Consider the following 110,571-nt stretch of genomic DNA (forward strand, 5'->3'; position numbering starts at 1 on the left):
TGATGCGTCGGCGCGGTGCCGCCAAAGAACTGGTAGAAATATTCCGGGTTGGCGCGCGGCGTCCAATCCCAGTAGCGGCTGACCCGAGGCACACGCGCGCGCGCCTCGGCGGCCTTATCGTTAAAGAACACAAACGACAGCCCCGCAGGCACCATCAGTCCCTTCTGGCTGCCGGTGACCATCACATCGACGCCCCAGGCGTCCATCTCAAACCGGTCGCACCCGAGTGAGGCAATGCAATCCGCCATCAACAACGCCGGGTGATCCGCCGCGTCCAGTGCCCCGCGCAAGCCCTTGATATCGTTTCGGATCGACGTGGAGGTATCGGTATGAACACCCAGCACCGCCTTGACCTCATGCGCCGTATCTGCGGCCAGCCGCTCCGCCACGCGTGCCAGATCAAAGGCGGCCTGCATGCCGAAATCCATCACCTCGATCTGTAAGCCAATCGCTTCGGCCATCTCGCTCCAGCCATAGGCAAAGCGCCCGGAGGCCGGAACCAGAACCTTGTCCCCCTCCTGCAAGGTGTTTGACAGCGCCGCCTCCCACGCACCGTGGCCGTTGGCGATATAGATCGCCACATGATGCTCGGTGCGGGCCACTTTGCGCAGATCGGGGGGCAGCGTGTCGGTCATCTCGACCAATTCACCGGCGTAGATATTGGGAGAGGCGCGATGCATCGCCTGCAACACCTGATCCGGCATCACCGAAGGCCCCGGGATCGCCAGATAGGACCGACCGGAGGAAAGTTTCACAGAATCGCGCATATTCAAATGTCCTGCTGGGGGCTGGTACGGACCTGTCCTGGAGCCAGGCCGTGCCGCTTTATTGCAAACTGGCCGCAGCCTAGCGCGGCTTTCTGCGAGGTCAATCGCGGTCTTGCCACTCCGATGCCCCGTACCGGCAGGTGGCTTGCACCCTGATCCTGAGCTGCTTAAATGGCGGGACTTGTCGCAAAATTTGCGATCAGTCCAAAACCAGAGGCAGGTGGCGACAGCACCTGGCACATCGGGCATATCGAGCAGGGAAACGTCTGGAATGAGCACTCAATACATGTCCTCGCGCGAATTGCTGCGTTGGCTCTGGCGCGGATACCTGCGCCACCACGTTGGCCTGCTGGCCATCGCCATCGTTTTTATGCTGATCGAAGGGGCCTCTGTCGGGGGGCTCAGCTACATGATGCAGCCGATGTTCGACCTGGTCTTTGTGGATGGCAGCGAGAATGCCCTGGTCTGGGTCAGTATCGCCTTTTTCTGCATCTTTCTGCTGCGCGGGTTCAGCTCGGTGACGCAGAAGGTGATCCTCGCCACCATCAACCAGCGGTCCGAGGCGCATATGCGCACCGATATGCTGGACCGGCTGATCCATCAGGACGCCAGTTTCCACCAGAACCACCCGCCCGGTTTCCTGATCCAGCGGGTGCAATCGGATGTGGCAGCGATCAACCAGGTCTGGCAGGCGATCATCACCGGGTCGGGCCGGGACGTGGCGCAGTTGATTGCCGTGTTGGGGGTTGCCATCAGCGTCGATTGGCGCTGGACGCTGATCATGCTGATCGGCGTGCCGCTGCTGGTGCTACCCCTGTCGATCGTGCAGCGCTACGTGCGCAAGAAAGCCAGCATGGCCCGTGACCTTGGCGCGGTGCAGGCCACCCGTCTTGACGAGGTGTTCCACGGCATTGTCCCGATCAAGCTGAACCGGCTGGAAGACTATCAAACTGGGCGCTACCGCACCGCGACCGCCGCCTTTGTGCGCGCTCAGATCAAGGCCGCGCTCGGCGCGTCTTCCACCACCGGCATGGTTGATATGATGGCCGGACTTGGGGTGATGTGTGTGATCCTGTACGGGGGCCGTGAAATCATCGATGGCGACAAGACCGTCGGCGAGTTCATGAGCTTTTTTACGGCCATTGGCCTCGCCTTTGACCCGATGCGCCGCCTCGCCGCGATTATGGGCGTCTGGCAGGGGGCCGCCGCCGCGATGGAGCGCATCAAAGAACTGATGGATGCCCCGATCACGCTGGTGTCGCCGGAAGAGCCCAAACCTGCACCCAAGGGTCTGCCTGAAATCCGCCTCGACAATGTGAACCTCTATTATGGCGAGGCGCATATCCTGCGCGATCTATCCTTGGTGGCGGAAGCTGGCAAAACCACCGCATTGGTGGGCGCATCCGGGGCGGGTAAATCCACTATTTTCAACATCCTGACACGTCTGGTTGATCCACAGGACGGCTCTGTCACGCTTGACGGAACCGAGGTGCGCGACCTCGACCTTGGCGATCTGCGGGACCTGTTCTCCGTGGTGACGCAGGATGCGCTGCTGTTTGATGAAACGCTCAAGGAAAACATCCTGCTGGGGCGCACCGACGTCAGTGACGAACGCCTTTCGGAGGTGCTGGACGCCGCCCATGTTTCGGATTTCCTGCACAAGCTGCCGGATGGTCTGGAAACACGGGTCGGCCCACGTGGCTCTGCGCTGTCGGGCGGACAGCGCCAGCGTGTGGTGATTGCACGCGCATTGCTGCGCGACACACCGCTGCTGCTCTTGGATGAGGCGACATCGGCACTCGATGCCCAGTCCGAAAAAGTGGTGCAAAAAGCGCTGGAGAAGCTCTCTGGCGGGCGCACCACGATCGTGATCGCACACCGACTTTCGACCATTCGCTCGGCCGACAAGATCGTGGTGATGGAGCGCGGCCGCGTCATGGACGAGGGCCGTCACGAGGATCTGCTCGCACGCGGCGGCATCTATGCCGATCTCTATCGCCTGCAATTCCAGGACGGTAAAACGGTGATCGATACCGATGGGGTCACTGCGCAGCTGTCCCGCAACGCCAATCGCAACGAGGGGGAGCGTGCAGGCCTGCTGCGTCGCTTTGCCCGTCGTCTGTTTGGCTGACCCACGGCGAGCCAGACCCGCTTGAACTCCGGCGCGTTCGGGGTCACATCTTTTGCAGACCGCGCAAACAGCCCAATGGGAGACGTACATGGCCGACCGCCGCATCTTTCGCCTGCATGGACCGGACACGCACAGCTTCTTGCAAGGATTGGTCACCAGTGACGTTGACCGCCTCTCCGAAGGGCTGGTGTATACGGCGATCCTGACCCCGCAGGGCAAATACCTCGCGGATTTCTTTCTCGTCCCCGAGGGCGAGGCGGTGCTGCTGGATGTGGCCAATGATCTGGCAGATGACCTTCTGAAACGGCTCAAGATGTACAAGCTGCGCGCCAATGTCACCATCGACGAGACCGACCTAAAGGTGAGCCGCGGCACCGGGGACGCCCCCAAAGGCGCCCAGATGGACCCGCGCCACCCGGCCCTCGGCTGGCGTCTTTATGGCGATGCCACGGGCGATGACGGCAGCGACTGGGATGCAATCCGGGTGGCGCATGTGATCCCTGAAACCGGCATTGAGCTCACGCCCGACAGCTATATCCTTGAAGTGGGCTTTGAGCGCCTCAACGGCGTTGATTTCCGCAAGGGCTGCTATGTCGGCCAGGAGGTCACCGCCCGTATGAAGCACAAGACCGAGCTGCGCAAAGGTCTGACACAGGTTGAGATCGACGGCGCTGTTCCGGTGGGCGCGCAGATCACCGCGGCGGGCAAACCGGTGGGTCAGGTTCTGACCCAATCCGGCGGCAAGGCGATTGCCTATCTGCGCTTTGATCGTGCCAAGGGCGCGCTGGAGGCCGAGGGCACTGCGCTGCGCTGGCCGGAGGCCCCCGCAGACTGAGGCAATTGTTTACCCCTTGGCCGTTACCCTTGCGCGCACTGGCTGTCGACGCGCAAGACTGGCGCGCGTTCAGACCCGCGAATAGGTTCGCGCACCGGGCCAGGAACAGGGCCGGGCAGACAACATGGGACATGGGATGACACGCCGCGCTGGCAGGATGTGAAAAACGCGCTCCTGTGGATGAAAGCGGCCTCTCATATGGAGGTGCGCGCCTTGGACGCCTGTCGCGCCAGCACCCAGACCGATGTGGCCTCGATGAACGCGTTCACCGCCGCCTATGGCAAGATGATGGACCGCTGCGGCCATGCCGTCGAGATCCCGCGCTGATCCAGATCCGGGGGCGCTCCCGCCCGTCTCGGGGGCATTGAAATGCCCCCTCCCCCGTTGGGCCCGGCGCCGCTACGCGGCGCGGACCTGCCCCTCAGTGCGCAGAAAAAAGCCCCGGCCCCGCAGGATGCAGGACCGAGGCTTTAAAAATTGAGTTCCGCGCGGTTCAGGCGCGTTCGGAATATTCCATGGTCTCGGTGTTGACGACGATCATCTCGTCCTGGCCCACAAAGGGCGGCACCATGACCTTGACCCCGTTATCAAGGATCGCCGGTTTAAAGGAGTTCGCAGCCGTCTGGCCTTTGACCACCGGCTCGGTCTCGACAATCTTGCAGGTCACTTTCTGCGGCACGGTCGCGTTCAGCGCCTCGGAGTCGTAGAACTCCACCACGATGGTCATACCGTCCTGCAGGAACGGGCGGCGATCGCCCAATAGCTCTGCCGGCAGTTCGATCTGCTCGTAGGTTTCGGTGTCCATGAACACCAGCATCCCGTCTGTCTCATAGAGGAACTGCTGGTCCTTTTGCTCCAGACGCACGCGCTCGACCTTGTCGGCAGACCGGAACCGCTCGTTCAGCTTGGAGCCGTTGCGCAGGTTGCGCAGCTCGACCTGAGCAAACGCGCCGCCCTTGCCCGGTTTCACGTGATCGACTTTGACCGCAGCCCAGAGGCCGCCGTTATGCTCCAGAACGTTGCCGGGGCGGATTTCATTGCCGTTGATCTTGGGCATGGAAAACTCTTTCAGGTGGTTGATGACAGCTTGGACACCCCTATATCCGGCAGGTGGAAGGCTGACAAGATGACGATATGTCGTGTTTCAGGGCAGGCGTGACCGCGAAATAGGCATGCACATGATGCATAAAAGATATGCATCTTTGGGGTACCCGAATCGTCACAATTCCGCCATAAGGAGCGTCACGCCGAAAATGCAATAGCAAGAACAACAAAGGAAACGAGATGCGAGATTTCGTTGACGGCACCGCATACAATAACGAACAGGGCAACCGGGCACGCAAACTGTTTGCGGCGGTTGTGCTGGCTGCGCTGGATGATGCCATTGCCGACGACAAGAAATACGGCAACGGTCCCGAGCAGATCGCCCGCTGGGCACGGTCGCGCGATGGGCGCGAAGTGTTGACCTGCGCAGGTATCGACCCCAACGAACGTGTGGTCGAAGGCCTGATGGAATTCGTTGGTCGCGGTGTACGGACTTCTGTCGCGCTGTCGCGCGAAGAGAGTGAACGTCGGAACGCAGCGCAGGCCGAAGCGGCCTGAACGCTTAAATAAGCTGCCATGCTTGAACGAAAAGCGCGTCCCTGGGGGGCGCGTTTTTCTTTTTGGGGTTTGCGTTCTGCAGACGCCCCGCCCCAACGGGACCGACAGATCACGCCCGCGCCAACCTGTGCCAACCTGCGCGATTGACCTTTGGCCACGGGCGTTGCAACCCTGCGCGGACGGACAGCAGAAAAAGACGCTCAGAATGATCCCCAAGGCCCTCATGATCCAAGGCACCGGCAGCAATGTCGGGAAATCCATGCTGGTGGCGGGACTGGCACGCGCATTGCGCCTGCGCGGGCTCTCAGTTGCGCCGTTCAAGCCGCAGAATATGTCCAACAACGCCGCCGTGACCGCTGACGGGGGCGAGATTGGCCGGGCGCAGGCGCTACAGGCCCGCGCGGCGGGGCTCGCGCCGCACACAGACATGAACCCGGTGCTACTGAAGCCTGAAACCGACACGGGCGCACAGGTGATCGTGCAGGGCAAACGGCGCGGCACCCGCGCGGCGGGGTCGTTTATGCGCGACAAGGCGGGCCTGCTGGAGGCCACACTGGAGAGCTTTCACCGCCTCGCCGCCCAGCATGACATTATCCTCATCGAGGGCGCAGGCTCCCCGGCAGAAACCAATTTACGCCAGGGGGACATCGCCAATATGGGCTTTGCCGAGGCCGCAGGCGTGCCGGTGGTGCTAGTGGGTGACATCCACCGTGGCGGCGTGATCGCGCAGATCGTCGGCACCCATACGGTGCTGGACGCAAACGACCGCGCCCGCATCAAAGCCTTCGCCGTCAATCGCTTTCGCGGCGACCTGAGCCTCTTTGATGGCGGGCGCGATGACATTGCGCGCTGGACCGGTTGGCCCTCGGTGGGCGTGGTGCCGTGGTTCTGGGATGCGTGGAAACTGCCGGCCGAGGATATGATGGACATCGCCTCCCAGGCGGGCGGAGCCTGCAAGGTGGTGGTGCCGCAACTGGAACGGATGGCGAATTTCGACGACCTCGACCCGCTCGCCGCTGAGCCATCCGTCACGGTTGAGATCATCCCCCCCGGCCGCGCCCTGCCCGGCGATGCGGATCTGGTGCTGATCCCCGGCTCCAAATCCACCATCGGGGATCTGGCGTATCTGCGCGCGCAGGGCTGGGACATCGACATCCTCGCCCACCATCGGCGCGGCGGTCATGTGCTGGGACTGTGCGGCGGCTATCAGATGCTCGGCCAGACCATCGACGACCCGGACGGCGTCGATGGGCAGCCGGGCAAGGTTGCGGGGCTTGGCCTTCTGGATGTGCATACGGTGATGGCGGGCGACAAACGCGTGACCCTGAGCGACGCGCGCACGATTTCCGGCGATCTTCCCGTGTCTGGCTATGAGATCCACATGGGCCGCACCACCGGGCCGGATTGCGCCCGGGCCTGGCTGACGCTGGAGGGGCGCGCGGAGGGGGCGACCTCCGCCGATGGCCGCGTGCGCGGCTCTTATCTGCACGGGCTGTTCACCTCGGATGCGTTTCGCGCCCGCTTCCTTGCCGACCTCGGCCACCAGTCCGACATTGGCTATGACGCAGGTGTGGAGGCCACGCTGGATGCGCTTGCCGCCCATCTGGAGCGCTACATGGACATCGACCACCTGCTGGACCTGGCGGAACCGATCTCCGCCCGCCCGCGCTGAACGGCCCGCCTGCGGTTGCCACAACTCCCGCACCAAGGCGCACCCGCAGCGGGCGCCAGCCCGCTGCCCGGCCCAACCAGACGGCGGGTTTTCGCAGAAAACATGGTGTATGGGCGGGAGCGCCCCCGGCCCTGCACTCCGTCAGCGTCCTGATGCCCGGCAACAACCAGCCAAACAAGACGCCTCAGAGCAGCTCTTGAGACGCCAGGGCGCGCTGGATCTCGCGGCGCACCAGTTTGCGCACGTTGCGGGTGATCCGCTCCCCCAACGCTCCCTGCAGCTCTTCGCGCACGATATCGGACACAAGCTCCCGCAGGCTTTCTTCGTCGAGAAACTCTTCGCTTGCCGACACCGCCGCCATGGCGGTTTCCTCGGCGGCATCCTGCGTCAGCCTGCGCGCGGTCTCTTCGGTGGCCTCGCGGCTGGAGGAGAACGACGGGCGCGCAGGGGCTGCGTCCAGATGATCTTCCCACTGAATGGTTTCCACCGACGGGCCGCTTGCCGGCACGGCCTCGATCTCATCCTCGTTCAGGTCCGGCACAGGCACGCCGTTGCGGCTGGCGGGCGCCTCTCCGGCACCGTGCCCCGCGGTTTCGAGTTCGGCAATCCGGCGGACCACCGCCGCCACCCGGGCGCTCTGCTCGCGCGGAGGCTGGGAGGTGGCGCTGTCCAGTGCCGGGGCGCTGGTTTCGCTGCGCAACGCCTGCTCGCTCACAACGTCAAACAACTTGGCGTTCGGGTCGCGCCACGGCGCCTGCTCTGGTTCGGATTCAGCGTCCGGTTCCAGAGCGATCTCCTCTGCCGACGGATCTGTCACCGCCTCTATCGCGCCACCGACGTCTCGCTCTTCCGCAGGCGCGGCCTGCGTCTCGCGCAGCTCCGCGTGATGGGTCATGTGCAACGAAGCTGTTGTGCCGTTCGGAGTGCCGAGATCCGCCGCCTCATCGTCCTCGACGGCCACAAAGGGCGCTTCTTCAGCGTATTCCGCAGCCTCTGCGCCGCTCTCCTCCGCCTGACGATCCGAGGCCTCATCCGCAGTCGGTCCGGCCGACAGCTGATCGGCCAGCACCCGGGACACATTGCCCGGCGCGTCATGCGCCTCTGCCCCGTCGGGCGCGCGCCCGGTCTCGGGCGCAGCATGTTTGGGTTCGGGATCGGGAGAAACAGTGTCGGCGCGGCTGATTTCATCGTCCGGCACCCGCAGGGCGGGTGTCAGAACCAGACGTGTTGCCGGCCGGCTTGCAGGCTCCGCCGGCCCGGTTGCAACTGCCGTAGCGGCGGACTCACCGCCGGAACCGCCCTCGTTCCGCCCGGTTTCGCGAACCAGTCGGCGGATGGAGGACAGGACATCTTCGATTTCAGCGTGCGTAACGGGTTCAGACATTTTTGTTGGCCAAGCTCACCTCTTGAGACAAGTCTAGCCAGCTTGCCCGCATCACACAACAGCAACCTCGGATTCTCAGTTCTTTCTCAGAGCCTTGAGCACGCGGTCCAGATCCTGCCCCCGCTTGGTCACAAAGGCCGGCGCAGATCGCACCTGATTGTGATAGATCTCGGGATCATAACGCTCCACCGCGAGGTTGAGGTTCTCCGCCGTCAGCAGCCCCTGGGCCTGAAGCAGGTCATATGCGGCCAGAGCCTGGGTGGCCCGGGCTTGCAGACGTGCGGTCTGCGCATCCAGAAGCTCCTGCTCGGCCTGCAACACATCCAGCGTTGTCCGCGACCCCAGTGTTGCCTCCTCGCGAATCCCGTCAAAGGCGACCTGCGCCGCCCGCACCCGCTCGGTCGAGGACACCAGGCTGGCCGCTGCGGTCTCAAACGAGGTATAGGCGCTGGCGGCGTTCGACGTGATGCTGCGCTGCGTCGACAACAGCGCGCCGCGCTCCGCATCCAGCCGCGCCAGATCCGCCCGACGGGCCGATGCCAGCGCGCCGCCGGCATAGATGGTCTGCGACAACGACAGCCCCAGATCGAAATTGTCAGAGCTGTTGTCGGTGCTGTGCAACTCGCCATGCGAGGCGGTGGCGCTGAAGTTGAGGCTCGGCCCCATGTCGCGCAGGGAGCTGTCCGCCGTCAGCTGGGCCGCCTTCACCGCGTGCTGCTGCGACCGCAGGCTGGGGTGATTGCGCAGCGCCAGCGCTTGGGCCGCGTCCAGGCTGTTTGCCCGGCGCGGCAGCGGTGGATAGGTGGTGACGGTGCCCGGGGCACGTCCCACAACTTCCTCGTAGGTGGCCCGCGCGGTCAGCAAGGCGCCTCGGGCGTCGGTCAGATTGGCGCGCGCCTCGGCGACCTGGCTCTCCGCCAGCGCCACATCCGTGCGGGTCACCTCGCCGACCTCGAACCGATCATTGGCGGCGCGCAATTCTTCCTGCAGCAAACGCAGGTTGTTGCGGCGCAGCGCGACGATATCCTGTTGCGTCAACACGTTGACATAGGCCTGCACGGCCGCGAACAGCACCTGCTGCTCCACATCCACCAGGGTCTGACGCGTGGCCAGAACCGTTTCCTGCGCGGCGGCGGTGTCCAGACGGGTTGCGCCATTGTCAAACAACAGCCAGTTGAGGCTGACACTGACCGACGCGCCGGTGCTGTGGCTCGACCGCGCGCCCGCGGCGCCAAGCCCGGTACGGTTGTAATCCCGTGCGATGTTCAGAGCGGTGGAGATCACCGGACGCAAGCCCGATACCGACGCAGCAACGCCTTCGTCCGCAACGCGCAGCAATGCACGGTTCTGTTCCAGCAAGCCGCTGCTGGTATAGGCGCCGATCATTGCATCGGTGAGATTGTCCGCACGCGCCTGCGGCACCAGGGCCGCAGCCGTTGCAACGGCGCTGACAGAGACCAGAGCCCTGACCCGCCGTATATTGAAAAATCCTCGCATCCTGTCGCCTCGATCCGCTTGTTGGGGGCTACCCCCGTTACACTCGATTTGCGCCCGACTTACGCAGGCGTCAGTTTACCAGAAACATAGGCGAGGCTCACCACAAGTTGAAGAGGCGCAACATGAATTTCCGGCGATCGTGTCAAGATCGAGACAGACGGCGGAGGATCAGAGCGCGAACTCCGGCGCCTTGGCAAAGCCGGGCAGTACCGGCGCGCCCGCGTTGAATTCGAACCGCCAGGAAACGCGATCATCGCTTTTGTAGCCGATTTTGACCTCGCCCAGGGCCCCATCCATGAACAGGGCCGCAATGCGCCCGCCATCCTTGAGCTGCGCCAGGATCTCCGCGGGCAGCACCTCGATACCGCCCTGGATCAGGATCACATCATAGGGGCCATGCTCTGCGGCACCTGCGGCAAGCGTGCCCTCATGCACGATGGCATTGTCGGCATTGCTCTCGCTCAACAGGTCCTGCGCCTCGGATGCCAGCTGCTCGTCTTCTTCGACACCGATTACCATCTGCGCCAGACGGGCCACCACTGCGGTCGAGTATCCCAATCCACAGCCGACATCGAGCACCAGCTCATCCTCGCGCACATCCAGCGCGTCCAGCATCTTGGCCAGGGTGCGCGGCTCCGGCACCACGCGCTGCGCACCCAGCGGCACGTTCTGATCCGCATAGGCGACCTCGGTCTGGGCGTCCGGCACGAAAGTCTCGCGTGGGACAGCCAGCATGGCTTCGATGATCGGGTATTTGGTCACGTCCGACGGGCGGATCTGCGTGTCCACCATCATGCGGCGGAGTGCGGAAAAATCTGTCATCTGCAAAACTCATGTGGTCAGCCGGTTGCTGGTCTTCTGCCACATTGCCGGCGTCGCGGCAACGGTCCCTTTTTCCGCATTGCAAGGATCGCCCCCTGCCCGGCTCGTGTCACTCCCTCTTTGGACGCAGTCCGCAGCGGCACCGGCACGCCACCTGTGCCTTGGCTGCGCCCGTGAATTGCCGCACGCAGGCGATCAGGCCAGACGTGCGTGCCGGTCTGGCCTGACCCCGCTACTGGCAGAGTTCAGGCGGAGCAGGACTCGCAAAAGGGGGTCTCGGGATGCTGGCGCAATTGATCGTGGGTCAGATCAGCGCCGCAAATCCTGCAATAGCCATATTCGCCGGCCTTCAACCGATCCAGCGCCGTCAGGATCTCGGTGATCTGCGTGGTCTTGCCCGCGCGGCTCTGTGCGGCCCGGGCTGTATTGGCGTTCTGTGTCAGCGCCGACAACCCCTGCCCGGCCAGCATCCCTGCCGACAACGCGCTGAGCCGGGTTTCAAGACGCTCTTTCTGAGCCGAAAAATCCATGATGTAACCTCCCGAAACAGGTATGATCCGATCTGTGTCACACGCGGTGACATTCAAGTCTCTGCCTGGCTGCTGCCTTGCCCCGGGCGAATTTGCGCCCGTTCTGCACATCTTCAGGTGGGTGCTCGCTGGGATCAGCCTAGGCCAAGAATACAACCTTTGCGAGATAAAGCATCGCCAAATCGTTTCTGCACCTGCGAAAGAGACACGGCGCACGCCCCCAATCGCACTCTTGCCATTTGCGCAGGGATCGGGGAATTTTCCCTATGCTGAACAGGTTCCGAATTTGAACCAAACTCATGAGAAAGACACGCCGCCATGATCCGCCCGCTGCTTTTTGGCCTCCTGATCCTCAGCCTCGCCGCCTGCGAAACCACCAAAGGTGCCGGGCGCGACCTGCAGAAGGCCGGACAGGCCATCTCGAACACCGCACGAAACGTGCAAGACGCGCTCTGAGTCGCGCGCCGGATCGCCCGCCCCTCAGCGCCCGCTCTCGAGCCCATCAGCCGACATAGAGCTTGCGGGCGACCCAGGCGCTGACCGGGATCGCGACCACAAAGCCCACTAGCGCTGCAATCAGGATCCCCCACAGCGAGGACTGCCCCAGCACCAGCGCTGCGATGACCGCGCTGCCCGCAAGGGTGGAGCCGATGAAGATGTGCAAGATCAACGCAAGGCGAAACATGTTTACCCTCCTGGTCACAAGTCGACGTTTGCGCGAAATATAACAGAGGGTTTCGGCCCGTGAATTGACATGGATCATCTATACGAAAGTATAGGTTTCGCCGTTTCCAGAAATCGAAAATTCCCAATATTTTATATTGCGTATATCTCTGCCTAAAGGAACTCCCGCTCAGGCTGTCCCCAGCGTATCGCAGGGAAATATCACTGGGCGGCGTTTCGACGCGGGGGGATCTGCCCAGGATTTCGCCGCCCCCGCCTCTTGGTATGGCCTCTAAAAGGGGCCACTGCGTTCAAACGCGGCGCAGCGAACAGCAAAAAACCCGGCTTGCACCGGGTTTCCTATTTCGCATTTTCTCAGGTCTCTGGATCAATCGTCCATCTTGAGGGCCGAGATAAAGGCCTCCTGCGGAATTTCCACGCGGCCAAATTGACGCATCTTTTTCTTACCCGCCTTCTGCTTTTCCAGAAGCTTGCGTTTCCGGGTCGCGTCGCCGCCGTAACATTTTGCGGTCACGTCCTTGCGCAGCGCCGACAGGGTTTCACGCGCGATCACCTTGCCGCCGATAGCCGCCTGAATCGGGATCTTGAACATGTGACGCGGGATCAGATCCTTGAGCTTTTCGCACATGGCGCGTCCCCGCATTTCGGCACGATCCCGATGCACCATAGTCGACAGGGCGTCGACGGGCTCATCGTTCACCAGAATCGCCATCTTCACCAGGGTGTCTTCGCGGTAGCCGGTCATGTGATAGTCGAAGGAGGCATAGCCCTTGGTCACCGACTTCAACCGGTCGTAGAAGTCAAACACCACCTCGTTCAGCGGCAGGTCATACACAACCATGGCGCGAGACCCCGCGTAAGAGAGGTCCTCCTGAATACCACGGCGGTCCTGGCAGAGCTTCAGCACATCGCCGAGGAATTCATCCGGCACCAGAATGGTCGCCTTGATGCGCGGCTCTTCGATGTGATCGACATGGGTCAGATCGGGCATGTCGGCGGGGTTGTGCAGCTCGCGCATCTCCCCGTCCTTCATGAACACGTGATAGACCACCGACGGCGCGGTGGTAATCAGTTCGATATTATATTCGCGCTCGATCCGGTCCCGGATCACCTCGAGGTGCAGCAGGCCCAGGAACCCGCAGCGGAAGCCGAAGCCAAGCGCGGCGGAGGTCTCCATCTCATACGAGAACGACGCATCGTTCAGCGCCAGCTTCTCGATCGCGTTACGCAGATCCTCGAACTCGGAACTGTCCACGGGGAACAGACCGCAGAACACCACCGGCACGGACGGCTTAAAGCCCGGCAAAGGGGTTTCTGCGCCTTTCTTGTCGTGGGTGATGGTGTCGCCCACCTTGGTATCGCGCACCTGTTTGATCGAGGCGGTGATAAAGCCGATCTCGCCGGGGCCCAATTCGTCCACCACCTGCATGGCGGGGCGGAAAACACCAATCCGGTCAACGCCATAGCGCGCGCCGGTCTGCATCATCTTGATCTGGTCGCTTTTCTTCAGGACCCCGTCCATGATCCGCACCAGCACGATGACGCCGAGATAGGCATCATACCAGCTGTCCACCAGCATCGCCTTCAGCGGTGCATCCCGATCCCCGGTGGGCGCAGGCAGCCGCTGCACAATGGCCTCGAGCGTTTCCTTGATGCCGATGCCGGTCTTGGCGGAGACATGGATCGCATCGGTGGCGTCGATCCCGATCACATCCTCGATCTGCTCTGCCACCCGATCACAATCGGAGGCCGGCAGGTCGATCTTGTTGAGCACCGGGACAATCTCGTGATCCGCGTCGATCGCCTGGTAGACATTGGCCAGCGTCTGCGCCTCGACCCCCTGGGTCGAGTCGACCACCAGCAGCGAGCCTTCGACCGCGCGCATGGAGCGGGAGACCTCATAGGCAAAATCGACGTGGCCGGGGGTGTCGATCAGGTTCAGCACATAGCGTTCGCCATCGTCGGCCTCATAGTCGATACGGACCGTGTTGGCCTTGATGGTGATGCCACGTTCACGCTCGATGTCCATGGCGTCGAGCAGCTGCTCTTTCATGTCACGATCCTGCACCGTCCCCGTCGATTGGATGAGGCGGTCAGCAAGCGTGGACTTGCCGTGGTCGATATGAGCGACAATGGAGAAGTTGCGGATTTTCGAGAGCTCTGTCATGACAAGCGCATATGATTGGGATTTCGCCTTTGGTCAAGGTGGATCATGCGTCCGAGCCGCACCATCTGCAGGCGCAGGACCGCTTTCACCGCGACAGCGCCGCGTCTGGTGCCGATCCGGCGCATCCGCCATTGAAAACCAGCCGCGAGCTATGGAATATGCGCGGCGACATCGGTCAGCGTCCTTTCGCACAAACAGGAGATTGATACACGTGTTCCGACTTCTATCCGTCACCGCGCTCTGCGCGACCACGCTGAGTTTTGTGCCCGTCGCGCCTCAGGCCACCGCAGGCACCATCGAACGCGCCTGCCGCAGCTCCGACCGCGGCGCGGCGCAGGCGTCGCTGTGCCATTGCATTCAGCAGGTTGCCGAACGCCGATTGACCCGATCCGAACAGCGCACGGTTTCAAAATGGTTCTCGGATCCGCATCGCGCACAAGAAGTGCGCCAATCCGCAAAGAGCAGCGACTCCCGGTTGTGGAAGAAATACCAGCTGTTCGGAACCGACGCCGAACGAATCTGCGGCTGAAATGGTGGCGGCAGGCACCATTCAAAATGGTTAATTCCGCCAGCCGCCGCGCCAATTACATTTGAGATTCCACTAAAACCGCCATAAATTACCCGAAAGGATAATTTTACTCTTCCCAAACTATTCAAATGAAAATAAAAACGGCCTATATTTTTGTATGTATGCAGGAAAAGCCTGCACTGTGCAGTGGTCAGACGCTCCCCCGGCAGAAGCATCGCGTGACGGAGTTATCAGAGTTTGGATTTTTTGGAGCGAATATATGCTGATGAAAGGCGTCACACTTCGGGGGTTGGAAGTTTTTGAAGCATTGGCAAAGTCCGGATCGGTCGCGCAGGCCGCCGATATTACCGGATTGAGCCAACCGGCCGTAAGCCAACAACTTCGCAATCTTGAAAAAGCGCTTGGATCGGATCTTGTCGATCACGGTCGCCGCCCGATGGTTCTGACAGCCGCCGGGCGCAGTTTTCTTTCCCGCACCCAGGCTGTCCTGAGCGAATTGCGGCTGGCCCAGAGCGAGCTGACGGTGATGGATCTGTCGCATCTGCCGGCGCTATCGCTCGGGTTGATCGACGATTTCGACAACGACCTCACGCCGCGGCTCGCCACCATTCTTGCCGACAGCCTGACCCAGTGCCGGTTCAAGATGGTGACCGCATCCAGCCATGACATCATCCGCGCCATGGATGCAAAGGAACTGCACATCGGCATCGCCGCCTCCACCGGCGAGCTGCGCCCGGGCGTGACCGAATATCCGCTGGTCGAGGAACCCTTCATCCTGGTGGCCCCCCGTGGCGCGGTCACCGACCCCGATGACGTCGGCAACCAGCTCAACCACCTGCCCTTGCTGCGCTACGCCCGCGACCAGCTGATCTCGCAACAGATCGAGTCGCACCTCAGCCGCAGCAAGCTGGAATTCGAGGACCGGTTTGAAATCGGATCTCATCTGGCACTGATGGCCATGGTGGCGCGCCGCATCGGCTGGGCGATCACCACCCCGCTGGGCTATATGCGGGCCGCGCGTTTCCACGACGAGATCGACGCCTTTGCCCTGCCCTTGACCGAATTCACCCGGCGCATTTCGTTGTTTTCACAGTCCGACTGGCCTGACACCGTGCCGCTCGAAGTGGCCGGAACCATGCGGCGTCTGGTGCAAAGCCAGATGATTGCCCCGGCGGTGAACCGGCTGCCCTGGCTCGCTGGGCAATTGCGGGTGCTGGAGGCCTAGGTCCGCCTGCCCGACACGCGCCCTACGCGCCCCTTCCGCGAACCGGGGGCGCGCGTCAGTCCGACAGCGCCACATGACGCTGCAATCCCGCCGCTGCGGCCTCAAGAAGATCAAGACAGCCGTCAAAATCCCGCGTGTAATACGGATCGGGGACCTCCTGCACCGCGGCCGCCCCGGCCATGGGCGCAAACAGCATCACCGGCGTGGTGGAGCCCGACGGGCGCAGGGCTTCGACCTCATGCCGGTTTGCATGATCCATCACGACAATCAGGTCGAAGGCTGCAAAATCCTCAGCCGAGACCTGCCGCGCCCTCAGATCGGACATGTCAACGCCCCGTGCCAGCGCTGCCGCCTGCATCGGCCCATAGGGCGGATCGCCGATATGGTAGTCCGAGGTGCCAGCACTGTCGGTGGCGATCTGCGGGCAGCGGGCGCGAAACAACGCCTCCGCCGCCGGAGAACGACAGATATTGCCAAGGCAGACAAACAGGATTTTACGCATCGCTACTCTCTCAGGTCAGAAGAAACGGGGACGGTGGTCCGTGTTTACCCGCCCCGCTCTCTATGTCAGGTTTTGCACTGACGGGCCAAGCCCCCGGTAGCAGATGCCCCGACAGGAGATCCCGCCATGACCAAAATCGTAATCCTGACCGGCGCGGGCATTTCCGCCGAAAGCGGGCTTGGCACCTTTCGCGACGCAAAAGGCCTGTGGTCGCAACACCGGATCGAAGATGTCGCCACCCCCGAGGGCTTTGCCCGGGATCCCGCGCGCGTGCATCGGTTCTACAGCGCGCGTCGCCAGCAGGCCGCCCACGCGACGCCGCACGCCGCCCATCGCGCTCTGGCGGAGCTGGAACAGCGGTGGCCCGGCGACGTGGTCATTGTCACCCAGAATGTCGATCCGCTGCATGAGGCAGCCGGATCGCGCAACGTGCTACACATGCATGGAACGCTTGCCGGTGCCCTCTGCGCCGCTTGTGATCATCGCTGGCCCGCACCGCAGGAGATGACCACCGACACCACCTGCCCCGCCTGCCATGCGCCCCGCAGCCGCCCTGACGTGGTCTGGTTCGGCGAGGTGCCCTATCACCTGGACGAGATCGGCCACCACCTGGCGGAGGCCAGCCTGTTTGCGGCGATCGGGACCTCCGGTCAGGTGCAGCCGGCTGCCTCCTTTGTGCAGGAGGCGGCCTATGGCGGGGCACAGACGGTCGAGCTCAATCTGGCCCCCTCGGACATCAACCACGCCTTCGACGAGCGCCGATTTGGCCCGGCCACCGAGGTGGTGCCCGATTGGGTCCGGGCGCTGCTGCGTGACGGCCCAGAATGACGAAGCCCCGGCGTCAACCGGGGCTTGTCAGATCTGTCGCGAGGAATGGTGTTAGTGGGAGTGGTCACCGTGATCGTCACCGTGACCCGAATGATCGCCGTGGCCGCCATGTCCGCCCTCGGGCATGCGCGCCATGTCGACGGGGACCTCGATCGCCACTTCACCGGCCTGTTCGAAGTCCAGGATGACGTCGATTGTGTCGCCGTCCGCCAGTTCCCGGTTCAGCCCCATGAACATCACATGGTCACCGCCGCGCTGGAGCAGATGGGTCGCACCGGCCGGGATGGCAAAGCCGTCTTCGACATGGGTCATCTTCATCACGCCATTGGCGTCTTCGGCGTGGGTGTGGAGCTGCACCCGCTTGGCCACATCGGAGCGCGCAGCGATCAGGCGGTCATCTGCGTCGCCTTCGTTGATGATCTCCATAAAGGCGGCGCCGGCCATCTTGTTGGAGGCACGGGCATAGGCGTCATGCACAACCATCTGCGCCGAGGCGGAGGTGGCGACGGCAGCAGCTGCGAGCGCGGAGAAAACGGCGGAAAGGCCGAGGGATTTCAGGGTCATGGTTGGTCTCCTTGAGACGGGAACAGGGGGGTTCCGGGCGCAGGCGCTGCGACCGGTCTGACTTCGAACGTGTGGGGATGTCAGACCAGCGGCGGCGCGCGCGCTCGGGCCGTGCGTTCAGGTGCAGCGTCGCGTTGCGCGCGCGACGGCAGCCGGGGCGCCTGTCGCGCCGTTGCAACCGGTGCCAGCAGCGCCGGAGCGCCCTGAACCAGATCAAGGAGATGGGTGATGCAATCCGGGCAGATATGCGGCGCGCCCGTTGGTTCGCCGTTTTCATCGACATAGACGGTGACCGGGCCGGAGCCGGTGCACAGGATCACCTGCCCCGTGGCATCACGGTCAAAGCGGCTGGCGGCGGCACTATGGCCGGTCAGCAGCAGGGCCGCAGTCAGCAGCAGGGCGATATACCGTCTGAACACTGTCATTGGCCCCGTCATATCTCAGGAAGAGGCCTCCGCCTCAAGCCCCTTGCGCAAGGCGCGGGCAAAGAGTCGCGCCCATCCTCCACGCAAATGCAAAAAGACCGCTGGCGCTGAACCAACGGTCTTTCTGTTAAATCCGGGCAGGATCACAAGAGGGGCGGGCCGATCAGGCCTGCGCGGCTTGTGCCTTTGCGATCTCTTTCTTCACCTTCAGAGCGGCATCGGACAGCTCTTCGTCCTTGGCTTTGGCCAGGAAGGCGTCCAGACCACCGCGGTGGTCAACGGAACGCAGGGCGGCTGCGGAGATGCGCAGCTTCACACCGCGGCCGAGAGTCTCGGACTGCAGGGTGACGTCGTTCAGGTTCGGCAGAAACCGGCGACGGGTTTTGTTGTTGGCGTGGCTGACATTGTTGCCAGTCATCGGGCCTTTTCCGGTCAGTTCGCAACGGCGCGACATGGTGTTATCCTTCGTATCTGCGGCGTCCCGACCCGTGTGCGGCCTGCCCGGCCTTTGGGAATCAGTCGCCAAATTACAAGGGCGCTGCCATTGGCTGCGCCCGAAAACTGGTTGGATGCGTTTAGGAGGAATCGCAAAGATGGTCAAGCCATATGCAACGCTTTTATGGCACTCTAGCTGACATTCTCGCGTCATCCCCGACCGCGCTGGCGGGCTTTTACAATTTCGGGGCCAAGATGCAAGCGTGTGCACGCCATATTAGGCCGTGAACACCCCCAACCGTCGTATCTGAATCGCAGATCCTAGCCCATGCGCGACGGATCAAGCTCCGCGACACCCAAACCCGTCAACAGATCGCGCGCAGCCTCTTGTGGGGTTTGCGCCCCCTCGGCCACCTTTTTCGACAATTCCGTCATGCGCGACTTGGCCCAAGAGGTCTGAAGCCGCGCCAGAAGCGCCTGCCGCACCTCCTCGGAAAACCAGTACTGCGCCTGCTGCGCCCGGTTCTGATCCCAGAACCCGTTGTCGCGCCGCCACTGCGCCAGCGCCTGCACCTCTGCCCATGCGGCCTCCAGCCCCGCGGCCTCGATCGCCGAGACGATCAACGCCTTGGGAAAGCCATCGGGATCTTGCGGACGTTTGCGCAACAGCCGCAGCGCCCCGGCATAATCGGCGCAGGTGCGAGTCGCCGTCGCCTTCAGATCGCCATCGGCCTTGTTGATCAGAATCATGTCGGCGATCTCCATGATGCCGCGCTTCACGCCCTGAAGCTCATCGCCGCCCGCCGGAGCCAGCAGCAACAGGAACAGATCGGACAGTTCCGCCACAACGGTTTCCGATTGCCCCACCCCCACGGTTTCGATCAGCACCACGTCAAACCCCGCCGCCTCGCATAGCGCCACCGCATCGCGGGTGCGGCGGGCAACACCACCAAGGTGGCTCTGGCTGGGACTGGGGCGAATGAAGGCCGCGCGTTCACGACTGAGCCGCTCCATCCGGGTTTTGTCCCCCAGAATTGATCCACCAGACCGCGCCGAGCTGGGATCAACCGCCAGCACCGCAACCCGCAGCCCCTGCCCGATGAGCATCATGCCAAAGGCCTCGATAAAGGTGGATTTTCCCACCCCGGGCGTGCCCGACAATCCAATCCTCAGCGCCTGACGGTCGCTTTTGGCCAGGTGCGATAGCAACTCATCCGCCTGCGCGCGGTGATCCGGACGGGCGCTTTCCACCAATGTGATCGCGCGGGCCAATGCCCGACGGTCCGCGTTCAAGATCCTGTCACTCAGCTGTGCGATGTCCATGGCGCGCCTCTCGTCCTTGCCGCGCATTGATGGCGCAGCCGGGGCGCGCTTGTCCAGTGGCGCGGCTGCAAAACCCCGATGCCGCTTTGAAACACGCGCTTGAGATCGAAAAGGAAGTGCCTTGATGCGCCGTTACCTTGTCCTCGGAGGGCTCGTCCTGCTCGCGGCCTTCACAGCGCCCGTGGCTGTGATTGCGCATGAACCGGTCACAAGCGATCAACAGCACTATGTTGTGCGGGGCTTGGGCGTCAAACTTGGCACCTTCACCCTTGCCAGCCAGCGCAGCGGTGGCACCTACGGCGTGCGCAGTCGCTTTACCTCGACCGGTGCGGTGGCGCTATTGGCAAAGGTTCATTTCGAGATGCAGGCACTGGGGCGCTGGACCTCCGCAGGCCCTCGGCCAGCGTGGTTCCTCGAAAACGTCAACACCGGGCGGCGGCAATCGACGGCCCACCTCGATTATGCGAATGGCGTGCCCCGCGTCACGGGTGGACGTCTTGGCTCTGACACACCGCCTCTTCGCCCGGAGCACCAGCGCGACACGGTTGATCCGGCCACCGCCATTTTCCGCGCAGTGGCGCCGCAAGCAGCAGATCACCTCTGCGCTCTCGATCAGCCGATCTTTGATGGGGCACGGCGCACGCGGCTGGTGCTGGGCCCGCCACGTCCACGGGGAGCGGGGTTTGTCTGCCGGGGCACATTGCACCGCGAAGACGGCTACAGCGCACAGGACCTGGCGCGGGCAAAGTCCTTTGACCTCGAACTCAGATACGAGGCCGGGCCGGAGGGGCGTTTCCACATGTCCACCGCCAAGGTCGCCACGGTTTTTGGCTCTGTCACGCTGCAAGGTGGGCTGACGCAGGCTGGACGTTAAGCCCGCGATTGGCGATAAGCGCCGCCATGATACGGCTCCCGATTGATGACGCGCTTCCCGACCTGATTGATGCTCTGCGCGCGCGGGGCCGTGCGGTGCTGCAAGCGCCCCCCGGTGCGGGCAAGACCACCAAGGTGCCGCTTGCAATCCTTGAGGCGGGATTGACCACCGGGCGCATCTTGATGCTAGAGCCCCGCCGCCTCGCCGCCCGCACGGCGGCAGAGCGCATGGCGTCAACCTTGGGGGAAAGCCCCGGTCAGACCGTCGGCTACCGGGTGCGCGGCGAGGCCAAGATCTCAAAATCCACCCGCATCGAGGTTGTCACCGAAGGCATCCTGACCCGGATGCTGCAATCGGACCCGGATCTGCCGGGCGTCGGCGCGGTGATCTTCGACGAATTTCACGAACGCTCCCTCAATGGCGATCTGGGGCTCGCCTTCTGTCTCGAGGTTGCAGGCGCCCTGCGCGACGATCTCTTGCTGCTGGCGATGTCCGCCACGCTGGATGCAAGCCCGGTGGCGGCCCTGATGGATGCGCCCATCGTCACCTCCGAGGGCCGCAGCTACCCAGTCGAAACCCGCTGGCTCGACAGCCCCCTGCCCGCCAACGCACGCAAGCTGGACGCGCTGGTGGATCTGGTCACCCGCGCCGAAGGGGAGACCCGCGAGACCGGCGGTGGCCTTTTGGTGTTCCTGCCCGGCGAGGGCGAAATCCGCCGCGCCGCCAGCGCGCTGGAGGCCCGGCTGCCCGGCCACTGCCAGATCCGCCCGCTGTTTGGCGCCCTCCCCTTCTCCGAACAACGCGCCGCCATCGCCCCCGTCTCCGAGGGGCGCAAAGTGGTGCTGGCAACCTCCATCGCCGAAACCTCCCTGACGATCGAGGATATCCGTGTCGTGGTGGATATGGGACAGGCCCGCCGCGCCCGGTTCGATCCCGGTGCAGGCATGTCGCGGCTGGTGACAGAACGCGTGACCCGCGCCGAAGCCACCCAGCGGCAGGGCCGCGCCGGTCGCGTGGCCGAGGGCACCTGCTATCGGCTCTGGTCCAAGGGCGAAGAAGGCGCGCTGATGGCCTATCCCCCGGCCGAGATCGAGGCCGCAGACCTCACCGGTCTGGCGCTGGAACTGGCGCTTTGGGGGGCAGAGCCTGCGGATCTGCCACTGCTGACCCAGCCGCCTGCCGGCAGTCTCGCTGAAGCGCGTGCCCTGTTGCAGATGCTCGGCGCGCTTGATGGGCAGATGCGGATCACCGACCATGGCCGCGCGCTGGCCCAGCTGCCCCTGCACCCGCGTCTGGCGCATATGCTGGCGGTGGCCGGACCGGACAGCGCGACGCTGGCGGCGCTGATGGCGGACCGCGATCCCTTGCGCGGCGCGCCGGTGGATCTGGCGCTGCGCCTTGAGGCGCTGCGGGATCTGCGCCGCTTCCGCGACCGCCGCCCCTATCAGGTCAAGACCCCCGCCCTCCAGGCGATCACCAGCGAGGCAAAGCGCCTGCGCCGGCAACGCGGCGGGCAGAACGACGCTGCGCCCCGCGCCGCGGGCAGCCCCGCCGCCCCCGCCACATCAGATCCGCTCTCGCCGGCGGCCATGGCCGCGCTTGCCTATCCGGATCGGGTGGCGCAGCGCCGCAAGGGCGATGATGCCCGCTATGTGCTTTCCGGCGGCAAGGGTGCGGTGCTGGAAAATTCCGACCCGCTGGCCGCGGCCCCCTACCTTGTGGTGACCGACAGCGACGGCAATCCACGCGAGGCCAGGATCCGCCTTGCCACACAGATCACCCTGGCCGAAATCCGCACGTTGTTTGCAGATCAGATCCACTGGCAGGATCTCTGCAGCTGGTCCAAACGCGACCGCCGCGTGGTGGCGCGCAAACAGGAACGCTTTGGCGCGCTGGTGCTGGACGACCGCATCTGGAAGGACGTCCCGCCCGAGGCCACCGCCACCGCCATGCTCGACGGTGTGCGTGACCTCGGCCTGCGCCTGTCGCCCGCCGCCGCGCGGCTTGCCACCCGCGTGGAACTGCTGCGCGCCGAAGGCCACGACCTGCCGGATTTCTCCGAGGCGGGCCTGATGGCCACCCTCGAGGACTGGCTGCTGCCCATGCTCACCGGCGTGCGCACGAACGCCGACTGGAAGGGGTTCGACGCGCTCCCGGCCCTGCGCGCGGCACTGACGTGGGAACAGACCCAGCTCCTTGACCGCGAGGTTCCGGGCAGTTTCGTGACACCACTCGGGCGCAAGATCCCCATTGATTACGCGGGCGACACGCCGGGGATCGAGGTCCGCCTGCAGGAGATGTTCGGCGTCACCCGCCACCCGACCGTGGCGGGTGTGGCGCTCAAGGTCACGCTCTTGTCGCCTGCCCGGCGCCCGATCCAGATCACCCGCGATCTGCCGGGATTCTGGTCCGGCTCCTACGCCGATGTGCGCAAGGACATGCGCGCGCAGTACCCCAAACACCCCTGGCCCGAGGACCCGACCCAGGCCGAAGCGACCCTGCGTGCCCGCCCGCGCAGCTGAAACGTGCGTTTTCCCACAAATAAAGGGCTGATTTCGGGCAATTTCAAACACCCCTGTCATTTAATCGTTGCAAACAGGGTCGGTTTTGCATAGGTGCCGTCGGTCAATCGCCACATGCAACCAACAAGGCCGCCCGGACACCTCCGGACCATGACCGCTACCCATGCTGAACGCCCTCAACAAGCTCTGGTCCCAGACCCTCCTGCCGATGCTGTCGCGCCCGCGACGGCTGCAGGTGGCGGCGTTGTGCTATCGCCAGACCGATACCGGGCGTGAGGTCCTGCTGATCACCAGCCGCGACACCGGTCGCTGGGTGTTGCCCAAGGGCTGGCCGATGGCGGGCAAGACCAGCGCCGAAAGCGCCGTTCAGGAAGCCTGGGAAGAGGCCGGCGTCGCCAAAAGCCGCTTCGACGAGACACCCCTGGGCTGCTACAGTTACGACAAGCGTCTCGACAATGGCGCTGTTGAACCGCTGGAAACGCTGGTCTACGCGGTGGAGGTACAGGAGCTTCAGGAGTGCTTTCCCGAAGCCCACGAACGCATCCGCAGCTGGATGTCCCCGGCCGAGGCCGCAACCCGTGTCGACGAACCGGAGCTGCGCGATTTGTTGAACAATTTCTGATCGCCGTGATGCAGGTGTCACATTCCGATCTCAGCCTGTGCCTGCGCCAGGGTCCCCCGCGCACCCCGGGACTGCAGGCGCGCGCAAGGAAGGCAACCCCATGACGACCCGCCCCGACTGGCGATCCCTGGACAAGGATCTCGCCCGCCTGAACCAGGTGGAGCGGGTCACCGGCTATGTGGTGCGTCCGCTGCTGGGGCTGGGGCTGGCGCTGGCGTTCATGGCCTTGGCCGGGCTGGAGGCCGCCCTGGTGCTGGGCACCTCGCCCACCACGATCATGGCCATGGTGGCGGCGGTCTTTGGCGCTTATCTGGCGCTCAACATCGGCGCCAACGACGTGGCAAACAACATGGGCCCCGCGGTGGGCGCCAAGGCCCTGCCGATGACGGCCGCCCTGATCGCCGCGGCGCTGGCAGAGGTCACCGGCGCGCTTCTGGGCGGCAGCGAGGTGGTCGCCACGGTGTCCCGCCGCCTGATCGACCCCTCGGCCGTGAGCGCGCCCCAGATCATGGTGCAGGCGATGATGTCGGCCATGATCGCCTCGGCGCTCTGGGTCAATCTGGCCACCTGGCTGGGGGCGCCGGTCTCCACCACCCAGAGCATCATCGGCGCCATCCTCGGCGCCACCACCGCTGCCGCCGGGTTTGCCGCCGTGGACTGGCTGACCTTCGGTGGCATCGCGACCAGCTGGATGCTGTCGCCGCTGATCGGCGCGGCGCTGGCGATGGCGCTGCTGGCGCTGATCCAGCGCTTGATCAGCAACCGCCCGGACAAGATGGCCGCCGCGCGGCGCTGGGTGCCGGTGCTGCTGGCTGGCATGGGCGGGGCCTTTGCCGTGTTCTTCGCGCTCAAGCTGCCGGACCGCATCGCCAGCCCCACGCCCGAACAGGCCGCACTGGCCGGGCTGGTCGCCGGTGCTCTGTCCTATCTGGTCGCCCGCCCGGTGGTGCTGCGCCGCGCGGCCCAGCTGGAACACCAGAAGGGCGCGATCAAGGCGCTGTTCCGCCTGCCGCTGGTGATCGCCGCGGTGCTGATGTCCTTTGCCCATGGCGCCAATGACGTCGCCAATGCGATCGGACCGCTGGCCACGATCATGCAGGTCATGACCAACAGCGGCGGCGGCACCCACCCGGCTGAAATCAACGCCTTTGCCCCGATCCCGGTGCCGCTCTGGGTGCTGGTGATCGGAGCGCTTGGCATGGCGATGGGGGTGTTGTTGTTTGGCCCCCGGCTGGTGAACATGGTCGGTAGCCAGATCACCAAGCTCAACCCGATCCGCGCCTATTGTGTCTCCACCTCCGCCGCGCTGACCGTGATCGTGGCCAGCTGGCTCGGCATGCCGGTGTCCTCGACCCATGTTGCGGTCGGTGCCGTGTTCGGCGTCGGCTTCTACCGCGAGCACATGGCCGCCCGCGCCCGCCGCATCGGCGCCCGCGCCGCGCGTCCCGGCCTGCCGCGCGAGGACCGCAGCCGCCGGCGTCTGGTCCGCCGCAGCCATGTGCTGACCATTCTCGCCGCCTGGCTGATCACCGTGCCGCTGTCGGCCGCCCTGTCGGCGGGGATCTATACGCTGTTGCATCTGCTCGGTCGCTGAGCGCCCCGGCCCGCCTGCCCACCCCGGCCGGCCTGCCGCCCGCCTGCCCGCCTGTCAGTGCGCCCTGGACAGCGCGTCGCAAATAACTCTGCGTGGTGGGCCTGGATCAGCGCTCCGCCGCCAGTGGCGCGCCTTGCCTGCGACGGTCGATCCAGGCAGCGGTCTCCGGCATCTCGACCCCATGTCGCCGCCCCATCCGGAGAAGCTGCGCCAACATGGTCTCGATTGCAGCGGCGCGCCGGTCCCCCAGCGGCGACGGCCAGTGCGGCCTTGCCAGCCCGTCGCGCCAGGAGGCTGGCAACAGGCGTGACCGCCACAGCCCAACCCGCAGGGCAAAGGGCAAGCCGCCGGGCAAACAGGGCCGTATGCCCGCCTGTGCCAGAGTGCCTAGCGCCTCTTGCAATAAGGCCTGCGGGTGTTCCGGCAGATCCGGCGCCTCCGCCCCGCCTGCATCGATACGCAACAGCTCCGCCAGTCGCAGCCCCCACAGGAGGCCGGGAATATCCCGATGGGTGGTGGTTTCCAGGCAGGGTACATCAAGCTCCCGGGCCATTGCCCCGGCCGCCTCTGACACCAAGAGCGGTCCGCTCCCACAGCGGTGCAGCCGACGCGGTCCCGCCTGCTGCCGCACCTCCACCTGCCAGGGCAGCACCCCTTCGACCGACGGCGCAGAGGAAGGCCGCGGATCGGAGGGGCCGTCGGCCATCGATACCGCAGGCCCGGCGTGAAACAGCAGCACGGGTGCCGCAGCAGCGCCGCGGGACGCCGGCGCGGTCGCCGGTTCGGTCTCGGCCGCGCGCAGCAGGGCGCACGCCTCCGGTGTAGCGGACAGCACCACGATCATCGCAGCCTCGCTCAGGATCTCGGGACCGGTGGTGCAGGCCAGCGTGTCGGCGCCCACACGCGCATCAAGGCCGCTGTGATCGGTCAGATGCACCCCGTCGCGCAGATAGGCCGCGTGCCAGTCCGGTGGCGCAATCCAGGTGACCATATGCCCGGCCGCAGCCCAGAGCGCAGCGCAGAACCCGGCAGGTGCCGGGGCGCCCAGAACCACGATATGTCCTTCCGCCATGATACCGGTCCTTTCGGATGCGTGTTTCATTGCCACCCTGTCAGAGCCGCAACCGGCTGACCAGAGCCACTGCCGCGCCTCACACGCAACGCGCCGGGCCGCAAGGCCCGGCGCCACGCCCAACGGGCGGGCCTGCATGAACATGCAGGCGCAACGGGCGGGAGCGCCCCCGTCCCGGTCTTGTCAGTGCCGGTGGATCAGACGCCGAGACACCAGCGCATCACGGCCTTCTGCGCGTGCAAGCGGTTTTCGGCCTCGTCAAAGATCACCGACTGCGGCCCGTCCATCACCGCCGAGGTCACCTCTTCCTCGCGGTGCGCCGGCAGGCAATGCATGAACAATGCGTCCGGCTTCGCGTGCGCCATCAGCGCATCATTGACCTGATAGGGCCGCAGCATGTTGTGGCGCCGCTCCTTGGAGGACTGGCTGTCATGCATCGACACCCAGGTGTCCGCCACCACCAGATCGGCGCCCGCCACGGCCTTGGCCGCGTCGCGTTCGATGGTGATGGTGGCACCGGCCTTGCGCGCCAGACCGATGAATTCCTCTTCCGGATCCAGTTGCGAGGGGCCGGTGAACGTGAGATCAAAGCCGAACTGCCCCGCCGCGTGGATGAAGGAAGCGCAGACGTTGTTGCCGTCCCCGGTCCAGACCACCTTCTTGCCCTTGATGGGGCCGCGATGCTCCTCATAGGTGAGGATGTCGGCCATGATCTGGCAGGGGTGGGTGCGGTCGGTGAGGCCGTTGATCACCGGCACATCGGCATATTCCGCCATCTCGGTCAGCACCGTCTCGTCAAAGGTGCGGATCATGATCAGATCCACATAGCGCGACATGACGCGGGCGGTATCGGCGATGGTCTCGCCGTGCCCCAGCTGCATGTCCTTGCCCGACAGCACCATGGTCTCGCCGCCCATCTGGCGCACGCCGACGTCGAACGACACCCGGGTCCGGGTCGAGGGTTTTTCGAAGATCAGCGCCACCATGCGCCCCGCAAGCGGCTGGTCGTCGTCGGGCGTGCCCTTGGGACGGCCCGCACGCGCGGTTTTCATCTGCGCGGCATGGTCGATGATCTGCCGCAGGTCATCAGGAGAGGTCTTATGGATGTCGAGGAAATGGTTCATGAGGTGTATCGCTTTGTTGTGCCGGAGGAGACGCGGGGACCAGTCCCCGCACCCCTGGGATATTTGGGAAAAGATGAATGTCAGGCAGCTTCGACCGCCGTGGCAGCCGCATCGAGGCGCAGGACGGCCTCCTCGATATCCGCATCGGTGATGGTCAGCGCGGGCAGCAGGCGGATCACATTGTCGGCGGCGGGCACCGTGATGACCTCGGCGGCATAGCCCGCCTTGACCACATCGGCGTTCACCGCCCTGCATTTCAGCCCCAGCATCAGGCCGGAACCGCGCACCTCCTCGAACACCTCGGGGTGCGAGGCCACCAGCCCTTCGAGCTTCTGGCGCATCAGCCCCGCCTTGCGGTTCACCTCGGCCAGAAACTCGGGCGCGGCCACGTGATCCATCACCGCGCAGCCCACCGCGCAGCCCAGCGGGTTGCCGCCATAGGTGGAGCCATGGGTGCCCGCCGTCATGCCGGAGGCGGCCGTTTCGGTGGCCAGCACCGCGCCGAGCGGAAAGCCGCCGCCGATGCCCTTGGCCACCATCATGATGTCGGGGGTGATGCCCGCCCACTCATGGGCAAAAAGCTTGCCGGTGCGGCCCACCCCGCATTGCACCTCGTCGAGGATCAGCAGGATGCCATGTGCGTCACAGAGCGCGCGCAGGTCCTTCAACTCCTGATCGGGCATCGGGCGAATGCCGCCCTCGCCCTGCACCGGCTCCACCAGCACCGCCGCGGTGGTCTCGCCAATAGCGGCTTCGACGGCTTCGGCATCGCCCCAGGGCAGATGCACAAATCCCGGCAGCAGCGGGCCGAAGCCCTTTGTCATCTTTTCCGATCCCGCCGCCGCGATGCCAGCGGAGGACCGACCGTGGAAAGCCCCCTCGAAGGTGATGATCTCCACCTTGTCCGGCTGGCCCTGCTCGAAGTGATATTTGCGCGCCATCTTCACCGCCAGCTCGCAGGCCTCGGTGCCGGAGTTGGTGAAGAACACCGTATCGGCAAAGGTCTCTGCCACCAGCTTGTCGGCCAGCGCCTGCTGCTGCGGGATCTCGTAGAGGTTGGAGACATGCCACAGGTTTTGTGCCTGGCTGGTCAGTGCCGCCACCAGCGCCGGATGCGCATGGCCCAGCGCGTTCACCGCGATGCCGGAGCCCAGATCCAGAAAACGTCGGCCATCCGCCTCGATCAGCCAGGAGCCTTCGCCTTTGACGAAGGTCAGGGGCGCCCGATTATAGGTCGGAAGAACGGAGGGGATCATGGGGGTCATCCTTATCATGACAATGAGGGATCAGGACCAAATCAGTGCCCCACCACGGGGCGACGGTCAACAACTGGTCCGGTCTGGGTTCGAGAAGGTCGCGCCCCCTTGATGAACAAGCAAGGCGCGCGGGATCAAATGCGCTGCGGGCGGCAGCGTGTCAGGCACATTGGCGTCGACGTCGGGTCGACAGGGAAGATGCGTGTTTGATCATAGGCAGGGTCCATAACGGAAGTTTATCGGCATGAAAACCCCCTTTGACACCTCCATCAGCGCAAAGCGGCATCTCCGGCCCATCCGGGGGCGCGGGACGCATCGGTCTGGAGCGCAACCTTTGCGCTTGCCTTTGGCGGCGCCCTGACGCACCGATTGACGCATGAGCCATGTGACCCCGCAAAACCCACCGCTTGCCGCCGCGCTGATCCTGCTGGCGACCGTCTTCATCGCCGGCACCACGCTGCTGGCAAAGTCGCTCGGCACCGACACGCTCGGCCCGCCGTTGCATGCCTTGCAGATCAGCCAGGGGCGGTTTGTCTTTGCCTTCATCGGGATTTCGGTTGCGGTGATGGCGCGGCGCCAGCAGATTCGCGCGCCGCACTGGGGGTTGCATATCGGGCGCTCCTCCTTTGGCTGGGGCGGTGTCACGCTGATGTTTGCCTCCGTCGCCTTCATCCCGCTGGCGGATGCGACGGCGATTTCCTTTCTCAACCCGGTGATCGGCATGCTGCTGGCGATCCCGTTCCTGGGCGAGAAGGTCGGCCCCTGGCGCTGGCTGGCCGCCGCCATCGCCCTTGCGGGGGCGATGATCCTGCTGCGCCCGACACCGGAGAGTTTCCAGCCCGCAGCGGTGCTGGCGCTTGGCGCCGCGGTGGCCATGGGGGCGGAGCTGATCTTTATCAAGAAACTGGCGGGACGCGAACCGCCCTTGCAGGTGCTGTGGGTGAACAACCTGATCGGCATGGTGATCGCCAGCTGCGCCGCACTGGCGGTCTGGCAGATGCCGACCCCGGCGCAATGGGGCGCGCTGGCCGCGCTTGGCGGATTGATGGCCTGTGCGCAGGCCTGTTTCATCAATGGCATGGCGCGGGCGGATGCGTCCTTTGTGGCGCCCTTTGCCTATGGCACGCTGGTCTTTGCCGCGATCTATGATGCGGTGATCTTTGGCGTGCTGCCGGATTGGATCACCCTTCTGGGGGCCGGCATCATCCTCTCCGGCGCGGCGCTGCTGGCCTGGCGCGAGAGCGTCAACGGCAAACGTCCCAGCGTGACCGCACGCCGCCCCGCCCCCTGAGCCACCGGGCCTTCTGCGTCGCTCAGTCCTTCAGCCGGTATCCGCGGCGCAGCATCTGCCAGGCCACGACCAGAATGACGGCCGTTGCCCCAAGGCACACCAGGGCGCCAAAGGCCGGATCGCTGTCGGACACGCCGATCATCCCGTAGCGCACCCCATCAATGAGGTAGAACACCGGGTTGACGTGGCTGATCGCATAGAGCACCGGCGGCAGCGCCTCGACCGAGTAGAAGGTCCCCGACAGGAAGGCCAGCGGCGTCACGATGAAGTTGGTAATCGCTGCCATCTGGTCGAACTTCTCGGCAAACACCCCGGCCACGATGCCCAAGCCGCCCAGAAACGCGGCTCCCAGCACCACAAAGCCCAGCGCCACCAGCGGATGCGCAGGCACCAGACCCAGCACCAGCACCAACCCGAAACCGATTCCCGTCGCCACCAGCAATCCGCGTGCGATCGCCCCGGCGAGATAGCCCAGCAGGATCTCCAGCCCCGACAAGGGCGGCATCAGCGTGTCGACGATATTGCCCTGCACCTTGGAGATCACCAGCGACGACGAGGTATTGGCAAAGGCGTTCTGGATCACCGTCATCATCATGATGCCCGGCGCGATGAACGACATGAAATCCGCGCCCATGACGTCGCCCCGACGCGGCCCGATGGCGATCGAAAAGATCAGCAGGAACAGCGCCGCCGTCACCATCGGCGCCACCAGCGTCTGGGTATAGACCACCAGGAACCGCTTGATCTCGCGCTCCGCCAGGGTTTTCAGACCCAGCCAGTTGACCCGGCCGAACCGGCGTTCGCCGACCTCGATGCGAAAGCTCGATTGCATGTTGTTGTCGGTCATAGCATCCTCATCGTCTCAGTCCCCCCTGCATAATCGCTCATTCCCGGGATGCAAGCTGCGGTTCTGTGCCGTCAGGGGTCGGTTCATGACTTGTATCTCGCCCGCCAGTGACTATTGTAGGGCAACACTCTGGAATTCGATGGCGGCCACAGGTTTCTTGAGGCCGCTATTAGCTTTGAAAGGCACCTTATGTCCTGGACAGACGAGCGCGTCGAACTGCTCAAGAAAATGTGGGGCGAAGGCCAGTCGGCCAGTCAGATCGCAAAGGAACTCGGCGGGGTGACCCGCAATGCAGTGATCGGCAAGGTTCACCGCCTCGGCCTGTCCAATCGCACCACCGGCGGCAGCAGCAAGGCCGCAGCCGAGCCGAAGGAAAAGCCCGCGCCCAAGGCGGCCGCAAAGCCCAAGGCCGCGCCCAAGACGGAACCGGCCCGCCCCGCCGCACCGGCCCCCGTCGCCGAAGCTCCGGCGGCAGAGCCGAAACCCGCCGCCCCGGCGCGCAAGCAGATCATCCCCGCAGGCCAGCCGCTGCCGCCGCAGCCCTCGGCCAATGAGATCAGCCCCGAAGCCCTGGCCAAGGTCAACGAGATCGAAAAGAAGGCCAAGAAGCTGACGCTGATGGAACTGACGGAGCGCACCTGCAAATGGCCCGTGGGGGATCCGGCGACCGATGATTTCTGGTTCTGCGGCCTGCCCACCCAACAGGGCAAACCCTATTGCGAGGCGCATGTGGGCGTTGCCTTCCAGCCGATGAGCTCGCGCCGCGACCGCAAGCGCTGAGCGCGCATCCCACACGACACGACAGAAACCCCGGCGCCTTTTTGGACAGCCGGGGTTTTTCGTTGCACGCGGCCCATGCGGGGCGGGATGGATCGGGACCTCGCCCAAGGCGCGCCGTTGCCAGGACAGAGGCGTATCTCCCGCCCCAACCGCTGCCCTAGGGGTGCATCTTTGCGCCTTTGGTGATCTTGTCGACCAGCTTCCTGTCTGCGCGCAGCGCCAGCCCTGCGAAGGTCAGATCCGCTGCTCCGTACTCCGCCACCACCGCGCGGTTGGCGGCGTCATGGCCGGTGGCAAACATCTCTTCGGTATAAAGCGACAGCGGCACCTCCCGGCTCAGCGCCCTCGCATGGATCTTGCCCAGCCCCGCACCATCGCTGGCCAGAACGATGACCGGCTGAATGGCCAGCGCGTTGTAGCTGTTGCCGTCCGCGTCGCGGTAGCGCTCCCCGATCAGCTCCGGCGCCGCGCCGACGATGCCCGACATCAGAAACGCGGTGACATTGAGCTTCTGCCAGGTGGCAAGATCCGCGCGCAGGACAATGGCAATCTTGGTCTCGAACTGCATCGCTCAGCCCTCCGCCTGCAGGCGCTTTGGCGCTGCCACGGTCAGGGCACTCTCGGCATCGCCGGTGTTCACCGTACCGGCGGGTTCCACCATGATCACCACCGGCTCCGGCGTCAGCGCCCGGGGACGATGTTCGACGCCACGCGGCACACAGAGGAACTCCCCCTGTCCCAGTTCGACCACACCATCGCGGAAATCGATCGCGATACGCCCGCGCAGGACCAGAAACGCCTCGTCCTCCGCCGGGTGGCTGTGCCAGTCGAACAGGGGACCGAACTTGGCGACCTTGACCTGCGCGTCATTCACATCCGCCACGATATGCGGATCGAAGACCTGCGTTATCTGCGCATCTACCTGATCGAGAATATTGAGTTTTTCAGGCGGCAAAGGGATACTCCTTGTTGTAGTGCCAACCAGCCCGAGCCGGGCCAGCAGGATATGTCCCGTGCCGCCCAAGGATCCCCGCCCATGACCGACACGTCGTCAGAGCCGCACCCTGCCAGAGCCGAACCGCCCGGTCTTGAACGATCCTGCGCATTGCCCAGCCGCGGTGACTGGTTGCGGGTGGCGCCGCAAACCCCCGGCATCGAGCGGATCGAGGCGCATTTCGACGGCCATGCCTATGGTCCGCACCGCCACGACACATATGCGATCGGCTATACCATCACCGGCGTGCAGAGCTTTCGCTATCGCGGGGCGCGGGCGGACAGTCTTGCGGGGAACGTGATCGTTATCCACCCGGACGAGCTGCATGATGGCGAAGCCGGTCATGACGCCGGGTTTTCCTACCGGATGCTCTATATCGCCCCGGCCCGCATCCGGGACGCGCTCGGCCCAAACGCCCGCGCGCTGCCGTTTGCCCGCGATCCGGTGCTGACCGATGGCGCGTTGTTGCAGGCGCTCCAGAGCGCCTGCGCGGATATGGGCCGGACCCTGGAGCCGCTGCAACTGGATCAGGTCATCACGCTGCTGGCTCAAGGATTGCTCGCGCAGGACCAGAGCGCGGGCCAGATGCGGACGTCCCGCATTGATCTCCGCGCGGTGGAGCGGGCACGCGCCTATCTGGATGCCCACGCGGACCAGGTGGTTCCGTCCGAGGACCTGGAGAACCTGACCCAGCACGACCGCTACAGCCTGTCCCGGCAATTCCGCGCCGCGCTGGGAACCAGCCCCTATCGCTACCTGACGCTGCGTCGGGTGGACCGGGCACGGCAGGCGATTTCCGAGGGCATGTCCCTGGCGGAGGCGGCGGCCTATGCGGGCTTCAGCGACCAGCCGCATATGACACGCCAGTTTACCGCCGCCGTGGGCATGTCTCCGGGGCGGTGGCAACGGATGGCAGGCCCGTCACCCGCCCGCTGATCCCACCCCGCCCCCGCTGCAGACAGTGCAAACAAAAAGGCCCCGCATCACCTGCGGGGCCTCTGTATGACTGACCTTTAACCGTCAGTCCTGCGCCGGGGCGCTGGACGCAAAGTTCGGGATCGGATTGGTCGACGCCGGGTTGGGATCAATGCCGGGCCAGTTGCCCTCAGCCAGGGTAATATTGCCGGGAATGTCTTCCTCCCAGAAGCTCACCACATTCTTGGTGATGTTCAGATACAGCTTGTCATCCACGATCCGCCACAGGTTGGGATTTCCCGGCACCTTGCCGCCCTTGGAGACGCCATAAGCACAGTGGCCGTCATAGGCCGGGGCATAATAGGCCGGGTTCTCAAGGAAGGTGTCGCGGTTTTCCTCGGTCGCAAAGGCGAAGGTCGCGCCATTGTAGTCCGCGGTGATGTCGGCCTTGCCGGGGACCGCGGCGGGCTGCGCCTGACCAACCGGGGCCTGCGCCAGGCTGCGGTAGGCCACGACGTCATAGCCCGAAACCGCATAGCCGGTGTCGTCCACAAACTGCTCACCAGCAAACGCGGGCAGACCAAAAGACAGGGCTGCCACCGCAGCCAATGCAAAACGTTTCATCGCCAATTCCTCTCCTCGCGCCAGACGGCGCAGCAAACTCCAGTTGATCCGCGTCAGTGCAGGATCTGAGGCGAAGATACGCGAGATTGGTCACATGCGAAGTGGCTCTCACGCGGCTGTGTTGAGAGACGAGACCGCGTGAGATACGCGTGATCGGCCGTGCGTCTGGCGCTATTCTGCGTCCTGACGCGCACGCCCGATGCGGCCGAGATGCGTAAATTCAAAGCCTTGCGGTGTTTTCAACCCGTAGCCGAGCATCCGGTCCAGACCACAATGCGCCAGCCAGAGCGCACCCAGCTCCCACCCCAGCGGGGCCTGCCACAGATGCGCCAGCACCAATGTAACAATTGCCGCCGCGTAGACGTGGACCAGATTGTAACAAATCGCCCCGATACGCCGCCCGAAGAGATAGCCGAGAAAGCTCAGGTCCGGGGCAAAGAACACAAGCACCGCCCCCCAGATCGGCAGCACCGCCTCCGCTCCGGCATAGAGCCACAGACCGGCCGCACAGATCACCGCGCCCTCGGCTTTTTGCCAGCGGAGCGCGCCAGGTTGCGGTGTCGGCATCAATCGAGCCGCCGCACGAGGATCTGGTTGCCGTCCCCCCTGCGGGTTTCCAGGATTTTCATCGTGGCGATCAGATCCGAAAGCTTGCTCTTGCCGTAGCTGCGGGTGTCGAAATCCGGGCTGGCGGCGGTGATATACTGGCCGATCTGCCCAAGCGAGAACCACTCGTCCTCCTGGCTGATCGCATCCATGGCGCGCAGCACCAGTTTTTGCGGATCTTCCAGCTCTGCCGGGGCCTGATCGTCCTGCGGTGCTGCGGTCTGCTCGGTCGCCTGCGCGGCTGGTTTCTGTTTCGGCTTTTGCGGTTTGGGCTCCTCTTTCAGGAGATTCTCCACATAGATGAACCGCTTGCACGCCCGCACAAAGGCCGCCGGCGTCTTGCGCATCCCCATGCCGTAGACATCCAGCCCCTGTTCGCGGATGCGACTGGCCAGACGGGTGAAATCGCTGTCGGACGAGATCAGCACAAACCCGTCGAACCGGCCCGAATGCAGGATGTCCATCGCGTCGATCACCAGCGCGATATCGCTGGCGTTCTTGCCGGTGGTGTTGGCAAATTGCTGATGCGGAACAATCGCATAGGCGGCAAGCTTGTCCTTGCTCCAGCCCTGCGGACCGCCGCCGGAGAAATCCCCGTAGATGCGCCGGATGCTCGCCTCCCCCAGCGAGGCGATCTCCTCGAACATGGCTTCTGCAAATTTTGCGGAGATATTATCCGCGTCGATCAGGACCGCCAGAAGAGACGGTTTTTCGCTTGTGGCCATGGGATATTCTGCCTGTCTGTAAGGGGCTTTCCCCATACATACGCGGCTGAGCGGAAATGAAAACCGCCGAGGTCCCCGTCAGCGCCAAATTGCGCCGCAGATCGCGGCGGATCGGGCCTCCGGCCCCGCCGCGCAAGAACCGCGCACAATCAGGTGTCCAAAAATTTACCGCGCCAGACCTTCCAGTCATTGGAATTTTCGGTATCGTCCCCATCTGAGGTGAGGCGCCGCCTGCGGGCTGGCCCTTCACCAACGTCTGACACGGGAACAAAGAGGCCCTCCATGAGCGATTCGACCTATACCCCTCCGAAGGTCTGGACCTGGGAGCAGGAAAGCGGCGGCCAGTTCGCCTCCATCAACCGCCCCATAGCCGGCGCCACCCATGACAAGGATCTGCCGGTGGGCGCGCATCCCTTCCAGCTCTATTCGCTGGCAACGCCCAATGGCGTCAAGGTCACGGTGATGCTGGAAGAACTGCTGGCCGCGGGCATCAAGGAGGCGGAATATGATGCCTGGCTGATCAAGATCGGCGACGGCGATCAGTTCGGCTCCGGCTTTGTCGAGATCAACCCGAATTCCAAGATCCCCGCGCTGCTTGATCGCAGCGGTGATCAGCCTGTGCGGGTGTTCGAAAGTGCGTCGATCCTGATGCATCTGGCCGAGAAGTTCGGCCACTTCCTGCCCAAGGACGGCAGCGCGCGCACCGAGGTTCTGAACTGGCTGTTCTGGCAGATGGGCTCCGCCCCCTATCTGGGCGGCGGGTTTGGCCATTTCTACGCCTATGCGCCGGAGAAATTCGAATACCCCATCAACCGGTTCACCATGGAAGCCAAGCGTCAGCTGGATGTGCTGAACCGCGAACTGGCGACCAAAACCTATATCGCCGGCGAGGACTACACGATTGCCGACATGGCGATCTGGCCCTGGTATGGCCAATTGGTTCTGGGCCGGCTGTATAATGCGGCAGAGTTCCTCGATGTGGAGAGCTATGAGCACGTCATGCGGTGGGCCAAGGCGATTGATGCCCGCCCGGCCGTCCAGCGCGGCCGCATGGTGAACCGTGTCTTTGGCGAGCTGTCCTCGCAGCTGCACGAACGTCACGCGGCAGAGGATTTCGGCACCAAGACACAGGACAAGCTCGAAGCGGCTGAGTGATCTCCGGCCTTGGATCATGAAATCGGCCGCAGGTCCCGCGGGGCTTGCGGCCGTTTTATTTCAGCGGCGGTTTTTTGAACGGTACGGAGCCGAGCCAGAACAGCGGGATCAAGGCAGCAATCACCGTCCCGGCACCATGGACGGGGGCGCTCCCGCCCCTGCGGGTGCCCTGCCTGCGGCAGATCCCCCTGGCAGCGTTGGGCCCAGCCTCCAGCCCCATTCGGGGCTGGAGGCCGCGCCGGGCCGACAGGCCCGGCGCCCGGCCCAACGGGAGCGGCTCATGTACATGAGCCGGCGACGGGCGGGAGCCTCCCCGCCGCGGTCAACGCGCCATGGCTATTTCAAGCGCGGGGGCTTGGCCGGATCCGCGCCGGGCATCTGTGGGGCATGTGTTTGTGCCGATGCGGGCTCCGGCAGATCGAACCGCAACCCGACCCGCGACAGGCGTGCGGAGATCTCGTCGCGGGCGGCAAAGAACCCCACGTCCAGTGCTCCGGCCTCGATGCCGGAAAACGTCAACGCCTCCCCCACAGCCTTGGCCAGCGCACCCTCAGACCCGGGGCGGGCCCCGACAAAGGCCAGCAAATGGCCGCTGCCGCCGCCCTCGTAGGTCACCGCCGCAAGGTAGGCCATCTTGGCCAACCCGCCCGAGGTGGCCAGCTTGGCATCCAGCGCCGTCAACAGCACCTCCGGCAAGCCCTGCGGCGGGCGCACTTCGGTGATGGCGGCCTCCACTTCGCCCGGGGCATGCGACAGGGTCTCCGCCAGCCACCCCATCGCCGCATCCGGGATCAGGATCGACGAGGGCGCGACCTCAAGATTGACCCCAAGACCAATCCCCTGCCCCGCCAGCATCGCGGCGATCACCCGTCCCGACAGCGCCGCATAGGGCACGATCCGATCGGCGAACTGCGCCAGACGCTCCTCGCGGTCGAACACCAGCACAAAACGCCCCTCGCCGGTGTCAAAGATCTCCGGGCTGATGCGATCCCCTTCGGGGTCCTTGTCCAGCAGAATGAACAGCTCGCAATCGGCCAGCCGCTCAAAGAACCGCAACCGCGCCGCGTCGTCTTCGGGCGCGGCCTCCATCGCCGCATGGGCCAGGTCCAGCGGGGTCATCTCAGTCATCTTGCATCTGCTCCTTCACCCGGGCGCGCAGAACCGGCAGCAGTTCCGCCTCGAACCAGGGGTTTCGTTTCAGCCAAGCCGTATTGCGCCACGACGGATGAGGCAAGGCAAAGACCCCCTCGGGCAGGTCACGCCAGTCCTGTACAACCTCCGTCACCCCCTTGCGGGTGCCGAGGTGATAGCGGTGAGCATGCCCGCCCACGATGATGCGCAGGCGGATCTCGCCCAGCTCCGCCATCACCTGACCGTGCCAGGTCGCGCCGCAGATCCGCGGCGGCGGCAGATCAGACCCCCCGGCGTCATAGCCCGGAAAACAAAAGGCCATCGGCACGATCGCCACCCGACGCTGGTCGTAGAACTGCTCGGCATCCAGCCCAAGCCAATCCCGCAGACGATCCCCCGACGCATCCGTAAAGGGTTTACCACTTTCATGGACGCGAAGCCCCGGCGCCTGCCCGGCAATCAGGATACGCGCGCCGGGCTCGAACCAGACCACCGGCCGCGGCGCATGCGCGGTTGTCGTGGCAGCGAACCGGTCCGCACAAATGCGACATGCAGCAATGCGTTGTTTTAATGTTAAGATCTCAGTCATGATGGCTCATCCCACCCCCGCTGCTGCGGCCCCCGCCCCGCCTCTGGACCGCCCGGGCCCTGCGGCACAGTTGCACAGGTTTGCTCAAATTCGACATATTTGCGCCCAAATCAACGCGTAAACCGTTAACGATCCTGTGCTAGGGCTCGCTAAGCAGGCAGCTGGTCCAACATGCGCATGCGTCAAGGCAACGACGCCGACAGGCGGTGCGCACGGCAGACACGGAGCAAGGCAGGCGCGGAGAACGGCAGACGCCGTGCATGGCGCAATGGCACTGCGCGGCCGAAACCGGCCCGCCACACAAGGGTGACGGGATGCGGCGCATCCGGATGCAAAAATCCGGTGCCGCATGATAAGAACAAGCAAGGAGTGCACGGCCCGCAGCCGATGCCTCCGGGAACATGAGGCAAGAGGCGACAGACCGATCGGGCAATGTTGGAATTCGTGAACGTCAGCAAATCCTTCTGGACCGGGACCCAGCGCAAGGTGATCCTGGATCGGGTCTCCTTTGAGGTGAACCTGGGGACCTCGCTTGGCATCCTCGCGCCCAATGGCACCGGCAAGACCACCCTGATCAACATGATGGCCGGGCTGGAAAAACCCGACGAAGGGGAGATTTATCGCGGCTGCAAGATCTCCTTTCCGCTCGGTTTTATGGGCGGCGTCATCGGTCGCCTGTCCGGCATGGAAAACAGCCGCTATATCGCCCGTCTCTACGGGCTCGACCCGGATTACGTGGAAAGCTACTGCCGCTGGCTCTGCGGGCTGAACGAATATTTCGACCAGCCGCTGGGAACCTATTCTGCCGGCATGAAGTCGCGGTTTTCCTTTGCATTGATGCTGGCGCTGGATTTTGACATCTATCTGATTGACGAGGGCATGCCCAGTTCCACCGACGTGGAATTCAACCGCAAGGCCGGTGCGATTCTCCAGGAACGCCTGCAAACCACGACCATCGTGATCGTGTCGCACCAGCCCCGCACCCTGGAGAAATTCGCCAATTCGGCGGCGGTGCTGATGAACGGGCAGCTCCATATGTTTGAAACCTTGGAAGAAGCGAAACAGCTCTATGACTACGAAACCCAAGGCTAAGAAATTCCGCATCCGCCGCAGCGCCACGGCCGCGGCAGAGCAAGGCGACGCGCGCCCGGACGCCGCCACGGCACGCCCCGTGCCGGGACCCGACCGGGCGGAATTTGCTCAGGCTGGCTCTGCTCAGGCCGACCAGGCCGCGCCGCGGGCGGTCAACGCCGCAGCCCGAGACCAGGCCGCACCGGCGCCGCAGCCCGGTGCCACCTCTGCCACCGGCACGGACGCTGGGGCCCGCTCCGCCGCGGGGACCAACGCCGCTGATCCGGCGGCCACGCTCCGCAGCGGTCAGCTGTCCTCTGCCGCGGAAACCGCCGCAAGCACCGATATTGACGCCATCAAACAGGAAGGGCTGACCGGCCGACAGCTGCGCCTCGCACGCCGCGTGGCCCAGAAACACGACCTGCCCGCCACCTCGGACTACGACGCGGTGCGCCTCTTGCGCCTGCGCGGCATCGATCCCTTCAAACGCGCCAACATGCTGGAACTGGTGGTCCCCCAGGGGCAGAAATCCGGCGTCCCGGCCAAGACCGACCCCGGCGACACCGCCAAGCCGCAGACCCTGCCGCAAACGGTCCCCGCAGGCGACCGCCCCGTGCCGAGCACCGAAACCCTCAGCCCGGCAGAGCGGCGCAACCGCGAGATCCAGTCGATCCAGCGCGACATCGCCCGCCGTCGTCGCCGCAAGATGGCCCTGCTCGGCGTGCGTCTCAGCGCCTTTGTGCTGTTGCCGACCCTGCTGGCGGGGATCTATTTCTATACCATCGCCACGCCGATGTACTCCTCCAAGTCGGAGTTCCTGGTGCTCAAGGCCGACAGCACCGGCTCCTCCGGCTTCGGCGGGTTGCTCAGCGGCACCCAGTTTGCCACCAGCCAGGACTCGATCGCCGTGCAGGCCTACCTGCAGTCCAAGGTCGCCATGCGGCGCCTCGATGAGGAGGCCGGCTTCCGCGCCCATTTCTCGCAGGACTGGATCGATCCGATCCAGCGGCTGGAACCGGAAGCCAGCAACGATGACGCCTACAAGATCTACAAGCGCAACGTGAAGATCGGCTACGACCCGACCGAAGGGGTCGTCCGGCTCGAGGTTTCGGCCGCCGAGCCCGAGGTCGCGGCCGAGTTCTCGCGCCGCCTGATCTCCTACGCGCAGGAAAACGTGAACCACCTGTCCGAACAGAAACGCGCCGATCAGGTGGGCGATGCCGAAGACGCGCTGGAACTGGCCGAACAGCAGCGCCGCGACGCCCAGGCCGAACTGGTCCGCCTGCAACAACAGGGCGCTGTACTTGACCCCGAGGGGGTGATTGCCTCGCTGCGCTCCCAGATCAATACCTTCGAGCTTCAGCTGCAGCAGAAACGTCTGGAACTGGCGGCGCTGAAGGACAACCTGCGCCCCAATCAGGCCAAGGTCGAAGGCACCGCCGCAGACATCAAGCGGCTGGAAACACTGATCTTTGAGCTGAACGAACGGATGACCGATGCCTCCCAGGGGGAAAACTCCCTGGCCTCGCTCAGCGTCAAGATTCAGATGGCCCAGGCCGACCTCGCCACCCGCGACATGATGCTGCAATCGGCGCTGCAACAGGTGGAACAGACCCGGATGGAGGCCAACCGCCAGGTGCGCTACCTCACCACCGCGGTCGAGCCGGTTCCCGCCGACACGCCCTCCTATCCGCGAAAATTCGAGAATACGATTTTGGCTTTCCTGATCTTTTCCGGTATCTACCTGATGTGTGCCCTGACGGCATCCATTCTCCGGGAACAGGTCTCTTCGTAAGCTCATGAAAAAAATCGACATCAATGGTCTCACCATTGGCAATGACTGTCCGCTGACCGTCATTGCCGGCCCCTGCCAGTTGGAAAGCGCCGATCACGCCCAGATGATCGCCGGCAAGATGAAGGAGGCCTGCGACGCCGCGGGCGCGCAATATGTCTTCAAGGCCTCCTATGACAAGGCCAACCGCACCTCGCTGTCGGGCAAGCGCGGTCTCGGCATCGACGCCGGGCTCCAGGTTCTGGCGGATGTGCGTGACACCCTTGGCGTGCCGGTGCTGACCGATGTCCACACCGAAGCCCAATGCGGCATCGCCGGCGACGTGGTCGACATCCTGCAGATCCCGGCCTTCCTCTGCCGCCAGACCGACATGCTGCTGGCCGCGGGCAACACCGGCAAGGCGGTGAACATCAAGAAGGGCCAGTTCCTCGCGCCCTGGGACATGGACAATGTGGTGTCCAAGGTCGAAAGCACCGGCAATGACAAGATCCTCCTGACCGAGCGCGGCACCTCCTTTGGTTACAACGCGCTGGTGGCCGACATGCGCGGCCTGCCCCGCATGGCGCAGACCGGTTACCCGGTGGTGATGGACGCCACCCATTCGGTGCAGCAACCGGGCGGCCAGGGCGGCTCCACCGGCGGCCAGCGCGAATTCGCCCCGGTGATGGCACGGGCTGCCGTTTCCTTGGGCATTGCCGCCGTTTTCATCGAAACCCACGAGGATCCGGACAATGCGCCCTCCGACGGGCCGAATATGATTTACCTCCACGACATGCCACAATTGATTGATACATTGATGGGTTTTGATGGGCTTGCCAAAGCCAACCCGATCCGCATTTAAAAGACCAAGGACCCTTTGCAATGACCAAACCGCTGCCCGAAGTGACGCCAAACACCTGGGAATTCCTGCGCGATCCGATGATCACGCCCACCGGCTTTCGCGAATATGACGCGCGCTGGAAATACCCCGACGAGATCAACCTGCCCGGCATGACGGCGCTTGGCCTCGGCCTTGGCACCCAGATGATCCAGAACGGCATCGACCCGGTGATCGCGGTGGGCAACGACTACCGCGACTATTCGCTGACCATCAAGAACGCGCTGATCCTCGGCCTCATGCAGGCCGGCATCACGGTCAAGGACATCGGCCCCTGCATCACGCCGATGGCTTATTTTTCATCCTTCCACCTCGGCGGCTGCGCGGTGGCCATGGTCACCGCCTCGCACAACCCCAACGGCTGGACCGGGGTCAAGATGGGCTTCAACATGCCGCTGACCCACGGCCCGGACGAAATGGCAGAGCTGAAGGACATCGTGCTCAACGGCAAGGGCGACCCGCGCCCCGGCGGCGCCTATGAATTCGTCGATGGCGTCTGGGACGCCTATATGGACGACCTCGTCGGTGACTTCAAAATGTCCCGCAAGCTCAAGGTCGTCTGCGCCACCGGCAACGGCACCGCCGCCGCCTTTGCACCGGCCCTGTTCAAACGCATCGGCGTCGAGGTGGTCGAGAGCCACAATTCCCTCGACTACACCTTCCCGCACTACAATCCCAACCCCGAAGCGATGGAAATGCTGCACGACATGGCGGACAGCGTGCGCGCCTCGGGCGCGGATTTCGCGCTGGGGTTTGACGGCGACGGCGACCGCTGCGGCGTGGTCGATGACGAGGGCGAGGAGATCTTTGCCGACAAGGTGGGCGTCATCATGGCGCGGGACCTGTCGAAACTCCACCCCAACGCCACCTTCGTGGCGGATGTGAAATCCACCGGCCTTTTCGCCTCCGACCCGGAGCTTCAGGCCAATGGCGCCACCGCCGACTACTGGAAGACCGGCCACAGCCACATGAAACGCCGCGTGCACGAACTCGGCGCGCTGGCGGGGTTCGAGAAATCCGGCCACTACTTCATGGCAGAGCCGGTGGGCCGTGGCTATGACGACGGCATGCGCGTCGCGGTGGAAATCTGCAAGCTGATGGACCGCAACCCGGACATGCAGATGTCCGACCTGCGCAAGGCGCTGCCAAAAACCTGGTCCACCCCCACCATGTCCCCCTATGCCGCCGATACCGAGAAATACGACATCCTCGACCGGCTGGTGCAGAAACTCGTCGCCAAACACGAGGCGGGTGACACCTTTGCCGGCCGCGCCATCAAGGAGGTGGTCACCGTCAACGGCGCCCGCGTCATCCTCGACAATGGCTCCTGGGGGCTGGTGCGCGCGTCTTCGAACACGCCGAACCTGGTGGTGGTCTGCGAAAGCTCCGACAGCGAGGCCGAGATGCGCGCCATCTTTGCCGACATCGATGCCGTGATCCGCACCGAACCCGCCGTCGGCGACTACGACCAGACCATCTGACCGGCGCCCCCCGCACCGAACAGCCGCGCCCCGGACAGGAGGCGCGGCTCTTCGCCTTCATCTTCTTGACAAATATCCCGGGGTCCGGGGCAGCGCCCCGGTCCGGCACGCAGCCTCAGTTGCCGCCGAGGAATTTCAGCAACTGCTCCCGCGCCTCTTCCTCAACCCGGCGTTTCAGCGCGTCATTGAGGTCCTCTTCGGTCTCCACCGGCAGCCCCAGCTCCTCGCTCAGCTTGTCCTTCACCGCCTGTTTCGCCTTCTCCTCGGCGTCTTCCAGCTGCGGCTCCACCAGCTTGCTCAGGTCCGGCTTGATCTTCGGATCGAACCAGGACCCGGATATGCGCACCGGCACCGACACCCCGGCGGAGGTCTCACTGGCAAAGGCGGTCGGGGTAAAGGTATAGTCCAGATCCTGCGCCCCGATCCCGACACGCCCCTCCCCCTCGGCCTTCAGCGCCTCCAGCGTGGCCAGGAAATCCTGATTGGTCAGCGTGCCATCGGCGATATTGAAACTCGCCGCCAGACCGTCAAACACCGTGGTGCCGCCATTGCCGCCGTCGGGATCCATGATCGACTGCAGGTCAAACCCGGTAAAGAACCCCTTGCCGATCTCCAGCGTCCCCTTGCCATCAAGCGACCGCATGATCTGATCCATGGAGTTGCCGACACCGAGAAACTCCAGCGAACCCAGCGCCTCGCCCGTCAGCTTGTCATAGCCCGCCAGCTGCCCCAGCGCCTCCTGCATCTTCACATCGGCAAAGCTCAGCCGCCCGGCCACCGACAACCCGTTGCGATTGTTGGCGATCAGCTCGCCCTGAAGACTGCCGCCAAAGGCCTGCACCGGCAGTAGGGACAACACCGCCCGCGACCGGTCGATGACCAGGTTCAGCCGGCTTGGCCCCAGCGTCAGCGCCGTGGTCTTCAGCCCCTGCACATCAAGGCCGATCTGCCCGTCCAGCAGCCCCAGCGCCGAGGCATCAATGGGATCGCTCGACCAGCCCTGCGCATCCGCCTCCGCAGCGCCGCCCCCGGCAGCCCCAGGCTGCGGCGCATCCAGCGCGCTCAGGTCCAACACATCCGCCCGCAACGCCGCCGTCACCCGCACCGGCGCACTGCCAAGCGTCAGATCCGCTTCGCCGCCGAGGGTGTTGTGATCCAGCGTCAGGCTGAGGTCGCGCAGGGCCAGCTTGCCATCCGGCGTATAGGTGGTGTCCGCCGCCACCTGAACCGCCTGACCAAGGCCGCGCGGGATCTCCACCGGCGCCTGTCCCAGCGCCGCCATCAGGGCGCGGGTATCCTCGCTGGCGCCGGTCACGCGGCCATCAAAAGCCCCGGTCAGATCCGCCCGCCCGTCCAGCCGCAGCTTGCTGGCCGCCGCCGTCATCGTCAGCCCGACCGACGCCACCTCGCCGCCAAGGAAGCGCGCGAACTGACCCACCTCGCCCTGCACCCGCAGCGGCGATCCCGCAGGACGCAGGGTCAGATCCACCGTCGCGGTGCCGGTGGGATCCGGCCACAGCAGGTTGAGGTCCAGCTGGCTCATCTCCACCGGCTCCTGACCGTGAGGCGCATAGCGCAGCGAGGCCCCGCTGAGCGAGATCGCCTCGATGGCAAAGGAGGCCTGCGCATCGCCCGCCCCCTCGGTCGCGGCACCGCCCGCCGCGCCTTCAACGGGTTCAAAGACCCAGTTGCCGGTGCCATCCGCCCGGGTCTCCAGGTTCAGATGCGGCACGATCGCGGTCAGCTCGGTGACCCGCACATCGCCCCGGATCAGCCGCGCCGCATCCACCCCGATGGTCAGCCGACCGGCCGTCAGCATCGGCTCCGGCCCCGCCCAGTCGGCATTGGCAAAGGCCACATTGTCCGCCTGGATGCCCAGCGTCGGCCAGAAGGAAAACCGCACATCGCCGCCAAAGACCACCTGCCGCCCGGTCTGTTTCTCGATCTGCTGTCCGGCCAGCTCGGCCAGCTTCTGCCCGGGCAGAAAGGTCAGCAGCACAAGCGCCACGGCAATGGTCAGCAAAAATGCAGAGAGGATACGAAAAATCAGGCGCATAGGTCTTGGCCCCTTCTGGGAGTGCGTCGGGATTGAGCCCGCGGGACGTGGGCTTTGGCGCAGATTACACCGCTCGCGCGCGGGATCAATCCACCGCAGCCGCCCGCCGCAACCTCAGCGCAATCGAAACCGCTGCCGCAGCGCCAGACCGAGGAAAAACAACAGCGGCAGCGACAACACGGTCTGCGCCCCCGACAGCACCTGCGCCCAGCGTGGCAAGCACGTGAGCACCTCGCTCAGAAACACCCGACCAAAGCCAAACAGCGGAAACAGGTTGGAAAAGCTCAGTGCTGCCGCCGTTCCCAGATCGCTCTCTGTGAGGACCAAAGCCCCACCGGGAAAGGAGAACACCGTCCAAAACGCCGCCATCCCCACAAACCAGATCCCCGCCAGCCACCACAGGGGCCGCTGGATCGAATACCCAAAGTCGGACAGCCAGCCAAACAACAGATAAGGCAGCCGCTGCCAGAATGAGCCGATCTGGCTGGCAAAGCGCATTTCCCGGCGAAAGAAGAAATGCGCCTCCTCCGGCAGCCCTTGCTGTGTCAGCACATGCCGGATGGTGGCACAGTTTTCGCGCGCACTGACTGGATCCTGTTTGGTTTCCTGGGGCCAGTAGGTCTGCCCCTCAAGGTCTTCATCTTCGGAAATCTCATCCGAAGTCGGCAGCATCCGCGCGGTAAAACTGGTCTTGTCATGCAGCACCGCACCCGAGAAATCTGGATAGCCATCACGAAATAGCGCCTGACGAAAGGAGGTTGGTTTTTCAAACTGACAGTCTCTGAAATCAGGAATGCAGGGTTCTTCAGTAGAACTCCCAAAACGGGATTTTGTGAAATAGGCAAAGCCGCTAAACGTGGCCGCGTGGAACCAAGCGCCCTGCCTGAACGTGACCGACTCAAACTGAGCGTTCTGCGTGAACTTGGCTGAGAAAAACACAGCGCGCTGCGTGAACGTGGCCTTGTCGAACCAAGCGCCCTGCGCAAACGTGGCCGAGTAGAACACAGCGTTCTGCGTAAACGTGGCCGACTTGAACCAAGCGTCCTGCGTGAACGTGGCCGACTTGAACCGAGCGTCCTGCGTGAACGTAGCCGCGTCGAACCGAGCGCCCCGCGTGAACGTGGCCCAATCGAACCGAGCGTCCTGTGTGAACGTGGCCCAGCCGAACCAAACTCTGGGTGCAAAAACAGCCATCTCCAATACAACTGCATTTGAGAAGTCTGTTTGTTGCATATGTATTTGGTCTTTCGGATTGGGCAGACTAGGTATGATCGCGGCCTCTGGATTGCGGCGCTGATACTCCGTAGCGAACCGGGCCTTGATCTCCTCCGACAGGTCCTCCCACGCCTCCAGCTCTGTAACATCGATTTTCGATGATTCTGCCGCCGCCGCGCGTTCCTCAGCGCTCATCGCTTGACCGGACCAGGCATTCCACGCCCGGCGGTTATCCTCGTGCAATTCCCAATCAACCTCCTCCCCCTCCTGCTCCCCATAAAGGGTCATCAGAACATACCAGGGGTTCTCATTGGCGGGGCGCAGGCCCTCCGGGGTCTCGGGCGCATCAGTCATCAATCGGCTTTCGTCATCAAAATCGTGGTGCAGCCAGCCTAACCAGCGCGCGAGGTCCGGGCCAAGGGTGTTTTGCGCCAAGCCGCGTCCGAATACCGCCCCCGCCTCCGCGCGCCGGTCAGCGGAGCATGCAAATCCTGCATTCCCTTGCCCGCGCGCGCGGTTTATACGACGGCCATGACCAGCAATCCGCCAGATCTCCGCCCCGACCTTGCTCCGAAACCCAGCTTCGGCTCAGCCCCCCGCCCCGACCAGCCGACCCTCGGCATGGTCTCGCTTGGCTGCCCCAAGGCGCTGGTGGACAGCGAACGCATCCTCACCCGGCTGCGGGCCGAGGGCTATGGCATCTCGGCCGACTATTCCGGCGCCGATGCGGTGATCGTCAACACCTGCGGCTTTCTCGACAGCGCCAAGGCCGAGAGCCTGGAGGCCATTGGCGAGGCGTTGAAGGAAAACGGCAAGGTGATCGTGACCGGCTGTCTGGGCGCCGAGCCGGACTACATCCGCGAACACCACCCGCGTATCCTCGCCGTGACCGGCCCGCATCAATACGAACAGGTGCTGGACGCGGTGCATGCCGCAGTGCCGCCCGCGCCGAACCCCTTTGTGGACCTGCTGCCGGCGGCGGGCGTGAAGCTCACCCCGCGCCACTTCAGCTACCTGAAGATCTCTGAGGGCTGCAATCACAAGTGCAAGTTCTGCATCATCCCGGACATGCGCGGGCGTCTGGCGTCGCGCCCCGCCCACGCGGTGCTGCGCGAGGCGGAAAAGCTGGTCGGCGCTGGCGTGCGCGAACTTCTGGTGATCTCTCAGGACACCTCCGCCTATGGTCTGGATCGCAAATATGACGTGAACCCGTGGAAGGACGGCGAGGTCCGCAGCCATATCACCGACCTCACCCGCGCCCTGGGGGAGCTGGCCCCGGCCGAGGAGCTGTGGGTGCGGCTGCACTATGTCTACCCCTACCCCTCGGTGCGCGAGCTGATCCCGCTGATGGCCGATCCGTCCAACGCAGTGCTGCCCTATCTCGATATCCCGTTCCAGCACGCCCACCCGGATGTGCTGAAGCGCATGGCGCGTCCCGCGGCGGCGGCCAAGACCCTGGACGAAATCCGCGCCTGGCGCGCCATCTGCCCCGAGATCACCCTGCGGTCGACCTTCATCGTCGGCTACCCCGGCGAGACGGAAGCCGAATTCCAGCATCTGCTGGACTGGATGGACGAGACGCAGCTGGATCGGGTGGGTTGCTTCAAATATGAAAACGTCGACGGCGCGCGCTCCAACGCGCTGCCCGATCACGTGCCCGAAGAGGTCAAGCAGGAGCGCTGGGACCGGTTCATGGAAAAGGCGCAGGCGATTTCCGAGGCGAAGCTGGCCGCCAAGGTCGGTCAGGTGATGCAAGTGATCGTGGACGACATCGACGCAGACGGCATCGCCACCTGCCGCACCAAGGCCGACGCACCGGAGATCGACGGCAACCTGTTCATCGACGAGGGCACCGAAGGGCTGAACGTTGGCGATCTGGTGACGGTCGAGGTGGATGAGGCCGGGGAGTATGATCTGTGGGGCAAACAAATAACATAAAATGTCACTACGGGCGCAATCTTGACTTCTCACTGCGCATGAAAGCGTCATTGACTGTGTAGCCGGAAGCGGTGAGCGTGAAATGATAGTGATCTTCTGGCCGCACTCGATTTCTTGGAGTAAAGTTGCAAGCAACCATTTTCTTATCGATTAGCTCAGAAATAGCTTCGTTAAACTCTACTTTCGCTCTAGTCTGGCTTGCTTCTAGTCCGTTCCAATGACTTAACGCCTCCATAAAGAGTTTCACCCGTTCGTCCGTTAGACCCTGAAACGGATTCTCGCGATTCGTTGATCGAAGTCCTTCGGCCGAAAGATATGAGAGTGCTAGAATCGCTCTTTCACGCAGATCACTCTGCTCCAAAATCTCACTATCACTGAGGTCACTCTCGGCAGATTTTTCACTAGCACCTACTTGTCGACCTTTTTCAATTTGGTTGACTAGTCGCCGTTTCACCTCCGGATCCTTGATTTCACTTTCTATTTTTTGGTCTATGCTCGCTTCTTCAACAAGGCGATCTTCGTGCAAAGCCTTAGCACGGTTTCGCTCGACCTCCCAAGCATTACGCCTCGCTAATCGTTGGTGCGCGTATTCGTCCTCTCGACTTTTTATTCTTCCATGCGGCGCGGAAACGGCGCGATGCGCCAAATCGTTCAAGTACGGTACACTCACGGCAATGGCTATGCCGGCCAAAACAGGAAACAGGTACAAACTTTGCCAGCTTGTATTGACGTCAAATTAATTAAACCTGATTAAAAGCGGCACATCTGCGAAGAGGACAAAAAACACCTCTTTCCAGTTAAACAATATGAAGCTTAAAATCACTGAACCAAATACGTTACTCTTTACCCTAGCTCGCCAAGCATCCAAAAGTTCTTTCATTAGCTCCAAAACCACACCTCACTATTAGTAGTTTTGCGTTCAACTATGGATAAATGATCTATTATTTTCAATCGGCAAAAGGGAGCCCCGCCCTTCCGGCCCGGAAGTGCGGGGCTTTTGTTGTCTCGACGGTCTGTGCGGTCTGAAGACAGGGGCCGCCCCCTACTCCGCCGCCACCGCCTGCTCTTCCTTCAGATAGGCGAGCAGATCGGCGTTGCGGCAGTAATCCGGGGTGCGCTCGATCTCGCCCTCCAGGCTGGCCAGCGTGCGGTCACAGACCTGCGGGCAGGCGCAGCGGGTGCAGCGCAGGACCGCTTCGGCGATTTCCTCGAACCTGAGCGTGCCATTCACGGCTTCCTGTTCAAGGTCGAGGCCCATGGCCCGCCCCATGCGGTCAAAGAGGTCGGCGTGGGTCTTCAGTGTCTCCGGGTCGGTCATGGCGCGGCTCCTGATCCTGTTCACGGGGACCACCATGCCCGCTGCCGCCGCCGCGCGCCTTGATCGAGGTCAAATCCGCCCCTGCCGCCCTCAGCGCGCCTCCAGATAGGCGCGGACCGCGTCCTGCACCCGGCGGAACCGGTCGCCGCCCAGCTTCTTGCCGCCGTACCAGCGGGTGACGATGATGACGTGATCGGCGATCTCCTCGCGCTCCATCATCCGCAGGATCACCATGCCGGCGCCGCTTTCGCCATCGTCGGCCTTGAGCGCGCCGGTGGGCAGCATCGCCGCCCAGGTATTGTGGGTGGCCTTGGCATAGGTGCGGTCTTCCTTCAGCGCGGCCAGCACCGCGTCGACCTCGGCGCGGCTGGTGACCCGCGCGCCGCTCACCGCATATTTGGACCCGCGATCTGTCAGCACCACGCCAAGCCGGGTCAGGGCCGGCGTCGCGGCCTTGTCATTCTGTGTCATTGCCTGCCTCAGTTCAGCCCGTAGGTGCGGATCGTCTCCCGCACCACCAGGATACGGTCCGGATTGGCCGGATGGGTGCCGAGGAACGCATCACCGGGATCGGGGATCTGCTCGAAAAAGCGGACCCCGACACTGGGGCGATAGCCCGCCAGATGGGTGATCACCGTGCCCAGTGCATCCGCTTCCAGCTCGAACGCCTTGGAATAGCTGCGCGCGCCCACCACCGCACCGACATATTGCGCATTGGCGATTTCCTCCGGTGTGCCCCCTTCGAGCGAGACCAGCTCGCCCAGGAACACCGCCCCCTGCACCGCGTTGCGCCGCTGCTGATCCAGATGCCCGAGGATGTGATGCGCCACCTCATGGCTCATCACAAAGGCCATCTCGTCGGGGTTGCGAAAGGTCTCCAGCATGGCGGCGGTGAAGATCACCACCGGACGCCCGTTGCGATCAACGGTCTGGAACGCATTGGCCGGCGCCTGCGGGTCGAGATCCAGCTGCACGTCGAAATCGCAGTTGCGGTTGGGGTTCTGCTTGATGCATTCGGCTTCCGCCACGGGCTCCACGTCCTGCGCCACCGCGACAAAGGCGCGATAGGCCGGATCATCGGGCATCACCCCGGTACAGCCTGCCACCCACAGGAGAATGAGAATCAGATAACGGCGCATGCTATTCCAAAACTAGACCCTCTCCACGCTAGACCGGATCACCGCGCGGGTGCAAACGGTTGGCGGGAATGCGTGCCAGCGGCCCGGCGCCCCCGATCCCGGCTTGCCAGAGACGGGCACAGGGTGGCACTCTGGAGACATGTTTACCATCGAGCACGAATTCGATTCCACCGTGATCACACTCGTCGACGAGGGCAAGACGCATCTGAACGAGGATGTGATCCTGAACGCCTTTGCCGAATGCGTGACCATCGAACAATTCGACCCGCGCACCAATGTCGTGCAGCGCATCACCCTGTCGCCGGAACAGGTGCAGGATCTTGCCGCAGCGCTGGATCTGCCCGAAGGCGTCTATCGCCTGGTGCTGGAAAAGAACGGCTGAGCCCCGCCAACGGCCGCGTCAGCCCTCTCTGCCTGTGCCGGGCACCGCCGGAGACCGCAGCGCGCCCTGTGGCCCCGCCGCAGGCCGTCCTTAATCGCTATTGCGGATGACAAAGACCTTGTCCCGCGCGGCAGCGCCGCGCCGCAACTCCAGCCGCGACGGTGCCAGACCAAGGGCGCGGGCCAGCAGCGCCTGCACATCCGCCGTGGCCTTGCCGCCCTCGGGCACTGTCGTCACCAGCACCTTGATGACATCCCCCCGCCGCACCACCGCGTTATAGGCTGATCGCGGCGTCACCCGCACCGCGATCTCCGCCCCCGGTTGCGCAAGGTCGCTCAGATCCGCCAGTTCCCGCGCCTTTGGCCGTGCCATATGTCGATCCCCTTCTCGCGCAATGTGCGTCATCGCTCGCCTGCCTGTGCAGCCGCACCAGTGGACGACCGACCTGCGCCTTCGTACACCCTGTGACGATCCGGTCCCAGCCCCGCGTGCCCGCCCTCATCCAGGTCCGCAGCCCGGCCCCTTTCCCCTTGAAACCCCGCTCCCGCTGCCCGACATAGGGGGAGACCAAATGTAAAGAGGTTTTACATATGCCGCAACGCAACGAGGCCGTCCTCGACTTCCTGCACCGTCGCCGCTCCCGCCCGGCCAAGACCCTGGTCGCCCCGGCGCCCGACCGCGCGGAGCTGATGGACCTCCTGACCGCCGCCGCCCGCACGCCGGACCATGGCAAGCTGGAGCCCTGGCGCTTTATCGTGGTGGAACACGGCGCCATGGCGCGGCTGGCGCAGCTGACCGAGGAAACCGGCGCGCGCCTGGGCAAATCGGCGGACGACATCGCCAAGGCCCGCAGCCAGTTCGACCTCGGCCAGCTTGCCGTGGTGGTGGTGGAGATCCAGAAGGACAACCCCAAGATCCCGGCGTTGGAAATGACCTATTCCGCGGGCGCGGTCTGTCTGGCCCTGCTGAACGCGGCGCTGGCGGCTGGCTGGGGGGCGAACTGGCTCTCGGGCTGGATGAGCCACGACCGGGGCTTCTGCGAGGCCGCCTTTGACCTCGCCCCCAACGAGCGCATCGCGGGACTGGTGCATATCGCCACTGAAGGTGCGGTGCCGCCCGACCGCCCGCGTCCCGATGTGGCAGCGCTCACCAGCTGGGTCGAGACATGATTTTCACCGCCTTTGGCAAGGCCCTGGCCCAGACCGGCGATCCGCGCTTTCGCCGGGTGCTGTTCCTTGGCGTCGGCCTGACCTTCGCGCTGCTGGTGGTCGCCTATGCGGCGCTGCTGATGCTGATCCAATGGATGGTGGGACCGGAAACCACCCTGCCCCTGATCGGCGAGGTGACCTGGCTCAACGACCTGCTGTCGGTGGGCTCGTTCTTCTTCATGATGCTGCTGTCGGTGTTTCTGATGGTGCCGGTCGCCTCTGCGATCACCTCGATGTTCCTGGATGAGGTCGCTGCCGCGGTGGAGGCCCGCCACTACCCGCATCTTGCGCCGGTGCCCGGGCTCTCGGTCTGGGACGGGGTGAAGGACACGGTGAACTTCCTCGGCGTGCTGATCACTGCCAATGTGCTGGCGCTGGTGCTGTATCTGATGTTTGCGCCGGCGGCCCTGTTCATCTTCTGGGGGCTGAACGGGTTTCTGCTGGGGCGGGAGTATTTCACCCTCGCCGCCGCGCGCCGGGTCGGTCTGGTGGAGGCGAAACGGCTGCGCCGCCGTCATGGTGCCACGATCTGGGCTGCGGGGGTGCTGATGGCGATGCCGCTGTCACTACCTCTGGTGAACCTGGTGATCCCGATCCTCGGCGCCGCCACCTTCACCCATATCTTCCACGCCCTGTGGCGGGCGGAGTGACCGGAGGTCCCCGGCTGCCTGTCAGCGGGGGCGCTCCCGCGCCTGTGCGCCGCATCACAGATGCGACCCAATCAGCCTTGGGCCCGGCCGCGCCCCTGACGGGGCGCGGCGGATGCGCCGGTGGCGAGGATGTGCCCAAGTCCGATCCTAGCGCCCTGCGCCGGTCCGCCAGGACCGGCGCGCGGCCCAACGGGCGGCCTGGTCTGTGTCAGACCGGGCCAACGGGCGGGAGCCTTCCCGTCCTTTTATGTTTCCGTCGCCGAGGCCCGCGCGGGGGCGACAGCAATCACCGGATCGTCAGAGCGTGTGTCAGGGACGGTCTGGCAGCCGGTCGAACCAGTCGAAATCATTGACGCTGATCGCCCCGGACAGGATGACCCCGGCAATGATCGCCCAGAGCACCGCCGCCGCCGCCGTGGTGATCCAGGCCTTCTGCTTCAGGAAATGCCGCTCGGGCGCGCCGGCATGGGTGCCAGGCACCACCTCGCCCACGTCGCCCTGTGTTTCCAGACGGATGGGGATCACCACCAGGAAGGTCAGGAACCAGATCACCGCATAAAGCACGATCGCGGATGTGATACCCATGGAATATTCCTCTCATATACGGGGAAGACTGCGCCCCGTCACACGCCACAGCCGGCATCAGGGCCCGTATCCGACCGCCTTGCCAGCTTGCGGTCTATCTAGTCTCAAACCTGTTCGAGTTCCACCAGGCAGCCGTTGAAATCCTTGGGATGCAGGAACAGCACCGGCTTGCCATGAGCGCCGATCTTGGGCTCTCCGGTGCCCAGCACCCGGGCGCCCTGCGCCTGCAGCCGGTCCCGCGCCGCCAGAATATCCTCGACCTCATAGCAGATGTGGTGAATGCCGCCGGCCGGGTTCTTGTCGAGGAACCCCTGGATCGGCGAGGCCTCCCCCAGCGGATGCAGCAGCTCGATCTTGGTATTGGGCAGCTCGATGAAAACCACCGTCACACCGTGCTCCGGCTCCGCCTGCGGCGCGCCCACCTTGGCCCCCAGCGTATCGCGGTATTGTGCCGCCGCGGCCTCAAGATTCGGCACGGCAATGGCAACATGGTTCAGACGTCCGATCATGGCGAGGCCCCTCAGCATTGGAAATGATATGTCCCCGTACAGACCAAACCCGCATGTTTGTTGCAAGCCCATCCACACACGCTGAAGCTGTATCTCGCCGCGTCCTGTGGTCACAGCCCGCCCCGTTAATGAGTTGTTAGCCCAGAATCCATAGCGTCGACCCATGTAATCAGTGAGGGTCAGAACATGGATGATTCGGATCTCTTTGCCTCCGCAACCCGCCTGGGAAGTGGACGCCGCCCGCTTCTGGGGTTGACGATCTTGGTGGTCGAAGACAGCCGCTACGCCTGCGAGGCACTGCGCCTTCTGTGCTTGCGCAGCGGCGCACGCATCCGACGGGCCGACAGTCTGAAATCGGCGCGCAAGCACCTCCAGGTCTATCGCCCCTCGGTGGTGATCATCGACCTCGGCCTGCCCGATGGCTCCGGTGCGGATCTGATCCAGTCGCTTGCCGACGCCAATCCGCGCGTTGCCGTGATCCTGGGCATCTCCGGTAATGACAACGCCGAAGCCACCGCGCTGGCCGCCGGCGCCGACAGTTTCCTGCCCAAGCCGATCGTCTCCCTCTCGGCGTTTCAGAACGCGATCCTGTCCAACCTGCCGCCCGAACGCCAGCCGCTCGGCCCCCGTCCGATGACGGATGAAGCGGTGGAACCGGACCTGCTCGCCTTTCGCGACGATATGGCCCACGCCGCCGAAGTGCTGGGCGAAGCCACCGATGAAAAGACGCTGGACTATCTGGCACAATTCCTCGGCGGTGTGGCCCGCAGCGTCGGAGATGCGCCGCTTGCCAAGGCCGCAACCCGGCTGGCCGAAACCCGCAGCAGCGGCGGCCCGATCGCCGTCGAAGCCGCCCATGTCGCCGATCTGGTGCAGGAACGACTTCAGCGCAAGATCGCGATCTGATCATGCTCGAAACGCTGCTGATCGCATCGCTGACCCTGATCATCGTCCTCGGGCTTCAGTCCCGTCTGATCCCGAGCCGACCGGATGTGGGAAAACCCCGCCCCTCCCGCCGTCGGTTCCGGCTGCGCTAGATCCGGACCTTTGGCGCCTGCGCCAACAGTCCAATCAGCGGGCCCGGGTTTTCCACTGGCCATACATTACGGTCATTGCTGCGCCCGGAATTGAGCGCCCCCGGCAAGCCTCCCCACCTGCAAGCCCCCCTTTCGCGACAGGTTTGGTCACAGAACCCTGGAACGCGGAATACCGTCGCCATTCGCTGCGCAGGCTTGACGGATCTCGAGTATCTGATCGCGATCAACCCACACGACGATGCGCGTTCGAGACAGCGGCCCGACGCGGCGCCCAACAAAACGGAACAGAATGCGCAACACGCCGGGCACCAGGTCGCGTGCACCCGCATATGGATCAGCGTGCCTTCAGTCGTCGCCCTGCCCCCTCAGGATAACTGTGCCAGGCAAGACCCTCCGTATTGAAACACGCCGCCCTGGCAGCCCCGGAAACGCGCGCTGACCAAAGAAAAGGGGCGGCCAAACTGGCCGCCCCCATCACACTCTACCGATGCCTCAGCATCAGTCGTCCTGCGGGATCACACGCAGGCCAAGTTCCATCAGCTGCTCCGACATCGGCTCGGAGGGCGCGGACATCATCAGGTCTTCGGCGCGTTGGTTCATCGGGAACATGATGACCTCGCGGATATTGGCTTCATCCGCCAGAAGCATCACCATCCGGTCGATACCAGCCGCGCAGCCCCCGTGCGGCGGCGCGCCATATTGGAAGGCATTGACCATGCCGCCAAAGCGTTTTTCGACTTCTTCCTTGCCGTAACCCGCGATTTCAAAGGCCTTGAACATGATCTCCGGCTTGTGGTTCCGGATCGCGCCCGAGACCAGCTCGTAGCCGTTGCAGGCGAGGTCATACTGGAACCCGCGCACGGCCAGCGGGTCGCCCTCCAGCGCCTCCATCCCGCCCTGCGGCATGGAGAAGGGGTTGTGCTCGAAATCGATCTTGCCGGTTTCCTCATCCTTCTCGTAGATCGGGAAATCCACGATCCAGGCAAAGGCAAAGCGGTCCTTGTCCGTGAGGCCCAGCTCCTCGCCGATCACGTTGCGGGCGCGGCCTGCAACGGCCTCGAACGTCTTCGGCTTGCCGCCGAGGAAGAAGGCCGCATCGCCAACGCCCAGCCCCAGCTGCTGGCGGATCGCCTCGGTGCGCTCTGGCCCGATATTCTTGGCCAGCGGACCTGCGGCTTCCATTTCGCCGTCCTTCTCGCGCCAGAAGATATAGCCCATGCCGGGCAGACCTTCTTTCTGGGCAAAGGCGTTCATGCGGTCGCAGAACTTGCGGCTGCCGCCGGTGGGAGCCGGAATGGCGCGGATCTCGGTGCCGTCCTGCTCCAGCAGCTTGGCAAAGATCGCGAACCCGGAGCCCGCGAAATGCTCGGACACCACCTGCATCTTGATCGGGTTGCGCAGATCCGGCTTGTCGGAACCATACCACAGGGCCGCGTCCTTGTAGGAGATCTGCGGCCAGTCTTCGGCAGCATCCACCTTGCGGCCCTTGCCGAATTCCTCGAACACACCCGCCATCACCGGCGCGATGGTGTCGAACACATCCTGCTGGGTGACAAAGGACATTTCCATGTCGAGCTGGTAGAAATCGGTGGGCGAGCGGTCGGCGCGCGGGTCCTCGTCGCGGAAACAGGGCGCGATCTGGAAATACTTGTCAAAGCCCGACACCATCATCAGCTGCTTGAACTGCTGCGGCGCCTGCGGCAGCGCGTAGAACTTGCCCGGGTGCAGGCGCGACGGCACCAGGAAGTCGCGCGCACCCTCGGGGGAGGACGCGGTGATGATCGGGGTCTGGTATTCGTTGAAGCCCTTGTCCCACATGCGCTTGCGGATCGACTGGATCATCTGCGCGCGCAGCACCATGTTGTTCTGCATCTTCTCGCGCCGCAGGTCGAGGTAGCGGTAGCGCAGGCGGGTTTCTTCCGGGTATTCCTGCTCGCCAAAGACCATCAGCGGCAGCTCTTCGGATTTGCCGAGGATTTCGATGTCGCGGATGAACACCTCGATCTCGCCGGTGGGGATCTTCGGGTTCACCAGGCTGTCGTCGCGGGCCATGACATTGCCGTCAATGCGGATGCACCATTCCGAGCGCACCTTCTCGATCTCGGCAAACACCGGGCTGTCGGGGTCGGCCATCACCTGGGTGACGCCGTAATGGTCGCGCAGGTCGATGAACAAGAGGCCGCCGTGGTCGCGGACCCGGTGGACCCAGCCGGACAGGCGAACGGTTTCGCCGACGTGGGATTTGTTCAGTTCGGCGCAGGTGTGGCTGCGGTATGCGTGCATGGATCTGGTCTCTCTCGGCTGCGGCTGGCGCGATGCGGGGCATCAGCGCCGGGCAAAATTCATCCGCACCCGTACACAGGGTTCGACCGGTCTTGTCAAGCAAACCGGGCCAATTGAGCGTCCCGATCGCCCTGTTTCGCACCACCGCAGGGGGACGGGGGCCCTCCCGCCCACGCGGGCCGCCCTGCACAGGCAGGGCAACACCTTGCGGTTGGGCCGGGCGCCGCGCGATGCGCGGCGCCGCAGCCGGCCCCCAGTGGGGACCGGCTGCCCCCCTCCTCTCCGGTATCCTGACCACAACACCCGTTGGGAAGAGCCGCGCGGGTCTAGCGCCCAAACTGCGCCGGCATCTGTCCCCGCAGTGCATTCATCAGGTGGATCTCCCGCGCCTGCCGCAGATCCTCCATCGTCAGAACCGCCTCGCGCAGCGCGCCCGCCTCCAGCAGGCTCTGACGGCAGATCCCCGGCAGGCAGCCCGAGGCCAGCGGCGGTGTGAGCCTGTCGCCCTGCGCCGTGGTGATGGCGATATTGGTGATCGTCCCCTCGCAAAGCTCTCCGCGCGTGTTCAGGAACACCATTTCCTGCAGCCCGTTCGGAAGCTCGTGCCGCACCTGATCGTAGAGCCCCCGCCGGGTGGTCTTGTGGCGCAAGAACGGGTCCTCCGCCTCCAGCCGCGCCTCGGCGATGGCAAACCGCCACACCGGTGCAGCGGGCGGCATCGGCGATGTGGTCAGATCCAGCGCGCCATCTGCCGCCAGGGTCATCCGGCAACGCAGCGGTGCCGCGCCCCCAAGCCCCGCCACCAAACGCGAAGCCACAGCGGCATCAAAGGCGATGCCAAAGGCCTCTGCCGACCGTGCCATCCGCGCCAGGTGCAGCGCCAGCCGCGCGACACCGCGGCCGGGCACATAGCCAAAGGTCTCGATCAGGCGGAAATCGGCGTCGTCACCTGTGCAAATCGGGCTTTCCACAGCGCTTCCTCATATTCCGACGCGGCGGTGCTGTCCCAGACCAGCCCGCCGCCGACATTGAACGTCGCGCGGTCGCCGTCCAGTAGCACCGTGCGGATCGCCACGTTGAACTCCGACCGCCCGTCCGGCGCCGCCCAGCCGATCGAGCCGCAATAGATGTCGCGCGCCCAGGGCTCCAGGTCGCGCAGCACCTCCATGGCGCGGATCTTCGGCGCTCCGGTGATCGACCCGCAGGGATAGAGCGCGGCAAAGATCTCGGCAAGGCCACAGCCCGCGGCCAGCCGCGCCCGCACCAGCGACACCATCTGATGCACGGTCGCATAGCTTTCGATCGCGAACAGCTCCGGCACCCGCACCGATCCGGTCTCGGCCACGCGGCTGATGTCATTGCGCAACAGATCCACGATCATCAGGTTCTCGGCCCGGTTCTTCTCGTCCGCCTGCAGGAATTCGCGCCGCCGCGCATCCTCCGCCGGATCGGCGCTGCGCGGCTGGGTGCCCTTCATCGGGCGGGTCTCGATCACGCCCTCACCCGTGGTGCGAAAGAACAGCTCCGGGCTGCGCGACAGGATCGCGGGCAGGCCCTCCTGCTCGATCAGGACCCCGTGACCCACCGGCTGACGTTCCGCCAACGCCGCATAGAGCGCCTCTGGACGGCCCCAGGCCGGCACATCTATGGGAAAGGTCAGATTGGCCTGATAGATGTCGCCCGCCCCGATCAGCGCCTTCACCCGGTCAAAGGCCTCAGCATAGCGCGCCGCATCCCAGCGCGGCACCGCCTCGCCAAACCCCGCATCGCCCGCCCAGCGCGGAACATCGGCGCGCGCCGGCGCACGGTACACCCCGAACTGCATCAACGGCAGACGCCGGCGCTCCGGCATCCGCGCCAGCAGGCGCGGCTCCAGCGCATAGCCCAGCTCGTAAGAGGCATAGCCCGCAACCCAATAGCCCTCGGCGCGCGCTTCATCCAAGGCCGCCAGCGCATCCGGCACCTCCTGCGCACAGGTGGCAGCGATCATCCGCACCGGGTCGGCAAACCGAACCGCTCCGCCCTGATCCCCGCTCACCGGGCCATTGTCAAAACGCAGTCGCACCGTCAGAGTCTCCTCGCAGGCTGGTGGAGCCCCGCATATAGCGGTTTGCCTGCCGCGGGAAAGGCCCGAAAACGGCAAAATGCGTCACAGGGCCGATCCCCCTTGCACCTTTTGTCTCGCTCCCTATAACGCAGGACAATTTGGGCGCTGCCCGCGCCTGATTCAGACTGCCACGCCGCATAGTTTTCCAAGAGGACGCCACGCCATGCCCAAAAGAACCGATATCCAGTCGATCATGATCATTGGCGCGGGACCGATCATCATCGGTCAGGCCTGCGAATTCGACTACTCCGGTGCGCAAGCCTGCAAAGCGCTGAAGGAAGAAGGCTACCGCGTCATCCTGGTGAACTCCAACCCCGCCACGATCATGACCGATCCGGGGCTGGCCGACGCCACCTATATCGAACCGATCACCCCCGAGGTGGTCGCCAAGATCATCGAGAAGGAACGCCCCGACGCGCTGTTGCCGACCATGGGCGGGCAGACCGGCCTCAACACCTCGCTCGCGCTTGAGGAAATGGGCGTGCTGGAGAAATTCGGCGTCGAGATGATCGGCGCAAAGCGCGAGGCCATCGAGATGGCCGAAGACCGCAAGCTGTTCCGCGAAGCGATGGACCGGCTTGGTCTGGAAAACCCGCGCGCCACCATCGTCACCGCGCCCAAAAAGGAAAACGGCTCCGCGGATCTGGAGGCTGGCGTACAGATCGCGCTGGAGGAACTCGAAGGCATCGGCCTGCCCGCGATCATCCGCCCCGCCTTCACCCTCGGCGGCACCGGCGGCGGCGTGGCCTACAACCGCGAGGATTACATCCACTACTGCCGCTCCGGCATGGATGCCTCGCCGGTGAACCAGATCCTCGTCGACGAAAGCCTGCTGGGCTGGAAGGAATACGAGATGGAAGTGGTCCGCGACAAGGCGGACAACGCGATCATCGTCTGCTCGATCGAGAACGTCGATCCGATGGGCGTGCACACCGGCGACAGCATCACCGTGGCCCCGGCGCTGACGCTCACCGACAAGGAATACCAGATCATGCGCACCGCCTCGATCGCGGTGCTGCGGGAGATCGGCGTCGAGACCGGCGGCTCCAACGTGCAATGGGCGGTGAACCCCGACGATGGCCGCATGGTGGTGATCGAAATGAACCCGCGCGTGTCGCGCTCCTCGGCGCTGGCGTCCAAGGCCACCGGCTTCCCGATCGCCAAGATCGCCGCGAAACTCGCCGTGGGCTACACGCTGGACGAGCTGGACAACGACATCACCAAGGTGACGCCGGCCTCCTTTGAACCGACCATCGACTATGTGGTCACCAAGATCCCGAAATTCGCCTTTGAGAAATTCGCCGGTGCCGAGCCCTTCCTCACCACCGCGATGAAATCCGTGGGCGAGGCAATGGCGATCGGCCGCACCATCCACGAATCGATGCAAAAGGCGCTGGCCTCGATGGAATCGGGCCTCACCGGCTTTGACGAGGTGGAAATCCCCGGTGTGCAGGCGGGGCTCTGGGAAAGCGTCGGTTCGGATGACAAGGCCGCCGTCATCAAGGCGATCAGCCAGCAGACCCCGGACCGGCTGCGCACCATCGCCCAGGCGATGCGCCACGGGCTGTCCGATGACGAGATCCAGGCCGTCACCAAGTTCGACCCCTGGTTCCTCGCCCGCATCCGCGAGATCATCGACGCCGAGCGCGACGTGCGCAAGAACGGCCTGCCGATGCGCGAGGACGGCCTGCGCGCGCTCAAGATGCTCGGCTTCACCGACGCCCGCCTCGGCGCGCTCACCGGTCGCGACGAGGACAACGTGCGCCGCGCCCGCCACAACCTCGGCGTCAAGGCCGTGTTCAAGCGCATCGACACCTGCGCCGCCGAATTCGAGGCGCAGACGCCCTATATGTACTCCACCTACGAGGCCCCGATGATGGGCGACGTGGAATGCGAGGCGCGCCCCTCGGACAAGAAAAAAGTCGTCATCCTCGGTGGTGGCCCCAACCGCATCGGTCAGGGCATTGAGTTCGACTACTGCTGCTGCCACGCCTGTTTTGCGCTCACCGACGCGGGCTACGAGACCATCATGGTCAACTGCAACCCGGAGACGGTGTCGACCGACTATGACACCTCGGATCGCCTCTATTTCGAGCCCCTGACCATGGAGCACGTGATGGAGATCCTGCGCGTCGAGCAGGAGAACGGCACCCTGCACGGCGTCATCGTGCAGTTCGGTGGCCAGACCCCGCTCAAACTCGCCAATGCGCTGGAGGCCGAGGGCATCCCGATCCTCGGCACCACGCCCGACGCCATCGACCTGGCCGAGGACCGCGAGCGCTTCCAGGCGCTGGTCAATGAGCTGGGGCTGAAGCAGCCGAAGAACGGCATTGCCTCCACGGACACACAAGCACTTGAAATCGCAGAAGAGATCGGCTTCCCGCTGGTCATCCGTCCGTCCTATGTTCTGGGCGGTCGTGCGATGGAGATCGTGCGCGACATGGATCACCTCAAGCGCTACATCAACGAGGCCGTGGTGGTCTCCGGCGACAGCCCGGTGCTCCTGGACAGCTATCTCTCCGGCGCGGTGGAACTGGATGTGGACGCGCTCTGCGACGGCACCGACGTGCATGTGGCCGGCATCATGCAGCACATCGAGGAGGCCGGCGTGCACTCCGGCGACAGCGCCTGCTCGCTGCCGCCCTACTCGCTCGACAAGGATGTGATCGAGCGCATCAAGGAGCAGAGCTTTGCGCTGGCCAAGGCGCTCAATGTGGTTGGCCTGATGAACGTGCAGTTCGCGATCAAGGACAATGAGATCTACCTGATCGAGGTCAACCCGCGTGCGTCCCGGACCGTGCCCTTTGTGGCCAAGGCCACCGACAGCGCCATTGCCTCCATCGCCGCGCGCATCATGGCGGGCGAGCCGCTGGCGAACTTCCCCCAGCGCGCGCCCTATGAACCGGATGCGGGCTATGACGTGGACACGCCGATGGCCGACCCGATGACGCTGGCCGACCCGGACATGCCGTGGTTCTCGGTCAAGGAGGCGGTGCTGCCCTTCGCCCGCTTCCCCGGTGTCGACACCATCCTCGGCCCGGAAATGCGCTCCACCGGCGAGGTCATGGGCTGGGACCGCAGCTTTGCGCGCGCCTTCCTCAAGGCGCAGATGGGGGCCGGCATGGTGCTGCCCAGCGCGGGCCGCGCCTTCATCTCGATCCGCGATACCGACAAGACCGAGGTGATGCTGGATACCGCCCGCATCCTGCTGGATCAGGGGTTTGAACTGGTCGCCACCCGCGGCACCCAGGGCTGGCTCTCCGGTCACGGAGTTGCGTGTTCGGTGGTCAACAAGGTCTACGAGGGCCGCCCGCATGTGGTCGACATGCTCAAGGACGGTGGCATCCAGCTGGTGCTGAACACCACCGAAGGCGCTCAGGCGGTCGAGGACTCCAAGCCGATGCGCGAAGTGGCGCTCTATGACAAGATCCCCTATTTCACCACCGCCGCCGGCGCCCATGCCGCCGCCCGCGCCATCCAGGCGCAGGCAGAGGGCGACGTCGAGGTGAAGAGCCTGCAGGGCTGAGCCCTGCCCCTTTCAAAAAACGGCAAACGCCCCCGTTCCGGGGGCGTTTTCTTGTTTGAGCCCGCAGGGCGGTCGGATCGCCACAGGCGATCCGATCCGGGCGGCGGCAGCGCAGGCCCTGCGGGCCTGCGCTGCCGCCGCCACCCCCGGTTCATCCCGAGGCGCGCCTTTCACAGCTTTCATAGAGCCGAAAGGTTTCCCGGCTATCCCTTTGCCTGTTTCCCTGCAGCACCACGCCGGAGCCCAGCCCCATGCGATACCTGATCTGCCTTTGTACCTTGCTCACACTTGCCGCCTGCGACGTCCCGCTGGTGCCCCTGATCTAACGGGGAAGCACGCAAAGCCCGGCAGAATTTCACTCAATTGAGTCAGATCTTTACGTTGGGATAACGCCGCTCGCGTTGCGCCGACTCGGTCGCCGCGTCACAGTGATCCCTGCATAGAGCAGCCCAGAAGGGCAGCGGAAGATCATGTTCCCTCCAGGCCATCGTTGCTCTCTCACCCCTCACGGATGGCCGTCTCTTGATCTCCCCCAAACGGAAAAGCCCCGCGGGACAGGTCCCCGGGGCTTTTCTTATCTCGGAATGACGCCAGGACGCGAGAGGACACCAGGGCGCGAGGCCAGCCCGCGCCCTGATGCCGCTCAGGCCGCGGCTGCCGCGCGCTCGCGCCGTTCCACCCCCTTGAAGAAGATCAGGTAGAACACCGGCGCAGCCACCAGGGTCAGCACGGTGGCAAAGGCCAGCCCGCCCATGATGGTCACCGCCATGGAGACGAAGAAGGCATCGCTCATCAGCGGCGCCATGCCCAGGATGGTCGTCACCGCCGCCAGCATCACCGGCCGCAGACGCGAGACCGAGGCCTTGACGATGCTCTCGCGCAGCGGCAGGTCCTCCTCGCGCCGCACGATGTCGATCTCCTCGACCAGCACGATGCCGTTCTTGATCAGCATGCCCGACAGGCTCAGCAGACCCAGCAGCGCGGTAAAGGTGAACGGCAGGCCGGTGCCCATCAGCCCGATCACCACGCCGTTCACGCTCATCGGCACCAGGAGCCAGATGATGATCGGCTGGCGGATCGCGTTGAACAGCAGCACCGAGATCAGCACCATGATCAAGAGCGACAGCGGCAGCTGCTTGCCAAGGCTCTCGTTGGCCTCCGAGGAGTTCTCGTGCTCGCCGCCCCACTCCATCTTGAAGCCCCGGGGCACCTCGATCGCCTCGACCGCCGCCTGCACTTCGCCAAAGACCGTGGCCGCCGTCACCTCGCTGTCGATATCGGCCCCCACGGTGATGGTGTAGACCCGGTCGCGGCGATGGACCAGTGTGTTCTGCACGTCGTAGGTCACCCCGTCGAGCATCTGCTCCAGCGGGATCCAGGCGCCCGCGGCTTCGGAGAACACCACCTGGTTCATCAGGTTGTAGGGCTCCTCCATCGGTCGGCGCATCACGATCGGGATCAGGCGCTCGCGCTCCCGGAACACGCCCGTGGTCATGCCGTTGGTGGAGAATTCCAGCGCGTTGGAGATCGCATCCCGGGTCACCCCGGCGGTCTGCGCCCGATCCGTGGCATAGACCGGTTTCAGCACCAGCTCCTGCTCGCGCCAGTCGTGGCGAATGTCACGGGTCAGGTCGCTTGCCTCTTCCAGCGCCAGCTTGGCCTCTTCCGCCAGCTGCCGCAGCACCGCCGGATCGGGCCCGGAGAACCGCACCTCCACCGGCGCGCCGCCGCCGGGACCAAAGACCAGCCGTTCGGTGCGGAACTCGCCTTCGGGGAACCGCGCCTTGCCGTAGGATTCCAGCTCCGCCTGCAAGGCCGGGATCTGCTCCAGGCTCTCGGTGCGGATGATCAGGTGCCCGTAGCTCGGGTTGGCCTTCTGCGCCGAATAGGTCAGCAGGAACCGGGTTGCCCCCTGGCCGACGAAGGTCGCCACCGACACCACGTCATCGCGCGCTGCCAGCCAGTCCTCGACCTCCGCCATATGCGCCGAGGTGGTCTCGATCGCGGTGCCCTGCGGCAGCTTGTAGTGGACATAGAACAAGGGCGTGTTGGAGTTCGGGAAGAACTGCTGCTTCAACATGCCAAAGCCCATGAAACACAACACCGTGATCGCCAGCAGACCGGCGACCACCAGCCAGCGCAGCTTCAGCGCCGCACGCAACAGCGCGCCATAGGCCCGGAACAGCAGACCGCCATAGCTGTCCTGCACCTCGCCCGTGCCACGCTTGAAGAAATAATGCCCCAGCAACGGTGTGACCGTCAGCGCCAGCAGCCAGCTCAGCAACAGCGAAATGCCGATCACCGCAAACAGCGAGAACAGGAATTCCCCGGTGGCATCCGGGCTGAGACCGATCCCGGCAAAGGCCATGATGCCGATGACCGTGGCCCCCAGCAGCGGGATCTGCGTCTTGGAGGCCGCCTCATGCGCCGCCTCGCGCGAGGATTTGCCCCGCTGCATGGAGATCTGCATCCCCTCGGCGACAACAATGGCATTGTCCACCAGCATGCCCATGGCGATGATCAGCGCCCCAAGCGAAATCCGTTCCATCTCGATCGAGAAGATCGCCATGAAGAACAGCGTGCCCACCACCGTCAGCAGCAGGGTGGAGCCCACCACGATCGCCGCACGCCAGCCCATGAACAGGGCCAGCACCACGATCACGATCGCCACCGACATCGCCAGGTTCACCAGAAAGTCGTTGGAGGCCTTCTCCACCACGATATGCTGCTGATAGATCGGATGCAGCTCGACCCCGACCGGGATTTCGCCATCCAGCTCCGCCAGCTTGGCATCCACCCGGTGCCCGACATCGACGATGTTTTCATTGGCAATGCCCGACACCCCGAGGGTAAAGGCCTCGACCCCGTTGAAACGAATGATCTCACTCGGGTCGATCTCGCGCCCGCGCCAGACATTGGCAATATCGATGATATTGATGGTCTCGCCACCAACGCCCACCGTCAGCCCGGCGATCTCGGACACCGAGTCGGAGCCCTCCGGCGTCTGCATCAGCGTGTTGACCGTCCCCGCCTTGATCTCGCCCGCAGGCGTCACCGAGTTCGAGGTGGCAATGGCATTGGCGATCGCCTGCACCGACACCCCGAGGTTGGTGGCGATCGGCATGTCCGGCTCGACATAGATGGTCTCGTTGCGCAGCCCGGCAATATCCACATCGGCCACACCGTCCACCGTCAACAGCTCGCGCCGCAGATAGGTGGACAGCTCGTATTTCTCCTTGTCGGTAAAGCCTTCTGCCGTCACCGCGTAGAAGATGCCAAACACATCGCCGAAACTGTCGTTGACCAGCGGCTCGCTGACCCCCTCCGGCAGCCTCCGCGCCGCGTCACGCACCTTGGCGCGCAGCTTGGTCCAGATCGCCGGCAGTTCGTCGCCGTCATAGGTGTCCTGCATCTCCACCTCGATCACCGACACGCCGGGCCGGTTCATCGAGCTGATTTCCTTCACTTCCTCCATCTTCTGGATGGCGGATTCCAGCGGCTCCGACACCTCCAGCGCCACCTGCTCGGCGGTGGCACCGGGATAGGTGGTCTGGATCACCGCGTTCTTGATGGTAAAGGCCGGGTCTTCCAGCCGTCCCAGGTTGAGAAACCCCCAGATGCCCCCGAACAGGGCAAAGAGCATGATCAGCCACGTGTAAAGAGGCCGTTGGATCGATCCGCGTGCAATATCCATGTCGCGGGCCTCAGTTGCTGAAACCGGTAAAGCGGCGCACCGCCTGACCGTCTTCCAGCGCAGCACCGCCGGTCAGGACAACCTCGTCGCCATCGGCGATCCCCGACAGCACGTCAAACGTGCCGAACTGGTTCGGCTCAATCTCCACCTCGGTCCAGCGCACCGAGCCCTGATCGGCGCCGGTGGGGGTGAAGATCATCACCCCGGTGTCGCCCGCCGGCGTGGTCACGATCGCCGTCGCCGGCAGCGCGATCCGGTGGCGCCCGGTCATCACCCGCACCTTCACCGTGGTCGACGCCCCGGGCAGGATCTGGCGATCTTCCGGCGGGTCCATCCGCAGGGTCACCCGATAGGTCTGCCCCACTGCCGAGGCCTCGGCGGCATATTCCAGGATCTCGGCCGGGTATTCGGTGCTCGACCCCGGGAAGGTTGCCACGATGTCAAAGGTGTCGCTTTCGCTGGCGCGCTGGAACAGCAGCTCCGGCACGTCGATTTCCACATGCAGCTCCGACATGTCATGCAGCCGGGCGATCGGCGTTCCAGCCGAAACCGTGGAAAACAGCGCCACCTCGCGGCGGGCCACCAGCGCATCAAAGGGCGCGTAAAGCGTCGCATGATCCAGATTGGTCTGGGCGGTGCGCAGGGCCACTTCGGCCAGGCCCGCGGCCGTCTCCGCATCCTCGATCGCCACCTGACTCACTGTTCCGGCCAGGCGTTCGTTGCGCTCCTTGGCGCGGTCCGCCTGCTGCTTGTTCAGGACCGCCTGCTCCAGCTGCAACTGAAAGGTCTCGAGATCCAGCTGCCCGATCAGCTCCCCCTCGGGCACCACATCGCCCTCGGTCACCGGCAGCCGCAGCACCTGGCCGCCGACCTGAAACGCCAGGTCCACGGTCTCCTTCGCCGCCACCTGGCCGAAAAACTGCCGCTCCAGCGGCGATGCGCCCCCGTTTGCGGTCATCAGCTTCACCGGCTTCAGCACTGCCGCCGGTTCGGCCTCCTCCTGCGCGCCGACAGTCTGCGGCAATGCAAGAACCGCCCCCAGCAACACCGCCCGGATTGATCTCAATGTCATGTCTCGTCTCCTTCACAGGGTCCCACAGCGCCCGACTGAACGGCCTTGTTATGTATCTTTTGCGCCAACCCGGCGAGAAGCTTGGCTTCCTCCTCGCTCAGGCCCGATGTCTCATAGAAGACCGCAGAGGCCCGGGCGACAAGCTGTTGCCGGCGGTTCTGTCCGTCTTCCGTCAATTCCAGCAGCCAGGCCCGCCCGTCACGCGCATCCCGCACGCGCCGGATCAGCCCCTGCGCCTCCAGTGTCGCCGCCGCAGCGGTCACCACCGAGGGCGCCTTCAACGCCAGCCGCGCCAGTTCCCCCATGCGGCGGGGCCGCGCGAGAATCAGCAGCAGCTGGCATTCGGACCGTCCCAGCTGTTCCCCCAGACTTGCATCAATCAGCCGTTGCTCCAATTGCCAATGCAGCGCAAAGACCCCCATCATGGCCTGCACTTCGGGCGTAAAGAGATCCCAGCTGTCGGAAAAATCTGCATGCATGTCCTGTCTCCTGCCCGCGAGATAGTTCAGACCATGAAGTATTTAAAGGGGAGCTTTCCCGCTTTTTGCTGCAACCTGACCCAAGGGCATGCGCCCCCGCGCCCGCTGCCACCCTTGACCTTGCACCTTGAAACGGTCCCTATATGCGCCACCTCGAGACAGGAGCCGTCACGGATCCGCCACCTGGGACACAGACATGCATACACCCGCCATCACCGGCACCGGGGTCTTCACCCCCTCCGAGCGCATCACCAATGCGGAACTGGTCACCGCCTTCAACGCCTATGTGGACCTCTACAACGCCGAGCACGCCGCAGAGATTGCCGCCGGGGATCGCGCCCCGTTGCAGTATTCCTCGGAGGAGTTCATCGAGAAGGCCTCCGGCATCCAGAGCCGCTACGTGATGGACAAGAACGGCGTGCTCGACCCGGAGGTGATGCATCCGCGGCTACGCCAGCGCAGCGATGACGAACCGGGCATCATGGCGGAAATGGCGCTGGACGCGGCCAAACAGGCGCTTGCCCAGGCCGGGCGCACCGCCGCGGATGTGGACCTGGTGATCTGCGCCGCCTCCAACCTGGAACGCGCCTACCCCGCCGTTGCCATCGAAGTGCAACAGCTGCTGGGCTGCGGCGGCTTTGCCTTTGACATGAATGTCGCCTGCTCCTCAGCCACTTTCGCCATCCAGGCCGCCGCCGACATGGTGCGCGCGGGCTCGATCCGCACCGCGCTGGTGGTCAACCCGGAGATCTGCTCCGGCCATCTGGAATGGCGCGACCGCGATTGCCACTTCATCTTTGGCGATGTGGCCACCGCCACCCTCATCGAGCGGCAGGTGGATGCCACCGGCGCCCATTTCGAGATCCTCTCGACCCGCTGCGCCACGGAGTTTTCCAACAATATCCGCAACAACAACGGTTTCCTGCGCCGCTCGCGCCCCGACGGGGTCACCGACCGCCGCGACATGCAGTTCATGCAGAACGGCCGCAAGGTGTTCAAGGAGGTGCTGCCGATGGTCAGCCAGCACATCGCCGACCACATGGCCGCCGAAGGGGTGGAGGCCGCCGCGCTCAAGCGCCTCTGGCTGCATCAGGCCAACAAGACGATGAATGATTTCATCGGCAAGAAAGTCCTCGGTCGCACCCCCGAGCCGGGCGAACAGCCCAATATCCTGCAGGACTACGCCAATACCTCCTCCGCCGGTTCGATCATCGCCTTCTCGCAATATTCCGACGATCTCGCCCCCGGCGACACCGGCCTGATCTGCTCCTTCGGGGCGGGCTATTCCGTCGGCTCGGTGATCCTGCGCCGCCAGGCGGCCCCTGTCTCCGCCTGACGCCGACGCTGCTGCTTCGGAGCCATCCCCGCCCTGCGCCCCGACAGCCGGACGTATCAGCGCCGGGGGCACGGCAAATCGCCGAGGCTCCGCGCCCGGCCCCGCCTGCGGGCGACGGGCGACGGGCGTGGATACGGCTATTTTCCTTGCGCCCAAGCGGCGTCCGGCAGACCGGGGGCATGGCCGGGATGGATCTGAAGCTGCTGCTTTGGTGGATCCTTGCTTGTCCCTTTCATCTTCTGACAAACAAAAAAGCGCGCGCCCGGTCAGGGCGCGCACCGTTTGAAACCCGAAATTTGCAGCCCAAAAAAACCGCTCCCGGCCCCATCCACCCGGTGCCATCCAACGGTCCCTACCTCCGGCAGGGTCGCGCCGTATCAAGTCCAGAAAAATCCGCCTTCCGGCACGCCCGCGGGGCCCACCCCCTTGCGCACAACCGCCAATGGATTAGCGGGGCGGGCGCGTCAGGTGCTTTCCTCTTCCAGGTGCAGCTTCATATCCAGCAGCACCTGTTGCAGCAGCACCGTTTCCTTCAGCAGGCGCTTGGCCTCGTTCACGGTGATGATGCCATCGGCGATCGCGTCCTGATACTCGCTCATCAACTGCGCAAAGCGCCGGCTCAACGCGATCACATCGGTGTTGACCCCGCCCGGGCGCGACACGGTGCCGGGCTCGCCGGAATAGGACAGCGTGATGTTCTTCAGATCCGCCAGCGCCGAGGTCACATGCGGAAAGGACGACGCCCCTTCCAGCTTTGCAACCGCATCCACGGGAATGAAACGATCCGCATGTTCCACATTGTCGGAATAATAGCGTCCCAATGTGGCCTTCGACTTGCCGGTGATCTGGCAGGCGGCTTCGATCCCCACGTCCTTCACCAGTGCTTCTGTGTGTTTTTTCAGATACGTCCCGATATCCGCCATAATGCTCTTTCACCCAAATCGATGTCCCCGCCTCACTCTGGCGGGGGAACCTCGAGATTAATTTCCCATTAAGTTTGCTTAACTGAATTGGCATACCTTTGCCATACCTGCCGTGAATGCTTAACGTGACGAGTGGCGTGTGTGACCATTGGTGTCCTGGCAGGTGAGAGGGTCGTGCTTGTGAGTGAGGTTTCGATCCTTGTTGCGGTAATTGGTCTGCCCGTTTGGATGCCCCCTCGGTCCGGGTGCGGTTCAGAATACGGCACTGGGTGCCCTGAGCCCACGCTCTTGCTCTGGGGGCATCGCCACATCCGCCGCGACAGGCCTCCACCCTGCCCGCCAGTCTCCGCAAGACAAGCGGCGCGCCGGTGACAGTGCAAGTCCCGGTTCCGCCCATCTGGCCCGATACCTGCCCAACCTGCGACCAGGAGGCCCCCCCGCTCAAGGTGGGGGCTGTTGCCACGGCCGGCGCCCGGGAGCAGCGACGGCGCATTTTCAGCTTTTCCGAACCCGCGCGACGGGGTAAGCCCGCGCCATGGCCAAGCTCTACTTCAATTACTCCACGATGAATGCCGGCAAGTCGACCGTGCTGCTGCAGGCATCCTACAACTACCGCGAGAACAACATGCAGACCTACCTGCTGACCGCGCGCATCGATGATCGCGCCGGCACCGGTCGCATTGCCTCGCGCATCGGCATCAATGCCGAGGCGGATGTGTTCCTGCCCGATGACGACCTCTTCGCGCGTGTCACGCGGCGGCTGGAGGACGGACCGGTGGCCGCGATCTTTGTGGATGAGGCGCAGTTCCTGACCCCCGATCAGGTCTGGCAACTGGCCCGGGTGGTCGATGATCTGCGGGTGCCGGTGCTGGCCTACGGCCTGCGGGTGGATTTCCAGGGCAAGCTGTTCCCCGGCTCGGCGACGCTGCTGGCGCTTGCGGATGAGATGCGCGAAGTGCGCACCATCTGCCACTGCGGCAAAAAAGCAACCATGGTGGTGCGCCAGGACGATCAGGGCAATGTCCTGACCCAAGGCGATCAGGTGCAGATCGGCGGCAATGAAAGCTATGTGTCGCTCTGCCGCCGCCACTGGCGCGCGGCGATGGGGGATGCGCCGGAGCGCTGACCTCCCGGACCCCGCCCCTGCAGCCGCATCGAAACACATCGCATGAGCCCGCTGCACTGCGCATCGTCTGATCGCACCGCCGCCGCTCTTTGCACCCCGTGCCCCGGCAGAACGAGATATCAGGACCATCCGGGGGCCGCTCCCGCCCAAACAGGGATGTGCCGATGGCACCTCCGGTTCGGTTGGGCCTGGCACGCAAGGTGCCAAGGGCACCTTGCGTGCCGCAGCCAGCCCGTTGGGCTGGCTGCCCGGCCCAAGGCCGCCAAGGGGGTGCGGCCCCACGGGCCAAACCACCTGCGGGCGCGGGAGCCTCCCCTTTTTCCCATGCACAGCTGCCACGCCCCCTTGCCGCAGGGGGCGGTGCACCGCGCTGGGTGGAGGGGAGCTACGCCTACACCGGGTTGGGCAGCGACAGCCCGGCCAGATGCGCCGCCACATTGTCCAGTGCCATATGGCCCATGTCGCTGCGCACCTCCTCGGTGGCGGTGCCCAGATGCGGCAGCAAGGTCACAGTGTCCAGCGCGCGCAACGCCTGCGGCACCTCGGGCTCGAACTCGTAAACATCCAGCCCCGCACCGGCGATCTGCCCCGCCTGCAAGGCCGCGATCAGCGCCGCCTCGTCGACAACCTCGCCGCGGGCGATATTGACCAGATGCGCATGGCGCGGCATCGCCGCCAGCACCTCCGCATCAATCAGATGCCGGGTCTCCGCGCCGCCCGGCACCGCAACCACCAGCATGTCAACGGCGGCTGCCAACTCCGGCAGGGACGCGGCACGCCGGGCCGGGTAGTCCGTCGCCTTGTCGCTGCGCGCCACATAGGAAATCTGCATGCCAAAGCCAAAATGCGCCCGCCGCGCGATCGCATCCCCGATCCGCCCAAGCCCGACCACCCCCAGCCGCTTGCCGGTCAGATGCAGCCCCAGCATCTGGGTCGGGTGCCAGCCCGCCCACTGGCCGGAGCGCACCAGCCGCTCGCCCTCCGCCGCGCGCCGCGCACTCATCAGCATCAGCGTCAGCGCAATATCCGCCGTGGCATCGGTCACCGCACCGGGCGTATTGGTCACCGCCACCCCCGCAGACCGGGCCGCCACCACATCGATGTGATTGAACCCAACGCCGAAATTCGCCAGCAACCGGCAGCGCGGTGCCGCTGCGGCGGCAAAGATCTCCGCCCCATAGGCATCCCCCAGGGTCGGCACCACCACATCAAAATCGCGCAGGCTGGCGATCATCTCGTCGCGCCCCATCGGCGTGGTCTGGCTGCGGATCTCCACGTCGAATTCCGCCTGCGCCCGCGCCGTGACCTCCGCCGTCATCGGACGCGTCACCAGCACCCGCATCGCATCCCTGCCCGCCATCAGTGCATCCGCCCACCGGTCGGCACCTCGGCGGACACGTCGCCATCGGGGCCGATCAACACGATCTCGCCCTTTGCGTCCGGCAGCCCCAGCACCAGCACCTCGGACATGAATGTGCCGATCTGGCGCGGCGGGAAATTCACCACCGCCATCACCTGCTTGCCGATCAGCGCCTCGGGCGCGTAATGCGCCGTCACCTGGGCCGAGGTCTTGCGCTCACCGATCTCGTCGCCAAAGTCGATCCACATCTTGATCGCCGGCTTGCGCGCCTCCGGAAAGGCTTCCGCCCGGACCACCGTGCCCACGCGCACATCCACCTTCAGAAAATCGTCAAAGGAAATCTCAGCCACGGGACAGCTCCTCGGACCGCTTGGCCGCCGCCGCCACCGCGCGCTGCAACAGCAGCGGGAAGCCCGCCTCCGCATCCATCAGCACCTCAAGCGCCGCCTGAGTGGTGCCATTGGGGCTTGTCACATTGACCCGCAACTGGGCGGGATCTTCCTCGGCCGCCTCCGCCAGCGCTCCGGCCCCCGCCACGGTCGCCTTGGCCAGTTGCATCGCCAGATCCTCCGACAGGCCCTGCGCCACGCCTGCCGCCGCCAATGTCTCGATCAGGTGGAACACATAGGCCGGACCAGAGCCGCTGACGCCGGTGACCGCATCCATCTGGCCTTCGCTCTCCAGCCGCACGGTCTGACCCACCGCCTGCAACAGCGCCTCGGCCTGCGCCAGCTGCGCCTCGCCCACATGGGCATTGCCGATGATCGCGGTGATGCCGCGCCCGACCGCAGCCGGCGTGTTGGGCATGGCCCGCACGATCGGCGTGCCGGCGCCCAACATGCCCTCGAAGGTCTGGATCGACGTGCCGGCGGCCACCGAGATGAACAGCGTCGCACCGCCGCCGTAGGATTTCGCCGAGGGCAGCGCTGCGCCCATCATCTGGGGTTTCACCGCCACCAGCACGATGGCGGGCGCCTCCGGTGCGGCGGCATTGATATGCACCCCGGTGCCCTTCAGCCAGTCCGAAGGTTTGGGATCCATCACATAGACGGCCTCACGCGGCAACCCGCGCTCCAGCCAGCCCGCCAGCATGGCCGATCCCATCTTGCCGCAGCCCAAAAGCACCAGCCCCCGCGCCGCGATCTGTTCCATATCCATGATAACCCCCATCTGTCGTTCAGCTCGTCACCGATCCAAAACCGGTTGATGGGGGCAAGACTTACGCGCGCCCGTAGGCCTCTGCAATGGCGACCTGCATCGCCTCCTTGGCCGGGCGCTCGCCCCAGACCATCAGCTGGATCGCCGGGTAGTAGCGTTCGCAGTTGCCCACCGCCGCCTGCACGATCGCATCGACCTGCTCCGGCGTGGCCATCTGCCCGCCCGACAGCACCAGCCCATAGCGATAGAGCATCAGCTTGTGCTCCGGCCAGTAGCTGAACGCCCCGGCCCAGCACTGGTCATTCATATGGTTGATCAGCTCATAGAGCTGCGGCACCTTGGCCGCCGGCGGCTCCATCTCAAAGCTGCACACCAGCCGCAATGTCTCGTCATAATCGGACCAGGCCAGCGTCAGGGAATAGGTGCGCCACTGTCCCTCGACCGCCATGGCGATCTGATCGTCGGCAATCCGGTCGAAATCCCAGTCGTGATGGGAGGCCAGGTTCTCAACGATGTCGATGGGGTGAAGGTCGTCCTGCAACTCGTGCTCGGAAAGTGCCATGATGCCACCTCTCTGGTCTCTAGCTTATGGGAACCCGATGTGCCCCTATTGCTAGCTGTCTGATCTAAGGACCGGGGAGGATCTCCCCGCTCCCTACTAAATATGGTGATCCTGCGGCCAGCGTCTGGCAACCCTTTATTTGGGGACAACTGCAATAAGTTGTGGATGACTGGAAAAAACGTGCAAAATATCGGTGTTGTGCTAGGCTGACACAGGAGCGTTACCCGAGCTGCCTAGACTGGTGGTCCGGAACCGGAGAGGCCGCGCCAGCGCTGCGGACCACGGCCCGGACGCGCTGCCATATTCCCCCCGCGACAGCCATGCAACCGCGCTGATTCCCCGCCCCGCCAAGGGCGCGGCATGTCCTCTCCCGCGCCTGACCTGCCACCCGATCAGAAGATCCGCGCGGCGCTCCCGGCACGCGCCACGGCCCGGGGCGGAGCATCCGCTCCGACCCGGGCTCAAACTGAAAAAGGGATGCGTTGACGCATCCCTTTTCCCGCTTGGTACCAGCGCGCGGCGGATCGGCCCGTGCCGGGCGGATAGGCCGGCATATGGGCCGTTCGCGCCCGGATGGGTCAGTCGGACTTGGCTTCCAGCGCGTCCAGCCGGGCCTTCAGCGCCGCGTTTTCCTCGCGCGCCTTCTGCGCCATGGCGCGCACCGCGTCGAACTCTTCCCGGGTCACAAAATCGCGATCGGCCAGCCAGCGGTCGATCATGCCCTTCATCGCGGTCTCGGCTTCGTCCTTCGCCCCCTGCGCCACGCCCATGGCGTTGGTCATCAGCTGCGAAATATCGTCCATAATCTTGTTGCGGGTCTGCATGGCCATCTCCCGGTTCATGTCTTACCTCTGTGAGGCTTGCCCCCTATATGGGCGCTTGAGGCAGAAACGGCAAGCCGTTGACAGGACTTGCCCCAAAGAGGCACAGAGACCCCCATGCTGGCTGACATGATCCCCTTCCCGAACCTTTCGCCCGAGATCTTTTCGGTCTCCCTCTTCGGCATGGAGTTCGCGCTGCGCTGGTATGCGCTGGCCTATATCGTCGGCATCCTGATCGCCTGGCACCTGGCCGTGCGCGCGGTCAAACGCCCGGCGCTCTGGCCCGCAGAGACCGCGCCGATGACCCCGCGCCAGGTCGAGGATCTGATGACCTGGATCATCCTCGGCGTGATCCTCGGCGGGCGGCTGGGCTATGTGCTGTTCTACCAGCCCGCCGTCTACCTGCAGAACCCGGCCCAGATCCTGCGCATCTGGGAGGGCGGCATGGCCTTTCATGGCGGTCTGCTCGGGGTGGTGCTGGCCGCATGGCTCTATGCCCGGGCGCAGAACATCAACAGCCTGCAGATCGCCGATCTGGTCGCCCATACCGTGGCCCCGGGGCTGCTGCTGGGGCGGTTGGCGAATTTCGTCAATGCCGAGCTCTGGGGCCGCGCCACCGACCTGCCCTGGGGCGTTGCCTTTCCGGGCCGCGCCGCGCAGGACTGCGGCCAGGCCCTGGGCGAGATCTGCGCCCGCCACCCCAGCCAGCTCTACGAGGCGGCGCTGGAGGGTCTGATCCTCGGCGCGCTGATCCTGTGGCTGGTCTACCGCCACCGCGCCTTTCAGGCCCCCGGCCGCATCCTCGGCACCTTTCTGGCCGGCTATGGCGCTGCCCGCTTCTTTGTGGAGTTCTTCCGCCAGCCCGATGCCCAGTTTGTCTCGGAGGGCAACCCGCTGGGCCTCGCCTGGCAGATCGGCGGCTACGGGCTGACCCAGGGCCAGGCCCTGTCGCTGCCGATGATCGCGCTGGGGCTGTGGTTCCTCCTGCGCGCCCGCCGCGCCGCTGCACCGGAGGCCACCGCATGAGCCTGATGGAAACCCTGCTGCGCCGCATCACCCTCGACGGGCCGATCAGCGTTGCGGATTACATGTCCGAATGCCTGCTGAACCCGGCCCACGGCTATTATACCACCGCCACCGCGATCGGGGCCGAGGGCGATTTCATCACCGCGCCGGAGATCAGCCAGATGTTCGGCGAGCTCCTCGGCCTTGCACTGGTGCAGGCCTGGCTCGACCAGGGACGCCCCGCGCCCTTCACCCTGGCCGAACTCGGCCCCGGCCGCGGCACCCTGATGGTCGATATGCTGCGCGCCACCCGCGCGGTGCCCGGGTTCCACGACGCCATGGAGCTGGTGCTGATCGAGGCCGCCCCGCGCCTGCGCGAACAGCAGGCGGCGGCGCTCAAGTCCCACGCCCCGCGCTGGCTGCCCTCGGTCGAGGACCTGCCCCAGCAGCCGCTCTATCTGGTGGCCAATGAATTCTTCGACGCGCTGCCGATCCGGCAGTTTCAGCGCGACGGCGACCAGTGGCGCGAACGCCGGGTCGGACGCGCCGAGGCCGACGAGACCGGCGCAGCCACAGCCCTGACCCTGGGCCTCGGCGCGCCCGCCCCCCAGCCCGCCCTGGCGCATCGGCTCGACGACACCCGCGACGGTGATCTGGTGGAACATTGCGAAATCGCCATGGTCGTCACCGAGGCGATCGCCCAGCGCATCGCAGAGCACGGCGGCGCCGCCCTGGTGGTGGACTACGGCGACTGGCGGTCGCTCGGCGACACCCTGCAAGCGCTGCGCGCGAAGGCCCCCGCCGATCCGCTGGAGCACCCCGGCGCGGCCGATCTCACCGCGCATGTGGATTTCGAAACCCTCTGCCGCGCCGCCCGCGCCTGCGGCTGCGCCCATACGCGGCTGACCCCGCAGGGCGTGTTCCTGGAGCGGCTCGGCATTTCCGAACGCGCCCGCGCCCTGGCCGCCGGGCTGGACGGAGATCCGCTCGACCAGCTGATCGCCGCACATCGACGGTTGACGCACCCGGAGGAAATGGGAAACCTGTTCAAAGTGCTCGGCCTCTATCCCGCCCAATGCCCTCCCCCCGCAGGACTGGAAAAATGACGCTTGAATCTGTCACATCCGATCTTCTGGCCCCCGTCGCGCACGGGTTCTTCACCCGCAAGGGCGGCGCCTCCTCCGGCGTGTTTGCAGGGCTCAACTGCGGCGTCGGATCCTCGGATCAGCGCGAGGCGGTGATGCTGAACCGCGCCCGCGTCGCTGCGGCGATGGCTGCCCCGACCGACGCGCTCCTCGGCATGCATCAGGTGCATTCCGCCGATGTGGCCGTGGTCGACGGGCTGCCCGAAGATCCCGACGCGCCCCGCCCCAGGGCCGATGCCATGGTGACCGCCACCCCCGGCGTGGTGCTGTCGGTGCTCACCGCCGATTGCCAGCCGGTGCTGTTCGCCGATCCCGAAGCCGGCGTCATCGGTGCTGCACACGCGGGCTGGCGCGGCACCCTCGACGGGGTGCTGGAGGCCACGGTCGAGGCGATGCTGGCCCTCGGCGCCAACCGTGCCAATCTGCGCGCGGTGATCGGCCCGACGATTTCGCAGCGCGCCTATGAGGTCGGACCGGACTTCTTTGATGATTTCATGATGCAGGATCCGGCCAATGGCCGATTCTTCGCCCAGGGTCAGGGCGACCGCATGCAGTTCGACCTGCCGGGCCTCGGCCTTGCCCGGCTGCGCGCCGCCGGCATCGACCACTGCGCATGGACCCGCCACTGCACCTACAGCGATCCAGAGCGGTTCTATTCCTATCGCCGCAGCACCCACGCCAAGGAAGCCGACTACGGGCGCCTGATCTCCTGCATCCGGCTCTGACACAGAGGTGATCGCGCGTCAGCACTCTGGCGCGCGCGCCGCGCCAATGCTGCCATATTTCTGTGCCGCGGCCCCTGCACCACCCCTTCCCCTGCATCAACCAGAGTCATTTTATTCATGAATTTCAGACCCTTGGACGCTGCCCCGGCAAATTATTAACGACCTGCGCAGTTTCCACCAGTTGGTCATATTCAAACCGCAATGATCGTCGAAAACAGAATGCGTTAAGATTTGATCCGCCCTCGGGCGCCAGGGAGTTTGAATATGCCGTCGCAGTCACGTTTCGTGAAATCCATCATTGCCACCTCCAAAGCACAGGAGGTCCGCATGCCCTGGACCCGCGGCGCCACGCGCAAGGCGATGATCGCCCGCCGTCGCGCCAAGGCCGCCGAGACCGCTGCGACCGCTGCGACCCAGACCGCCAAGGCCGCCTGAGCGGATTTTTCCCGCCGGAGAACCCGGCAGCCCCTGCACCCGGGACAACCACTCGCCCCCGGACCATGCAGGACGCATATCCCGCCCCTGCGCGTGCCGCCCCGTTTTGGGGTCCGCTGGTCGATCTGCTGACCAGTCCGGATCCGGGGTCGGTTCTGCGCCATGTTCCGGGCGGGGCACACATCACGCACGAAGACACCGGTGGGGGCCGGACTTCGTGCCACAAGCAAGGAGGCCAGGGCCATGACCTTACCTCAGTCGTTGCAGCGCGCTGCCGCGAATATCGCCAAGACCCAACCGCTGCTGCGGGACCCGTCCGCTCCGCGCACCGAGGCCAAACCGCAGTTGCGCCGCTACGAGGTGGCCAGCCTGTTGCCGAATGGCAACCTCGCCGAGACCCGGCACATCGCGCCGGCGCTGCCGCTGTTCGAACAGGCCTTCACCGCCTTCACCCGCGGCTCGCTGGTGGAAACGGATTATGGTCCGGTGGCGATCGAGGATCTCTTTCCCGGCGATCAGGTCCTGACCCACAGCGGCACCTACGAGCCGGTGGTCTGGAAGGGCATGACCACGATGGTCCCCGGCCGCAAGACCGCCACCGGGACCCGGCTGGCGCTCACCAGTTTCATGGCCGACAGCCTCGGCATGGCCAAGCCCAGCGCCTGCGTCGTGACCGGCCCCGCCGCGCGTCTGCTGCGCACGCCGGCGCATCTGCGCCCAGCCGAGGACAAGGGCCCGCTGCTGACCCCGGTGACCGAATTCCTCGACGGGATGAACATCGTCGAAACCACGCCCCCGGCGCCGGTCGACATGTATCACCTGTGCCTGGCCCGGCATGCGGTGATCCGCGTCGGCGGGCTGGAGTTCGAGACCTATCACCCCGGCCCCGACGCGCTGCGGCTGGTCAGCTACCCGATCAAGACGCTGTATCTGAACATGTTCCCGCAGGTGGACTCGATCGCCGGGTTTGGCCCGCTCGCCTTCGACCGCACCCGGGTTGCGCAGGCCTAAGGCCGCGACGCGCCAACAGGCGGCACAACATGCAAAACGCCCGCTCTGGCATCAGGGACGGGCGTTTTCTGTCTGTGCGGGGTTATCTGTCTGGGGGCCATCGCAGCGCAGCGTATGACCACGCGGATCGCAGACGCGCCGAGGGGATCAGGCCTCGCGCGCCAGCCGTTCTTCCAGCACGTCAAAAGGCACGCCGGGCTCGTCCTTGGCGCCGCGGATCACCAGCGAGGTCTTGACGCTGGCCACATTCGGCGTGGTCAGCAGATCGCTGGTCAGGAACCGCTGAAAGGTCGACAGATCCGGCGCCACGCATTTCAGGATGAAATCCACCTCGCCGTTCAGCATGTGGCACTCGCGCACCAGCGGCCAGCCGCGGCATTTCTCCTCAAAGGCCGACAGCTCCGCCTCCGCCTGGCTCTCCAGACCCACCATGGCAAAGACCTGAACCTCAAAGCCCAGCTCGCGGTCGTTCACTTCCGCATGGTAGCCGCGGATCAGCCCGGCCTCCTCCAGCGCCCGCACCCGGCGCAGGCAGGGCGGCGCGGAAATTCCGACGCGCTTGGCCAGTTCGACATTCGTCATCCGGCCATCGGCCTGTAGCTCCGACAGAATCTTGCGGTCGATCGGGTCCAGACGTGTGGTGACCATGGGGTGCATTCTCCTGAAATTTGCACTTCTTATAGCAGGGGCGCGTACTCACGCAACAATATTTCACAATCTCGCAACATTCTTGTAACCCCGGCGCCCGCTGTGATGGCAGCTGCTTTGGAAACAGGCAGCCGGGCTTGCACAGGATGCAAGAATGAGGGTCTTTAAGCATGCGCGCGTCGCAGTTATATGCAGTCTCCGACGGCGGCAAGACCGCAAGCACATCTGACGTGGGGAAACACCATGAGCGACACGCGCCACACCAAGGTCCTGATCATCGGCTCCGGCCCGGCCGGCTACACCGCCGCCGTTTACGCCAGCCGCGCGATGCTGGAGCCGATTCTGGTGCAGGGCATCGAGCCCGGCGGCCAGCTGACCACCACCACCGAGGTGGAGAACTGGCCCGGCCATACCGAGATCCAGGGCCCCGACCTGATGGTCAACATGGAAGCCCACGCCAAGGCGATGGGCACCGAGATCATCGGCGACATCATCACCTCGCTCGACACCTCCACCCGCCCGTTTGTGGCCAAGGGCGACAGCGGCACCACCTACACCGCGGATGCGGTGATCCTGGCCACCGGCGCGCGCGCCAAATGGCTGGGTCTGCCGTCGGAAGAGAAGTTCAAGGGCTTTGGCGTCTCCGCCTGCGCCACCTGCGACGGCTTCTTCTATCGCGGTCAGGAAATCGTGGTGATCGGCGGCGGCAACACCGCCGTCGAAGAGGCGCTGTTCCTCACCAACTTTGCCTCCAAGGTCACGCTGATCCACCGCCGTGACGAGCTGCGCGCCGAAAAGATCCTGATCGACCGGCTGATGAAGAACCCCAAGATCGAACCGCTTTGGTTCCACGAGCTGGAAGAGGTCGTCGGCACCGATGCGCCGCTTGGCGTCGAGGGCGTGCGGGTGAAACACACCAAGACCGGCGAGATCACCGAGATCCCGGCCAAGGGCGTCTTTGTCGCCATTGGCCACGCGCCCGCCACCGAACTGGTCAAGGACGTGCTGGAGACCCACAATGGCGGCTATGTGAAGGTCAAGCCCGGCACCACCGAGACCTCGATCCCCGGCATCTTTGCCGCCGGTGACCTGACCGACCACAAATACCGCCAGGCGGTGACCTCCGCCGGCATGGGCTGCATGGCCGCGCTGGACGCCGAACGCTTCCTGGCCGAGCAGGAGTAACCGCCTGCCCCGGTTTTTCGTCCCGGATCCCGGTTACGAACCCTGCTCAGGATCTTGGCCCAAGACCTTGGCCCAAAATCAAAAAACGGCTCCCGGAGAGGTCTCTTCGGGAGCCGTTTTCTGTAGCCTGATCGCAACCGCTGTCAGAGCGTCAGCCAGATCGGACGGTGATCGCTGGCCCGCTGGGTCCGGGCTGCCCCGCTGCCCTCCAGTTCGCGCTCGTATTCCGCATGCGCAATCCCGGCATCGCGGATGTCCCCGTGCAGCCCCGGCGACACCGCAAAATGATCCAGCAGCAAGGGCCGGTCCGGGATGTCGTCGACAAAATCGTCAAACCGCGCCGTGAACAGCGCGGTGGAGGGCACCCGCTCCAGCACCGGATGGCGAAAGATCAGATCGGGATAGAAGGTGCTGCCCAGCACGATGTCGGCGATATTGTGGGTCAGATACTGACGCTCAAAGAAATCCGGCCCCGGACCATCGTTCCAGTCGCCGGTGACAATCACCCGTGCCCCGGCATCGGCAGCGACCAGCTGGTCCAGATAGCTGCGCAGGCGGAACCCCTCGGCAGAGATCCGGCGCCGGGCCTTCATCGCGGCGGCGATGAATTCATGCCGCCGCGCCGGGTTGCCAAACAGCGCCTGACCGTTGTGGACATATTTGGACTTGGTGTGCAGCACCACGATCCGCAGCGGCGCGCCCGCCTGGGGGTCAAGGTCGACGACCATGGGAAGCCGCGTGAAATCATAGGGTTGCAACAGGAGGTCGCCATCGACATCGGCCTGCCACACGTTTTCCAGCTCTTGCGTCGGCGCGTCGGTGGCATGGTCGATCGCCGCCACCGCGCCGCCCACTTTGGTCAGCACAAAGAGCTTCTGCGCGCCGCCCGCCTTGCCGATCAGCGCCTCGTAGCGCGGCACGCCATTGTCGGACAGATGCGCCTCGATGAAGAGCTGCATTTCCGGCATCGCACTGGGGCCTTCCTGCACGCAGAGCACATCCGGGTCCACATCGCGGATGACATTGGCCACCCGCGCCGCCACCACATGGGCGTCCCCGGCGCTGAGCGACCCGCTGCCCCACTGCGGGTCGTGATTGCCAGAGAACCAGTTGTTCATCCACTCGATGTTCCAGTTCATGATCTTCATCACAGCCCTCCGATGGCCCGCGTGCCCCATCGGCACCCGCCCATGCAGCCCTGAGTTGATGACACCCGTATAACAGATCAATAGCGGCCACCGTTAATTGTCCGTCACATACCGGCACGCCTCCGCCCAGAGGACCGCGCGCGCCGGCAGGGGTGATCCGCAAACAGTCGCCTCCGGTCGCGATCATGACGGAAACCCACAGGTCGGATCCGCCCCGCCCTGCTAGCACGGCCCCCTGCGTCGTGGCAGTCTGGGCGCAGAGTTTCACGACAGGAGGGACCCGATGCGTTTCAACGGTAAAACAGCGCTTGTGACCGGCGGCAGAACCGGAATTGGCCGCGCCATTGCCCAGCGGCTCGCCGCGGAGGGAGCCCGGGTCATGACCGCACAACGGGGCGACGACGAGGAGTTCGACAGCATCCGGGCGGATTTCACCGATCCCGACAGCCCGCAACAGGTGATCGACGCGGTGATCGCGCGCACCGGCCAGCTGGACATTCTGGTCAACAATGTCGGCATGATGCAGGAGGCCCGGATCGAGGACATGACCCTCGCCGATTGGCAGCGCAATCTCGCGCTCAATCTCTCGGCCCCGTTTCTGACCATCAAGGCGGCGCTGCCGCACCTGCGCCGCAGCCAGGGCGTGATCGTCAACACCGGCTCGATCGAGGGCATCGGCACCAATCCCAACCACGCAGCCTATTCCGCAACCAAGGCCGGGTTGCACGGGCTCACCCGCGCGGTGGCGGTAGATCATGGCGCCGAGGGCATTCGCTGCAATGCGGTGGCGCCGGGCTGGATCGACTCCGACCTCAACCAAACCATGATCGCCGCCGCCCCGGACCCCGACGCCTTTGCCCGCGACCTGCGCCACATCCACCCGGTGGACCGGATCGGGCGTCCCGAGGATGTCGCCGGAATGGTGGCGTTTCTCGCCTCGGCGGAGTCCGGTTTCATCACCGGACAGGTCTATGCGGTCGATGGCGGACGCATGGCGAAACTCAGCCTGCCGTGATCCGGCGCCGGTGCCGATCCTGCGTGCGGCGCCCCCGCCCCGCCCATCCCACAGGTGACAGCCCGACACGGATCGCCTAAACCGGGTGAAACACCTCATGGGGAACGTTCACACGTGGCGCAGGCACTCTGGCAGGGCAACTGGATTCAACGCAGTCGGCTGGTCTCGGGGCTGGTGCTGTTCACCTTTGCCTTCTTCCATTTCCTCAATGTCGCCGCCGGGCTGGTGTCGCCGGACCTGCTGGAGGCGGTGCAGGAGGCGCGCGAGGCGGTGACCAAATCCCTGCCCGGCCAGATCGTGCTCTATGCATCCTTGCTGGTGCACGCCGGGCTGGCGCTGTGGCAGGTGGCGATGCGGCGGACCCTGCGCATGAGCCTCACCCAGTGGCTGCAACTGACCCTCGGGGTCTTGATCCCGCTGCAGCTGATCCAGCATGTGGTGCACACCAACTACGCCGCCCGCATCTACGGGCTGGAGGACGAGATGTCCTCGATCATTCTCATGCTCTGGACCGGGCCGGAGGCGCTGCACCAGTATCTGCTGTTGCTGGCGGTCTGGGTGCACGGCTGCATCGGCCTGCACATGTGGCTGCGGCTGACCCGCTGGTGGCAGCATGCCGTGCCCTACATGATCGGCGTCGCGGTGCTGGTTCCGGCGCTGGCGCTGGCCGGTCTGGTGACCGAAGGGCGGCGCATGTGGGACTTTTTTGCCGAGGATGGTTTTGCCGCCCAGATCAGGGCCGATTACAACTGGCCCGACGCCGCCGAACGTGTGGCGCTGGCCGATGCCACCAACATCGGCGTCTTTGTGTTCTTCGGCCTGCTCGGGCTGGCCCTGGGCTGTTTCGCACTGCGCCGCCTGATCCAGCGCAGCCGCTCGGTGCGGATCAGATATGAGGACGGCCCCGAGATTACTGCCGACCGCGGGCTGACGCTGCTGGAGATGTCGCAGATGAAAGGCATCGCGCATCCCTCGCTCTGCGGCGGCAAGGGCCGCTGCACCACCTGCCGGGTCGCAGTGACCGACGGGCTCGACAGCCTGCCGGACCCCAGCCCCGCCGAGGCCCGCAGCCTCCGGGCGGTGAACGCCGCCGACAACATGCGGCTGGCCTGCCAGATCCGCCCCACCTCGGCGCTCACGGTGAAACGGGTCTATTCCCCCAAGGGCCGCCGCCAGGTCCATGCCGCCGGTGGCGAGGAAAAGACCATCGCGGTGCTGTTCCTCGACATCCGCGGCTTTACCGCCCGCTCGGCGGGGCTCTTGCCCTATGACGTGGTGTTCCTACTCAACCGCTTCTTTGACGCCATCGTGCCCGAGGTCACCCGCACCGGCGGCACCGTCGACAAATACATGGGCGACGGCATGCTGGCGCTGTTCGAAACCCGCGATGCGGCCTCCTCTGCCGAGGCGGCGCTGGCGGCGGCGGCCAATATCGGCGTCGCCCTGGCGCGGTTCAACCGGGTTCTGGCCTCCGAAGGCGAGGATCCGGTGCGCATCGGCATGGGGCTGCACCTGGGCACCGTGGTGCTGGGCGAGATCGGCGCCGCCGGGCTGGCACCGCGCACCCTGATCGGCGCCACCGTCAATGCCGCCAGCCGGCTGGAGGCCAAGACCAAGGACCTCGGCGTCGAGATCCTGGTCTCGCGCGAGGTCTTCGACGCGGCCGGAGTGGCGGAGGTGCCGCTGGCCTTTGAGACCTTCACCCTGCGCGGCGTCGACGGCCCGGTGACCGCCCTGCCCCTGCCGCGCGCCTCCAGTCTCGACAGCCTGATTGCCGGCCAGCCCGCCGCCTCATGACACAACCGGCCCGCGCCCGGGGACCATCCGGCCTGCGCGGCTTTGCAAAAGGCTGAAATCTGTTCCGTTCCCGGCGCCAATTGCGGACCAGCGATCCAAACTTGGCAAAAATCGCCCATGTTTTCCTTTTTCTGTTGCATCACTAGACTTTCGTCATACGCACAGGCTATTGCCCGCCCGAGTGCTGCCCTTGCGCAGGCCCGATGCCAGACGAGAGAGACTTCTTATGACGATGTTGAGTAATTTGGCTCCAATCCCGGAGCTCTACGTATCTTATGACTCCGCGCAGAAACTGAAGGTCGAAGCCGGTGAACTGACCAGCCATGACCTCACCCCGCGCCAGATTTGCGATCTAGAACTTTTGATGAACGGCGGGTTCAACCCGCTCAAGGGCTTTCTCTCCGAAGAGGATTACAACGGCGTTGTCGAGAACATGCGCCTGGCGGATGGCTCGCTCTGGCCGATGCCGATCACCCTGGACGTCTCCGAGGATTTCGCGTCCTCGATCGAGATCGGCCAGGACATCGCCCTGCGCGACCAGGAAGGCGTGATCCTCGCCACCATGACCGTCACCGACCGTTGGGAGCCGAACAAGTCCCGCGAGGCGGAAAAGGTCTTTGGCGCCGATGACGAGGCGCATCCGGCAGTGAACTACCTGCACAACCAGGCCGGCAAGATCTACCTCGGCGGCCCCGTGACCGGCATCCAGCAGCCCGTCCACTACGACTTCCGCGCCCGCCGCGACACCCCGAACGAGCTGCGCGCCTATTTCCGCAAGCTGGGCTGGCGCAAGGTCGTGGCCTTCCAGACCCGCAACCCGCTGCACCGCGCCCACCAGGAGCTGACCTTCCGCGCCGCGCGCGAAGCGCAGGCCAACCTGCTGATCCACCCCGTCGTCGGCATGACCAAACCGGGCGATGTGGACCACTTCACCCGCGTGCGTTGCTACGAGGCGGTGCTGGACAAATACCCGGCGGCCACCACCTCGATGAGCCTCCTGAACCTGGCGATGCGCATGGCCGGCCCCCGCGAGGCGGTCTGGCACGGGCTGATCCGCAAGAACCACGGCTGCACCCATTTCATCGTTGGCCGCGACCACGCCGGCCCCGGCAAGAACTCCGCCGGCGAGGATTTCTACGGCCCCTATGACGCGCAGGACCTGTTCCGCGCCCATCAGGAGGAAATCGGCATCGAAATGGTCGACTTCAAGCACATGGTCTATGTGCAGGAGCGCGCCCAGTACGAGCCCAACGACGAGATCGCCGACAAGGATGACGTGACCATCCTCAACATCTCCGGCACCGAACTGCGTCGCCGCCTGGCCGAAGGTCTGGAAATCCCCGAGTGGTTCTCCTTCCCCGAGGTTGTGGCCGAGCTGCGCAAGACCAAGCCGCCACGTTCGCAGCAGGGTTTCACCGTGTTCTTCACCGGTTTCTCCGGCTCCGGCAAATCCACCATTGCCAACGCGCTGATGGTCAAGCTGATGGAGATGGGTGGCCGTCCGGTGACGCTCTTGGATGGGGACATCGTGCGCAAGAACCTCAGCTCCGAGCTGGGCTTCTCCAAAGAGCACCGCGATCTCAACATCAAGCGCATCGGCTATGTCGCCTCCGAGATCACCAAGAACGGCGGTATCGCCATCTGTGCCCCGATCGCGCCTTATGCGGCCACCCGCCGCCACGTGCGCGAGGAAATCGAACAGTACGGCGCCTTTGTCGAGGTGCACGTCGCCACCTCGATCGAGGAATGCGAACGCCGCGACCGCAAGGGCCTCTACAAGCTGGCGCGCGAGGGTAAGATCAAGGAATTCACCGGCATTTCCGACCCTTACGACGTGCCGCAGAACCCGGAGCTGAGCGTCGAAACAGAGAATGTCGAGGTCGACAACTGCGCCCATCAGGTGCTGCTCAAGCTGGAAAGCATGGGCCTCATCAACGGCAATTGATCCTGCCGCGCCCTGACCAATCGCAGACGGCCCGCCCTTCCCGGCGGGCCGTTTTTCTATGCTGCCTCGCCAGTTCCCCGGGCCAGTTTCCGGGGCCAATTCCCCCGGGCCAGCCCCGCGGGGGCGTGAATTCCGACTGGACAGGCCACGCGGTTCCTGCAATCCTTTCCGCGATGGTGCCCGGATCGACAGGTCCGGCTGAAAAGGGAATACGGTGCAGGCGCCTTGCCTAAATCCGTGACTGCCCCCGCAACTGTAAGCGGCGAGCCTCTCCAAAGACGCCACTGGACCTCTGGTCCGGGAAGGTACGGAGACGGGCTGCGACCCGCGAGTCAGGAGACCTGCCATCTCGGGTGCGACGCGGTCGCGCCTCAGTCACTTTTTACCCGGGCGGGGTGCCCTGGGACGGAGAGACCGACATGGCCCGCATTGGACCTGAAACATCGCCGTTGCCCGTTTGTGCCCGCCCCCTTGCGCGGAGGGCGCGATGATACTGGAACTGACCATCCGACAACTGGACGTGGGCCCCCTGCCCACCGGAGAGGCCGAGCGCATGGCCCAGCTGGGCTACATGCAATGGCTCGGCGCACTGAACGGCCGGGCGAGCTACCACCGCGAGGCGCGGCACGCGCTGGACCTGGCCGTCCCCTTTGCCGAGGTGTCCCCGGCGGTTGCCGCGTTCTGTGACCTGCTGCGGGCCTCGCTGCAAATGCCACCGCAGCCGCTGACATTGACGCTGCCGCCGCGCACCCGGCGTGGGGGCGCCGCCGCCCGGCGCAGCCGCCGCATGCCGCAGTGATCTCCTGACCCACCGGCCCGCGCGCCCGCCGCCCCCCGGACCAAGTCCCCGCCTGCACGGGCAAGCCAGAGGCGCCGTTGTTGCACAGAGATGAAGAATCACGTCAGGCACCGGCGCCTGATGTGTCTTGCCGCAACACGCTACGGCTTGCGGCCCGGCTCCAACTGGCTGTCCCGCCCCGGCATCTCCCGTCTCAGCACCTACACGCGCGCGCCGCCGGCGCTCTGATCTGCGGCGCGGCGCGGTCGCCTGTTTGCCGCCATTGCCGGACTGTCACAAAACCGTTACAGACGCGGCGCGCAGATACAGAGGAGAGGACAGGTGTCCAAGACCGATCTAGAGCCGCGTCACCTTGAAACGCTGGACCGCGACCTCGATCGCCTGTCCTCGCTGGAACAGGCCACCGCATTTGTGGGCCGATCCAACGTCGGTTTGGGGATCGCCTTCGTGTTCATCCTGATCGTCGCCGCGGCGACCGGTCTGATCGTGGGGGATGCGGACAATACCGTCATCGTCGTCATCGCCGCCGCTTTCGGCGCCTATATGGCGCTGAACATCGGCGCCAACGACGTGGCCAACAATATGGGGCCCGCGGTGGGCGCCAATGCGATGTCGATGGGCTTTGCCATTGTCGTCGCCGCAATCTTCGAAAGCGCCGGGGCGCTGATCGCGGGGGGCGACGTGGTTTCGACCATCGCCAAGGGCATCATCGCACCCAGCAGCATGGCCAGCTCCACCATCTTTATCGCCGCGATGATGGCGGCGCTGCTGGCCTCGGCGCTCTGGGTCAACCTCGCCACCTGGATCGGGGCCCCGGTCTCCACCACCCATGCGGTGGTCGGGGGCGTCATGGGCGCGGGCATTGCCGCTGCCGGGTTTGCCGCCGTGAACTGGCCCAAGATGGGGGCGATCGCCGCCAGTTGGGTGATCTCGCCGATGCTGGGCGGGCTGATCGCCGCCGCCTTCCTGTGGTTCATCAAGTCCCGCATCATCTACCGCGACGACAAGATCGCCGCCGCCCGCACCTGGGTGCCGGTGCTGGTGGGCATCATGGGCGGCGCCTTTGCCGCCTATCTCTCCGTCAAGGGGCTGAAACGGATCGTCAAGATCGAGCTGACCGACGCGCTGCTGATCGGGGTCGGTGTGGCACTGGCGATCTGGCTGGTGATGATCCCGGTGATCCGCCGCCAGTCGCGGGGGCTGGAGAACCGCAACAAGTCGCTGAAGGTGCTGTTTGCGATCCCGCTGATCGTCTCCGCCGCGCTGCTCAGCTTTGCCCATGGCGCCAATGACGTCGCCAATGCGGTGGGGCCCTTGGCGGCGATCGTGCAGGCCTCGACCTCCGGTGATTTCACCCAGGCCGTCTCGATCCCCTTCTGGGTGATGATCATCGGCGCCTTCGGGATCTCCTTCGGCCTGTTCCTGTTCGGCCCCAAGCTGATCCGCATGGTTGGCAGCCAGATCACCAAGCTGAACCCGATGCGCGCCTATTGCGTGGCGCTGTCGGCGGCGATCACGGTGATCGTGGCCAGCTGGCTCGGCCTGCCGGTCAGCTCCACCCATATCGCCATCGGCGGTGTGTTCGGGGTCGGTTTCTTCCGCGAATGGGACACCGAGCGCCGGATGCGCAAGGCCAAGACCGCGACCCCGGACGCCCCCCGCATCGGCGCTGCCGAGCGCCGGCGCCGCAAGCTGGTGCGCCGGTCGCATTTCATGACCATCGTCGCGGCCTGGGTCATCACCGTGCCGGCCGCCGCCACCCTGTCCGGCGGGCTGTTCCTGCTGATCTCCCGTCTGCTGGGCTGACCCGCCCCCGGACGGATCTGCAACACGCGGCCCGCCCCTGCCGGCGGGCCGTTTTGCATGTCTGGCCGCGGGTCACCGGCGGCGGCGGCGCTGGCATCGCCAGGGCAGGCCCGCAGACCGTCCCGAACCGCAGCCTCACGACATCACCGGATGCCCCTCGAACTGCTCGGCGGAATCACAAATCGGCAACCAGGCGGGTTTCTCCGCCACGAACTCGTGAAAGCGATTGCGCAGGTCGAGGTCGCCATCCAGCGCATGGGCCGAAATCGGGAAACTCTCCTCCTGCGACAGGATCTCCCCCAGCGAGGTGCCGCACCGCCGGCAGAAGCACCGCCCGTAGGTATAAGGGGCCTCGGGCTGATAGAGCGCCACATCCTCGCGCCCCTGCACCCAGCTGAGATTGTCCCGCCGGATGAACACCATCACCGCCGCGCCGAGCTTGCGGCAGCGGCTGCAATGACAGGTGCCCATCATGGTTGGGGGCGCGCTCAAGGTGAACCTCACGGCCCCGCAGCAACAACTTCCTTCAATCATGTTTTCCTCCCGCAGCCTAGAAGCTGTCATGTTGAACATGAGGGAACATAACATGAACATAAATCGCCTTTCAAGGCATTCACGGGGCGTTCGGACGGAGGTGTTTCGCTACGGTCTGCGACCGGAGCGACCAGCGCGGCGCGCGCCCTTCGGGCGCGCGCCGCGCCGGGCCCAACCAGAGGCCGGGTCCCGCCAGGGGCATGGCATATGGGCGGGAGCGCCCCCGCCACTGAAGGCTCGTATGCCGCAGGCGGGGCGTTGCCGGGCGAGCGCGTCGGCGGCTCAGCCTGTCAGGGCCTCGGGCAGGACCACGTTCCCGCGCATCAGCACAAAGCCGGTGCCCCCGACGCGCACGCCCTCGATCGCATCAACCGGACCAACCCGAGAGACCACTGCCTGCCCGGGACGTCCCATCAGATGCCCCTGTTCGGCGACAAACCGCGCGGGCTCCATCAGACCGTGGTGCCACAGGTAGGCCGCCATGGCCCCCGTGGCCGAGCCGGTAAAAGGATCTTCCGGCGGGCTCGGCGGCAGCATCAACAGGCGCGAAAACGTGTCCCCGCCAGCGGTCGCCCCCTCCAGCGTGACCAGGAAGGGCTCCATCACATCGCTGCCATCCGCACCGAGGGCCGCTCCCAGCGCCTGCATCGCCGTCGCATCCAGCCGGGCGGCCGCGAGCGCGGCGTGATCCTTCAGCACCGTGATGCAGAACGGCAGCCCGGTCGAAACCAGCTGCGGCTGGCCGACGATCTCCGCCACCGGCCGCGAAATCGCCGCCGCCACCAGTGCCGGATCCGGGCGCGGCCCGAACGTCGGCGCCACCTGCTGCATCACGATCTGATCGCCCTCCAGCACCACCGGCACGATGCCCGCGCCGGTCTCCAGCGTCAGCCGGTCGCCCGCGATCAGGCCACGGTCGCGCATCGCCGCCACCGTCGCAATCGTGGGGTGCCCGGCAAAGGGGATCTCCCGGCTGGCGAGGAAATAGCGCACCCGGATGTCCGCCACCTCCGACGGGCCGGTAAAGGTGCATTCCACCAGCGATGTCTCGCGCACATAGGCGCAGGCCACCGCCTCGGGCAGATGCGCGCCGCCATGCACCACCGCGCAGCCATTGCCGCCAAACGGACGGTCGGTGAAGGCGTCGACCCAATCGAACTGAAACTCCGGCATCTCCTGCTCCCCTCTGAGGCCCCTGCCCCCGACACGCTGCTGCGCCCGGGGGCAATCCGGCGCAGGCAAGCAGCTTGGGGGGCAAAGCTCAAGCCCGCCGCCCTGTGCCGATACAAATCTCCCCCCGCATGCGCACACCGCCCCGTATCGCGCACCCCGCAGCCGCAATGCAAAAGACCCCGCACCTCTGGCAGAGGTCCGGGGTCCGGTCATCTCTTTTGCGGTGGCCGGTCACTGCGGCCACGCGCGCCTGTCGGGGTTAGTGCACCGCGACGGGCGCATAGTCGTGCTGGCGCGCCAGCACAAAGGCCATCTTGCGGTCCGCGACCAGCGCCAGCTGCTCGCCGGCCTCGTCATGGACCGCATAGAGCTGCTTGCGCCCGGGCACCGAGGCCTGCACATCCTTGGGCAGATCGGCGACGGCGACGGTCTTGACATAGACGGTGCGACCGCCGGTTTGCGCCATGTCCACTGGTGTCTGCATGATTTACCCCTTCTTGATGTTGATGGTTTGCACAACGGTTTCGGGCCGCGACCGGGTCAGGTCCACATGCAGCAGACCATTTTCCATCACCGCCTCGCCGACCTCGACGCCATCGGCCAGCACGAACATGCGCTGGAACTGGCGGGCGGCAATGCCGCGATGCAGGAAGATACGCCCGTCGGTATCGTCACGCTGCCGTCCCCGAATCACGAGTTGGCGATCCTCGACCGTGATCGCCAGATCCTCCTCGGCAAATCCCGCCACCGCGAGCGTAATGCGGTAGGAATCATCGGAGGTCTGTTCGATGTTGTAGGGGGGGTAGCCTTCGTTGCCGGATTTGGCAGAGCGCTCCAGCAGGCGTTCCAGCTGCTCGAACCCCAGCATATGCGGGTATGAGCCCAAGGTAAGTTTCGACACTGTATTCTCGTCCTTAATTCTAAAGCGACGGTTTCTTTCGGTCCCAATCTGGCAACCGCTGTGATATAGAATATGGGATGTATCTGCCGTTTCACAAGTCCCGGGTTTCGCTTTCGGCGCACAGAGACCTCTGGCCTTGTGCCCGGACTGAGCCTAAACTGCCTATCGTTTCCCTGTTCTTAACACGCCTGTCCTTTGTGCCCCGCGCCTGTCCCTCGATCCACCTGAGCAAGAGACCCACATGAACGAGCAGACCGATCTGTCCATGGCCACCGAAGATGTCCTGCGGGTGGAGCTTGAAGTGTTCCGCCGCGAACACCGGGATCTGGACGAGGCGATTCAGGCGCTGGAGGAAAAAGGCACCGCAGATCCGCTGACGATCCGGCGGCTGAAAAAACAGAAGCTGGTGCTGAAGGACAAGATCTCCCTGATCGAAGACCGCCTGCTGCCCGACATCATCGCCTGACCCCCGTTGCTGTCGTCCGGGGCAGTTCTCCGGGGCTGTGGTCTAGGACTGTGGTCGGGGGCGTCGCCGTTGACATGTTGCGATATGCAGGCGCGCCCCCGCCTCCATCTGCGAGGGGGGGGCAGCCCTGTGCCTGACTATTCCACACCGGCCCCAAACACCACGATCACCGCGCCCAGCACCGCCAGCGCGGCAAAGGCCAGCGCGCGCCGTCCCGTCCCCGCATGCCACGCCCGCCGGGCGGCGATCAGCGATTGCAGCGCGTAGTAAAAGGCAAAGGCCCGCGAGGCATAGCCGATGATCTCGAACACGCTCAGCCCCCAGGTCATCAGCAGCCCCGCCGCCGCCAGCAGCGCATAGACCCCATGCGCCGGGACCCGCCCGCCGGTGACCTCGGCCACCAGCCCGCCTGCGCCGCCGGTATCTGCCACCGCCGCCGAGAACTGCGCACTCAGCGCCGCCGCGATCAGCAACATCGGCAGCACCGGCGCCACCTGCGCGGTAAAGGCGATGATCGCGGTCTCGCTCAGCGCTGCCTGCCCCGGCTGGTAGAGAAAGGTCAGGAACAGGATGTAGACCATGTAGATCGCCGCCGAGAGCCCCTGCGCATAGCGCATCGACCGGATACGCGTGCCGGCGTCATACTCTGCCCCCATGTAGCGGGTGATCTCGAACCCCTGCACCGTTACCAGCAGACCAAACACCAGCGTGACCGCCTGCCAGCCAACCGTTTCCGGCAAGTGCAGCACCAGCGCCCCAGCCCCGGCCTGATCCGCGAACCGCCAGCCGAGCGCGACCAGAAGCCCCGCAATGATCGCCAGCTTGACCCCGACCGAGACCTCCTCCAGCCGCTCCAGCGCGCCAAAGCCCCGGGTCCAGCCCACCAGCAGAATCAGCAGGAACACCCCAGAGGTGACCAGCCGCCCCTGTTCCATGCCCTGCTGTGCCGTCTGATCCGTCAGGCTGACCGCAAAGGAGCCCAGCAGGTTCAGGTAATAGGCCACCGACACGAAATAGGCGAAGGCCAGCGCCAGCGCGCCGAGCTGCTCCAGCCGGTGATCCAGCCGGTCCTGCGGCGTGCCGCTGTCGAGCCAGGCGATATTGTGGCGCATCACCGCGCCGTAGCCGTAGGCCAGCGTGCAGAGCAGCGCCATCACCGCCGGGGCCCAGACCCCGAAATGGGTGTCGAGAATCGGTCCCAGCACCAGAAAGCCGCTGCCGATGATCGAGGCCAGCGGCGTCACCGTGGCGCGCCAGATCCGCGCCCCCGCCACTCGTGGCAGCATCAGGACCAGGCCGACCAGCACGCAGACCAGCACGATGGAAGCATTGAGGATCATGGCGTCATTCCGATGTCGATGTCGTGTCACGGCGCGGCGCGGGCCGCAGCCCAGCGCCGCGTGCGCCAACATGGCCCGAAACCGGCGCCAAAGACCAGAGGTCAGTGCCGGTTGCGCTGTTCCCGCGTTGGGCGCATGCCCTGGCCCGATGCCGTGCCCCGGCTTCCGTCCAGCAACCTGTGCCCACCGCCTGCGCGCAAGATCCCCGTCCCGGCTGGCCCCGAGGGGCGCCTGCGGCAAATCTGCTGCCGCAGCGCATTGCCATTTCAGGCAATTTCGCTAAGGTGCCGGCTCCTTCCACCGCAGAGGCAAGACATGGCCGATATCAAAGTAGGGATCATCATGGGGAGCCAGTCCGACTGGCCCACGATGAAGGAAGCCGCCACCATCCTGGATGAACTGGGCGTGGCCTATGAGACGCGCATCGTCTCCGCCCATCGCACCCCGGACCGGCTCTGGGACTATGGCAAGACCGCCGCCGACCGGGGCCTGCATGTGATTATCGCCGGGGCCGGCGGGGCGGCGCATCTGCCCGGCATGATGGCGTCCAAGACCCGCGTGCCGGTGGTCGGCGTGCCGGTGCAGACCCGCGCGCTCTCCGGTGTCGACAGCCTCTATTCCATCGTGCAGATGCCAAAGGGATTTCCGGTTGCCACCATGGCGATCGGCGCCGCCGGAGCCGCCAATGCCGGGCTGATGGCTGCCGGCATCCTGGCCACCGGCGATGCCGCCCTTGCCGCCCGGCTTGATGCCTGGCGCGACGCCCTTGCCGCCTCCATCCCCGAGGAGCCCCGTGATGACTGATCTCGACCTGATCCTGGAACCCGGTGCCGTGATCGGCATCCTTGGCGGCGGCCAGCTGGGCCGCATGCTCTCGGTCGCCGCCTCGCGGCTGGGGTTCACCACCCATATCTTCGAGCCCTCCGCCAACCCGCCCGCGGGCCATGTGGCCGACCGGGTCACCACCGCCGGCTACGAGGACGAGGCCGCCCTGCGCGCCTTTGCCGAGACGGTGGATGTGATCACCTACGAGTTCGAGAACATCCCCACATCGGCGCTCGACATCCTTGAGGAGCTGAAGCCGATCCGCCCGGGCCGCGAGGCGCTGCGGGTGTCGCAGGACCGGCTGACCGAGAAGACCTTCCTGAAGGATCTCGGCCTGGCCACCGCCCCCTTTGCCGAGGTCAACGATGCCGCCGACCTCGACGCGGCGCTGGAACAGGTCGGCACGCCGTCGATCCTGAAGACCCGCCGGTTCGGCTATGACGGCAAGGGCCAGGCCCGGATCATGGCCCCCGAAGAGGCCACCGAGGCGCTTGCCGCCATGCAGGGCGCGCCGGCGGTGTTGGAGGGTTTTGTGCCGTTCAGCCACGAGGTCTCGGTGATCGCGGCGCGCAGCCTCAACGGCAAGGTCGCCTGCTATGACCCCGGCGAGAACGTGCATCTGGAAGGCATCCTCAGCACCACCACGGTGCCCGCCAACCTCAACACCAGCCAGAGCATGGACGCGGTGCTGATGGCGGGCCGAATCCTGAACGCGCTGGATTATGTCGGCGTGCTGGGGGTGGAGATCTTTGTCACCGCCCACGGGCTGGTGGTGAACGAGATCGCGCCGCGGGTGCACAACTCCGGCCACTGGACGCAGGAAGGCTGCACCATCGACCAGTTCGAGCAGCACATCCGCGCCATCACCGGCTGGACCATCGGCAACGGCGCCCGGTATGCGGATGTGGTGATGGAGAACCTGATCGGCGCGGATGTGGAGCGTATCGCCGACCTCGCCCGTGACCCCGATTGCGCGATCCATCTCTATGGCAAGGCCGAGGCCAAGCCGGGGCGCAAGATGGGCCACGTCAACCGCGTGATCCACACCGAAGGCCGCGACGGCTACTGACCTCTGCGCATGTGATGTCATGCGGCCCGAACGGGCCGGATGACCGCGCCGCAAGGAGGGCCCACCGGGCCTGACGCGCGGCGCTCCCCCGCCCGCCGCAGGCGAACGCGGCGGGGTCAGGACTGGGGGCTCTGCCCCCAAACCCCCGGGATATTTCAGAGAAGATGAAAGGAAATCCCCGGCTGTCTCAGCCGAGGAAACGGGCCGCAATGTCGCCGCTCATATGGCTGACACGCCCGCCGGACAGGGTGGCCGCCACCTGATCGGCCGCATCCAGGATCACCAGGTCCGCGCGCTTGCCCTCCGAAAGCACACCGCGGTCCGACAGGCCCAGCACCCGGGCCGGCCCCGACGAGAGCAGCGCCCAGGCGGCCTCCAGCGACAACACGCCGGTTTTTGCCAGCATCAGCGCCGCCCGGCGGGGGCTGGGGTAATGGTAGTCCGAGGCCAGCGCATCACACAGCCCCATCGCAATCAGCTCCACCGCCGAGGCATTGCCCTTGTGGCTGCCGCCACGCACCACATTGGGGGCACCAAGGATCACGTGATCCTCCGCCGACCGGGCGGCCTCCGCCGCCTCTGCGGTTTCCGGAAATTCGGAGATCCGCGCCCCCCGCTGCCGCCAGGCGCTGCGGTCCTGCGCGCTGTGATCGTCGTGGCTGCCGATCCGCACCCCCTGGGCCTGTAGCGTCACGCAGAGCGCATCCAGCGCCGGGGCGACCTCTGCCCGGCGCCGGTGCAGCTCCAGCAGCATCTCGAAGTGTTTCTCCGGGTTGCGCCCCGCCTTCAGCGCCTGCCCGGTCAGCCGGGGCGGCTTCTTGCCCGCGGCAAGACGGTCATGCGGCAGGTGGTCGTTGAACACCACATAGGACACGCCCCAGTCGGCGATGCGGGCGGGCAGCGTGGCATAGGCCTCCAGCAGATGGATCTCGAACCGCAGCTGCGGGATCAGGTCGGTGACCAGCTGGTCGCGCACCTCGGCAATCCCGGCAAAGACCTGATCGGCGAACTCCGGCCCGCGCAAGCCGCCCTCCCAGGAATAGAACTGCGCCAGCACGCCGGTGGTGATGCCATTGGCAGCCAGTTCCGCCTCGGTGGCGCGAATGCCCTCGGCCATCTGCTTCATGGCGCCGCGCCGGGGCGCCACGTGGCGCTCGAAGCCATCGCCGTGCAGGTCGATGATCCCGGGCAGGATGCGATAGCCCGACAGGTCCACCTCGCGCGCGCCATCGGCCGCATCGTCCCGCAACCGCCCCCCGGCGAGGCTCAGCACGCCCCCGCGGTCCAGCCCGTCCGGCCGCAACACATCCGCGCCGACCAGCCGCAGCGCCACCGTTCCATTCCCGCTCATGCGTCAGTCCACCCCGTTCAGGCCGCCATCCCAGTTGCGTCCCAATACCCCATCGAGCCAGCCAAGCGAAGGCTCAAACCGCTCCCGCTCCAGGAACTGTACCACCTGGGCGATCACCCGCGGATTGTTCATCAGATAGGTGTGGGTCACCGGCAGGATCAGCTGGCTCTTCATGCCCTCGACCCGGGTGCTGGCGACCGAGACCTTGCCGTCATCCGGTCCCGGGATCAGCGCCGAGAACACCGGGTTCAGCGACTGGCTGCCCGCGATCACCCCGACCGGATAGGTGACCGGCGGCAGGCGCCTGGGCAGGCTGGCAGGGCCGGTGCCCAGCTCCTGCCCGGCAGGCCCGTGCAACAGGTCGAACACCGCCCAGTCGCCCATCTCGTCGACCAGTTCGCTGCCCTGGTTCGGCGGTGCCAGCATCACCACCCGCCCCAGCGTCACCGGCTGCGTATGCGACAGCCAGTAGCGCACCAGAATACCGCCCATGGAGTGGGTCACCAGATGCACCGGCGTGCGCGTGCAGGCATCAAAGGCGCGCGGCAGCACCGCATCGGCAAGCCGCTCCACCGCATGTTCCGTCGACGGGTAGCCGGGGCGCACCACCTCGTAGCCGCGGGCGGTCAGCGCCTCTTCCATCAGCAGAAAGGAGGTCTCGGTGCGCGCCAGCCCATGCAGCAGGATCACGCAGCCCTTCTGCGCCGTCTCGGCACGCAACGGCAGAGCGGTCATCAGCAGCACAAGGACAGGGACAAGGACACAGCGGATCATTGTGCTGACATAGGCGGTCCGGCGCGCGCAGGAAAGGGGTTTGACGCTACGCCACCCGGGCCCGGCGGGCGGGCGGACACAGGATCACCACCGCGATCCCGCCCAGCACCGCCAGCGTGCCGATCATCAGCCGCAGGCTCAGCGCCTCGCCCAGGATCAGCGCCCCCGCAAGGATGGCGATCACCGGCACCGAGAGCTGCACCGTCGCCGCCACCGGAGCCGGGATCTGCGGCAGCACCCGATACCAAAGCGCATAGCCCAGACCCGAGGTCACCGCGCCGGAGATTACCGCCAGCAGGCAGCCAAACGGCGTCACCACGCTGCCGCCGCCCCAGATCCAGACCGCGGGCAGGATCATCAGGCTCGCCAGCGCGAAATTCACCGCCGTCGCCGGCAGCGGCGCCCGTGCGCCGCGCCCGATCAGGCTGTAGATGCCCCAGCCCAGCCCGCCGGCTGCCATGGTCAGCACCGCCCAGAGCGGCGTCTGCACCGTGCCGCCGGGCCAGACCACATAGGCCAGCCCCAACAGCGCCAGAGCCGCACCGCACAGTTGCAGCGCCGACACCGGCTGGCGGTGCAGCAGGCTCCAGGCGAACATCGACACCTGCACCACCCCGAACAGCACCAGCGCCCCCAGGCCGGCATCCAGCGCCACGTAAGCCACGGAAAACCCGACCATATAAAGCGTCAGCGCCGCGCCTCCCGCCAGCGACCGCTGCCAGCCCTCGGCCGGGCGCTGCCCCTGCCACAGGCACAACAGCCACAGCATGCCCGCCCCGGAGGCCAGCCGCAGCAGGCCAAATCCGGTGGCATCCATATGCCCCGGCCCGATCGCCCAGCGCCCGAGGATGGAATTCGCCGCAAAGGCAACCATGACAAGACAGGTAAGGGCGATCAGCCGCATATGAGGTCTCCGCAGGCAAGAGGGGGCACGCCGGGGTGTGTCGGGGCGTGTCGGGGCGTGTCGGGGCACCCAGCCCGCTGCCGCCCGCGCTGTCAAGCGGCTGTCGCATCGTGGCGGAACACAATCCTGTCGGTTGCCCCATGGCGGTCGCCTGTCAGCCCTTGAAGACCTGCTCCCGGTGCCATTTCAGATAGTGCGGATGCGGCTGCCAGACCTGCTGCGCCGGCACCCGCAGTCGGCCTTCGGGCGCGATCAACCGCGCCACCGAGGGCTCTGCCACGCTGCCGCTGGCCACCAGGATACGGTGATCCGTGTCCACCGAGATCAGCCCGCGATCAAACATCCAATGTACGGTGCCCGACAATGCCAACCCGTTGCGCACCGTATCCGGCCCCTGCGCGGCGACAGGAACAATATGGGCGGCCTCCACCTCGGGGCGACCGCCGCCATTGCGCAGCTCCAGCCCGGAGATCGCGCACACCCCGGCATAGGCATATTTCACCTGCCGCGCAAAGCTCTGCTCGCGCAGCGGCCGCGACACCAGAATGGCTGCGCGGGGCGCGTGCTGAAACGGTGCCTCCGCCTCGGCAAAGCCCACCGCCTCCGGCGCGTCCTGCTGGCGCGGCAATCGGTCCGGATGCGCAACCTGCGCAAAACCGTGCTGGAGGATCGTGTAGAAATCATCGTCGGAAATCAGCCGCACCGCGCTGGAATTCTTGCCGCGCGACAGCGGCAGGCCGGTTTCAAAGGGCGTCCCATCTGCCTGCAAACGCGGGACATTCTGTTCAAAGGACAGCTCGCTCGCCGGATCAAGGATGGCATAGGCCCGGGTCGGATCTCCGGGATCATCCTCCACGCGCAACACCTTCTGAACGCTGTAGTACCCCCGCTGTCCCCCCGCGCGTCCCTCATAGAAGATCACCCAATCCCCCAGCGTTTTCAGGACATTGGTCAGGTAATTGCGCTTGGGAAAGTGATAGGCCACGCCGGGCTGGTCGTTGTAGTCAGAATGCGAGGACTGGATAAAAACGGCTTTGGTCACGGCGCGGGCATCCGGGGTCATGCGGGGTGGGTGGCGCTGACGTTTGCCGGTTTGTCCTGCCAGGTCAAGCACATCGCGGTATCTGTGACGGGTCCGCGCACCCGGTGCTGGAGCACGGCGGATGCCGGGCCGGAGGCACGCTCCGGCCCGGCATCCGCCTTCGGCTTACATCAGGGGCGGGGGATACCACTGCGGTGGGTCCACGCGCTCATAGCCGCTGGGCAGGCCGATGTCGTTGCGGATGTGGTCGCTCAGACCGGTCTGCAGGGTCCCGACGCGCGGCGCGCGACGGATCAGCACCAGCCGCAGCGCCAGTCCGAGGCGACGCAGCAGGCTCAGCGAGCGGAAATGCTCCTCCACCACCAGACGGCTGAGGGTCGGGCTGGTGGGCAGGGGCGACGACAGGTTTTCGGGTCCAATAGGGGTCATGATGTCTTTCCATTCCGGGGGGAATGGTCCTGTTCTCAATGGGTTGAAGTATTGACAGATCGACATCGCCCAGACTGGCGGGATCAGACGCAGCTCTCCTGTTGGCCAGGAAAGGCGGAACGACGGGGCCGAGCAGGACAGCGCGCAACAGCAGGCGCGCGGACGTGCGGTCCGGACGAGAGATCTGTCAGAGGGTGGAAATTGTGTTCAGCTCAGACAGAGCCGAAATCGAATGGCAAACGGCCTCAGCAGCGCGGAGTGTTGCCCTTGGCACCAGCAAAAGATCCGGCCGGGCGGCCGGTGATGGGGCGCAACTGCATCAGTACAATCAACATATTGTGCCTCCTTCTGCCTTTGGTTGAACACAGGCGTGTCGTAACACAGGTTCAAAAATTTTCGACAGCAAAAAATTGTCTCAACACAATAGACTGTGGCAATTCGGATACAAAATCCCCGCGCCCGCCGCTGGGCGACAGCCCAAACCCCGAACCGCAGGGCGCGGTCAGGACGGGGCCGGGCTGGGCGGAGCCGGGCTGGGCAGGTCCTGGTCTGGTGACACCAGCCCCGCGCGAGGTGGGAACCGGATTAGACCCGACGGGTCAGTCGGTCGCCAGCTTGAATTTCCTGAACAGTTTGACCATGCCCTTGAGGTCGGTCTTGCCGGCCAGACTGTCCTTGGGCTCCAGTTTCATCAGCGCCTTATGCGCCGCCAGCAGCATCTTTTGGTCCGCCAGCACCAGCGCCTCGGCCATCCGGGTGGCCGCCGCGCGCAGGGTCCTGTCCTTGGGGTTGGTAAAGCCGCAGAGTTGCAGCTTCCGGGCATCGACATTCACCTGTTTGCCGAGGTCCGCGGGGGCGTCGGCGCTGGACAGTTTCTGGCGGTTGACCAATGCCTTGACCAGGGTCTTGGCGTCGCATCTGAGGCCGTTGTCCTGGATCACAAGGCGGCAATCGGCGGCGACCTTCTTCTGGTCCTTGGCAGTGATCGCCAACATCAGCTGCTCCAGATCATAGGCGTTGACGACGCCCAGACGTGTCGCCGCCGCCTTGGTGTCGCCCATGACCATCTGCATGCGCTGGAACAGCTTCAGCTTGTGATAGTCCTCAAACAGCTTGCTCTTGAAGAATATGGGCAGCTCCTTGCCGTTCATGAACTGCACGCAATGCAGGCGCAATTGCTGCAGGATGGGCGTCCATTGGGTGGCATCCTGATTGCGGGGCGCCTGCATCGCCGCCTGCGCATCCTGCACGATCATCTTCGGCAGCCCCTTGATCTGGTGATCGCCGCCGGGACGGATGTAGAGGTTGTAGGCCTGGAGCCCCTTCCGTGGCGGGTTGAGCAGGAAATGAAACATGTTCTTGCGGTCCCCCTTCGGCAAGGCGTCGAGGACAAACCGGGAAAACTCATCGTCCTTCAGCACCTCGTCAATGGTCTTCGGGTGCACAACGCCGTCGATCTTCTGGGGCATGGAATATCCTTTCTGTCAAACCTGTCCTGCGCGTCTTGCGCGGTCTGATCTGTAAACACCCCTGCCCCGCCGCCTATTCGCCCCGCCGACGGAAAAAACACCCAGCCCGGTCGCGAGCGGGGGCCGGGTGGACCCGGTGCTGCGCCACAGAAACCAACAGAAAAAGGGCCGCCCGAGGGCGACCCTTTCGACCCCGAAGGGTCTTCATCCAGGACTGGATGGCGTGACTTACATCATGCCGCCCATGCCGCCCATGTCGGGCATGCCGCCGCCTGCGGGGGCTGCGCCTTCCTTGGCCGGTTTGTCCGCAACCATGGCTTCGGTGGTGATCAGCAGGCCTGCGATCGAGGCTGCGTCTTCCAGCGCGGTGCGGGTCACCTTGGCCGGGTCGATCACGCCGAAGGAGAACATGTCGCCATATTCTTCGGTCTGCGCGTTGAAGCCGAAGTTCTTGTCATCGGATTCACGGATCTTGCCAGCAACCACGGCGCCGTCGACGCCTGCGTTTTCAGCGATCTGGCGCAGCGGTGCCTCGAGCGCGCGGCGCACGATTGCGATACCTGCGTTCTGATCTGCGTTCACACCGGTCAGACCTTCGAGAGCCTTGCCGGCCTGAACCAGCGCAACACCGCCACCGACGATCACGCCTTCCTGCACAGCTGCGCGGGTTGCGTTCAGAGCATCGTCCACACGGTCCTTGCGCTCTTTCACTTCGGTTTCGGTCATGCCGCCGACGCGGATCACGGCAACACCGCCTGCCAGTTTGGCAACGCGCTCTTGCAGCTTTTCACGGTCGTAGTCGGAGGTGGTCTCTTCGATCTGGGCGCGGATCTGGGCAACGCGTGCTTCGATCTCTGCCTTCTCGCCTGCACCGTCGACGATGGTGGTCTCGTCCTTGGTGATCTGGACCTTCTTGGCGGTGCCGAGCATGTCCATGGTCACCGACTCGAGCTTCATGCCGAGGTCTTCGGAGATCACCTGGCCGCCGGTCAGGATCGCGATGTCCTGCAGCATGGCCTTGCGGCGGTCGCCGAAGCCCGGTGCCTTGACAGCTGCGATTTTCAGGCCGCCACGCAGTTTGTTCACAACCAGAGTTGCCAGCGCTTCGCCTTCGACGTCCTCAGCAATGATGAGGAGCGGCTTCTGGGACTGGATCACCTGCTCGAGCAGCGGAACCATCGGCTGCAGGGAGGAGAGTTTCTTCTCGTGCAGCAGGATGAGGCAGTCTTCGAGTTCTGCGGTCATCTTGTCGGCGTTGGTCACGAAGTAGGGCGACAGGTAGCCGCGGTCGAACTGCATGCCTTCGACAACATCGGTCTCGGTTTCCAGACCTTTGTTTTCTTCGACGGTGATGACGCCGTCGTTGCCGACTTTCTGCATCGCGTCTGCGATCTGACGGCCGATTTCAGCTTCGCCGTTGGCGGAGATGGTGCCAACCTGTGCAACTTCGTCGGAGTCCTTGACTTCACGCGCCATGGCTTTGATCGACTCGACAACTTTGTCGGTGGCCAGATCGATACCGCGCTTCAGGTCCATCGGGTTCAGACCGGCGGCAACCTGCTTCAGGCCTTCGCGGACGATGGATTGTGCCAGAACGGTGGCGGTGGTGGTGCCGTCGCCGGCTTCGTCATTGGTGCGGGAAGCAACTTCCTTCACCATCTGGGCGCCCATGTTCTCAAACTTGTCTTCCAGTTCGATTTCCTTCGCCACGGACACGCCGTCCTTGGTGATGCGCGGGGAACCGAAGGATTTCTCCAGAACCACGTTGCGGCCTTTGGGGCCCAGGGTCACTTTAACCGCGTCGGCGAGGATGTTGACGCCGTTGAGCATACGGTTGCGGGCATCGGTGTCGAATTTGACGTCCTTAGCAGCCATTTTTCAGTCTCCTTGAGAATACTGTCGTTATGCGATGTGGGATGTGCCGGAGCGTCAGGCTCAGACGATCACACCCATGATGTCGCTCTCTTTCATCATCAGCAGCTCTTCGCCGTCGACGGTGACTTCGGTGCCGGACCATTTGCCGAACAGGATGCGGTCACCCTCGTTCACGGCCATCGCGATCAGCTCGCCGCTGTCCTTGCGCGCGCCTTCGCCACACGCGACAACAACGCCCTCGGACGGTTTTTCCTTGGCGCTGTCGGGAATGATCAGACCACCTGCGGTTTTTTCTTCGCTTTCGGTACGGCGAACCAGCACACGGTCATGAAGCGGTTTCAATGCCATCTTTGCAGCTCCTCAAAAGGCTCAAAGTGTTTCCTTTCCCCACGCCCGTCATGGGCCGCGGAGACGTTAGCACTCACCTCAGTCGAGTGCTAACTGCGGGATAGTTAGGCAGAGGCTTTTTCCGAGTCAACTGCGACGGCAGAGAAATTTTGAGGAAATTTTCGCGGCAGTCGGCGGCGGGCGGAAACTGGCCGCCGAACGTCCGGCGGTAGGCTACGGTCGGAGCGAGGGGCCGGCCCCTCGCGCTCCCCGAGATATTTATAAAAAGCTGAAGATCAAGGCGGGGCTGCACCGTCTGTGGCCTGCGCGGGGGCGGGCAGCTGCGGGGCGGGCCAGGCATGGCGTTCGGTTGCGCCGGTCTCGGTCAGTCGATAGACCCCCTGCCCCGCCCGTTCGAACCAGCCGTAGTGGTTGGAATACATCACCTGGGTGGCGCGGGAGATCCCGGTGGCCCGGGCAATTTCGGCGCCCCGCGCGGCGCCGTGTTCCGCCAGATAGGCCGCGCAGATCAGGGCATCCTGGCGATAGCCCGTGACGATGCCGCCCCGGGTGGTGCCGCCGGTGTTCGGGTCGCCCTTGATGCGGCTGAACTCCCGCAGGAGCCGGGCGGTCTTTGCCTTCGATTTGCGCGGCGCGTAGGGGCCGGGATCGCATTGCACCTCGGTGCGGCCGTCCGCGCGCACGGTGATGAGGCCGAGCCCGAGGCGGCGGCACAGCGCCAGATTGTCCTTGAGCGCCCGGCGGGCGGTCTTGCCGGTGGGGCGCGGCACGGCGATATAGACCGTGTCCGAGACCGACAGCCGGGCGATCGCCTGATGGAAGAGGCCCAGCGAGAAGCGTAGTTTCAGCTCCACCACCAGCGGTGGTTCGTCGCCGCGGATCGCCACCACATCGGCGGCGCCCACCTCGCCCTTGACTGTATAGCCCTGCGCTTCGAGCAGCGCTTTGACTGGGGCGTAGAGATCCTGTTCACGTTCCATCACCGCCATGCTTGCCCCGGCCGTGAGGCAATGGCAATGTGCGGCAACGGTGAAATTTCGAGCGGTGTGTCATGATCGGATTATTCTCTCGCCTCCGCCCACTGCGGGCGGCCCGGATGCGGTCTGTCCCGCGGCGCGGCGCATGGACTGGCGGGGCGGGCCGGCCCCGGCCCCTGCGCGCGCTGGTCCTGGCGGGGCTGACCTGTCTGGCCGGGGCGCCGCTCTGGGCCGCCTGCACCGGCACCGATCTGCGCGAGACCGCCGCACCGGCGCTGCGCGCCGAGGTGGCGGCGGAGCTGGCCGCAACCCCCTATGCCGAGGGGCTGAGCTGGATAGCCACACGGGGCGAACGCCGCCTGCACATCATCGGCACCATGCATCTGAACGACCCCCGCCACGACCGGCTGGTGCAGCATATGACCCCGGCGATCAAGGCCGCCGACGCGGTGCTGCTGGAGGTCAACCCCGCCGACAAGTCGCGGCTGAACCGCACCCTGGGCACCACCCCGTCGATGGTCTTCATCACCGAGGGGCCCAGCCTCATCGACCGCATGCCCGCCGACGACTGGCAACAGATCGCGGATCAGGCGCAGGCCGCCGGCATCCCCGCCTTCATGGCGGCCAAGATGCGCCCCTGGTTCCTGTCGATGTCGCTGTCGGTGCCGCGCTGCGCCCGCAGCATCCGCGACGTCACCGAGGGGCTCGACGCCAAGCTGATGCAGGTGGCCGAGGCCGCCGAGGTGCCGATGCTGTCGCTGGAGGACCCGCTGCGGCTGTTCCGCCTGCTCGACGCCGCCCCGCTGGAGGAACAGGTGGCCGAGCTGCGCAGCTATATCGCCATGATGGGGGTGGGGCCGGATGACTTTTTCACCATGGTGGAGAGCTATTTTGACGGCGCGGTGCAGGAATACACCCTGTTGCAGCTGAAACGGTTCCTGCGCGCCGACAGCCCCCTGCCCCGGGCCGAACGGGAGGCGCAGGTGGCGGAGCTGCTGGAGCTGCTTCTGTATCAGCGCAACCGGGACTGGATCCCGGTGATCGAGGCCACCGAGGGCCGCCGGCTGGTGATCGCGGTGGGGGCGGCGCATCTGCCCGGTGACGACGGTGTGCTGGCGCTGCTGGAGGCCGCCGGCTACCGCATCGAGCAGGTGCCGCTGTGAGACGCGCCCTGGCCGGCGCGCTGCGTCGTGGTCTCTGCGCCCTGGCGGTCGCGGCGCTGCCCCTCTGGGCCGGGGCGGATCCGGTCAGCGCCGCCTGCGACGGCATCGACCTGCGCCCGCATCTGACGCCCGGTGCCCGCGCGCGGCTGGAAGCGGAGCTTGCCAAGGTGCCCTTTGCGCTTGGCAACCACTGGATCGCCACCCGCGACGGCCAGCGCATCGACATCATCGGCACCCAGCACAGCGGCGATGCGCGCATGTTTGCAATCATGCGCCCCTTGCGCCCGCTGATCCGCGCCGCCGATGCGGTGTTCCTCGAAGTGACCGAAGCCCAGATGCTGGCCGCCGACAGCGACCAGAGCGCCTTTGCCCGCTATTTCCTGCTGCCCCCGGGCCAGCGCCTTGACCGGATGATGTCCACTGCCGACTGGCAGCGCCTGACCGCCCGGCTGGCGATCCATGGCATCACCGCCGAGGCCGCAGCCCGCATGCAGCCGTGGTATCTCTCCGATTTCCTCACCGGCACCGATTGCCGCAAGCGCGGCTTTGGCGCCCGGCGGGGACTCGACGACCGCATCGAACGCAGCGCCCGAACCGCCGGCACCCCGACGCTGGGCCTGGAAGAGCCGGAGGCGGGATTGGCCGCACTGGCCTCGATGCCGCTGGGTGATCAGGTGCAGATGCTGCGCTACGACCTGCGCAGCGAGACCCGGCATCAGGACCTCTATGTCACCCTCTCCGAAGCCTATTTCGACAACCGGCTGACCGAGGGCCGCATCGTCATGCTCTGGATGAGCTACCGTGATCTCGACGTGCCCCGGCGCGAGGTGCACCGGCTGCTGGCCAGCTTTGACCGGGTGGTGCTGGAGCGGCGCAACCGCGCCTGGGTGCAGCGCCTGCGCGCCCGGCAGGAACCGCGCCTGATGGTGGCCGTTGGCGCCGCGCATCTGGCGGGAGACAGCGGGGTGTTGAATCTGTTGCAGCAGGCAGGCTACCAGCTGCGCCGGGCGCCGGACTGACGCCCACCAAGCCCGGCGGGACCGCCCCGCCCTCGCCGGAGGTCCTATCAAAGGCCAGAGATCCGGCACGCACAGCGCCCTCCCCCGCCCCATAGCATCCAGCGACAAGCCATGCGTTGCGCAGGACCCGGCCACGCGGCTGACGCGGGGTGACAAACCATGCCTCCCTGTTATAAGGCGCGGCAACAGACTTCGACAGACAGGATTGACCCCATGACCATTCAAGTTTTCGGCCACAAATCCCCCGACACCGATTCCACCGGCTCCGCGATCATCTGGGCCTGGTACCTGAACGAAGTGAAGGGCGAGGCCGCCACCCCCGTCCTCTTGGGCGCGCCGAACACCGAGGCCGCCTTCATGCTGAAGCGCTGGGGCTTTGACCAGCCCGAGATCATCGACGACGTCGCCGCCGACGCGCCGGTGGTGATCGTGGACACCAACAACCCCGCCGAGCTGCCCGCTTCCATCAACAGCGCCGACATCCGCGCCATCATCGACCACCACAAGCTGGTCGGCGGCCTGGAAACCAAGGGTCCGATCGACATCACCGTGCGCCCGCTGGCCTGCACCGCCACCATCATGCACGACCTGATGGGCACCGACATCGACCGCATGCCCGATGACATCAAGGGCGCGGCGCTGACCTGCATCCTGTCCGACACGCTGGAGTTCCGCTCGCCCACCACCACCCCGCATGACCGCGCCGTGGCCGAGAAATTCGCCAAGGATCTGGACCTCGACCTGTCCGAGTATGCCGCCGAGATGTTTGCCGCCAAATCCGACGTCTCCGCCTTTTCCGACGCCGAGCTGATCCGCATGGACTCCAAGGAATACGAGGTCGACGGCACCAAGTTCCGCGTCTCCGTGCTGGAAACCACCGCGCCGGAGATCCCGCTGGGCCGCAAGGACAGCCTGATGGAGACCTTCCAGACCGTGCAGGCCGAGGATGGCGTCGATCAGGTGCTGCTGTTCGTGGTCGACATCCTGAAGGAAGAAGCCACCCTGCTGGTGCCCAATGATCTGGTCAAGACCGTGGCCGAAAAGAGCTTTGACGCCACCGTCGCGGGCGACACCGTGGTGCTGCCGGGCGTGATGTCGCGCAAGAAGCAGATCATCCCCAACCTCAAGCTGTGATCAGGGCCCCGCGCTGGGGCTGACACCTGCATTCCAAACGCCCCCTTTTTGGCAAAAGGGGGCGTTTTTTGCTCTGCCCGCTGCTCTGATGGACCCGGCTCCACGCCTTTTGCGCCGGTTAAGAGGATCTAAAGCCCTGCTATTCTACCCTGAGGGCTAGGATGGAGTATGCGTGATGAGTCGTATGTTGCTAGATAATGCCAAGCTTGTCGCCTTTGTGGCGGGGCTGGTGCTGATCCTGACGGTGGAACGCGAAACCCTGGTGCTGGTCTATCTGGCCGGCGGGTTCCTGTGGTTCATCGTCTGGCTGCTGGCCGGCGAACACACCGTGGTGGAGCGCGACAATCGCCGCGCCCATGCCCGGATGATCGACCTCGGCCCGCTCAGCGGCAAATACTCGCAACCGGATTGAGCGCGGTGGCCGCGACCCCGCGATCCCTGCGCTTCCGCCCCGTCCCGGGGCGGGTGCAGGCGCGGGCGCGGGCCTTTTACTGCGCCCGGCGCAAATCCTGTTGCGCGTCGATCTCCGCCTTGGTGGCCAGCACCGTGGCCACGCGTTTCTCGTCCGGCGGATGGGTTCCCCAGAACGAATAACCGCCGCCGCTGCCCCGGGACGGTTCCGCCCGGGCAAAGAACTTGGCGCCCTCGACCGGGTCATAGCCTGCGGCATCGGCGATCCGGGTGCCCAGAGTGTCGCTTTCCAGCTCATAGGCCTGGCTGTAGGCGATGGAACCCGCAGCCGCGCCAACGCCCAGCCCCAGCTCCA

The 110,571-nt window shown here is 65.1% G+C and carries 111 protein-coding genes and 1 riboswitch (2 of these 112 running past the window's edge); of the genes, 49 read left to right on the plus strand and 62 right to left on the minus strand.

Annotation, left to right across the window (positions count from 1 at the left end):
• Window positions 1–767: the 5' portion of a pyridoxal-phosphate-dependent aminotransferase family protein gene (locus tag ACXAF5_RS13595; RefSeq protein ID WP_474946989.1), read on the minus strand. Its footprint begins 451 nt before the window's first position; the window shows 767 of its 1,218 coding nt (coding positions 1–767); its start codon is at window positions 765–767; its stop codon lies beyond the left edge, outside the window.
• A gap of 271 nt (window positions 768–1,038) precedes the next feature.
• On the opposite strand from ACXAF5_RS13595, the gene ACXAF5_RS13600 reads away from it, so the two are divergent.
• The 3 genes from ACXAF5_RS13600 to ACXAF5_RS13610 all read left to right on the plus strand — a co-directional run bounded on the left by ACXAF5_RS13600 (window position 1,039) and on the right by ACXAF5_RS13610 (window position 4,060).
• Window positions 1,039–2,898, plus strand: a complete 1,860-nt coding sequence (locus ACXAF5_RS13600; RefSeq protein ID WP_474946990.1) for an ABC transporter ATP-binding protein — start codon at window positions 1,039–1,041, stop codon at window positions 2,896–2,898.
• Between the two features lie 88 nt (window positions 2,899–2,986).
• Window positions 2,987–3,733 (plus strand): CAF17-like 4Fe-4S cluster assembly/insertion protein YgfZ, encoded by a 747-nt coding sequence (gene ygfZ / locus ACXAF5_RS13605; RefSeq protein WP_474946991.1) that lies wholly within the window; start codon window positions 2,987–2,989, stop codon window positions 3,731–3,733.
• A 159-nt stretch (window positions 3,734–3,892) separates the two neighbouring features.
• A complete protein-coding gene (locus ACXAF5_RS13610; RefSeq protein WP_474946992.1) occupies window positions 3,893–4,060 on the plus strand; it encodes a hypothetical protein in 168 nt (55 codons plus the stop codon).
• Between the two features lie 166 nt (window positions 4,061–4,226).
• Here ACXAF5_RS13610 and efp read toward each other — a convergent pair whose 3' ends face one another.
• The gene (gene efp / locus ACXAF5_RS13615; protein ID WP_239320765.1) at window positions 4,227–4,790 is read right to left on the minus strand and encodes an elongation factor P; all 564 of its coding nucleotides are present in this window, start codon (window positions 4,788–4,790) and stop codon (window positions 4,227–4,229) included.
• A gap of 227 nt (window positions 4,791–5,017) precedes the next feature.
• On the opposite strand from efp, the gene ACXAF5_RS13620 reads away from it, so the two are divergent.
• Both ACXAF5_RS13620 and ACXAF5_RS13625 read left to right on the plus strand, forming a co-directional pair.
• Complete coding sequence (locus tag ACXAF5_RS13620; RefSeq protein ID WP_011539313.1) at window positions 5,018–5,335, plus strand: DUF6280 family protein; 318 nt, start codon at window positions 5,018–5,020, stop codon at window positions 5,333–5,335.
• A gap of 205 nt (window positions 5,336–5,540) precedes the next feature.
• Complete coding sequence (locus ACXAF5_RS13625; RefSeq protein WP_474946993.1) at window positions 5,541–7,007, plus strand: cobyric acid synthase; 1,467 nt, start codon at window positions 5,541–5,543, stop codon at window positions 7,005–7,007.
• Between the two features lie 184 nt (window positions 7,008–7,191).
• Here ACXAF5_RS13625 and ACXAF5_RS13630 read toward each other — a convergent pair whose 3' ends face one another.
• The 4 genes from ACXAF5_RS13630 to ACXAF5_RS13645 all read right to left on the minus strand — a co-directional run bounded on the left by ACXAF5_RS13630 (window position 7,192) and on the right by ACXAF5_RS13645 (window position 11,240).
• Window positions 7,192–8,391: a hypothetical protein gene (locus ACXAF5_RS13630; protein WP_474946994.1), complete on the minus strand. Its 1,200-nt coding sequence runs from the start codon at window positions 8,389–8,391 to the stop codon at window positions 7,192–7,194.
• 75 nt (window positions 8,392–8,466) lie between these two features.
• The gene (locus ACXAF5_RS13635) at window positions 8,467–9,888 is read right to left on the minus strand and encodes a TolC family outer membrane protein (RefSeq protein ID WP_474946995.1); all 1,422 of its coding nucleotides are present in this window, start codon (window positions 9,886–9,888) and stop codon (window positions 8,467–8,469) included.
• 168 nt (window positions 9,889–10,056) lie between these two features.
• Entirely contained in the window at window positions 10,057–10,710 is a 654-nt protein-coding gene (locus ACXAF5_RS13640) for a protein-L-isoaspartate O-methyltransferase family protein (protein ID WP_474946996.1), read from the minus strand.
• Between the two features lie 245 nt (window positions 10,711–10,955).
• Entirely contained in the window at window positions 10,956–11,240 is a 285-nt protein-coding gene (locus ACXAF5_RS13645) for a TraR/DksA family transcriptional regulator (protein ID WP_474946997.1), read from the minus strand.
• A 318-nt stretch (window positions 11,241–11,558) separates the two neighbouring features.
• Here ACXAF5_RS13645 and ACXAF5_RS13650 point away from each other — a divergent pair, with 318 nt between their 5' ends.
• A complete protein-coding gene (locus ACXAF5_RS13650; RefSeq protein WP_239320748.1) occupies window positions 11,559–11,696 on the plus strand; it encodes an entericidin A/B family lipoprotein in 138 nt (45 codons plus the stop codon).
• A 46-nt stretch (window positions 11,697–11,742) separates the two neighbouring features.
• Here the strand turns inward: ACXAF5_RS13650 and ACXAF5_RS13655 are convergent, their stop codons facing one another.
• Both ACXAF5_RS13655 and lepA read right to left on the minus strand, forming a co-directional pair.
• Window positions 11,743–11,925, minus strand: coding sequence for a CTP synthetase (locus tag ACXAF5_RS13655; protein WP_239361751.1), 183 nt, complete (start codon window positions 11,923–11,925; stop codon window positions 11,743–11,745).
• Between the two features lie 366 nt (window positions 11,926–12,291).
• Window positions 12,292–14,091, minus strand: coding sequence for a translation elongation factor 4 (gene lepA, locus ACXAF5_RS13660; protein WP_239361770.1), 1,800 nt, complete (start codon window positions 14,089–14,091; stop codon window positions 12,292–12,294).
• 29 nt (window positions 14,092–14,120) lie between these two features.
• Between lepA and ACXAF5_RS13665 the strand changes: the two genes are divergently transcribed.
• The 3 genes from ACXAF5_RS13665 (at window position 14,121) to ACXAF5_RS13675 (ending at window position 15,845) form a co-directional block, all read left to right on the plus strand.
• The gene (locus ACXAF5_RS13665) at window positions 14,121–14,297 is read left to right on the plus strand and encodes a hypothetical protein (protein ID WP_474946998.1); all 177 of its coding nucleotides are present in this window, start codon (window positions 14,121–14,123) and stop codon (window positions 14,295–14,297) included.
• A 5-nt stretch (window positions 14,298–14,302) separates the two neighbouring features.
• Window positions 14,303–14,620: a hypothetical protein gene (locus ACXAF5_RS13670; protein WP_370645679.1), complete on the plus strand. Its 318-nt coding sequence runs from the start codon at window positions 14,303–14,305 to the stop codon at window positions 14,618–14,620.
• Between the two features lie 259 nt (window positions 14,621–14,879).
• Window positions 14,880–15,845 (plus strand): LysR family transcriptional regulator, encoded by a 966-nt coding sequence (locus ACXAF5_RS13675; protein WP_474946999.1) that lies wholly within the window; start codon window positions 14,880–14,882, stop codon window positions 15,843–15,845.
• A gap of 55 nt (window positions 15,846–15,900) precedes the next feature.
• On the opposite strand, the gene ACXAF5_RS13680 is transcribed toward ACXAF5_RS13675, so the two are convergent.
• A complete protein-coding gene (locus tag ACXAF5_RS13680; RefSeq protein ID WP_474947000.1) occupies window positions 15,901–16,347 on the minus strand; it encodes a low molecular weight protein-tyrosine-phosphatase in 447 nt (148 codons plus the stop codon).
• 126 nt (window positions 16,348–16,473) lie between these two features.
• Between ACXAF5_RS13680 and ACXAF5_RS13685 the strand changes: the two genes are divergently transcribed.
• Window positions 16,474–17,175, plus strand: a complete 702-nt coding sequence (locus ACXAF5_RS13685) for an NAD-dependent deacylase (RefSeq protein WP_474947001.1) — start codon at window positions 16,474–16,476, stop codon at window positions 17,173–17,175.
• 51 nt (window positions 17,176–17,226) lie between these two features.
• Here ACXAF5_RS13685 and ACXAF5_RS13690 read toward each other — a convergent pair whose 3' ends face one another.
• The 4 genes from ACXAF5_RS13690 to meaB all read right to left on the minus strand — a co-directional run bounded on the left by ACXAF5_RS13690 (window position 17,227) and on the right by meaB (window position 19,922).
• Window positions 17,227–17,739, minus strand: a complete 513-nt coding sequence (locus tag ACXAF5_RS13690; RefSeq protein ID WP_474947002.1) for a copper chaperone PCu(A)C — start codon at window positions 17,737–17,739, stop codon at window positions 17,227–17,229.
• An 80-nt stretch (window positions 17,740–17,819) separates the two neighbouring features.
• A complete protein-coding gene (locus tag ACXAF5_RS13695; protein ID WP_474947003.1) occupies window positions 17,820–18,164 on the minus strand; it encodes a hypothetical protein in 345 nt (114 codons plus the stop codon).
• A gap of 163 nt (window positions 18,165–18,327) precedes the next feature.
• Window positions 18,328–18,618 (minus strand): 50S ribosomal protein L28, encoded by a 291-nt coding sequence (gene rpmB, locus ACXAF5_RS13700; protein ID WP_239320722.1) that lies wholly within the window; start codon window positions 18,616–18,618, stop codon window positions 18,328–18,330.
• A 302-nt stretch (window positions 18,619–18,920) separates the two neighbouring features.
• Window positions 18,921–19,922: a methylmalonyl Co-A mutase-associated GTPase MeaB gene (meaB, locus tag ACXAF5_RS13705; RefSeq protein WP_474947004.1), complete on the minus strand. Its 1,002-nt coding sequence runs from the start codon at window positions 19,920–19,922 to the stop codon at window positions 18,921–18,923.
• Between the two features lie 124 nt (window positions 19,923–20,046).
• Between meaB and ACXAF5_RS13710 the strand changes: the two genes are divergently transcribed.
• From ACXAF5_RS13710 to ACXAF5_RS13725, 4 genes are all read left to right on the plus strand, one after another.
• A complete protein-coding gene (locus tag ACXAF5_RS13710) occupies window positions 20,047–20,796 on the plus strand; it encodes a DUF3108 domain-containing protein (protein ID WP_474947005.1) in 750 nt (249 codons plus the stop codon).
• 26 nt (window positions 20,797–20,822) lie between these two features.
• Complete coding sequence (hrpB, locus tag ACXAF5_RS13715; RefSeq protein ID WP_474947006.1) at window positions 20,823–23,318, plus strand: ATP-dependent helicase HrpB; 2,496 nt, start codon at window positions 20,823–20,825, stop codon at window positions 23,316–23,318.
• A 163-nt stretch (window positions 23,319–23,481) separates the two neighbouring features.
• A complete protein-coding gene (locus ACXAF5_RS13720) occupies window positions 23,482–23,940 on the plus strand; it encodes an NUDIX hydrolase (protein ID WP_474947007.1) in 459 nt (152 codons plus the stop codon).
• Window positions 23,941–24,040: 100 nt separating this feature from the next.
• Complete coding sequence (locus tag ACXAF5_RS13725; RefSeq protein WP_474947008.1) at window positions 24,041–25,534, plus strand: inorganic phosphate transporter; 1,494 nt, start codon at window positions 24,041–24,043, stop codon at window positions 25,532–25,534.
• 106 nt (window positions 25,535–25,640) lie between these two features.
• Here ACXAF5_RS13725 and ACXAF5_RS13730 read toward each other — a convergent pair whose 3' ends face one another.
• The 3 genes from ACXAF5_RS13730 to ACXAF5_RS13740 all read right to left on the minus strand — a co-directional run bounded on the left by ACXAF5_RS13730 (window position 25,641) and on the right by ACXAF5_RS13740 (window position 28,986).
• A complete protein-coding gene (locus ACXAF5_RS13730) occupies window positions 25,641–26,606 on the minus strand; it encodes a hypothetical protein (protein WP_474947009.1) in 966 nt (321 codons plus the stop codon).
• A gap of 197 nt (window positions 26,607–26,803) precedes the next feature.
• The gene (argF, locus tag ACXAF5_RS13735; protein WP_474947010.1) at window positions 26,804–27,730 is read right to left on the minus strand and encodes an ornithine carbamoyltransferase; all 927 of its coding nucleotides are present in this window, start codon (window positions 27,728–27,730) and stop codon (window positions 26,804–26,806) included.
• Between the two features lie 80 nt (window positions 27,731–27,810).
• Window positions 27,811–28,986, minus strand: coding sequence for an acetylornithine transaminase (locus tag ACXAF5_RS13740; protein WP_474947011.1), 1,176 nt, complete (start codon window positions 28,984–28,986; stop codon window positions 27,811–27,813).
• A 376-nt stretch (window positions 28,987–29,362) separates the two neighbouring features.
• Here ACXAF5_RS13740 and ACXAF5_RS13745 point away from each other — a divergent pair, with 376 nt between their 5' ends.
• A complete protein-coding gene (locus ACXAF5_RS13745) occupies window positions 29,363–30,277 on the plus strand; it encodes a DMT family transporter (protein WP_474947012.1) in 915 nt (304 codons plus the stop codon).
• 22 nt (window positions 30,278–30,299) lie between these two features.
• Here ACXAF5_RS13745 and ACXAF5_RS13750 read toward each other — a convergent pair whose 3' ends face one another.
• Window positions 30,300–31,124, minus strand: coding sequence for an ABC transporter permease (locus tag ACXAF5_RS13750; protein ID WP_474947013.1), 825 nt, complete (start codon window positions 31,122–31,124; stop codon window positions 30,300–30,302).
• A gap of 189 nt (window positions 31,125–31,313) precedes the next feature.
• On the opposite strand from ACXAF5_RS13750, the gene ACXAF5_RS13755 reads away from it, so the two are divergent.
• Entirely contained in the window at window positions 31,314–31,904 is a 591-nt protein-coding gene (locus ACXAF5_RS13755; RefSeq protein ID WP_239320692.1) for a GcrA family cell cycle regulator, read from the plus strand.
• Between the two features lie 157 nt (window positions 31,905–32,061).
• Here the strand turns inward: ACXAF5_RS13755 and ACXAF5_RS13760 are convergent, their stop codons facing one another.
• A complete protein-coding gene (locus ACXAF5_RS13760; RefSeq protein WP_474947014.1) occupies window positions 32,062–32,472 on the minus strand; it encodes a DUF2000 family protein in 411 nt (136 codons plus the stop codon).
• Between the two features lie 3 nt (window positions 32,473–32,475).
• Window positions 32,476–32,859 (minus strand): cupin domain-containing protein, encoded by a 384-nt coding sequence (locus ACXAF5_RS13765; RefSeq protein ID WP_239320686.1) that lies wholly within the window; start codon window positions 32,857–32,859, stop codon window positions 32,476–32,478.
• 81 nt (window positions 32,860–32,940) lie between these two features.
• Here ACXAF5_RS13765 and ACXAF5_RS13770 point away from each other — a divergent pair, with 81 nt between their 5' ends.
• Complete coding sequence (locus ACXAF5_RS13770) at window positions 32,941–33,834, plus strand: AraC family transcriptional regulator (RefSeq protein ID WP_474947015.1); 894 nt, start codon at window positions 32,941–32,943, stop codon at window positions 33,832–33,834.
• Between the two features lie 84 nt (window positions 33,835–33,918).
• Here ACXAF5_RS13770 and ACXAF5_RS13775 read toward each other — a convergent pair whose 3' ends face one another.
• From ACXAF5_RS13775 to ACXAF5_RS13785, 3 genes are all read right to left on the minus strand, one after another.
• On the minus strand, window positions 33,919–34,437 hold the full coding sequence (locus ACXAF5_RS13775) for a YHS domain-containing (seleno)protein (protein WP_239320680.1): 519 nt from the start codon (window positions 34,435–34,437) through the stop codon (window positions 33,919–33,921).
• 171 nt (window positions 34,438–34,608) lie between these two features.
• On the minus strand, window positions 34,609–35,004 hold the full coding sequence (locus tag ACXAF5_RS13780; RefSeq protein WP_474947016.1) for a DUF4260 domain-containing protein: 396 nt from the start codon (window positions 35,002–35,004) through the stop codon (window positions 34,609–34,611).
• The gene (locus tag ACXAF5_RS13785) at window positions 35,004–35,768 is read right to left on the minus strand and encodes an NYN domain-containing protein (protein ID WP_474947017.1); all 765 of its coding nucleotides are present in this window, start codon (window positions 35,766–35,768) and stop codon (window positions 35,004–35,006) included. Before ACXAF5_RS13785 ends, ACXAF5_RS13780 begins: the two co-directional genes overlap by 1 nt.
• Window positions 35,769–36,050: 282 nt before the next feature.
• On the opposite strand from ACXAF5_RS13785, the gene yghU reads away from it, so the two are divergent.
• Entirely contained in the window at window positions 36,051–36,923 is an 873-nt protein-coding gene (yghU, locus tag ACXAF5_RS13790; RefSeq protein WP_474947018.1) for a glutathione-dependent disulfide-bond oxidoreductase, read from the plus strand.
• A 336-nt stretch (window positions 36,924–37,259) separates the two neighbouring features.
• Here yghU and ACXAF5_RS13795 read toward each other — a convergent pair whose 3' ends face one another.
• Together ACXAF5_RS13795 and ACXAF5_RS13800 are read right to left on the minus strand one after the other, a co-directional pair.
• Window positions 37,260–38,051, minus strand: coding sequence for an SseB family protein (locus ACXAF5_RS13795; protein ID WP_474947019.1), 792 nt, complete (start codon window positions 38,049–38,051; stop codon window positions 37,260–37,262).
• Window positions 38,044–38,643 (minus strand): uracil-DNA glycosylase family protein, encoded by a 600-nt coding sequence (locus ACXAF5_RS13800; protein ID WP_474947020.1) that lies wholly within the window; start codon window positions 38,641–38,643, stop codon window positions 38,044–38,046. The genes ACXAF5_RS13795 and ACXAF5_RS13800 overlap by 8 nt, the downstream gene beginning before the upstream one ends.
• 432 nt (window positions 38,644–39,075) lie before the next feature.
• On the opposite strand from ACXAF5_RS13800, the gene ACXAF5_RS13805 reads away from it, so the two are divergent.
• Genes ACXAF5_RS13805 through ACXAF5_RS13820 form a run of 4 tightly spaced genes read left to right on the plus strand, consistent with a single transcriptional unit; the run spans window position 39,076 to window position 43,864 of the window.
• Window positions 39,076–39,735, plus strand: coding sequence for an ABC transporter ATP-binding protein (locus ACXAF5_RS13805; protein WP_239320663.1), 660 nt, complete (start codon window positions 39,076–39,078; stop codon window positions 39,733–39,735).
• Window positions 39,713–41,509, plus strand: a complete 1,797-nt coding sequence (locus tag ACXAF5_RS13810; protein ID WP_474947021.1) for a KpsE/RkpR family capsule polysaccharide export protein — start codon at window positions 39,713–39,715, stop codon at window positions 41,507–41,509. The genes ACXAF5_RS13805 and ACXAF5_RS13810 overlap by 23 nt, the downstream gene beginning before the upstream one ends.
• A 4-nt stretch (window positions 41,510–41,513) precedes the next feature.
• Window positions 41,514–42,347, plus strand: coding sequence for a 3-deoxy-8-phosphooctulonate synthase (kdsA, locus tag ACXAF5_RS13815; protein WP_474947022.1), 834 nt, complete (start codon window positions 41,514–41,516; stop codon window positions 42,345–42,347).
• A gap of 20 nt (window positions 42,348–42,367) precedes the next feature.
• Window positions 42,368–43,864 carry a phosphomannomutase/phosphoglucomutase gene (locus ACXAF5_RS13820; RefSeq protein WP_474947023.1) on the plus strand — a complete coding sequence of 499 codons (1,497 nt, stop codon included), beginning with the start codon at window positions 42,368–42,370 and terminating at the stop codon, window positions 43,862–43,864.
• A 115-nt stretch (window positions 43,865–43,979) separates the two neighbouring features.
• Here the strand turns inward: ACXAF5_RS13820 and ACXAF5_RS13825 are convergent, their stop codons facing one another.
• Window positions 43,980–45,920: an AsmA family protein gene (locus ACXAF5_RS13825; protein WP_474947024.1), complete on the minus strand. Its 1,941-nt coding sequence runs from the start codon at window positions 45,918–45,920 to the stop codon at window positions 43,980–43,982.
• Window positions 45,921–46,034: 114 nt separating this feature from the next.
• The gene (locus ACXAF5_RS13830) at window positions 46,035–47,570 is read right to left on the minus strand and encodes a pentapeptide repeat-containing protein (RefSeq protein ID WP_474947025.1); all 1,536 of its coding nucleotides are present in this window, start codon (window positions 47,568–47,570) and stop codon (window positions 46,035–46,037) included.
• 96 nt (window positions 47,571–47,666) lie between these two features.
• Between ACXAF5_RS13830 and rimO the strand changes: the two genes are divergently transcribed.
• Window positions 47,667–49,073 carry a 30S ribosomal protein S12 methylthiotransferase RimO gene (rimO, locus tag ACXAF5_RS13835; RefSeq protein WP_474947026.1) on the plus strand — a complete coding sequence of 469 codons (1,407 nt, stop codon included), beginning with the start codon at window positions 47,667–47,669 and terminating at the stop codon, window positions 49,071–49,073.
• Between the two features lie 7 nt (window positions 49,074–49,080).
• Here rimO and ACXAF5_RS13840 read toward each other — a convergent pair whose 3' ends face one another.
• From ACXAF5_RS13840 to ACXAF5_RS13855, 4 genes are all read right to left on the minus strand, one after another.
• Entirely contained in the window at window positions 49,081–49,782 is a 702-nt protein-coding gene (locus ACXAF5_RS13840; RefSeq protein WP_474947027.1) for a hypothetical protein, read from the minus strand.
• 333 nt (window positions 49,783–50,115) lie between these two features.
• Entirely contained in the window at window positions 50,116–50,391 is a 276-nt protein-coding gene (locus tag ACXAF5_RS13845; RefSeq protein WP_474947028.1) for a DUF6455 family protein, read from the minus strand.
• 90 nt (window positions 50,392–50,481) lie between these two features.
• Window positions 50,482–50,862 carry a YigZ family protein gene (locus ACXAF5_RS13850; RefSeq protein ID WP_474947029.1) on the minus strand — a complete coding sequence of 127 codons (381 nt, stop codon included), beginning with the start codon at window positions 50,860–50,862 and terminating at the stop codon, window positions 50,482–50,484.
• A gap of 8 nt (window positions 50,863–50,870) precedes the next feature.
• Window positions 50,871–51,530, minus strand: a complete 660-nt coding sequence (locus ACXAF5_RS13855; RefSeq protein WP_239320633.1) for a M48 family metalloprotease — start codon at window positions 51,528–51,530, stop codon at window positions 50,871–50,873.
• A gap of 139 nt (window positions 51,531–51,669) precedes the next feature.
• On the opposite strand from ACXAF5_RS13855, the gene ACXAF5_RS13860 reads away from it, so the two are divergent.
• On the plus strand, window positions 51,670–51,912 hold the full coding sequence (locus ACXAF5_RS13860) for a hypothetical protein (RefSeq protein WP_239361974.1): 243 nt from the start codon (window positions 51,670–51,672) through the stop codon (window positions 51,910–51,912).
• Between the two features lie 90 nt (window positions 51,913–52,002).
• Here ACXAF5_RS13860 and ACXAF5_RS13865 read toward each other — a convergent pair whose 3' ends face one another.
• Window positions 52,003–52,284: a DUF167 domain-containing protein gene (locus ACXAF5_RS13865; protein ID WP_474947030.1), complete on the minus strand. Its 282-nt coding sequence runs from the start codon at window positions 52,282–52,284 to the stop codon at window positions 52,003–52,005.
• A gap of 218 nt (window positions 52,285–52,502) precedes the next feature.
• On the opposite strand from ACXAF5_RS13865, the gene ACXAF5_RS13870 reads away from it, so the two are divergent.
• Complete coding sequence (locus ACXAF5_RS13870; protein WP_239320624.1) at window positions 52,503–53,081, plus strand: nitroreductase family protein; 579 nt, start codon at window positions 52,503–52,505, stop codon at window positions 53,079–53,081.
• Window positions 53,078–53,770 (plus strand): EI24 domain-containing protein, encoded by a 693-nt coding sequence (locus tag ACXAF5_RS13875; RefSeq protein WP_474947031.1) that lies wholly within the window; start codon window positions 53,078–53,080, stop codon window positions 53,768–53,770. The genes ACXAF5_RS13870 and ACXAF5_RS13875 overlap by 4 nt, the downstream gene beginning before the upstream one ends.
• 309 nt (window positions 53,771–54,079) lie before the next feature.
• On the opposite strand, the gene ACXAF5_RS13880 is transcribed toward ACXAF5_RS13875, so the two are convergent.
• Both ACXAF5_RS13880 and mce read right to left on the minus strand, forming a co-directional pair.
• Window positions 54,080–54,355, minus strand: coding sequence for a DUF1467 family protein (locus ACXAF5_RS13880; RefSeq protein WP_239320585.1), 276 nt, complete (start codon window positions 54,353–54,355; stop codon window positions 54,080–54,082).
• A 104-nt stretch (window positions 54,356–54,459) separates the two neighbouring features.
• Window positions 54,460–54,864, minus strand: a complete 405-nt coding sequence (mce, locus tag ACXAF5_RS13885; protein ID WP_474947032.1) for a methylmalonyl-CoA epimerase — start codon at window positions 54,862–54,864, stop codon at window positions 54,460–54,462.
• Between the two features lie 186 nt (window positions 54,865–55,050).
• On the opposite strand from mce, the gene ACXAF5_RS13890 reads away from it, so the two are divergent.
• Window positions 55,051–55,770 (plus strand): response regulator, encoded by a 720-nt coding sequence (locus tag ACXAF5_RS13890; RefSeq protein ID WP_474947033.1) that lies wholly within the window; start codon window positions 55,051–55,053, stop codon window positions 55,768–55,770.
• A 2-nt stretch (window positions 55,771–55,772) separates the two neighbouring features.
• Window positions 55,773–55,901, plus strand: a complete 129-nt coding sequence (locus ACXAF5_RS13895; RefSeq protein WP_474947034.1) for a hypothetical protein — start codon at window positions 55,773–55,775, stop codon at window positions 55,899–55,901.
• A 498-nt stretch (window positions 55,902–56,399) separates the two neighbouring features.
• On the opposite strand, the gene aspS is transcribed toward ACXAF5_RS13895, so the two are convergent.
• The 3 genes from aspS to ACXAF5_RS13910 all read right to left on the minus strand — a co-directional run bounded on the left by aspS (window position 56,400) and on the right by ACXAF5_RS13910 (window position 60,249).
• Window positions 56,400–58,184: an aspartate--tRNA ligase gene (aspS, locus tag ACXAF5_RS13900; RefSeq protein ID WP_474947035.1), complete on the minus strand. Its 1,785-nt coding sequence runs from the start codon at window positions 58,182–58,184 to the stop codon at window positions 56,400–56,402.
• A gap of 326 nt (window positions 58,185–58,510) precedes the next feature.
• Entirely contained in the window at window positions 58,511–59,155 is a 645-nt protein-coding gene (locus ACXAF5_RS13905; RefSeq protein ID WP_474947036.1) for an aminotransferase class IV family protein, read from the minus strand.
• The gene (locus tag ACXAF5_RS13910; protein ID WP_474947037.1) at window positions 59,110–60,249 is read right to left on the minus strand and encodes an aminodeoxychorismate synthase component I; all 1,140 of its coding nucleotides are present in this window, start codon (window positions 60,247–60,249) and stop codon (window positions 59,110–59,112) included. The genes ACXAF5_RS13905 and ACXAF5_RS13910 overlap by 46 nt, the downstream gene beginning before the upstream one ends.
• Before the next feature lie 205 nt (window positions 60,250–60,454).
• On the opposite strand from ACXAF5_RS13910, the gene carB reads away from it, so the two are divergent.
• Window positions 60,455–63,817, plus strand: coding sequence for a carbamoyl-phosphate synthase large subunit (gene carB / locus ACXAF5_RS13915; protein ID WP_239320576.1), 3,363 nt, complete (start codon window positions 60,455–60,457; stop codon window positions 63,815–63,817).
• Window positions 63,818–64,460: 643 nt separating this feature from the next.
• Here carB and ACXAF5_RS13920 read toward each other — a convergent pair.
• Genes ACXAF5_RS13920 through ACXAF5_RS13930 form a run of 3 tightly spaced genes read right to left on the minus strand, consistent with a single transcriptional unit; the run spans window position 64,461 to window position 69,062 of the window.
• Window positions 64,461–67,511: an efflux RND transporter permease subunit gene (locus ACXAF5_RS13920; RefSeq protein WP_474947038.1), complete on the minus strand. Its 3,051-nt coding sequence runs from the start codon at window positions 67,509–67,511 to the stop codon at window positions 64,461–64,463.
• Between the two features lie 10 nt (window positions 67,512–67,521).
• Window positions 67,522–68,583, minus strand: coding sequence for an efflux RND transporter periplasmic adaptor subunit (locus ACXAF5_RS13925; protein ID WP_474947039.1), 1,062 nt, complete (start codon window positions 68,581–68,583; stop codon window positions 67,522–67,524).
• Window positions 68,580–69,062, minus strand: coding sequence for a MarR family winged helix-turn-helix transcriptional regulator (locus tag ACXAF5_RS13930; RefSeq protein WP_239320570.1), 483 nt, complete (start codon window positions 69,060–69,062; stop codon window positions 68,580–68,582). Before ACXAF5_RS13930 ends, ACXAF5_RS13925 begins: the two co-directional genes overlap by 4 nt.
• Window positions 69,063–69,258: 196 nt before the next feature.
• Between ACXAF5_RS13930 and ACXAF5_RS13935 the strand changes: the two genes are divergently transcribed.
• Entirely contained in the window at window positions 69,259–70,398 is a 1,140-nt protein-coding gene (locus ACXAF5_RS13935) for a beta-ketoacyl-ACP synthase III (protein ID WP_474947040.1), read from the plus strand.
• 464 nt (window positions 70,399–70,862) lie between these two features.
• Here the strand turns inward: ACXAF5_RS13935 and ACXAF5_RS13940 are convergent, their stop codons facing one another.
• The gene (locus ACXAF5_RS13940) at window positions 70,863–71,321 is read right to left on the minus strand and encodes a hypothetical protein (RefSeq protein ID WP_239320565.1); all 459 of its coding nucleotides are present in this window, start codon (window positions 71,319–71,321) and stop codon (window positions 70,863–70,865) included.
• 535 nt (window positions 71,322–71,856) lie between these two features.
• Here ACXAF5_RS13940 and ACXAF5_RS13945 point away from each other — a divergent pair.
• Complete coding sequence (locus ACXAF5_RS13945; RefSeq protein ID WP_474947041.1) at window positions 71,857–72,447, plus strand: thymidine kinase; 591 nt, start codon at window positions 71,857–71,859, stop codon at window positions 72,445–72,447.
• Between the two features lie 391 nt (window positions 72,448–72,838).
• Here ACXAF5_RS13945 and ACXAF5_RS13950 read toward each other — a convergent pair whose 3' ends face one another.
• The 5 genes from ACXAF5_RS13950 to ACXAF5_RS13970 form a co-directional block, all read right to left on the minus strand.
• A complete protein-coding gene (locus tag ACXAF5_RS13950) occupies window positions 72,839–73,789 on the minus strand; it encodes a 2-hydroxyacid dehydrogenase (RefSeq protein WP_474947837.1) in 951 nt (316 codons plus the stop codon).
• Between the two features lie 17 nt (window positions 73,790–73,806).
• Window positions 73,807–74,157 carry a tRNA-binding protein gene (locus ACXAF5_RS13955; RefSeq protein ID WP_239320559.1) on the minus strand — a complete coding sequence of 117 codons (351 nt, stop codon included), beginning with the start codon at window positions 74,155–74,157 and terminating at the stop codon, window positions 73,807–73,809.
• Window positions 74,150–74,965 (minus strand): pyrroline-5-carboxylate reductase, encoded by an 816-nt coding sequence (gene proC / locus ACXAF5_RS13960; protein WP_474947042.1) that lies wholly within the window; start codon window positions 74,963–74,965, stop codon window positions 74,150–74,152. Before proC ends, ACXAF5_RS13955 begins: the two co-directional genes overlap by 8 nt.
• Before the next feature lie 61 nt (window positions 74,966–75,026).
• Complete coding sequence (locus tag ACXAF5_RS13965) at window positions 75,027–75,527, minus strand: type III secretion system chaperone family protein (protein WP_239320555.1); 501 nt, start codon at window positions 75,525–75,527, stop codon at window positions 75,027–75,029.
• Between the two features lie 578 nt (window positions 75,528–76,105).
• Complete coding sequence (locus ACXAF5_RS13970) at window positions 76,106–76,351, minus strand: accessory factor UbiK family protein (protein WP_239320553.1); 246 nt, start codon at window positions 76,349–76,351, stop codon at window positions 76,106–76,108.
• A gap of 114 nt (window positions 76,352–76,465) precedes the next feature.
• On the opposite strand from ACXAF5_RS13970, the gene lgt reads away from it, so the two are divergent.
• From lgt to ACXAF5_RS13995, 5 genes are all read left to right on the plus strand, one after another.
• Window positions 76,466–77,374, plus strand: a complete 909-nt coding sequence (gene lgt / locus ACXAF5_RS13975; RefSeq protein WP_474947043.1) for a prolipoprotein diacylglyceryl transferase — start codon at window positions 76,466–76,468, stop codon at window positions 77,372–77,374.
• On the plus strand, window positions 77,371–78,459 hold the full coding sequence (locus ACXAF5_RS13980; protein WP_474947044.1) for a class I SAM-dependent methyltransferase: 1,089 nt from the start codon (window positions 77,371–77,373) through the stop codon (window positions 78,457–78,459). Before lgt ends, ACXAF5_RS13980 begins: the two co-directional genes overlap by 4 nt.
• Entirely contained in the window at window positions 78,456–79,223 is a 768-nt protein-coding gene (gene pgeF, locus ACXAF5_RS13985) for a peptidoglycan editing factor PgeF (protein ID WP_474947045.1), read from the plus strand. Before ACXAF5_RS13980 ends, pgeF begins: the two co-directional genes overlap by 4 nt.
• Before the next feature lie 264 nt (window positions 79,224–79,487).
• Entirely contained in the window at window positions 79,488–79,658 is a 171-nt protein-coding gene (locus ACXAF5_RS13990; protein WP_474947046.1) for a hypothetical protein, read from the plus strand.
• A 243-nt stretch (window positions 79,659–79,901) separates the two neighbouring features.
• Window positions 79,902–80,669 (plus strand): Hint domain-containing protein, encoded by a 768-nt coding sequence (locus ACXAF5_RS13995; protein WP_474947047.1) that lies wholly within the window; start codon window positions 79,902–79,904, stop codon window positions 80,667–80,669.
• A 147-nt stretch (window positions 80,670–80,816) separates the two neighbouring features.
• Here ACXAF5_RS13995 and ACXAF5_RS14000 read toward each other — a convergent pair whose 3' ends face one another.
• Complete coding sequence (locus ACXAF5_RS14000) at window positions 80,817–81,317, minus strand: Lrp/AsnC family transcriptional regulator (protein WP_239320539.1); 501 nt, start codon at window positions 81,315–81,317, stop codon at window positions 80,817–80,819.
• Between the two features lie 243 nt (window positions 81,318–81,560).
• Here ACXAF5_RS14000 and trxB point away from each other — a divergent pair, with 243 nt between their 5' ends.
• Window positions 81,561–82,502, plus strand: a complete 942-nt coding sequence (gene trxB / locus ACXAF5_RS14005) for a thioredoxin-disulfide reductase (RefSeq protein WP_239362077.1) — start codon at window positions 81,561–81,563, stop codon at window positions 82,500–82,502.
• Between the two features lie 143 nt (window positions 82,503–82,645).
• On the opposite strand, the gene ACXAF5_RS14010 is transcribed toward trxB, so the two are convergent.
• Window positions 82,646–83,650: an endonuclease/exonuclease/phosphatase family protein gene (locus tag ACXAF5_RS14010; RefSeq protein WP_474947048.1), complete on the minus strand. Its 1,005-nt coding sequence runs from the start codon at window positions 83,648–83,650 to the stop codon at window positions 82,646–82,648.
• Between the two features lie 283 nt (window positions 83,651–83,933).
• On the opposite strand from ACXAF5_RS14010, the gene ACXAF5_RS14015 reads away from it, so the two are divergent.
• The 5 genes from ACXAF5_RS14015 (at window position 83,934) to ACXAF5_RS14035 (ending at window position 91,012) form a co-directional block, all read left to right on the plus strand.
• Window positions 83,934–84,665, plus strand: a complete 732-nt coding sequence (locus ACXAF5_RS14015; RefSeq protein ID WP_474947049.1) for an SDR family NAD(P)-dependent oxidoreductase — start codon at window positions 83,934–83,936, stop codon at window positions 84,663–84,665.
• 114 nt (window positions 84,666–84,779) lie between these two features.
• Window positions 84,780–86,462 carry an adenylate/guanylate cyclase domain-containing protein gene (locus ACXAF5_RS14020; protein ID WP_474947050.1) on the plus strand — a complete coding sequence of 561 codons (1,683 nt, stop codon included), beginning with the start codon at window positions 84,780–84,782 and terminating at the stop codon, window positions 86,460–86,462.
• A gap of 226 nt (window positions 86,463–86,688) precedes the next feature.
• Window positions 86,689–88,407, plus strand: a complete 1,719-nt coding sequence (locus tag ACXAF5_RS14025; RefSeq protein WP_474947051.1) for a bifunctional sulfate adenylyltransferase/adenylylsulfate kinase — start codon at window positions 86,689–86,691, stop codon at window positions 88,405–88,407.
• Between the two features lie 157 nt (window positions 88,408–88,564).
• A riboswitch (cobalamin riboswitch) is annotated at window positions 88,565–88,770 on the plus strand.
• Between the two features lie 124 nt (window positions 88,771–88,894).
• A complete protein-coding gene (locus ACXAF5_RS14030; RefSeq protein ID WP_474947052.1) occupies window positions 88,895–89,206 on the plus strand; it encodes a hypothetical protein in 312 nt (103 codons plus the stop codon).
• A 321-nt stretch (window positions 89,207–89,527) separates the two neighbouring features.
• A complete protein-coding gene (locus ACXAF5_RS14035) occupies window positions 89,528–91,012 on the plus strand; it encodes an inorganic phosphate transporter (protein ID WP_474947053.1) in 1,485 nt (494 codons plus the stop codon).
• Between the two features lie 135 nt (window positions 91,013–91,147).
• On the opposite strand, the gene ACXAF5_RS14040 is transcribed toward ACXAF5_RS14035, so the two are convergent.
• The 4 genes from ACXAF5_RS14040 to ACXAF5_RS14055 all read right to left on the minus strand — a co-directional run bounded on the left by ACXAF5_RS14040 (window position 91,148) and on the right by ACXAF5_RS14055 (window position 93,620).
• The gene (locus tag ACXAF5_RS14040; protein ID WP_474947054.1) at window positions 91,148–91,504 is read right to left on the minus strand and encodes a GFA family protein; all 357 of its coding nucleotides are present in this window, start codon (window positions 91,502–91,504) and stop codon (window positions 91,148–91,150) included.
• 324 nt (window positions 91,505–91,828) lie between these two features.
• Window positions 91,829–92,719, minus strand: coding sequence for a PhzF family phenazine biosynthesis protein (locus tag ACXAF5_RS14045; RefSeq protein ID WP_474947055.1), 891 nt, complete (start codon window positions 92,717–92,719; stop codon window positions 91,829–91,831).
• A gap of 259 nt (window positions 92,720–92,978) precedes the next feature.
• On the minus strand, window positions 92,979–93,203 hold the full coding sequence (locus ACXAF5_RS14050; RefSeq protein ID WP_239320514.1) for a DUF1150 family protein: 225 nt from the start codon (window positions 93,201–93,203) through the stop codon (window positions 92,979–92,981).
• Between the two features lie 3 nt (window positions 93,204–93,206).
• Window positions 93,207–93,620, minus strand: a complete 414-nt coding sequence (locus tag ACXAF5_RS14055) for an Hsp20 family protein (protein WP_239320512.1) — start codon at window positions 93,618–93,620, stop codon at window positions 93,207–93,209.
• Window positions 93,621–93,861: 241 nt separating this feature from the next.
• On the opposite strand from ACXAF5_RS14055, the gene ACXAF5_RS14060 reads away from it, so the two are divergent.
• Window positions 93,862–94,086 carry a YdcH family protein gene (locus ACXAF5_RS14060; protein ID WP_239320510.1) on the plus strand — a complete coding sequence of 75 codons (225 nt, stop codon included), beginning with the start codon at window positions 93,862–93,864 and terminating at the stop codon, window positions 94,084–94,086.
• A gap of 137 nt (window positions 94,087–94,223) precedes the next feature.
• On the opposite strand, the gene ACXAF5_RS14065 is transcribed toward ACXAF5_RS14060, so the two are convergent.
• Window positions 94,224–95,426 (minus strand): hypothetical protein, encoded by a 1,203-nt coding sequence (locus tag ACXAF5_RS14065; protein ID WP_474947056.1) that lies wholly within the window; start codon window positions 95,424–95,426, stop codon window positions 94,224–94,226.
• 315 nt (window positions 95,427–95,741) lie between these two features.
• Between ACXAF5_RS14065 and purE the strand changes: the two genes are divergently transcribed.
• Together purE and ACXAF5_RS14075 are read left to right on the plus strand one after the other, a co-directional pair.
• Window positions 95,742–96,230 carry a 5-(carboxyamino)imidazole ribonucleotide mutase gene (purE, locus tag ACXAF5_RS14070; protein WP_474947057.1) on the plus strand — a complete coding sequence of 163 codons (489 nt, stop codon included), beginning with the start codon at window positions 95,742–95,744 and terminating at the stop codon, window positions 96,228–96,230.
• Entirely contained in the window at window positions 96,223–97,320 is a 1,098-nt protein-coding gene (locus ACXAF5_RS14075; protein WP_474947058.1) for a 5-(carboxyamino)imidazole ribonucleotide synthase, read from the plus strand. Before purE ends, ACXAF5_RS14075 begins: the two co-directional genes overlap by 8 nt.
• 187 nt (window positions 97,321–97,507) lie before the next feature.
• Here the strand turns inward: ACXAF5_RS14075 and ACXAF5_RS14080 are convergent, their stop codons facing one another.
• From ACXAF5_RS14080 to ACXAF5_RS14120, 9 genes are all read right to left on the minus strand, one after another.
• Complete coding sequence (locus ACXAF5_RS14080) at window positions 97,508–98,671, minus strand: alpha-D-ribose 1-methylphosphonate 5-triphosphate diphosphatase (RefSeq protein WP_239320502.1); 1,164 nt, start codon at window positions 98,669–98,671, stop codon at window positions 97,508–97,510.
• 3 nt (window positions 98,672–98,674) lie between these two features.
• A complete protein-coding gene (locus ACXAF5_RS14085) occupies window positions 98,675–99,406 on the minus strand; it encodes an alpha/beta fold hydrolase (protein ID WP_239321404.1) in 732 nt (243 codons plus the stop codon).
• An 85-nt stretch (window positions 99,407–99,491) separates the two neighbouring features.
• Complete coding sequence (locus tag ACXAF5_RS14090; protein WP_474947059.1) at window positions 99,492–100,349, minus strand: DMT family transporter; 858 nt, start codon at window positions 100,347–100,349, stop codon at window positions 99,492–99,494.
• A 154-nt stretch (window positions 100,350–100,503) separates the two neighbouring features.
• On the minus strand, window positions 100,504–101,463 hold the full coding sequence (locus ACXAF5_RS14095; protein ID WP_474947060.1) for an HNH endonuclease: 960 nt from the start codon (window positions 101,461–101,463) through the stop codon (window positions 100,504–100,506).
• Window positions 101,464–101,556: 93 nt separating this feature from the next.
• Complete coding sequence (locus ACXAF5_RS14100) at window positions 101,557–101,820, minus strand: hypothetical protein (protein WP_474947061.1); 264 nt, start codon at window positions 101,818–101,820, stop codon at window positions 101,557–101,559.
• A gap of 599 nt (window positions 101,821–102,419) precedes the next feature.
• Window positions 102,420–103,289, minus strand: a complete 870-nt coding sequence (locus tag ACXAF5_RS14105; RefSeq protein ID WP_474947062.1) for a hypothetical protein — start codon at window positions 103,287–103,289, stop codon at window positions 102,420–102,422.
• 228 nt (window positions 103,290–103,517) lie between these two features.
• Window positions 103,518–105,164, minus strand: coding sequence for a chaperonin GroEL (gene groL, locus ACXAF5_RS14110; protein ID WP_239320494.1), 1,647 nt, complete (start codon window positions 105,162–105,164; stop codon window positions 103,518–103,520).
• Window positions 105,165–105,224: 60 nt separating this feature from the next.
• The gene (locus ACXAF5_RS14115) at window positions 105,225–105,512 is read right to left on the minus strand and encodes a co-chaperone GroES (protein WP_239320493.1); all 288 of its coding nucleotides are present in this window, start codon (window positions 105,510–105,512) and stop codon (window positions 105,225–105,227) included.
• A gap of 275 nt (window positions 105,513–105,787) precedes the next feature.
• Complete coding sequence (locus ACXAF5_RS14120; protein ID WP_474947063.1) at window positions 105,788–106,492, minus strand: DUF2161 domain-containing phosphodiesterase; 705 nt, start codon at window positions 106,490–106,492, stop codon at window positions 105,788–105,790.
• A 116-nt stretch (window positions 106,493–106,608) separates the two neighbouring features.
• Here ACXAF5_RS14120 and ACXAF5_RS14125 point away from each other — a divergent pair, with 116 nt between their 5' ends.
• The 4 genes from ACXAF5_RS14125 to ACXAF5_RS14140 all read left to right on the plus strand — a co-directional run bounded on the left by ACXAF5_RS14125 (window position 106,609) and on the right by ACXAF5_RS14140 (window position 110,217).
• Window positions 106,609–107,652: a TraB/GumN family protein gene (locus ACXAF5_RS14125; protein WP_474947064.1), complete on the plus strand. Its 1,044-nt coding sequence runs from the start codon at window positions 106,609–106,611 to the stop codon at window positions 107,650–107,652.
• Window positions 107,649–108,671 carry a TraB/GumN family protein gene (locus tag ACXAF5_RS14130; protein ID WP_474947065.1) on the plus strand — a complete coding sequence of 341 codons (1,023 nt, stop codon included), beginning with the start codon at window positions 107,649–107,651 and terminating at the stop codon, window positions 108,669–108,671. Before ACXAF5_RS14125 ends, ACXAF5_RS14130 begins: the two co-directional genes overlap by 4 nt.
• A 213-nt stretch (window positions 108,672–108,884) precedes the next feature.
• Window positions 108,885–109,805: a manganese-dependent inorganic pyrophosphatase gene (locus tag ACXAF5_RS14135; RefSeq protein ID WP_474947066.1), complete on the plus strand. Its 921-nt coding sequence runs from the start codon at window positions 108,885–108,887 to the stop codon at window positions 109,803–109,805.
• 175 nt (window positions 109,806–109,980) lie between these two features.
• Window positions 109,981–110,217: a hypothetical protein gene (locus ACXAF5_RS14140; protein WP_239320482.1), complete on the plus strand. Its 237-nt coding sequence runs from the start codon at window positions 109,981–109,983 to the stop codon at window positions 110,215–110,217.
• Between the two features lie 76 nt (window positions 110,218–110,293).
• Here ACXAF5_RS14140 and ACXAF5_RS14145 read toward each other — a convergent pair whose 3' ends face one another.
• Window positions 110,294–110,571, minus strand: partial view of a M48 family metallopeptidase gene (locus ACXAF5_RS14145; protein ID WP_474947067.1) — the final stretch only. Its footprint extends 556 nt past the window's final position; only the last 278 of its 834 coding nucleotides appear in the window; the start codon falls outside the window, past its right edge; the stop codon is at window positions 110,294–110,296.

The sequence above is a fragment of the Epibacterium sp. ABV4_022 genome (genome assembly GCF_056159345.1).

Excerpts from the sequence above, each read along its gene's own strand:
- ACXAF5_RS13600 (WP_474946990.1), top strand. The coding sequence starts at position 1,039 with ATGAGCACTCAATACATGTCCTCGCGCGAATTGCTGCGTTGGCTCTGG.
- ygfZ (WP_474946991.1), top strand. The coding sequence starts at position 2,987 with ATGGCCGACCGCCGCATCTTTCGCCTGCATGGACCGGACACGCACAGC.
- efp (WP_239320765.1), bottom strand. The coding sequence starts at position 4,790 with ATGCCCAAGATCAACGGCAATGAAATCCGCCCCGGCAACGTTCTGGAG.
- ACXAF5_RS13620 (WP_011539313.1), top strand. The coding sequence starts at position 5,018 with ATGCGAGATTTCGTTGACGGCACCGCATACAATAACGAACAGGGCAAC.
- ACXAF5_RS13625 (WP_474946993.1), top strand. The coding sequence starts at position 5,541 with ATGATCCCCAAGGCCCTCATGATCCAAGGCACCGGCAGCAATGTCGGG.
- ACXAF5_RS13630 (WP_474946994.1), bottom strand. The coding sequence starts at position 8,391 with ATGTCTGAACCCGTTACGCACGCTGAAATCGAAGATGTCCTGTCCTCC.
- ACXAF5_RS13635 (WP_474946995.1), bottom strand. The coding sequence starts at position 9,888 with ATGCGAGGATTTTTCAATATACGGCGGGTCAGGGCTCTGGTCTCTGTC.
- ACXAF5_RS13640 (WP_474946996.1), bottom strand. The coding sequence starts at position 10,710 with ATGACAGATTTTTCCGCACTCCGCCGCATGATGGTGGACACGCAGATC.
- ACXAF5_RS13645 (WP_474946997.1), bottom strand. The coding sequence starts at position 11,240 with ATGGATTTTTCGGCTCAGAAAGAGCGTCTTGAAACCCGGCTCAGCGCG.
- ACXAF5_RS13650 (WP_239320748.1), top strand. The coding sequence starts at position 11,559 with ATGATCCGCCCGCTGCTTTTTGGCCTCCTGATCCTCAGCCTCGCCGCC.
- ACXAF5_RS13655 (WP_239361751.1), bottom strand. The coding sequence starts at position 11,925 with ATGTTTCGCCTTGCGTTGATCTTGCACATCTTCATCGGCTCCACCCTT.
- lepA (WP_239361770.1), bottom strand. The coding sequence starts at position 14,091 with ATGACAGAGCTCTCGAAAATCCGCAACTTCTCCATTGTCGCTCATATC.
- ACXAF5_RS13675 (WP_474946999.1), top strand. The coding sequence starts at position 14,880 with ATGCTGATGAAAGGCGTCACACTTCGGGGGTTGGAAGTTTTTGAAGCA.
- ACXAF5_RS13680 (WP_474947000.1), bottom strand. The coding sequence starts at position 16,347 with ATGCGTAAAATCCTGTTTGTCTGCCTTGGCAATATCTGTCGTTCTCCG.
- ACXAF5_RS13685 (WP_474947001.1), top strand. The coding sequence starts at position 16,474 with ATGACCAAAATCGTAATCCTGACCGGCGCGGGCATTTCCGCCGAAAGC.
- ACXAF5_RS13690 (WP_474947002.1), bottom strand. The coding sequence starts at position 17,739 with ATGACCCTGAAATCCCTCGGCCTTTCCGCCGTTTTCTCCGCGCTCGCA.
- ACXAF5_RS13695 (WP_474947003.1), bottom strand. The coding sequence starts at position 18,164 with ATGACAGTGTTCAGACGGTATATCGCCCTGCTGCTGACTGCGGCCCTG.
- rpmB (WP_239320722.1), bottom strand. The coding sequence starts at position 18,618 with ATGTCGCGCCGTTGCGAACTGACCGGAAAAGGCCCGATGACTGGCAAC.
- meaB (WP_474947004.1), bottom strand. The coding sequence starts at position 19,922 with ATGGACATCGCACAGCTGAGTGACAGGATCTTGAACGCGGACCGTCGG.
- ACXAF5_RS13710 (WP_474947005.1), top strand. The coding sequence starts at position 20,047 with ATGCGCCGTTACCTTGTCCTCGGAGGGCTCGTCCTGCTCGCGGCCTTC.
- hrpB (WP_474947006.1), top strand. The coding sequence starts at position 20,823 with ATGATACGGCTCCCGATTGATGACGCGCTTCCCGACCTGATTGATGCT.
- ACXAF5_RS13720 (WP_474947007.1), top strand. The coding sequence starts at position 23,482 with ATGCTGAACGCCCTCAACAAGCTCTGGTCCCAGACCCTCCTGCCGATG.
- ACXAF5_RS13725 (WP_474947008.1), top strand. The coding sequence starts at position 24,041 with ATGACGACCCGCCCCGACTGGCGATCCCTGGACAAGGATCTCGCCCGC.
- ACXAF5_RS13730 (WP_474947009.1), bottom strand. The coding sequence starts at position 26,606 with ATGGCGGAAGGACATATCGTGGTTCTGGGCGCCCCGGCACCTGCCGGG.
- argF (WP_474947010.1), bottom strand. The coding sequence starts at position 27,730 with ATGAACCATTTCCTCGACATCCATAAGACCTCTCCTGATGACCTGCGG.
- ACXAF5_RS13740 (WP_474947011.1), bottom strand. The coding sequence starts at position 28,986 with ATGATCCCCTCCGTTCTTCCGACCTATAATCGGGCGCCCCTGACCTTC.
- ACXAF5_RS13745 (WP_474947012.1), top strand. The coding sequence starts at position 29,363 with ATGAGCCATGTGACCCCGCAAAACCCACCGCTTGCCGCCGCGCTGATC.
- ACXAF5_RS13750 (WP_474947013.1), bottom strand. The coding sequence starts at position 31,124 with ATGACCGACAACAACATGCAATCGAGCTTTCGCATCGAGGTCGGCGAA.
- ACXAF5_RS13755 (WP_239320692.1), top strand. The coding sequence starts at position 31,314 with ATGTCCTGGACAGACGAGCGCGTCGAACTGCTCAAGAAAATGTGGGGC.
- ACXAF5_RS13760 (WP_474947014.1), bottom strand. The coding sequence starts at position 32,472 with ATGCAGTTCGAGACCAAGATTGCCATTGTCCTGCGCGCGGATCTTGCC.
- ACXAF5_RS13770 (WP_474947015.1), top strand. The coding sequence starts at position 32,941 with ATGACCGACACGTCGTCAGAGCCGCACCCTGCCAGAGCCGAACCGCCC.
- ACXAF5_RS13775 (WP_239320680.1), bottom strand. The coding sequence starts at position 34,437 with ATGAAACGTTTTGCATTGGCTGCGGTGGCAGCCCTGTCTTTTGGTCTG.
- ACXAF5_RS13780 (WP_474947016.1), bottom strand. The coding sequence starts at position 35,004 with ATGCCGACACCGCAACCTGGCGCGCTCCGCTGGCAAAAAGCCGAGGGC.
- ACXAF5_RS13785 (WP_474947017.1), bottom strand. The coding sequence starts at position 35,768 with ATGGCCACAAGCGAAAAACCGTCTCTTCTGGCGGTCCTGATCGACGCG.
- yghU (WP_474947018.1), top strand. The coding sequence starts at position 36,051 with ATGAGCGATTCGACCTATACCCCTCCGAAGGTCTGGACCTGGGAGCAG.
- ACXAF5_RS13795 (WP_474947019.1), bottom strand. The coding sequence starts at position 38,051 with ATGACTGAGATGACCCCGCTGGACCTGGCCCATGCGGCGATGGAGGCC.
- ACXAF5_RS13800 (WP_474947020.1), bottom strand. The coding sequence starts at position 38,643 with ATGACTGAGATCTTAACATTAAAACAACGCATTGCTGCATGTCGCATT.
- ACXAF5_RS13805 (WP_239320663.1), top strand. The coding sequence starts at position 39,076 with ATGTTGGAATTCGTGAACGTCAGCAAATCCTTCTGGACCGGGACCCAG.
- ACXAF5_RS13810 (WP_474947021.1), top strand. The coding sequence starts at position 39,713 with ATGACTACGAAACCCAAGGCTAAGAAATTCCGCATCCGCCGCAGCGCC.
- kdsA (WP_474947022.1), top strand. The coding sequence starts at position 41,514 with ATGAAAAAAATCGACATCAATGGTCTCACCATTGGCAATGACTGTCCG.
- ACXAF5_RS13820 (WP_474947023.1), top strand. The coding sequence starts at position 42,368 with ATGACCAAACCGCTGCCCGAAGTGACGCCAAACACCTGGGAATTCCTG.
- ACXAF5_RS13825 (WP_474947024.1), bottom strand. The coding sequence starts at position 45,920 with ATGCGCCTGATTTTTCGTATCCTCTCTGCATTTTTGCTGACCATTGCC.
- rimO (WP_474947026.1), top strand. The coding sequence starts at position 47,667 with ATGACCAGCAATCCGCCAGATCTCCGCCCCGACCTTGCTCCGAAACCC.
- ACXAF5_RS13845 (WP_474947028.1), bottom strand. The coding sequence starts at position 50,391 with ATGACCGACCCGGAGACACTGAAGACCCACGCCGACCTCTTTGACCGC.
- ACXAF5_RS13850 (WP_474947029.1), bottom strand. The coding sequence starts at position 50,862 with ATGACACAGAATGACAAGGCCGCGACGCCGGCCCTGACCCGGCTTGGC.
- ACXAF5_RS13855 (WP_239320633.1), bottom strand. The coding sequence starts at position 51,530 with ATGCGCCGTTATCTGATTCTCATTCTCCTGTGGGTGGCAGGCTGTACC.
- ACXAF5_RS13860 (WP_239361974.1), top strand. The coding sequence starts at position 51,670 with ATGTTTACCATCGAGCACGAATTCGATTCCACCGTGATCACACTCGTC.
- ACXAF5_RS13865 (WP_474947030.1), bottom strand. The coding sequence starts at position 52,284 with ATGGCACGGCCAAAGGCGCGGGAACTGGCGGATCTGAGCGACCTTGCG.
- ACXAF5_RS13870 (WP_239320624.1), top strand. The coding sequence starts at position 52,503 with ATGCCGCAACGCAACGAGGCCGTCCTCGACTTCCTGCACCGTCGCCGC.
- ACXAF5_RS13875 (WP_474947031.1), top strand. The coding sequence starts at position 53,078 with ATGATTTTCACCGCCTTTGGCAAGGCCCTGGCCCAGACCGGCGATCCG.
- ACXAF5_RS13880 (WP_239320585.1), bottom strand. The coding sequence starts at position 54,355 with ATGGGTATCACATCCGCGATCGTGCTTTATGCGGTGATCTGGTTCCTG.
- mce (WP_474947032.1), bottom strand. The coding sequence starts at position 54,864 with ATGATCGGACGTCTGAACCATGTTGCCATTGCCGTGCCGAATCTTGAG.
- ACXAF5_RS13890 (WP_474947033.1), top strand. The coding sequence starts at position 55,051 with ATGGATGATTCGGATCTCTTTGCCTCCGCAACCCGCCTGGGAAGTGGA.
- ACXAF5_RS13895 (WP_474947034.1), top strand. The coding sequence starts at position 55,773 with ATGCTCGAAACGCTGCTGATCGCATCGCTGACCCTGATCATCGTCCTC.
- aspS (WP_474947035.1), bottom strand. The coding sequence starts at position 58,184 with ATGCACGCATACCGCAGCCACACCTGCGCCGAACTGAACAAATCCCAC.
- carB (WP_239320576.1), top strand. The coding sequence starts at position 60,455 with ATGCCCAAAAGAACCGATATCCAGTCGATCATGATCATTGGCGCGGGA.
- ACXAF5_RS13920 (WP_474947038.1), bottom strand. The coding sequence starts at position 67,511 with ATGGATATTGCACGCGGATCGATCCAACGGCCTCTTTACACGTGGCTG.
- ACXAF5_RS13925 (WP_474947039.1), bottom strand. The coding sequence starts at position 68,583 with ATGACATTGAGATCAATCCGGGCGGTGTTGCTGGGGGCGGTTCTTGCA.
- ACXAF5_RS13930 (WP_239320570.1), bottom strand. The coding sequence starts at position 69,062 with ATGCATGCAGATTTTTCCGACAGCTGGGATCTCTTTACGCCCGAAGTG.
- ACXAF5_RS13935 (WP_474947040.1), top strand. The coding sequence starts at position 69,259 with ATGCATACACCCGCCATCACCGGCACCGGGGTCTTCACCCCCTCCGAG.
- ACXAF5_RS13940 (WP_239320565.1), bottom strand. The coding sequence starts at position 71,321 with ATGGCGGATATCGGGACGTATCTGAAAAAACACACAGAAGCACTGGTG.
- ACXAF5_RS13945 (WP_474947041.1), top strand. The coding sequence starts at position 71,857 with ATGGCCAAGCTCTACTTCAATTACTCCACGATGAATGCCGGCAAGTCG.
- ACXAF5_RS13950 (WP_474947837.1), bottom strand. The coding sequence starts at position 73,789 with ATGCGGGTGCTGGTGACGCGTCCGATGACGGCGGAGGTCACGGCGCGG.
- proC (WP_474947042.1), bottom strand. The coding sequence starts at position 74,965 with ATGGATATGGAACAGATCGCGGCGCGGGGGCTGGTGCTTTTGGGCTGC.
- ACXAF5_RS13965 (WP_239320555.1), bottom strand. The coding sequence starts at position 75,527 with ATGGCACTTTCCGAGCACGAGTTGCAGGACGACCTTCACCCCATCGAC.
- ACXAF5_RS13970 (WP_239320553.1), bottom strand. The coding sequence starts at position 76,351 with ATGCAGACCCGCAACAAGATTATGGACGATATTTCGCAGCTGATGACC.
- lgt (WP_474947043.1), top strand. The coding sequence starts at position 76,466 with ATGCTGGCTGACATGATCCCCTTCCCGAACCTTTCGCCCGAGATCTTT.
- ACXAF5_RS13980 (WP_474947044.1), top strand. The coding sequence starts at position 77,371 with ATGAGCCTGATGGAAACCCTGCTGCGCCGCATCACCCTCGACGGGCCG.
- pgeF (WP_474947045.1), top strand. The coding sequence starts at position 78,456 with ATGACGCTTGAATCTGTCACATCCGATCTTCTGGCCCCCGTCGCGCAC.
- ACXAF5_RS13990 (WP_474947046.1), top strand. The coding sequence starts at position 79,488 with ATGCCGTCGCAGTCACGTTTCGTGAAATCCATCATTGCCACCTCCAAA.
- ACXAF5_RS13995 (WP_474947047.1), top strand. The coding sequence starts at position 79,902 with ATGACCTTACCTCAGTCGTTGCAGCGCGCTGCCGCGAATATCGCCAAG.
- ACXAF5_RS14000 (WP_239320539.1), bottom strand. The coding sequence starts at position 81,317 with ATGGTCACCACACGTCTGGACCCGATCGACCGCAAGATTCTGTCGGAG.
- trxB (WP_239362077.1), top strand. The coding sequence starts at position 81,561 with ATGAGCGACACGCGCCACACCAAGGTCCTGATCATCGGCTCCGGCCCG.
- ACXAF5_RS14010 (WP_474947048.1), bottom strand. The coding sequence starts at position 83,650 with ATGAAGATCATGAACTGGAACATCGAGTGGATGAACAACTGGTTCTCT.
- ACXAF5_RS14015 (WP_474947049.1), top strand. The coding sequence starts at position 83,934 with ATGCGTTTCAACGGTAAAACAGCGCTTGTGACCGGCGGCAGAACCGGA.
- ACXAF5_RS14025 (WP_474947051.1), top strand. The coding sequence starts at position 86,689 with ATGACGATGTTGAGTAATTTGGCTCCAATCCCGGAGCTCTACGTATCT.
- ACXAF5_RS14030 (WP_474947052.1), top strand. The coding sequence starts at position 88,895 with ATGATACTGGAACTGACCATCCGACAACTGGACGTGGGCCCCCTGCCC.
- ACXAF5_RS14045 (WP_474947055.1), bottom strand. The coding sequence starts at position 92,719 with ATGCCGGAGTTTCAGTTCGATTGGGTCGACGCCTTCACCGACCGTCCG.
- ACXAF5_RS14050 (WP_239320514.1), bottom strand. The coding sequence starts at position 93,203 with ATGCAGACACCAGTGGACATGGCGCAAACCGGCGGTCGCACCGTCTAT.
- ACXAF5_RS14060 (WP_239320510.1), top strand. The coding sequence starts at position 93,862 with ATGAACGAGCAGACCGATCTGTCCATGGCCACCGAAGATGTCCTGCGG.
- ACXAF5_RS14065 (WP_474947056.1), bottom strand. The coding sequence starts at position 95,426 with ATGATCCTCAATGCTTCCATCGTGCTGGTCTGCGTGCTGGTCGGCCTG.
- purE (WP_474947057.1), top strand. The coding sequence starts at position 95,742 with ATGGCCGATATCAAAGTAGGGATCATCATGGGGAGCCAGTCCGACTGG.
- ACXAF5_RS14075 (WP_474947058.1), top strand. The coding sequence starts at position 96,223 with ATGACTGATCTCGACCTGATCCTGGAACCCGGTGCCGTGATCGGCATC.
- ACXAF5_RS14080 (WP_239320502.1), bottom strand. The coding sequence starts at position 98,671 with ATGAGCGGGAATGGAACGGTGGCGCTGCGGCTGGTCGGCGCGGATGTG.
- ACXAF5_RS14085 (WP_239321404.1), bottom strand. The coding sequence starts at position 99,406 with ATGACCGCTCTGCCGTTGCGTGCCGAGACGGCGCAGAAGGGCTGCGTG.
- ACXAF5_RS14090 (WP_474947059.1), bottom strand. The coding sequence starts at position 100,349 with ATGCGGCTGATCGCCCTTACCTGTCTTGTCATGGTTGCCTTTGCGGCG.
- ACXAF5_RS14100 (WP_474947061.1), bottom strand. The coding sequence starts at position 101,820 with ATGACCCCTATTGGACCCGAAAACCTGTCGTCGCCCCTGCCCACCAGC.
- ACXAF5_RS14105 (WP_474947062.1), bottom strand. The coding sequence starts at position 103,289 with ATGCCCCAGAAGATCGACGGCGTTGTGCACCCGAAGACCATTGACGAG.
- groL (WP_239320494.1), bottom strand. The coding sequence starts at position 105,164 with ATGGCTGCTAAGGACGTCAAATTCGACACCGATGCCCGCAACCGTATG.
- ACXAF5_RS14115 (WP_239320493.1), bottom strand. The coding sequence starts at position 105,512 with ATGGCATTGAAACCGCTTCATGACCGTGTGCTGGTTCGCCGTACCGAA.
- ACXAF5_RS14120 (WP_474947063.1), bottom strand. The coding sequence starts at position 106,492 with ATGGAACGTGAACAGGATCTCTACGCCCCAGTCAAAGCGCTGCTCGAA.
- ACXAF5_RS14125 (WP_474947064.1), top strand. The coding sequence starts at position 106,609 with ATGCGGTCTGTCCCGCGGCGCGGCGCATGGACTGGCGGGGCGGGCCGG.
- ACXAF5_RS14135 (WP_474947066.1), top strand. The coding sequence starts at position 108,885 with ATGACCATTCAAGTTTTCGGCCACAAATCCCCCGACACCGATTCCACC.
- ACXAF5_RS14140 (WP_239320482.1), top strand. The coding sequence starts at position 109,981 with ATGAGTCGTATGTTGCTAGATAATGCCAAGCTTGTCGCCTTTGTGGCG.